The organism is Micromonospora sp. NBC_00330 (assembly GCF_036136635.1).
GTDB lineage: Bacteria > Actinomycetota > Actinomycetes > Mycobacteriales > Micromonosporaceae > Micromonospora > Micromonospora salmantinae.
Genome location: NZ_CP108012.1, coordinates 1,265,530 through 1,379,088, shown reverse-complemented (window position 1 = coordinate 1,379,088; position 113,559 = coordinate 1,265,530). Strand labels below are relative to the sequence as shown.

Annotated in this window: 112 protein-coding genes (2 of these 112 cut by a window edge); 42 read left to right on the top strand and 70 right to left on the bottom strand. The window is 70.2% G+C overall.

Going from position 1 to position 113,559, the window contains the following annotated elements; all coding sequences use genetic code 11:
• The 5 genes from OG598_RS06125 to OG598_RS06105 form a co-directional block, all read right to left on the bottom strand.
• A protein-coding gene (locus tag OG598_RS06125) for an RICIN domain-containing protein (RefSeq protein ID WP_328653445.1) crosses the window boundary here: on the bottom strand, positions 1–438 show its 5' portion. Its footprint begins 1,038 nt before the window's first position; the window shows 438 of its 1,476 coding nt (coding positions 1–438); its start codon is at positions 436–438; its stop codon lies off the left edge, out of view.
• A gap of 29 nt (positions 439–467) precedes the next feature.
• Positions 468–1,907: a glycoside hydrolase family 43 protein gene (locus tag OG598_RS06120; protein ID WP_328653444.1), complete on the bottom strand. Its 1,440-nt coding sequence runs from the start codon at positions 1,905–1,907 to the stop codon at positions 468–470.
• A gap of 36 nt (positions 1,908–1,943) precedes the next feature.
• Complete coding sequence (locus OG598_RS06115; RefSeq protein WP_328653443.1) at positions 1,944–3,368, bottom strand: family 43 glycosylhydrolase; 1,425 nt, start codon at positions 3,366–3,368, stop codon at positions 1,944–1,946.
• Positions 3,369–3,630: 262 nt separating this feature from the next.
• The gene (locus tag OG598_RS06110; RefSeq protein ID WP_328655284.1) at positions 3,631–4,131 is read right to left on the bottom strand and encodes an HAD domain-containing protein; all 501 of its coding nucleotides are present in this window, start codon (positions 4,129–4,131) and stop codon (positions 3,631–3,633) included.
• A gap of 23 nt (positions 4,132–4,154) precedes the next feature.
• Entirely contained in the window at positions 4,155–4,739 is a 585-nt protein-coding gene (locus OG598_RS06105; protein WP_328653442.1) for an NADAR family protein, read from the bottom strand.
• 159 nt (positions 4,740–4,898) lie between these two features.
• Between OG598_RS06105 and OG598_RS06100 the strand changes: the two genes are divergently transcribed.
• The gene (locus OG598_RS06100) at positions 4,899–5,432 is read left to right on the top strand and encodes a DUF6817 domain-containing protein (RefSeq protein ID WP_328653441.1); all 534 of its coding nucleotides are present in this window, start codon (positions 4,899–4,901) and stop codon (positions 5,430–5,432) included.
• Between the two features lie 96 nt (positions 5,433–5,528).
• Here the strand turns inward: OG598_RS06100 and OG598_RS06095 are convergent, their stop codons facing one another.
• Positions 5,529–6,380 carry an ATP-grasp domain-containing protein gene (locus tag OG598_RS06095; protein WP_328653440.1) on the bottom strand — a complete coding sequence of 284 codons (852 nt, stop codon included), beginning with the start codon at positions 6,378–6,380 and terminating at the stop codon, positions 5,529–5,531.
• 64 nt (positions 6,381–6,444) lie between these two features.
• Between OG598_RS06095 and OG598_RS06090 the strand changes: the two genes are divergently transcribed.
• Complete coding sequence (locus tag OG598_RS06090; RefSeq protein ID WP_328653439.1) at positions 6,445–7,038, top strand: GNAT family N-acetyltransferase; 594 nt, start codon at positions 6,445–6,447, stop codon at positions 7,036–7,038.
• 46 nt (positions 7,039–7,084) lie between these two features.
• Here OG598_RS06090 and OG598_RS06085 read toward each other — a convergent pair whose 3' ends face one another.
• The 3 genes from OG598_RS06085 to OG598_RS06075 form a co-directional block, all read right to left on the bottom strand.
• Complete coding sequence (locus tag OG598_RS06085) at positions 7,085–7,480, bottom strand: hypothetical protein (protein ID WP_328653438.1); 396 nt, start codon at positions 7,478–7,480, stop codon at positions 7,085–7,087.
• Positions 7,481–7,588: 108 nt separating this feature from the next.
• On the bottom strand, positions 7,589–8,464 hold the full coding sequence (locus OG598_RS06080; RefSeq protein WP_328653437.1) for an endonuclease/exonuclease/phosphatase family protein: 876 nt from the start codon (positions 8,462–8,464) through the stop codon (positions 7,589–7,591).
• A gap of 151 nt (positions 8,465–8,615) precedes the next feature.
• Positions 8,616–9,209, bottom strand: coding sequence for a mycothiol-dependent nitroreductase Rv2466c family protein (locus OG598_RS06075; protein WP_442931459.1), 594 nt, complete (start codon positions 9,207–9,209; stop codon positions 8,616–8,618).
• A 72-nt stretch (positions 9,210–9,281) separates the two neighbouring features.
• On the opposite strand from OG598_RS06075, the gene OG598_RS06070 reads away from it, so the two are divergent.
• The 3 genes from OG598_RS06070 (at position 9,282) to OG598_RS06060 (ending at position 11,079) form a co-directional block, all read left to right on the top strand.
• On the top strand, positions 9,282–9,809 hold the full coding sequence (locus OG598_RS06070) for a MarR family winged helix-turn-helix transcriptional regulator (RefSeq protein ID WP_328653436.1): 528 nt from the start codon (positions 9,282–9,284) through the stop codon (positions 9,807–9,809).
• 44 nt (positions 9,810–9,853) lie between these two features.
• Positions 9,854–10,384, top strand: coding sequence for a GNAT family N-acetyltransferase (locus OG598_RS06065; RefSeq protein ID WP_328653435.1), 531 nt, complete (start codon positions 9,854–9,856; stop codon positions 10,382–10,384).
• Positions 10,385–10,476: 92 nt separating this feature from the next.
• Positions 10,477–11,079 carry a GNAT family N-acetyltransferase gene (locus tag OG598_RS06060; protein ID WP_328653434.1) on the top strand — a complete coding sequence of 201 codons (603 nt, stop codon included), beginning with the start codon at positions 10,477–10,479 and terminating at the stop codon, positions 11,077–11,079.
• A gap of 31 nt (positions 11,080–11,110) precedes the next feature.
• Here the strand turns inward: OG598_RS06060 and OG598_RS06055 are convergent, their stop codons facing one another.
• From OG598_RS06055 to OG598_RS06020, 8 genes are all read right to left on the bottom strand, one after another.
• Entirely contained in the window at positions 11,111–11,650 is a 540-nt protein-coding gene (locus tag OG598_RS06055; protein WP_328653433.1) for an SUKH-4 family immunity protein, read from the bottom strand.
• On the bottom strand, positions 11,647–12,189 hold the full coding sequence (locus tag OG598_RS06050) for an SUKH-4 family immunity protein (protein ID WP_328653432.1): 543 nt from the start codon (positions 12,187–12,189) through the stop codon (positions 11,647–11,649). The genes OG598_RS06055 and OG598_RS06050 overlap by 4 nt, the downstream gene beginning before the upstream one ends.
• On the bottom strand, positions 12,186–12,716 hold the full coding sequence (locus OG598_RS06045; RefSeq protein ID WP_328653431.1) for an endonuclease: 531 nt from the start codon (positions 12,714–12,716) through the stop codon (positions 12,186–12,188). The genes OG598_RS06050 and OG598_RS06045 overlap by 4 nt, the downstream gene beginning before the upstream one ends.
• Positions 12,709–13,203, bottom strand: a complete 495-nt coding sequence (locus OG598_RS06040; protein WP_091399960.1) for a WXG100-like domain-containing protein — start codon at positions 13,201–13,203, stop codon at positions 12,709–12,711. The genes OG598_RS06045 and OG598_RS06040 overlap by 8 nt, the downstream gene beginning before the upstream one ends.
• A gap of 4 nt (positions 13,204–13,207) precedes the next feature.
• Positions 13,208–13,531 carry a hypothetical protein gene (locus OG598_RS06035; RefSeq protein WP_328653430.1) on the bottom strand — a complete coding sequence of 108 codons (324 nt, stop codon included), beginning with the start codon at positions 13,529–13,531 and terminating at the stop codon, positions 13,208–13,210.
• Positions 13,528–13,950, bottom strand: coding sequence for a YbaB/EbfC family nucleoid-associated protein (locus OG598_RS06030; protein WP_210783653.1), 423 nt, complete (start codon positions 13,948–13,950; stop codon positions 13,528–13,530). The genes OG598_RS06035 and OG598_RS06030 overlap by 4 nt, the downstream gene beginning before the upstream one ends.
• A 188-nt stretch (positions 13,951–14,138) precedes the next feature.
• Positions 14,139–15,155 (bottom strand): sensor histidine kinase, encoded by a 1,017-nt coding sequence (locus tag OG598_RS06025; protein WP_328653429.1) that lies wholly within the window; start codon positions 15,153–15,155, stop codon positions 14,139–14,141.
• On the bottom strand, positions 15,148–15,843 hold the full coding sequence (locus OG598_RS06020) for a response regulator transcription factor (RefSeq protein WP_328653428.1): 696 nt from the start codon (positions 15,841–15,843) through the stop codon (positions 15,148–15,150). Before OG598_RS06020 ends, OG598_RS06025 begins: the two co-directional genes overlap by 8 nt.
• A gap of 159 nt (positions 15,844–16,002) precedes the next feature.
• Here OG598_RS06020 and OG598_RS06015 point away from each other — a divergent pair, with 159 nt between their 5' ends.
• Positions 16,003–17,082 (top strand): NAD-dependent epimerase/dehydratase family protein, encoded by a 1,080-nt coding sequence (locus OG598_RS06015; protein WP_328653427.1) that lies wholly within the window; start codon positions 16,003–16,005, stop codon positions 17,080–17,082.
• On the opposite strand, the gene OG598_RS06010 is transcribed toward OG598_RS06015, so the two are convergent.
• Entirely contained in the window at positions 17,054–18,418 is a 1,365-nt protein-coding gene (locus tag OG598_RS06010) for a hypothetical protein (protein WP_328653426.1), read from the bottom strand. The genes OG598_RS06015 and OG598_RS06010 overlap by 29 nt on opposite strands.
• Before the next feature lie 147 nt (positions 18,419–18,565).
• On the opposite strand from OG598_RS06010, the gene OG598_RS06005 reads away from it, so the two are divergent.
• The 9 genes from OG598_RS06005 (at position 18,566) to OG598_RS05965 (ending at position 26,884) form a co-directional block, all read left to right on the top strand.
• Complete coding sequence (locus OG598_RS06005; RefSeq protein WP_328653425.1) at positions 18,566–19,243, top strand: glycosyltransferase family 2 protein; 678 nt, start codon at positions 18,566–18,568, stop codon at positions 19,241–19,243.
• Entirely contained in the window at positions 19,240–19,920 is a 681-nt protein-coding gene (locus tag OG598_RS06000) for a TIGR04282 family arsenosugar biosynthesis glycosyltransferase (RefSeq protein WP_328653424.1), read from the top strand. The genes OG598_RS06005 and OG598_RS06000 overlap by 4 nt, the downstream gene beginning before the upstream one ends.
• Positions 19,917–20,630 (top strand): class I SAM-dependent methyltransferase, encoded by a 714-nt coding sequence (locus tag OG598_RS05995; protein WP_328653423.1) that lies wholly within the window; start codon positions 19,917–19,919, stop codon positions 20,628–20,630. Before OG598_RS06000 ends, OG598_RS05995 begins: the two co-directional genes overlap by 4 nt.
• Entirely contained in the window at positions 20,627–21,793 is a 1,167-nt protein-coding gene (locus OG598_RS05990) for a molybdopterin-dependent oxidoreductase (protein WP_328653422.1), read from the top strand. Before OG598_RS05995 ends, OG598_RS05990 begins: the two co-directional genes overlap by 4 nt.
• Positions 21,790–22,215: a hypothetical protein gene (locus OG598_RS05985; protein WP_328653421.1), complete on the top strand. Its 426-nt coding sequence runs from the start codon at positions 21,790–21,792 to the stop codon at positions 22,213–22,215. Before OG598_RS05990 ends, OG598_RS05985 begins: the two co-directional genes overlap by 4 nt.
• Before the next feature lie 44 nt (positions 22,216–22,259).
• Complete coding sequence (locus OG598_RS05980; protein WP_328653420.1) at positions 22,260–23,099, top strand: S-methyl-5'-thioadenosine phosphorylase; 840 nt, start codon at positions 22,260–22,262, stop codon at positions 23,097–23,099.
• A 66-nt stretch (positions 23,100–23,165) separates the two neighbouring features.
• Positions 23,166–23,750, top strand: a complete 585-nt coding sequence (locus OG598_RS05975) for a DM13 domain-containing protein (RefSeq protein WP_442931458.1) — start codon at positions 23,166–23,168, stop codon at positions 23,748–23,750.
• 372 nt (positions 23,751–24,122) lie between these two features.
• A complete protein-coding gene (locus tag OG598_RS05970) occupies positions 24,123–25,478 on the top strand; it encodes a ricin-type beta-trefoil lectin domain protein (protein WP_328653419.1) in 1,356 nt (451 codons plus the stop codon).
• A gap of 119 nt (positions 25,479–25,597) precedes the next feature.
• Positions 25,598–26,884: a ricin-type beta-trefoil lectin domain protein gene (locus OG598_RS05965; protein ID WP_328655281.1), complete on the top strand. Its 1,287-nt coding sequence runs from the start codon at positions 25,598–25,600 to the stop codon at positions 26,882–26,884.
• Between the two features lie 71 nt (positions 26,885–26,955).
• Here the strand turns inward: OG598_RS05965 and OG598_RS05960 are convergent, their stop codons facing one another.
• The 10 genes from OG598_RS05960 to OG598_RS05915 form a co-directional block, all read right to left on the bottom strand.
• On the bottom strand, positions 26,956–27,342 hold the full coding sequence (locus OG598_RS05960; RefSeq protein ID WP_328653418.1) for an AtzH-like domain-containing protein: 387 nt from the start codon (positions 27,340–27,342) through the stop codon (positions 26,956–26,958).
• 81 nt (positions 27,343–27,423) lie between these two features.
• A complete protein-coding gene (locus OG598_RS05955) occupies positions 27,424–29,052 on the bottom strand; it encodes a regulator (protein WP_328653417.1) in 1,629 nt (542 codons plus the stop codon).
• Between the two features lie 12 nt (positions 29,053–29,064).
• Positions 29,065–29,757, bottom strand: a complete 693-nt coding sequence (locus OG598_RS05950; RefSeq protein WP_328653416.1) for a cysteine hydrolase family protein — start codon at positions 29,755–29,757, stop codon at positions 29,065–29,067.
• Positions 29,758–29,766: 9 nt separating this feature from the next.
• Entirely contained in the window at positions 29,767–30,456 is a 690-nt protein-coding gene (gene biuH, locus OG598_RS05945) for a biuret amidohydrolase (RefSeq protein WP_328653415.1), read from the bottom strand.
• A gap of 37 nt (positions 30,457–30,493) precedes the next feature.
• Positions 30,494–32,296, bottom strand: a complete 1,803-nt coding sequence (gene atzF / locus OG598_RS05940; RefSeq protein WP_328653414.1) for an allophanate hydrolase — start codon at positions 32,294–32,296, stop codon at positions 30,494–30,496.
• Positions 32,297–32,395: 99 nt separating this feature from the next.
• Entirely contained in the window at positions 32,396–33,061 is a 666-nt protein-coding gene (locus OG598_RS05935; RefSeq protein WP_328653413.1) for a GntR family transcriptional regulator, read from the bottom strand.
• 487 nt (positions 33,062–33,548) lie between these two features.
• Positions 33,549–33,932: a VOC family protein gene (locus OG598_RS05930; protein ID WP_328653412.1), complete on the bottom strand. Its 384-nt coding sequence runs from the start codon at positions 33,930–33,932 to the stop codon at positions 33,549–33,551.
• Between the two features lie 93 nt (positions 33,933–34,025).
• Positions 34,026–35,672 carry a thiamine pyrophosphate-binding protein gene (locus OG598_RS05925; protein WP_328653411.1) on the bottom strand — a complete coding sequence of 549 codons (1,647 nt, stop codon included), beginning with the start codon at positions 35,670–35,672 and terminating at the stop codon, positions 34,026–34,028.
• 12 nt (positions 35,673–35,684) lie between these two features.
• Entirely contained in the window at positions 35,685–36,446 is a 762-nt protein-coding gene (locus OG598_RS05920; RefSeq protein ID WP_328653410.1) for a cyclase family protein, read from the bottom strand.
• Positions 36,447–36,493: 47 nt separating this feature from the next.
• Positions 36,494–36,922, bottom strand: a complete 429-nt coding sequence (locus OG598_RS05915; protein ID WP_328653409.1) for an ATP-binding protein — start codon at positions 36,920–36,922, stop codon at positions 36,494–36,496.
• 119 nt (positions 36,923–37,041) lie between these two features.
• On the opposite strand from OG598_RS05915, the gene OG598_RS05910 reads away from it, so the two are divergent.
• The 3 genes from OG598_RS05910 (at position 37,042) to OG598_RS05900 (ending at position 41,645) form a co-directional block, all read left to right on the top strand.
• Positions 37,042–38,358 (top strand): PP2C family protein-serine/threonine phosphatase, encoded by a 1,317-nt coding sequence (locus tag OG598_RS05910; protein ID WP_328653408.1) that lies wholly within the window; start codon positions 37,042–37,044, stop codon positions 38,356–38,358.
• 135 nt (positions 38,359–38,493) lie between these two features.
• Entirely contained in the window at positions 38,494–39,786 is a 1,293-nt protein-coding gene (locus OG598_RS05905; protein WP_328653407.1) for a serine/threonine-protein kinase, read from the top strand.
• Positions 39,787–39,869: 83 nt separating this feature from the next.
• A complete protein-coding gene (locus tag OG598_RS05900; RefSeq protein ID WP_328653406.1) occupies positions 39,870–41,645 on the top strand; it encodes a substrate-binding and vWA domain-containing protein in 1,776 nt (591 codons plus the stop codon).
• Between the two features lie 87 nt (positions 41,646–41,732).
• Here the strand turns inward: OG598_RS05900 and OG598_RS05895 are convergent, their stop codons facing one another.
• The 10 genes from OG598_RS05895 to OG598_RS05850 all read right to left on the bottom strand — a co-directional run bounded on the left by OG598_RS05895 (position 41,733) and on the right by OG598_RS05850 (position 52,121).
• The gene (locus tag OG598_RS05895) at positions 41,733–42,749 is read right to left on the bottom strand and encodes a hypothetical protein (RefSeq protein WP_328653405.1); all 1,017 of its coding nucleotides are present in this window, start codon (positions 42,747–42,749) and stop codon (positions 41,733–41,735) included.
• Positions 42,746–43,627 (bottom strand): ABC transporter ATP-binding protein, encoded by an 882-nt coding sequence (locus OG598_RS05890; RefSeq protein ID WP_328653404.1) that lies wholly within the window; start codon positions 43,625–43,627, stop codon positions 42,746–42,748. Before OG598_RS05890 ends, OG598_RS05895 begins: the two co-directional genes overlap by 4 nt.
• On the bottom strand, positions 43,624–44,013 hold the full coding sequence (locus OG598_RS05885; protein WP_328653403.1) for a GntR family transcriptional regulator: 390 nt from the start codon (positions 44,011–44,013) through the stop codon (positions 43,624–43,626). The genes OG598_RS05890 and OG598_RS05885 overlap by 4 nt, the downstream gene beginning before the upstream one ends.
• Positions 44,014–44,102: 89 nt before the next feature.
• Positions 44,103–44,927, bottom strand: coding sequence for a 5-deoxy-glucuronate isomerase (gene iolB / locus OG598_RS05880; protein ID WP_328653402.1), 825 nt, complete (start codon positions 44,925–44,927; stop codon positions 44,103–44,105).
• A 45-nt stretch (positions 44,928–44,972) separates the two neighbouring features.
• Positions 44,973–46,160, bottom strand: a complete 1,188-nt coding sequence (locus OG598_RS05875) for a glycoside hydrolase family 88 protein (protein ID WP_328653401.1) — start codon at positions 46,158–46,160, stop codon at positions 44,973–44,975.
• Between the two features lie 84 nt (positions 46,161–46,244).
• Complete coding sequence (locus OG598_RS05870) at positions 46,245–46,922, bottom strand: hypothetical protein (RefSeq protein ID WP_328653400.1); 678 nt, start codon at positions 46,920–46,922, stop codon at positions 46,245–46,247.
• Between the two features lie 5 nt (positions 46,923–46,927).
• On the bottom strand, positions 46,928–47,824 hold the full coding sequence (locus tag OG598_RS05865) for a carbohydrate ABC transporter permease (protein WP_145792712.1): 897 nt from the start codon (positions 47,822–47,824) through the stop codon (positions 46,928–46,930).
• Positions 47,824–48,687 carry a carbohydrate ABC transporter permease gene (locus OG598_RS05860; protein ID WP_328653399.1) on the bottom strand — a complete coding sequence of 288 codons (864 nt, stop codon included), beginning with the start codon at positions 48,685–48,687 and terminating at the stop codon, positions 47,824–47,826. Before OG598_RS05860 ends, OG598_RS05865 begins: the two co-directional genes overlap by 1 nt.
• A 116-nt stretch (positions 48,688–48,803) precedes the next feature.
• Entirely contained in the window at positions 48,804–50,108 is a 1,305-nt protein-coding gene (locus tag OG598_RS05855) for an ABC transporter substrate-binding protein (protein ID WP_328653398.1), read from the bottom strand.
• Positions 50,109–50,150: 42 nt separating this feature from the next.
• Positions 50,151–52,121 carry a DUF2264 domain-containing protein gene (locus OG598_RS05850; RefSeq protein ID WP_328653397.1) on the bottom strand — a complete coding sequence of 657 codons (1,971 nt, stop codon included), beginning with the start codon at positions 52,119–52,121 and terminating at the stop codon, positions 50,151–50,153.
• Positions 52,122–52,553: 432 nt separating this feature from the next.
• On the opposite strand from OG598_RS05850, the gene OG598_RS05845 reads away from it, so the two are divergent.
• The 4 genes from OG598_RS05845 to OG598_RS05830 all read left to right on the top strand — a co-directional run bounded on the left by OG598_RS05845 (position 52,554) and on the right by OG598_RS05830 (position 56,546).
• On the top strand, positions 52,554–53,693 hold the full coding sequence (locus OG598_RS05845) for a substrate-binding domain-containing protein (RefSeq protein ID WP_328653396.1): 1,140 nt from the start codon (positions 52,554–52,556) through the stop codon (positions 53,691–53,693).
• A gap of 220 nt (positions 53,694–53,913) precedes the next feature.
• Positions 53,914–55,032 (top strand): hypothetical protein, encoded by a 1,119-nt coding sequence (locus OG598_RS05840; RefSeq protein WP_328653395.1) that lies wholly within the window; start codon positions 53,914–53,916, stop codon positions 55,030–55,032.
• A 200-nt stretch (positions 55,033–55,232) separates the two neighbouring features.
• Positions 55,233–55,841, top strand: a complete 609-nt coding sequence (locus tag OG598_RS05835) for a response regulator transcription factor (RefSeq protein WP_145792724.1) — start codon at positions 55,233–55,235, stop codon at positions 55,839–55,841.
• A 120-nt stretch (positions 55,842–55,961) separates the two neighbouring features.
• The gene (locus tag OG598_RS05830; RefSeq protein WP_328653394.1) at positions 55,962–56,546 is read left to right on the top strand and encodes a response regulator transcription factor; all 585 of its coding nucleotides are present in this window, start codon (positions 55,962–55,964) and stop codon (positions 56,544–56,546) included.
• A 29-nt stretch (positions 56,547–56,575) separates the two neighbouring features.
• Here OG598_RS05830 and OG598_RS05825 read toward each other — a convergent pair whose 3' ends face one another.
• From OG598_RS05825 to OG598_RS05805, 5 genes are all read right to left on the bottom strand, one after another.
• The gene (locus OG598_RS05825) at positions 56,576–58,345 is read right to left on the bottom strand and encodes an ABC transporter ATP-binding protein (RefSeq protein WP_328653393.1); all 1,770 of its coding nucleotides are present in this window, start codon (positions 58,343–58,345) and stop codon (positions 56,576–56,578) included.
• Positions 58,342–60,069 (bottom strand): ABC transporter ATP-binding protein, encoded by a 1,728-nt coding sequence (locus OG598_RS05820; protein ID WP_328653392.1) that lies wholly within the window; start codon positions 60,067–60,069, stop codon positions 58,342–58,344. Before OG598_RS05820 ends, OG598_RS05825 begins: the two co-directional genes overlap by 4 nt.
• Before the next feature lie 71 nt (positions 60,070–60,140).
• Positions 60,141–60,260, bottom strand: a complete 120-nt coding sequence (locus OG598_RS05815) for a SapB/AmfS family lanthipeptide (RefSeq protein ID WP_013734295.1) — start codon at positions 60,258–60,260, stop codon at positions 60,141–60,143.
• 5 nt (positions 60,261–60,265) lie between these two features.
• Entirely contained in the window at positions 60,266–62,863 is a 2,598-nt protein-coding gene (lanKC, locus tag OG598_RS05810) for a class III lanthionine synthetase LanKC (protein WP_328653391.1), read from the bottom strand.
• A gap of 132 nt (positions 62,864–62,995) precedes the next feature.
• Positions 62,996–63,541, bottom strand: a complete 546-nt coding sequence (locus OG598_RS05805) for a carboxymuconolactone decarboxylase family protein (protein ID WP_328653390.1) — start codon at positions 63,539–63,541, stop codon at positions 62,996–62,998.
• Positions 63,542–64,009: 468 nt separating this feature from the next.
• Here OG598_RS05805 and OG598_RS05800 point away from each other — a divergent pair, with 468 nt between their 5' ends.
• The 3 genes from OG598_RS05800 (at position 64,010) to OG598_RS05790 (ending at position 66,756) form a co-directional block, all read left to right on the top strand.
• Positions 64,010–64,588, top strand: a complete 579-nt coding sequence (locus tag OG598_RS05800) for a hypothetical protein (RefSeq protein WP_328653389.1) — start codon at positions 64,010–64,012, stop codon at positions 64,586–64,588.
• A 268-nt stretch (positions 64,589–64,856) separates the two neighbouring features.
• Positions 64,857–65,462, top strand: coding sequence for a lytic polysaccharide monooxygenase auxiliary activity family 9 protein (locus OG598_RS05795; RefSeq protein ID WP_328653388.1), 606 nt, complete (start codon positions 64,857–64,859; stop codon positions 65,460–65,462).
• A gap of 361 nt (positions 65,463–65,823) precedes the next feature.
• The gene (locus OG598_RS05790) at positions 65,824–66,756 is read left to right on the top strand and encodes a DUF4394 domain-containing protein (RefSeq protein ID WP_328653387.1); all 933 of its coding nucleotides are present in this window, start codon (positions 65,824–65,826) and stop codon (positions 66,754–66,756) included.
• Positions 66,757–66,774: 18 nt separating this feature from the next.
• Here OG598_RS05790 and OG598_RS05785 read toward each other — a convergent pair whose 3' ends face one another.
• From OG598_RS05785 to OG598_RS05735, 11 genes are all read right to left on the bottom strand, one after another.
• Positions 66,775–68,430: a serine/threonine-protein kinase gene (locus tag OG598_RS05785; RefSeq protein ID WP_328653386.1), complete on the bottom strand. Its 1,656-nt coding sequence runs from the start codon at positions 68,428–68,430 to the stop codon at positions 66,775–66,777.
• A gap of 119 nt (positions 68,431–68,549) precedes the next feature.
• A complete protein-coding gene (locus OG598_RS05780; protein ID WP_328653385.1) occupies positions 68,550–69,278 on the bottom strand; it encodes an anti-sigma factor in 729 nt (242 codons plus the stop codon).
• Positions 69,275–69,901 carry a sigma-70 family RNA polymerase sigma factor gene (locus OG598_RS05775; RefSeq protein ID WP_328653384.1) on the bottom strand — a complete coding sequence of 209 codons (627 nt, stop codon included), beginning with the start codon at positions 69,899–69,901 and terminating at the stop codon, positions 69,275–69,277. The genes OG598_RS05780 and OG598_RS05775 overlap by 4 nt, the downstream gene beginning before the upstream one ends.
• Before the next feature lie 48 nt (positions 69,902–69,949).
• Entirely contained in the window at positions 69,950–70,639 is a 690-nt protein-coding gene (locus OG598_RS05770; protein ID WP_328653383.1) for a class F sortase, read from the bottom strand.
• A 13-nt stretch (positions 70,640–70,652) separates the two neighbouring features.
• Positions 70,653–71,441, bottom strand: a complete 789-nt coding sequence (locus OG598_RS05765; protein ID WP_328653382.1) for a hypothetical protein — start codon at positions 71,439–71,441, stop codon at positions 70,653–70,655.
• A gap of 136 nt (positions 71,442–71,577) precedes the next feature.
• On the bottom strand, positions 71,578–73,101 hold the full coding sequence (locus OG598_RS05760) for a molybdopterin-dependent oxidoreductase (RefSeq protein ID WP_328653381.1): 1,524 nt from the start codon (positions 73,099–73,101) through the stop codon (positions 71,578–71,580).
• 59 nt (positions 73,102–73,160) lie between these two features.
• Positions 73,161–73,790, bottom strand: a complete 630-nt coding sequence (locus tag OG598_RS05755) for a fasciclin domain-containing protein (RefSeq protein WP_328653380.1) — start codon at positions 73,788–73,790, stop codon at positions 73,161–73,163.
• 165 nt (positions 73,791–73,955) lie between these two features.
• Entirely contained in the window at positions 73,956–74,879 is a 924-nt protein-coding gene (locus OG598_RS05750; protein WP_328653379.1) for a serine hydrolase, read from the bottom strand.
• Positions 74,872–75,555 (bottom strand): hypothetical protein, encoded by a 684-nt coding sequence (locus tag OG598_RS05745; protein WP_328653378.1) that lies wholly within the window; start codon positions 75,553–75,555, stop codon positions 74,872–74,874. Before OG598_RS05745 ends, OG598_RS05750 begins: the two co-directional genes overlap by 8 nt.
• 162 nt (positions 75,556–75,717) lie before the next feature.
• Entirely contained in the window at positions 75,718–76,218 is a 501-nt protein-coding gene (locus tag OG598_RS05740; protein WP_145792748.1) for a SigE family RNA polymerase sigma factor, read from the bottom strand.
• Complete coding sequence (locus tag OG598_RS05735) at positions 76,211–77,089, bottom strand: hypothetical protein (protein ID WP_328653377.1); 879 nt, start codon at positions 77,087–77,089, stop codon at positions 76,211–76,213. Before OG598_RS05735 ends, OG598_RS05740 begins: the two co-directional genes overlap by 8 nt.
• Positions 77,090–77,351: 262 nt before the next feature.
• Between OG598_RS05735 and OG598_RS05730 the strand changes: the two genes are divergently transcribed.
• The 3 genes from OG598_RS05730 (at position 77,352) to OG598_RS05720 (ending at position 81,913) form a co-directional block, all read left to right on the top strand.
• A complete protein-coding gene (locus OG598_RS05730; RefSeq protein ID WP_328653376.1) occupies positions 77,352–78,335 on the top strand; it encodes a GNAT family N-acetyltransferase in 984 nt (327 codons plus the stop codon).
• Positions 78,336–78,980: 645 nt separating this feature from the next.
• Entirely contained in the window at positions 78,981–80,363 is a 1,383-nt protein-coding gene (locus tag OG598_RS05725) for an endo-1,4-beta-xylanase (RefSeq protein WP_328653375.1), read from the top strand.
• A gap of 206 nt (positions 80,364–80,569) precedes the next feature.
• Entirely contained in the window at positions 80,570–81,913 is a 1,344-nt protein-coding gene (locus tag OG598_RS05720; RefSeq protein WP_328653374.1) for a poly(ethylene terephthalate) hydrolase family protein, read from the top strand.
• A gap of 98 nt (positions 81,914–82,011) precedes the next feature.
• Here OG598_RS05720 and OG598_RS05715 read toward each other — a convergent pair whose 3' ends face one another.
• A complete protein-coding gene (locus OG598_RS05715) occupies positions 82,012–82,497 on the bottom strand; it encodes a hypothetical protein (RefSeq protein WP_328653373.1) in 486 nt (161 codons plus the stop codon).
• A gap of 209 nt (positions 82,498–82,706) precedes the next feature.
• On the opposite strand from OG598_RS05715, the gene pdxR reads away from it, so the two are divergent.
• Genes pdxR through OG598_RS05700 form a run of 3 tightly spaced genes read left to right on the top strand, consistent with a single transcriptional unit; the run spans position 82,707 to position 85,378 of the window.
• Positions 82,707–84,158 carry a MocR-like pyridoxine biosynthesis transcription factor PdxR gene (pdxR, locus tag OG598_RS05710; protein WP_328653372.1) on the top strand — a complete coding sequence of 484 codons (1,452 nt, stop codon included), beginning with the start codon at positions 82,707–82,709 and terminating at the stop codon, positions 84,156–84,158.
• A complete protein-coding gene (locus OG598_RS05705) occupies positions 84,146–84,550 on the top strand; it encodes a cupin domain-containing protein (RefSeq protein ID WP_328653371.1) in 405 nt (134 codons plus the stop codon). The genes pdxR and OG598_RS05705 overlap by 13 nt, the downstream gene beginning before the upstream one ends.
• A 12-nt stretch (positions 84,551–84,562) precedes the next feature.
• Positions 84,563–85,378, top strand: a complete 816-nt coding sequence (locus OG598_RS05700; protein ID WP_328653370.1) for an NAD-dependent epimerase/dehydratase family protein — start codon at positions 84,563–84,565, stop codon at positions 85,376–85,378.
• 29 nt (positions 85,379–85,407) lie between these two features.
• Here OG598_RS05700 and OG598_RS05695 read toward each other — a convergent pair whose 3' ends face one another.
• Complete coding sequence (locus OG598_RS05695) at positions 85,408–87,636, bottom strand: hypothetical protein (RefSeq protein ID WP_328653369.1); 2,229 nt, start codon at positions 87,634–87,636, stop codon at positions 85,408–85,410.
• A gap of 222 nt (positions 87,637–87,858) precedes the next feature.
• Here OG598_RS05695 and OG598_RS05690 point away from each other — a divergent pair, with 222 nt between their 5' ends.
• Positions 87,859–88,092, top strand: coding sequence for a GNAT family N-acetyltransferase (locus OG598_RS05690; protein ID WP_328653368.1), 234 nt, complete (start codon positions 87,859–87,861; stop codon positions 88,090–88,092).
• On the top strand, positions 88,089–88,580 hold the full coding sequence (locus OG598_RS05685) for a barstar family protein (RefSeq protein ID WP_328653367.1): 492 nt from the start codon (positions 88,089–88,091) through the stop codon (positions 88,578–88,580). Before OG598_RS05690 ends, OG598_RS05685 begins: the two co-directional genes overlap by 4 nt.
• Here the strand turns inward: OG598_RS05685 and OG598_RS05680 are convergent.
• Positions 88,547–88,951 carry a hypothetical protein gene (locus tag OG598_RS05680; protein ID WP_328653366.1) on the bottom strand — a complete coding sequence of 135 codons (405 nt, stop codon included), beginning with the start codon at positions 88,949–88,951 and terminating at the stop codon, positions 88,547–88,549. The two genes, OG598_RS05685 and OG598_RS05680, sit on opposite strands and share 34 nt — an antisense overlap.
• 297 nt (positions 88,952–89,248) lie before the next feature.
• On the opposite strand from OG598_RS05680, the gene OG598_RS05675 reads away from it, so the two are divergent.
• The gene (locus tag OG598_RS05675) at positions 89,249–89,629 is read left to right on the top strand and encodes a hypothetical protein (protein WP_328653365.1); all 381 of its coding nucleotides are present in this window, start codon (positions 89,249–89,251) and stop codon (positions 89,627–89,629) included.
• A gap of 47 nt (positions 89,630–89,676) precedes the next feature.
• Positions 89,677–91,221, top strand: a complete 1,545-nt coding sequence (locus OG598_RS05670) for a hypothetical protein (RefSeq protein ID WP_328653364.1) — start codon at positions 89,677–89,679, stop codon at positions 91,219–91,221.
• Between the two features lie 195 nt (positions 91,222–91,416).
• Here OG598_RS05670 and OG598_RS05665 read toward each other — a convergent pair whose 3' ends face one another.
• From OG598_RS05665 to OG598_RS05650, 4 genes are all read right to left on the bottom strand, one after another.
• Positions 91,417–91,827: an FxLYD domain-containing protein gene (locus tag OG598_RS05665; protein WP_112726969.1), complete on the bottom strand. Its 411-nt coding sequence runs from the start codon at positions 91,825–91,827 to the stop codon at positions 91,417–91,419.
• 628 nt (positions 91,828–92,455) lie between these two features.
• Complete coding sequence (locus tag OG598_RS05660; protein WP_328653363.1) at positions 92,456–92,602, bottom strand: hypothetical protein; 147 nt, start codon at positions 92,600–92,602, stop codon at positions 92,456–92,458.
• Between the two features lie 76 nt (positions 92,603–92,678).
• Entirely contained in the window at positions 92,679–93,281 is a 603-nt protein-coding gene (locus OG598_RS05655) for a response regulator transcription factor (protein WP_328653362.1), read from the bottom strand.
• Positions 93,281–94,435, bottom strand: coding sequence for a sensor histidine kinase (locus OG598_RS05650; protein WP_328653361.1), 1,155 nt, complete (start codon positions 94,433–94,435; stop codon positions 93,281–93,283). Before OG598_RS05650 ends, OG598_RS05655 begins: the two co-directional genes overlap by 1 nt.
• Positions 94,436–94,539: 104 nt before the next feature.
• Here OG598_RS05650 and OG598_RS05645 point away from each other — a divergent pair, with 104 nt between their 5' ends.
• The 3 genes from OG598_RS05645 to OG598_RS05635 are packed head-to-tail and all read left to right on the top strand — an operon-like array spanning position 94,540 to position 96,844.
• Positions 94,540–95,421: an ABC transporter ATP-binding protein gene (locus tag OG598_RS05645; protein ID WP_328653360.1), complete on the top strand. Its 882-nt coding sequence runs from the start codon at positions 94,540–94,542 to the stop codon at positions 95,419–95,421.
• Between the two features lie 26 nt (positions 95,422–95,447).
• Entirely contained in the window at positions 95,448–96,167 is a 720-nt protein-coding gene (locus tag OG598_RS05640) for an ABC transporter permease (RefSeq protein WP_328653359.1), read from the top strand.
• Positions 96,164–96,844: a GOLPH3/VPS74 family protein gene (locus OG598_RS05635; RefSeq protein ID WP_328653358.1), complete on the top strand. Its 681-nt coding sequence runs from the start codon at positions 96,164–96,166 to the stop codon at positions 96,842–96,844. The genes OG598_RS05640 and OG598_RS05635 overlap by 4 nt, the downstream gene beginning before the upstream one ends.
• Positions 96,845–97,026: 182 nt before the next feature.
• Here OG598_RS05635 and OG598_RS05630 read toward each other — a convergent pair whose 3' ends face one another.
• The gene (locus OG598_RS05630) at positions 97,027–98,325 is read right to left on the bottom strand and encodes a low temperature requirement protein A (protein ID WP_328653357.1); all 1,299 of its coding nucleotides are present in this window, start codon (positions 98,323–98,325) and stop codon (positions 97,027–97,029) included.
• A gap of 250 nt (positions 98,326–98,575) precedes the next feature.
• On the opposite strand from OG598_RS05630, the gene OG598_RS05625 reads away from it, so the two are divergent.
• Together OG598_RS05625 and OG598_RS05620 are read left to right on the top strand one after the other, a co-directional pair.
• Positions 98,576–100,729, top strand: a complete 2,154-nt coding sequence (locus tag OG598_RS05625) for a hypothetical protein (protein ID WP_328653356.1) — start codon at positions 98,576–98,578, stop codon at positions 100,727–100,729.
• Positions 100,730–100,919: 190 nt separating this feature from the next.
• Positions 100,920–102,005, top strand: coding sequence for a hypothetical protein (locus tag OG598_RS05620; RefSeq protein WP_328653355.1), 1,086 nt, complete (start codon positions 100,920–100,922; stop codon positions 102,003–102,005).
• Positions 102,006–102,060: 55 nt separating this feature from the next.
• On the opposite strand, the gene OG598_RS05615 is transcribed toward OG598_RS05620, so the two are convergent.
• Positions 102,061–102,948, bottom strand: coding sequence for a TetR/AcrR family transcriptional regulator C-terminal domain-containing protein (locus OG598_RS05615; protein WP_328653354.1), 888 nt, complete (start codon positions 102,946–102,948; stop codon positions 102,061–102,063).
• 193 nt (positions 102,949–103,141) lie between these two features.
• Here OG598_RS05615 and OG598_RS05610 point away from each other — a divergent pair, with 193 nt between their 5' ends.
• Positions 103,142–104,335 carry a DUF418 domain-containing protein gene (locus OG598_RS05610; protein ID WP_328653353.1) on the top strand — a complete coding sequence of 398 codons (1,194 nt, stop codon included), beginning with the start codon at positions 103,142–103,144 and terminating at the stop codon, positions 104,333–104,335.
• A gap of 166 nt (positions 104,336–104,501) precedes the next feature.
• Here the strand turns inward: OG598_RS05610 and OG598_RS05605 are convergent, their stop codons facing one another.
• The 7 genes from OG598_RS05605 to OG598_RS05575 all read right to left on the bottom strand — a co-directional run bounded on the left by OG598_RS05605 (position 104,502) and on the right by OG598_RS05575 (position 112,700).
• Positions 104,502–105,917 carry a caspase family protein gene (locus OG598_RS05605; RefSeq protein ID WP_328653352.1) on the bottom strand — a complete coding sequence of 472 codons (1,416 nt, stop codon included), beginning with the start codon at positions 105,915–105,917 and terminating at the stop codon, positions 104,502–104,504.
• Positions 105,914–106,294, bottom strand: a complete 381-nt coding sequence (locus OG598_RS05600; RefSeq protein WP_328653351.1) for an effector-associated constant component EACC1 — start codon at positions 106,292–106,294, stop codon at positions 105,914–105,916. Before OG598_RS05600 ends, OG598_RS05605 begins: the two co-directional genes overlap by 4 nt.
• A 145-nt stretch (positions 106,295–106,439) precedes the next feature.
• Positions 106,440–108,335: a CocE/NonD family hydrolase gene (locus OG598_RS05595; RefSeq protein WP_328653350.1), complete on the bottom strand. Its 1,896-nt coding sequence runs from the start codon at positions 108,333–108,335 to the stop codon at positions 106,440–106,442.
• Positions 108,336–108,464: 129 nt separating this feature from the next.
• Positions 108,465–109,043 carry a TlpA family protein disulfide reductase gene (locus OG598_RS05590; protein WP_328653349.1) on the bottom strand — a complete coding sequence of 193 codons (579 nt, stop codon included), beginning with the start codon at positions 109,041–109,043 and terminating at the stop codon, positions 108,465–108,467.
• Entirely contained in the window at positions 109,040–109,474 is a 435-nt protein-coding gene (locus OG598_RS05585; protein WP_328653348.1) for a hypothetical protein, read from the bottom strand. The genes OG598_RS05590 and OG598_RS05585 overlap by 4 nt, the downstream gene beginning before the upstream one ends.
• Before the next feature lie 85 nt (positions 109,475–109,559).
• Complete coding sequence (locus OG598_RS05580; RefSeq protein WP_328653347.1) at positions 109,560–111,605, bottom strand: M6 family metalloprotease domain-containing protein; 2,046 nt, start codon at positions 111,603–111,605, stop codon at positions 109,560–109,562.
• Between the two features lie 177 nt (positions 111,606–111,782).
• Positions 111,783–112,700 (bottom strand): dihydrodipicolinate synthase family protein, encoded by a 918-nt coding sequence (locus OG598_RS05575; RefSeq protein WP_328653346.1) that lies wholly within the window; start codon positions 112,698–112,700, stop codon positions 111,783–111,785.
• Between the two features lie 242 nt (positions 112,701–112,942).
• On the opposite strand from OG598_RS05575, the gene OG598_RS05570 reads away from it, so the two are divergent.
• A protein-coding gene (locus tag OG598_RS05570) for a PucR family transcriptional regulator (RefSeq protein ID WP_328653345.1) crosses the window boundary here: on the top strand, positions 112,943–113,559 show its 5' portion. The gene runs 613 nt beyond the window's last position; the window shows 617 of its 1,230 coding nt (coding positions 1–617); the start codon lies at positions 112,943–112,945; its stop codon lies beyond the right edge, outside the window.

Sequence of the window (113,559 nt, the reverse complement as noted above, 5' to 3'; positions counted from 1 at the left end):
CACTGTGGACCACATCGCGTTCCACGCGGCGAGGTTCGTGATCCTGCCGCCGGAAGCGGCACCGTCCTCCCAGTAGGCGAGGATGACCTTGAAGCCGCGGGCGGTGGCCGCGTCGATGGCGCCTCGGTACGCCTCCCACCAGGCCGTCCCCACCGTGTGGGTGTTGATGGGCAGCCGGATGGTGTTGACCCCCATGGTGGACGCCATGTCGTCGTAGAGCGCATTGGCCTTGGCCCGCACTGTTGCGTTGCTGTCGGACATGCTCAGGCCCTGCACGACGAGCGGGCTGGTCTTGAAGTTGTCACCCAACATGGCCCAGTTCATGCCTCGGAACTGGTTGGTGGCGGCGGTGGCCGGCGAGGACGCGACGGCGACGATGCCAACCATCGCCGTCAACGCGGCTACCAGGGCGGAGAGCACCCGTCGATGTAATGCCACAGTCGAAACTCCTTGAAGAGGGACCAGGGTCAGCTGGTCACGCGGAAGGTGGCGTCGGCGCGGCTCTGCGCGTCGGACACCGGGTCGAGCCGGAGCAGGTAGGCGTAGTGCCGGAGGTAGCGGTCCGGGTGGCTGTAGGACTGGAACGACGTCCACGAGGAGTTGGCGAGACCGGCGACCTGCCGGAAGGTGGCGTCGGCGGCGAAGGTGGCGGTGCCGTCGTTGGCTTCCAACCGGAAGTCGAACCCGTAGTGGCGCAGGTAGTGGCCCGGATAGTTGACCGACTGGATGGAGACCGTGCCGGAGCCGACCAGGCCGGGCACCACCCGCCACTGGCCGTCCTGGGCAGGGCTGACATTCGGGTCGATGCGGACGTCGTAGTCGTAGTGCCGCACGTACCGGTCCTGGAAGTTGTACGACTGGATCCGGTTGACAGCGGTGGCGGGCCAGCGGGCGAGCACCTTGTTCTGTTCGGCAGCGGTCAGGTTGAGGATGGAACCGTGCCGTTTCTTGGTGCCGCCCATCGCGTACGAGCCGGAAGCCGGCAGTCGGTAGGCGCTCGGGCTCGACGGGTTGGTGGTCAGGACCGGCAGGTAACCGCGCCCGCTGGAGTACTGGTCAAGGTAGAGCACCCACTCGTTGCGAGCGTTGATCTTCATCCACATCGGGCCTTCGACCTGGGCGCCGGTCAGCCCGATGCCGGACAGGTTTCCGAGGTTCGTCCAGGTGCCGAGGAGCGAGTTGCTGCCCTCGAGGGTGATCTGGGCGTCCCGGGAGGCCCGGACGTAGCGGTAGGCGCCGACACCGGCTGGCACCTCGACGATCTGGGTGTCGATGATCTCCTGGTTTCCCGGCCGGTTGACGTAGATCTGCGGTGTGGTGACGCTGCGGAAGTTCGTCGTGCGCGCGTAGTAGATGCGGTGCTTGGTGGCGCCGTTGAGCGGGACGTTCGTCGCCCAGTAGAGGACGTAGTCACCGGTGTCCGGGTTCCAGATCGCCTCCGGGGCCCAGGCGTTGCGTCCGTCCGGGATCGCGCCGGCGACGTTCAGCAGCCACGGCGCCGACCAGTTGATCAGGTCGGTGGACTCCCACACGACGAGGCTCCGGCTGCCGTTGTTGATCGCGCTCGACCAGTCCTGACCGCACGCGATGCACAGGTCGGTGGCGATGATCCAGTACCGGTCGCCGGCCGGCGAGCGGACCAGGGCGGGGTCCCGGACGCCCCGGGTGCCGATGGGGGAACGCAGCACGAGTCCACCGTTGTTGAGGTCGGTCCAGCGTAGGCCGTCGGTGCTGTGGGCGAGGTAGATCTGCTGGTCGGTCGACGACTCGCCGGTGAAGTGCGCCATCAGGTAGCCGACGGTCGGGTCGAGCGCGGCCGCCTCCTTCGGTGTCGCCGCCGACCAGGTGGTGAACAGCAGGCTCGCGGCCACCGCAACCGCGCAGAGCCGGGCGAGGACTCTCGACATGTGTCTCTCTCCTTCGCGCAGGGGCTTACCAGTCAGCTACAGCGTCGGTACGACGGGCCGGATGGTGCCGTCGGTGCTGAACTCCATCCGGTCGATGGCGGTCTCGCGGTTGGTGCCGTTGCCGGTCGGCACGGCGAAACGGTGGTAGGCGATGTACCAGGTGTCGCTGCCGGGTGCGCGGACCACAGAGTGGTGACCGGTGCCCTTGATGCCGACGTCGAGGCGCTTCTGCAGCACCACGCCGCGCCTTGTCCACGGCCCGAGGGGTGAGGAGCCGGTGGCGTAGGCGACCCGGTAGTCCTCGCTGCGCGTGTCGTTCTCCGACCACATGAAGTAGTACAGACCGTTGCGCTTGAACACGAACGGCGCCTCGTTGTAGCCCGACGGGGTGATGACCCGCGCCTGCGCCGCGTCGAAGGAGACCATGTCGGCGTTCAACCGCACCGCCCGCGCGACGCCCTGCCCCCAGTACAGGTAGGACTGGCCGTCGTCGTCGGTGAACACCATGGGGTCGATCGTCTGCCCGCCGGAGAACTGGTCGCTGCGGATCAGCGGCCGGCCCAGCGCGTCACGGAACGGGCCGGTGGGGTTGTCGGCCACCGCCACGCCTAGCTGTTTGGCCGTGTTGCCGCTGGCCGCGCCGCCGCTGAAGTACAGGTAGTAGCGGCCGTTGGCGCTGGCCACCGCCGGCGCCCAGGCCGAGTTGTCCGCCCAGGACACGTCCGGACCGTGGTCGAGGATCACGCCGTGGTCGGTCCAGTTGACCAGGTCCGTCGAGGAGAACGCCTTGTAGTAGGTGCCGGCCCAGCTCGCGTAGCCGTCGGTGGTGGGGTACAGGTAGTAGCGGCCGTTGAACACCGTGAGGTGCGGGTCGGCGAAGAGGCCCGGAATCACCGGGCCCTTTGTGGTTTTGGGCACCCAGGGTGCGACGAGGCGGAAGGCACTGTCCGCACGGAACGCGGCCGTGTCCTGGTAGGCGTCGAGCCAGAGTGCGTAGTCGCGGTGCCGGATCCGCCGGCTCGGGTAGTTGTACGAGACGAGCGCCACCGATCCGCTGACCGAGCCCTCCACGGCACAGAAGGTGGCGTCGGCCCGGAACGCCGCGTCACCGGTGTTCGGGTCGACCCGGAGCCGGTAGTCGCGGTGCCGCAGGAACATGCCCGTCCTGGTCTGCAACGAGTAGCAGGTCGGCGACGCCAGACCGTTTACCACTGTGAAGGTGGCATCGAGCTTGGTCTGGTTGGCGCTGCTGGAGGTCACCGGGTCGAGCTGACCGAGATAGTCGATGTGGCGCACGTACCGTCCGGCCTGGTTGACCGCCTCCAGCGAGACGGCGCCGGTCGCCAGCGTGGCGGCGTGCGCCGGCCCGTCGGCCACCACCACGACGGTTGCGGCGGCCACGGCGGACAGCACGAGAAGGGCACGTAGACGCTTGGTCGATGCTCCCGACAGAATCACCATCCCGACCCCTCTCGCAAGATCATCTATGTTAGCGTTAACAAGAGCAGGCGGTATCCAGGCTCAGGCTTGGGCGACCTGGCGGTGGGGTGGAGTGTTCGCATGCGGTGCCACTGGCGCTCACACGACCACAGACACAATGTGTTCGGTTCGTTAAGTTCGCGTTGCGGACAAGTGTTAGCGATCGCATCTACGAGTGTCAAGGGATCGACCATGGCCGCTCCCCCACGACTCCGCTCACGCCACCCGTCGTCCACAGCCCCGGTCAGAACGTGCCTTGACCGTCCCGAAGCCATCGGTGGACGACGGCAAAGTCCGCCTCGGTCAGGCCCGTGTACGGGTCAACGCGATGCAGCAGCGCCCGCGCCGGGTGGTGAGCCCTCACGAATCGACGGTCGGCGTCGGTGATCTCGTCGTCAAGCCACACGAAGGGGCCACCCACTGCCCACCGGGTCAGGAACGCGGTCTTCCAGTGCAGGCCACCCCCCGTCTCCTCGTCGTCGTCGGGCCAATCAACGACGGGCAGGTCCGGAAGCCCGAGCCGGGGGGAGACGACCTCGTTCGCCTCCGCCATCCACGTCGTTGCCCAGACCAACTCGCCCTCCAACGCGAGCAGGCGACGACCGTCATCTGGGTTGAGACGATCAAGGAGGGGGTTGCCGGTATCTTCCGCCTGCCGTCGAGCGGTACCGCCCGACGGACGCGCCTGGCCAACCGGCCGGGCCTTGAACGGGATCAGCGGTCCGTCCACATCAAGGAAGATCATCGGGCGTCCGGCGAAGCCGGGAGTCACGCCGGCACCGTCCCCTGCCGACCTTGATCCTTGAGCGCCTCACGCACCTGCATGAGCGCGAAGCCGAGCAGGTTGAGCCCTCGCCAACAGCCGGGGTCGCCAGCAGCCGGGCCGTCGACGTTCAGGCCGATGCCCCAGATCCGATCGACCGGGCTGGCCTCCACCAGGACTCGCTGCCCGCTAGCCAGCAGAAACGCCCGTAGCGCGGGATGCTGATCAAATTTCGCGAGGTTGCCGGCCACCACGATCGCGAAGCGGTGTTCGCTCCACGTCTGCTGATCGAACCCCGCGACGCGTCCCCCCAGCACCTTCGCGGCGTGGGGATGCGGCGCGGCGAGGATCTGTTCCGCCATCGTGCGGTCGCCGAACAGGGTGGCCTTGCGCCACATCATGTAGTGCTCCGCAGTGGCGAACCGCAGCTTGTCGGCGGTGAACGGCGCCGGCCACCACTGGCTCAAGCAGCCCGCGCCGACATTCCCGTCGCGCTCGGGCTGGTGCCCCCAGAAGAACAGGAACTTGACCCGATGACCCTGCGCCTGCGCAGCGGCCAGATCACCGACGCTACGAACCGATGCCAGCATGATGGCGAGTGTGCGGCACCAGCGTTCCGCGTACCGCGCATTTTCGATCGCGCCGACGTGCGCGCGGTCGCCGCGTCGCCGGGCGTGCCCACGGCGCTGTGACATATTGCCCACGACCGGCGACCACAGAATCCGACGACCGATACCTACAGTCGGACCATGAGCACCGACGACGGCGTGCGCGTCTGGCTCCGCCGGCATGGAGCTGAGCAGATCGCCCATCCCGGAGGCAACCTGTACGCCCACCTCTGTCGAGTCAGCGAACGACTCGCCGTGCTGGGCTGCAACAGGAAGGTGCAAGCCGCGGGCCTCACCCACGCCGTCTACGGCACGGAGGGGTTCGACCTCACCCTGCTTGATCGGAGCGATCGTGCCGTGCTGCGGAATCTCGTTGGCGCTGACGCCGAGGAGCTGGTCTACCTGTACGGCGCCTGCGACCGTGGACGCAGCTGGCGGGAGCTGGCAAGGACCGGCGAGGTGTTCGACCGCTTCACAGATCAGGTGCGAACGCCCGATGAGACTCAACTTCGGTCGCTCGTGGACCTGAGCATCGTCAACGAACTGGACGTCATCGAGCACGATCCCGCGGTGGCGGACCGGCACGGGGCCTACTTCCGGGAGCTGTTCGCCTCGTGGGGCCCGATCGCCTCGGAGCAGGTCATCCGCGATGCGGAGCGGGTCCTGCAGCCGTGACACCCGAATCGTCGCATCCGACAGCATGGACCCCCGGCCGTGTACGGGTGCTAGCCGTCTACCCCGGCAGCTTCGATCCCTTCACTCCGGGGCACGCTATGGGCGTGGCGGGCCCAGTAGGGCGGCGATCATCGCTTCGGGCTCGATGGTGGTTGGTCGATCGCTGACCTGCCCGTCGCCGAGTTCGATGACCCGCCACACACCGTCGGCGCGTAGGGCGAGGTCCACTGTGACGAAGGGCAACCCGAGCCCAGCGATCATCGGGGCGACCGGCTCCAGGTCGACCTCGGCCGAAGGGCAGTCGTTCGGGGTGTCCGGATGTGGGCCGATCAGGACGCAGTCGCCGTTGACCCACCAGGTGCGTACCTCGGCGGAGGTGAACCGCTCGAAGCGGCGCAGCACGAACCCGCCCACGAAGTCGTTCTCGCGCAACTCCAGGAACCGGCTCGCCACTCTCCAGACGGCCACCGCATCGTCGACCTCGGGGATGAAGGCCGCGTCGTCCCAGTAGTGCTTCATCGACTTGGTGTAGTCACGCAGGACCGCCGGTCCCGCCCCGAGCGCGACGCGCGCATGGTCAAGATCTGCCTGATCCGAGCCGCGGGTCCACACCGACACCGGGGTGACCGCCGCAATTGCCGCGTACCAGCCGGGCAGCTCATGGGCCCGCCGATACTGCTCACCACTGGTTCTCAAGACCACACCGCGCTCGGCGAGGGCCTCGGCGAACGCCGCGTACCGCTCACTGCGCAGCATCCAGCCGCGATAGACCGCCGCACCGCTGCCCGAGACCGAGGCCACCGCCCGACGTACGTCGTCGCCCCGCGCCAAGGCGTCGTGGTCGACCACCGCCACCTGCAACCCGGCGGCACGGGCCGCCTCAGCCTCGGCCGTGAAGTGCTCGTCCGGATGGCGTGGACGCAGCGGGTTCGCGGGAACGATCAGCATCACCTCCGTATCCTGCCCCCGGAAACCGGTTGCCCGTCGCCGGGGTCACGCCGACGATCGGTCGATGCCCACCGACCAGGCGACCCCCGACTTCTCGATCAAGCCCACCCTCACCGGTGAGCGGGTGATCCTGCGTCCGTTCGTCGACGACGACCTGGACACCTTCCGGACGGCGGTGGCCGACCCCGAGGTGGCCTGGCTGACCGGCAGTCCGGCCGACGATGCTCCCGACGAGGAGCGGATGCGCTACTGGTACGGCAGCCGCAACGCGCAGACCGACCGGCTCGACCTGGCGGTCGTGGACCGTGCCACCGGGGCCTGCGTCGGCGAGGTGGTCCTCAACGACTGGGACCCCGCCAACCGGAACTGCAACTTCCGGACCCTGCTCGCCGCCGCCGGCCGCGACCGCGGCCTGGGCACCGAAGCGGTACGCCTGATCGTCGGCCACGGTTTCGAAAGGCTCGGCCTGCACCGCATCTCGCTGGAGGTGTTCGCCTTCAACCCCCGGGCCCGCCGGGTGTACGAGAAGGTCGGCTTCGTTGCCGAGGGTGTGCTGCGGCAGGTCCTGCGCGACGGCGACGACTGGGTCGACGCCACGGTGATGTCGATCCTCGCGCCCGAGTGGGCGGCGCCCCGGGGACACCCCGAGCGCCGATGATGGGTGTCAGCCCGCACACGCTCGATGCGGACCCGCCGCCACCCCACTATCTTGCGATGTCGCGGAACGGCCGCCCGTCCTCGGCGGTCGGCAAGGCTTCGCTTCTCGCGATCCAGCGGTCGACGTAGATCTCCAACCCGTCGGCGTTACGCACCGTGCTCAACCAGTCCCAGGCAGCGTCGCGGATCTCCCGTTGGGCGATCATCTCGGTACCGTCGCCGTAGTCGAACGGGAAGCCGTCGACGATGTCCGACAGGTCCCCGAAGATGGGGTAGAGCTTGCCAACACTCCCCTCGCTGACCTCGGCATTCGGCTCGGTCAGTGCGCCCATCAGCTCCCCGATCACCAGCACCGAATCCTCTGCGCCCTTCAGCACGCGGTACATGTACTCATCGACGAGTTCGATCACAGCAGGCAGCGAAGCCGGAACGGTGTCGGTCACGCTCGCATTGTCGTCTGCCGTGCCACCCGCGTCCCATCTGCCCCGGCAGCGCGGAACGCCTCGGCCGAGAGCGGGCGCAGGACCCGTACCCGGCGGAGGGCGGGCGCGTCAGCTCTGGATGGAGAACGTCGCGGCGACACCGTTGTGGTCGGATCTGGTGCCACCGACGATCTCGTAGTCGGTCATCCACATCAGCTGGTACTCGGGCAGCCGCTTCCAGAAGTAGACGTAGTCGATGTGCCGGTTGCCGTGCGTTCCGGTGCCCTTCTCGCCGTACAGGTTGTAGTTGGAGCGCAGGTTCGGCAGCTCGTTGGCCTCGAAGACCTGCCACGGGAACTTCGCGTACCCGTAACTCCGGTCGGCGCTGAAGTCGACGTTGAGGTCTCCGCCCACGATGACCTGACCCTCGTCCTGCTTGTCGACCGCCAGCTCCTTGAGGCCCTGGAACTGCGCCTCGGCGCACCTGGTGCGCGGCAGGTCCTCCGGCCGGCCGGCGTTTTCGATGCTGGCCACCGCGTGGGCGTTGATGTGGGTCACGTTGCGGCCGCTGGCCTTGTGCCGGTACTTGACCCAGTTGTTGTACCGCGCGGGCGGCACCTCGCCCGGACCGTTGGTGTCACAGACGAAGATCGAGCCCTTGTCGAGTACGTCGAACATGCTCTTCTTGGCGATCAACGCCTCGCCGGCCTGGTTGGTGCCGCCCGGCGCGTACAACCACCAGCCGTTGTCGGCGGCCCAGCTCGACAGGAACGCCTTGCGGGCGCCGACCTCGTTGAGTCCGACGAGGTCGGCCTTGGACGCGATCAGGTTCAGGTCGTGCGCGAAGTCGGCCTGGCTCAGCCCGTAGTAGATGTTCAGCGTGGCCGCCTTGAAGCCCACGCTTGCGGCAGCGGCTGGTGCCGCCGGCAGCAGGGCCGCCACCAGCGTGACCGCGCCCGCGAGAGCGCCCAGGGCGCGGGCCGACCAGTGCGTTGTCCTGCGCATCGAATTCCCTCCGGATGGGCCGCCGGCGGTGGCCGGCCAACGGACACTATCGATTCGAGCCGACGCGCCGCCGAACATCCGGTGACGAAGCATCGACAGACCTGGGTCGACCAGTGCCGGTCGACCCGCTCCCCCATCGGCAGTGGTGGCGCTACGCGAAGGTGAGGCCGTCGGACCGGGCGCGCTTGAGCTCGGAGAAGCCCCGGCAGCCGGCGAGCAGGCGAGCGCCGTCGAAGACGCGGACGGCCTCGTCGCCACGAGGGATCGAGGTCAGCACGGGGCCGAAGAAGGCCACGTCGTCGACGAGGACCGTGGGGGTGCCGAGGTCCTCGCCCACCAGTTGCTGCGCGTGGGCGGTGCTCGCCCGCATCTGCGGGTCGAGGTCGTTGCGGTGGGCGGCGGCGGCCAGGTCGGCGGGGAGGCCGGCCTCGGCCAGGGCCAGCGGGACGACGGTGTCGAAGTCCTTGTCGCCGGCGTCGTGGATCCGGCGGCCGAGCGCCGGGTACAGCCGTGCCAGGGCGGCGGAGCCGTGGTGCGCGGCTGCCGCCACACACACCCTGGCCGGACCCCACGCCCGGTCGTTGAATTCGCGGTACCAGGGCTCCAGGTCACGGTGCTCGTTGATCACCGCGAGGCTCATCACCTCGAACCGCAGAGTGAGCGGCCGCATCTTCGCGACCTCCATGAGCCAGCGGGAGGTGATCCAGGCGAACGGACAGGACGGATCCACGTACGCCGTGACCACCGGAGCTGATGTTCGAAGTGAGTTATCTTCCACGGAAGACAACTTATCTTCCTCGGAAGGTAATATGCAACGGTGGATGACGACCGGATCGCCGACATCGTTGGGCAGTGGGGTCGCGAGCGACCAGACCTCGACCCCACCCCGCTGCTGATCATCGGTCGCATCCAGCAGTTGGCCGCCGTACTCGATGAGGCCCTGCGGCCGCCGTTCGCCGCGGCGGACCTCGGCAACGGCGACTTCGACGTGCTCGCGGCGCTGCGCCGCGAGGGTGAGCCATACACGCTCACGGCGGGCCAGCTGAGCCAACGGATGCTCGTGACCACCGGAGCCGTGACCAAACGGGTGGACCGACTGATCGCCCGCGGCCTCGTGTCGCGCTCGGTCTCCGCAGCCGACGCGCGCGGCAGAGTGGTCGGGCTGACGCCGAGCGGCGTGGCGTTGACCGACCGGCTCATCGAGGAACATCTGGCCAACGAGGCGGCCATCCTCAGCGGCCTGACCGACAGCGACCGCCGAACCCTCGAGCGCCTACTGGCGGCAATGAATCGGACCCTGGCCTCCGGAGATATCGGACCCGGGGGCGGCGGCCACGACGAGTGATGCCCTCGGTCATGGTCGGCCATTCCTCGGATTACCATTCCGCCATGGACGACACCACCGGCGGCGTACGCATCAGACGCGGTGGCCCGGCCGACGCGCCCGCCGTACTGGACATGCTCGACTCCGCGGTCGTCTGGATGAACGACCGCGGCAACACCGAGCAGTGGGGCACGACGCCGTTCTCGGAGAAGCCCGAAAGGGCCGCACAGGTCGATCGGTACCTGACCGAGAACCTCCCGTTCATCGCGGAAGTGGACGGGACGCCGGCCGCAGCCCTGGTGTTGGATTCCGGGCCCGACCCGCGGGCACCGATCGCGCCTGCGGAAGAACACGAGCGGTTCGTCCGCCTCCTGGTCTCCGACCGACGATTCGCCGGCCGGAAACTCGGGTCGGCCCTGTTGGCACACGCCGTGGAGGAAACCCGGCGAGCCGGCGTGCGGTTGCTACGGGTCGACTGCTGGGCGGGCGGCGGTGGCGAGTTGGTGGCGTACTACGAGCGCCACGGGTTCACTCCCACCGAGACCTTCCTGGCTGGGACCTGGCCGGGGCAGGTGCTGGCCCAGCGGGTCGATTGAGCCGCGCACCCTTCGCCACTGAGGTTGGGGCGGGGGCCATCGGACCAATAATCGGGCGTCTCGCCGGGGTGCGTCCACTAGCGTCCCGCCTCATGGAGAACACCACAGTGCGCACTGAACGCCTCGAGCTTCGCCCGGTGCGGGACGAGGACGTCGACCGGATCCTGGAGTACCGCAATCTGCCGCAGGTCACGCGCTGGCTACTCCGCACGCAGGTCGACCCCGTGTCCCTCCGCACGGCATGGCGACGCGCGGCCGCGGACCCCGACGACCACAGCATGGCGGCCACGCTCGACGGCGTGGTGATCGGAACCGTCTCGCTCGACGTCGTCGACGGCATGGGTCAACCCGGCATGCCACCACGGACCGAGGCCCAGCTCGGCTACATCTTCGATCCCGCCTACGGCGGACGTGGGTACGCGACCGAGGCGGTGACCGCTGTGGTGGCGCACGCATTCGACCGGCTGGGCGTTCGGAGAATCACCGCCGGATGCTTCGCGGACAACCTCGCCTCGGTGCGAATCCTCGAGAAGGTCGGCATGCGTCGTGAGCAGCACGGGGTCGGCGACTCCTGGCACGCCGAACTGGGCTGGGTGGACGGCTACACCTACGCGCTCCTCGCCGAGGCATGGCATCGAGAGGCAGCATCGTCGCAGCAGCCGGTCGCGTCCATACCGGTGCCGCGAGCGCGGTGAACCTACAGCGTGCATGTCGGCAGTGGCGACGCTAACCGCTGGTGGACTCCAGCTGATCGAAGGCCATGCTCCACCAGGACTTCGGGTCGGCGAACGCTGACGAGTCGACGCCCATCAGTTCCTCGCGGATCGCGGCAGCGCGGGCGGCGCGGGCCCGCCCGCCCGGGTCCGTGGCGATGAGCCCTCCGAGCCGGTAGAGGAACTCGACGAACGCGGCGAAGGTCGCGTTGACCGACTCGAAGTTGGGGGTCTCCAGATCCAGCAACACGACGGCGCCGGTCAGCGCGTCGAGGCAGAAGAGCAGCTGCGGGTCCTCGGGTGAGCTGCCGAGGACGATGTGGATGCGCGGACCGGCCTCGCCGATCTCGATGTTCAGCTTGGAGAACAACTCCATGCCGGGGACGTCGACGTCGATGGTGAACAGGATCGGCACGTCGACCGGGATGGCCCCGAACGGCGGGAAGACCTCCGGCGTCAGCGGGCCGAGGACGTCGTCGAACCGGTCGAGCGGAAAGTAGATCATCCCATCGGCGCCCCAGAGCGCCGTGAGCTCCTCATGTGTCGCGGTCAATCGTCCGACTCCTCGTCATCGTCACCGGGCGTGGTCAGACCGTGCTCGTCGAGGAAGCCCCACCACTCGTCGTCGTCGAAGCCGACTTCGCCGTACCCGGGCCCGAAGACGTAGTAGGCGAGGAACGAGTCGAGGTCCGGCGCGACGTCGAGGAACATCTCACGCATGAACCACTCGTCGGTGGTCTCCGCCGGGAAGTACCAGACCGCGCCGGTGTCGCGTCGGATCAGCAGCGGCTCGTCGTTCAGCGTGCCGATGACCAGCCACTCGGCGGGCTCGTCGGCGACGCCGGTGAACTCGGGCATCTGCTCGATGTAGTACTGGATGTCGTCGAGGTCCGCGACCGCGGGCAGGTCGAACGCGCCGGCCAGGATGCCGTTGGCGGTCTCCAGCAGCTCCCGGACCGGCTGCGGCAGCTCGGCGGGGATCTGGTCGGCCGGAGCGCCCTCGTTGATCTGGGCCCACGCCAGCGTCGCCGGCTGGTCCGCCTCCAGGTCGGTACGCAGCTCCGCGATGAGCTCCCGCAGCTCGGGATTCAATCCACTACCTCTATTCGGATCGGTGTGCCATCGGGCAGGTTCATGATCTGACGCCAGATTTGCCCGCCGACATCCCAGTTTGTTCTACCGTGCAGGAGCTTCAGATTACTAACGTCGTCGGCGCCGCCGAGTTGCAGCTCCCATACATGGTCGGGCTGCTGCTTGCGGAGCCGGGCGGCGAGGGCGTTCGCCATCTTCTTGTCGTGGGGCCAGTACTTGTCGAAGATCTTCTGTCGGATGCGCTTCTTGTAGTCGGCCGTGATCTTCTTGTCCCGCCCGACCGGGTTCGCCTGCTTGAACAGCTTGCCCTCGTCGCTGAGCTTCTTCAGCGCGTTCATCTTGCGGTCGAACTGGCCGCGCGCGTGGAACGGCCTGCGCTGCACCTTGATCGTGACCTCGCGCAGGTCGTTGTTGCGCACCACCGGCTTGGCGGCGGCCTTCTTCACCGCCGCGCGGACGCCCTTGCCGACCTTCGGCTTGCCCGCGCCGCCGCGCTTCTTCGAGCTCTTCGGCGCCCTGCTAGGCATCGAGGAGCTCCTGGATCACCTGGTCGATCAGCAGACCGACGATCTCTCGCGTGATCATCTGGAAGATCGGGACCTCGGCCAGCGACGCGCCGAACGTGACGACGGCGGTGGCGATCGCCTGAGCCACAGCGAAGGCGAGGATCGCCAGCTGCACTATCACTTGGATCTTCAGCGCGAGCACGATCGCGGCGGCGATGATCAGACCGGTGCCGATCAGCATCGCGGCCTGGGAGTAGTCCGGCAGTGTTCCTGGGCCGCTCTCCGGGTTGGCCCACCACTTCTGGAACGCCTGCATCGACTCGCCCTGGTGCTGCGACCAGATCGCCGCCGCAGCCGAACCGGCCTCCCCGGAGGCGTCGGCGACAGTGCCGGAGAAGTCCAGCCAGGCCTGGCCCATCTCGAACAGCTTTTCCTCGTCGGCCTCGGGCCAGCTGTAGCCGATCCAGCCGAGTGCCGTGATCAGTTCACCCGGCAGTTGGAGTCCCATGCCGTCACCCCAGCATTCCCTGGATGTCCCGCAGCGCGCCCGCGGCGGCGTCCTCGACCAGTTCGAAGTTGTCGGCCATCTTCGTCAGGTCGCTGCCGGCCGAGCCGATCTCCTCGGCGGCCACGCCGATGCAGTCCAGAACCCAGGTGGACGCCTCCGTGTACGCGATGCCGATCAGCGAGCCGATGTCGTCGGCGCCCCACGGCTCGCCGTATCCCTGCATCTTCGCCTCGAAGCTCTCCAACTGCCCGATGAAGCGTTCGGCGGCGCCGATGACGTCATCACCGCCGGAACGCAGCAGCGCGGGCTCGACCTCGAAGCCGTTCATCGGGAACCTCCTCGGGCCATCCGCTCCTGCGCGTCGGTGAGCGCCTGGAGGAACGCACCGAGCCGCGGCACTGCCGTGTCACGAACCTGCTCCAGCTGCTCGGTGAGCTGCGAGAGGTCACCGGAGGCCACCGCCGGGCCGCCGCCACGCATCGAGTCGATCGCCGCGTTCACGGCCGCGATCACGTGGTCGCAGACCTCGGCCGCGCCGAGCCGCATCATCCGTGGGTCCAGCGTCAGCGACTCCAACCGGCCATCAGCGCCAAACTCGGCGCGGACCTGCCCCTCGGCGGACTCACCGACCCGACGCAGGCGCGCGGCCTCCTCGTCCTCCGGCGCAGTGCCGGCGGCGCGCAACGCGCCGACCGTCGCGTCCAGCATGCGAGCGAACTCTCCGCTCGCCGGCTCATTCACCGACATGCGCCCTCCATCGATCGCCTCCGAGACAGTGGAAAGCGTAGTCAGAACCGGCAAATCGCGTGGTCCCGAGAGGTGGGCATTCCATCGATGATTGTCGACAGGTGCGAGCCGTCGACGGACCTGGGGCAACGGGTACGCACTGCGCGCGCTGTGGGAGAAGCTGGCCGATGGAGCTACCGAACGTTGCCTCAGGCGGTCGCCAGGCGGACCATGAACTGGCAGCCGTCGGGGGTGTTGCGCACCTCGACCCGACCGCCGTGCGCCTCCACCAGACCATGAACGATGGCCAGGCCCAGCCCTCCGGACGCCCCGCCGTCGCCGGGGCCGGGCGTGCGGGCCGGTTCACCACGGAACGCGATGTCGAACAGGCGGGGAAGGTCGGCCGGGGGGATGCCGCCACAGGTGTCGGCCACCGACAGCCAGGCGTGGTCGTCCTCCCGGCCGGCTTCGATGCGTACGGTGCCGTCCTCGGGGGTGTAGCGAACCGCGTTGAGCAGCAGGTTGGCCACGACCCGGGCCAGCTCCGGTTCGCTCGCGGCGACCGTCGGCCACCCCGACTCGCTGGCGATCAGCTTGATCCGGCGTGCGTCGGCCAACGGGGTGGTGCTGGCCAGCGCGTCCGAGACCACCTCTCCGAGCGGCACCGCCGTCAACGACAACCGCAACGCTCCCGCGTTGATCCGGGACAGCTCGAACAGGTCGTCGACGAGTCGGGTCATCCGGTCGGTCTCCAGCCGGATGCGGCGGTGGTACTCGTCGACAGTGTCCGGATCACGCACCACCCGGTCCTCCAGCGCCTCGGCCATGGCCCGCAGCCCGGCGAGCGGGGTCCGCAGGTCGTGGGAAACCCAGGCGACCAGGTCGCGCCGGCCCTTCTCCAGTTGCCGTTCCCGCTCCCGGGCCTGGTCGCGCCACACCGCGGCGCGGGCCAGTCGCCGGCCGAAGTGCCCGCCGACGGCGAGGCTGACCACCGCTGCCGCCGCGACGGTGATCAGGACCACCTCAAGGTCGTGCGCGGAGAGGAACATCGCTTCCGCGACCGCCATCACCCCGACGGCGACGGCGACCACGGTGGTGGTGAGCAGCACGTTGAGGTGCACGGTGATCGAGCTGCGTCGAAGCGCCCGGAGCAGCACAGCGCCGGCGAGCCCGATGCCGAGCGCCGCGCCGAGGGCGATCGCGAAGATCAGGAGTACGTCACGCACGGGCCGGCTCGTATCGGTAGCCGACGCCCCAGACGGTCACGATCCGCTGCGGATCGGCCGGGTTGGCCTCGATCTTCTCCCGCAGCCGGCGTACGTGCACTGTCACCGTCGAGTGGTCCCCGAAGTTCCAGCCCCAGACCTGCTCGAGAAGTTCGGCCCGGCCGAACACCCGGGACGGATGCCGCATGAGGTGGACGAGCAGGTCGAATTCGCGCAACGTCAGGGCCAGATCCGCACCGGCGAGGCGGGCGGTTCGGGAGGCCGTGTGCACCACCAGGTTGCCGTCGGTGAGCGCCTCCGGCCGCTCGGGTGGCGTCGCACCGCCGGCGCGACGGAGCACCGAACGGACCCGCAGCACCAGCTCCCGGGGTGAGAAGGGCTTGGTCAGGTAGTCGTCCGCGCCGAGTTGCAGCCCGAGGATCCGGTCGGACTCGTCACCGCGCGCGGTGAGCATGACGATCGGTACGCCGTCCGGCCGTACCCGCAGCGCCCGGCACACCTCCAGGCCGTTGATCAGCGGCAGCATCAGGTCGAGCACGACCAGGTGTGGCGTCTGCCGCTCCACGGCCGCCAGCGCCGCCGCACCGTCCGCCGCGAGACTCACCTGGAAGCCGTCGTTCTCGAGGTAGCGGCGGATGACGTCGCTGACTGTCTGATCGTCGTCGACCACCAGCACGCGCTGTGTCACGGACCGTCCCCGTTCCGCCCCGTCAACGTCTGCCCCAGATGTCCATCGGCCCAGCGTAGCCAGGCGTCAGACTCCGCCCGCACCAGCAAACCTTGCGAGGTTCTTACGGCTGCGCGCGAAAGCCCGAGCGGGCGTACGCGAGGTCATACGGTGACCGGAATGCGGATCCTTGTCACCGGTGCGGCCGGGTTCATCGGCTCACACGTCGCCGACCTGCTCACCGACGACGGGCACGAGGTGGTGGCAGTGGACGCCCTCCTGCCCGAGGCGCACGCCGCGACGGCGCCGCCCTGGACCGAGCGGCACGACCTGGTGGTCGGCGACGTACGCGACGGCGAACTGCTGACCCGGCTACTGACCGGGGTCGACGCGGTCTGCCACCAGGCGGCCATGGTCGGCCATGGCATCGACCCGGCCGACGCCCCCCGGTACGCCGCGCACAACGACCTCGGCACTGCCACTCTCCTGGCGGCGATGCACGCCACCGGGGTACGCCGACTGGTGCTGGCCAGCTCGATGGTGGTCTACGGCGAGGGCCGCTATCACTGCCCCACCCACGGGATCGTCCGGCCTGCCAACCGCCGGGTCGCCGACCTGGCCGAGGGCCGGTACGAGCCGACCTGCCCTCGCTGCGACCAGGCGCTCTCCCCTGGTCTCGTGCCCGAGGACGCGCCGCTGGAGCCGCACAGCACGTACGCCGCCACGAAGTTGGCCCAGGAACACCTAGCCGGCGCCTGGGCCCGGCAGACCGGCGGATCTGTCTGGGCCCTGCGCTATCACAACGTCTACGGTCCGCGAATGCCCCGCGACACCCCGTATTCGGGTGTCGCGTCGATCTTCCGGTCGGCCCTGGCCGCCGGACGAGCGCCCCGGGTTCTGGAGGACGGCCGGCAACGGCGCGACTTCGTGCACGTCACCGACGTGGCCAGGGCCAACCTGCTGGCCCTCACGACGCCGGCACCGGATCCCCTGACCCCGATCAACGTCTGCTCGGGCGAACCACACACCGTCGGCGAGTTGGCCCACGAGTTGGCGTCGGCGATGGGCGGGCCACCGCCGGTCACGGTCGGGGGCGGACGGGCGGCGGACGTACGGCACGTGGTGGCCGATCCGGCACGCGCCGCCCGGGTGCTCGGTTTCACCGCCCGGGTCGGCTTCGCCGCCGGCATCGCCGACTTCACCACCGCGGTGATGCGGGATCCGGCATCGGTCACGACACCGTCCACAGTAGGTGGTTGACGGCGAGAGCCGTGGCGGCCTGGGCGGCCAACCACCACCGTCGGTGACCGTGGGGCAGGTGCGCGGTGGCGACCAGCAGCCAGACGGCGAACGGTAGCCAGATCCGCTCGACCTCGGCCTTGCTGAGCCCGGACAGGTCCGCCGCGAGCACCGCCGCCGTGGCCGCGATGGGCAGCAGCACAGTGGGTCCGGCGCTGGCGATCCACTGCCGGAGGGCCGTCGCGAGCGGTGGGTGCGGTGCTCGGATCGACACGGCGGCCACCGCCCGCCGCAGCGCCGGCCCGACCGCCGGGCCGGCCGAGAGCAGCAGGGCGGCGAGATTCGCCCAGACCCAGTAACCGTACGGACGTTCCGCCGCCCAGCCCTGGTAGTAACGACGGGACACCAGGTGGTAGCCGTCCAGCCACCAGAAGCCGGCGAGGGTGAACACGGCGACGACGGCCACGACCGCCGTCGCCGCGACCAGGAGCACGCCGAGGCGGTCCCGCGCCCGGAGCAACACCACGACCAACGCGAGCAACCCGACCAGGACGAACCCGTACGACAGGTAGAGCGCGAAGCCGAGGAGCAACCCGCCCAGTGCGGCCGCTGGTCGGCCACCCACCGCCAGCAGCGCCAACCCGGCCGCGACCACCGCGGCGAAGATCCCGTCCGCGGACGCGCCCACCCAGACCGCCCCCGGGAGGAGCACCAGGAACGGCCACACCGCCCGGGCCGCGTCCTCGGCGCCGAGTGCCCGCAACGTCACCGGAACCGACACCGACACCGTGGCGCCGAGCAGCACGCAGGCGAGCCCGGCGGCGGTCCCGCCGCCCAGGCCGATCCGCTCCAGCCAGACGAAGAACAGCAACGCTCCCGGTGGGTGAGCGGCAGCATGCGTGGACCACGAATCGGGCTGGAAGTCGAGAATCCGGTCGGCGAAGCCGGACAGCATGATGCCGACGTCCGTCACCCGGGGCACCTCGTGCAGGTACTCGGCCTGCACGGTGAGCCGCTCGGTCAAGCCTGCGGACCAGCCGTCCACCAGGGCCAGCGACAGCGTCCAGAGCAGCGAGGCGAGATAGCCGACCGCCAGCAGCCGCGGCCACGGCGTTTGGGTTCCCCAGCGCACCCCCCGCCAGACGAACAGCGCCGCGACGAGAAGCGCGGCAGGGGTGCCGGACCCCAGATGGGGCTGCCAACTCGCGTAGAGCGGCGCCGCATCGGCGTGCAGCCGTACGCCCTGATGGTTGAGCAGGGCGCCGACGGCGACGGCGACGGCGAGCACTGCCACCTCGGCGCCGAGGACGATCAGGTCGGCGGACCGGGTTCGCCCCGGCCGGGTCATCATGGTCATGGTGACGGCCGACGATACGGCCTCCCACCAGGCATTCGGCGGCCTGACGGCGAGACGTCAGCGAGTCGTAAGATCCGTTGCCGTGTAAGCGATTCGTAAGGAGCAACCGCGGTCCGGACGGCCGGTGGCGGGCCTAGCGTCGCCGGTATGCACACAACGATCGACGTGGTGTTGCCGTGTCTGGACGAGGCGGCCGCACTGCCTGCCGTACTGGGCGGGCTACCGCCCGGCTACCGCGCCATCGTGGTCGACAACGGCTCCACCGACGGTTCGCCGGTCGTCGCGGCCGACCACGGAGCCCGGGTCGTCCACGAGCCGCGACGCGGGTACGGCGCGGCAGTGCACGCCGGCCTGCTGGCGGCGGAGACGGATCTGGTCTGCGTGCTGGACGCGGACGGCTCGTTCGACCCCGCCGAGTTGCCCAGGCTCGCCTCGGCGGTGCTCGACGGGCGGGCCGACCTCGCCGTCGGGCGCCGTCGGCCGGTCTCGGCGGATGCCTGGCCGTGGCATGCCCGCGCCGGGAACGCGGTGGTCGCGGCCCTGCTGCGGCGTCGCGGCGTGCCGGTGTACGACATCAGCCCGATCCGGGTGGCCCGCCGGGCGGCGCTGCTGGGCCTCGGGGTCGACGACCGCGCGTTCGGCTACCCCCTGGAGTTGCTGCTGCGCGCGGCCGGAGCGGGCTGGCGGATCCTCGAACTGGACGTCGCGTACGCGCCCCGGGCCGCCGGGACCGTCTCGAAGGTGTCCGGGTCGGTCCGGGGCACGCTGCGGGCGACCCGGGACTTCGCCGGAGTGCTGCGCGCCGACGCCGGTGGTGGCCGGTGAACGTCCTGCTCCTGGTCGCGAAGGCGCCGGTCCCCGGGCAGGCCAAGACGCGCCTCTGCCCGCCCGCCGGTCCCACCCAGGCGGCCCGGATCGCGGCGGCGTCGCTGTTGGACACCCTCGCGGCGGTGCGCGCCACCGCCTCGACCACTCCCGTGTTGGCCCACACCGGCCGGTTCGCCGATGCCGAGTACGGCGCGGAGTTGACCGCCGCGTTGGCGGGTTGGCACCTGCTTCCGCAGCGCGGCGACACGTTCGCCGACCGCCTCGCGAACGCCCACGCCGACACTGCTGCGGCGTTTCCCGGCTGGCCGGTGCTGCAGATCGGCATGGACACCCCGCAGATCCGCCCGGCAGTGCTCACCACCGCGCTGGACCGGCTCGCCGAACACGAGGCGGTGTTCGGGCCGGCGCTGGACGGCGGCTGGTGGGCACTCGGGTTACGCGATCCGAGTCACGCGAGCGCGTTACGCGACGTACCCATGTCGACAGACGACACCGGGCGCCGCACCCTCGCCGCGCTGCACGGGCACGGCGTACGACCGGCGATCCTGCCCGCGCTGCGGGATGTCGACGACTGGTCGACGGCGCTGGCCGTCGCGGCCGACCTGCCCGGCACCCGGTTCGCGGACGCCGTCGCGTCGGTGGGCGGCCATCTGCTGAGCGGACACCCCCGGTGAACCCGACGATCAGCCTCGACGGTTTCGACGTGGTGCTGGGCAGACTCGGCGGTTGGTCCGCCGACCATGACGCCGGCGGTACGCCGGTCGACCCGAGGCCGGCGACCCCACCCGACCATTGGCTGGTGCACACCGACGGGCGGCGTGACCTGTTGCCGGTACGGCTCTGGCACGGGCCGCCCGAACCGGCAATCGAGTCCGTCGCCGCACGCTGCACCGGGCCCACTATCGACCTCGGCTGCGGCCCCGGCCGGCTGACCAGAGCGCTCGCCCAACGCGGCCTCGTCGCACTGGGTGTGGACATCTCCGCCGAGGCGGTACGTCTGACCCAGGGCCGGGGGGTGATCGCCCTGCGACGCGATGTCTTCGAGCCCCTTCCCGGCGAGGGGAGGTGGGCGCACGCCCTGCTCATCGACGGCAACATCGGCATCGGTGGCGACCCGGTCCGCCTGCTGCGCCGGTGCGGCGCCCTGATCGCGGCCGACGGAACGCTGCTGGTCGAGGTGGAGCCGCCGGGAGCCGGGTTGTGGCAGGGACAGGCGTACGTCCAGTCCGGATCGTCCGGCGGTCGGGAACTGCGCGGGCCGACGTTTCGCTGGGCGCGGGTCGGGGCGGAGGCGGTGGCCCGTGCCGCCACCGCTGCCGGACTGCGGGTCGTCGACAGTTTCCGGTTGGGTCCACGCTGGTTCGCCGAGTTGGCACGCTCATGATCCGCCGGCCACGCGTCCCCGCCCCCGAGGACTTCACCGCGCCCTCGCACTCACCGCTGGTCACCGCCCGGCTCGGCCTCTGGCTCGCTGTGGCGTTCGGGCTGTGCTTCGGCACCGGGCTGCTCAGTCACTACATCCAGCACCCGCCGGGCTGGTTCACCTGGCCGACCCGACCGGTCAACCTGTACCGGGTCACCCAGGGCGTTCACGTGCTTTCCGGCGTCGCGGCGATCCCGTTGCTGCTGGCCAAGCTGTGGAGCGTCTACCCCCGGCTGTTCGTCCGTCCGCCAGTGCGTCAGCCGATCCGATTGTCGGCACACGCCCTGGAACGGGTCTCCGTCCTGGTACTGGTCTGCGCCGCGTTCTTCGAACTGGTCACGGGCCTGTTCAACGTCGCCCAGTCGTACCCGTGGGGGTTCTTCTTTCCGACGGCGCACTACGCGGTCGCCTGGCTGGTGGTTGGGGCGATGCTGCTGCACGTCGCGGTGAAGCTCCCGGTCGCCCGCACGGCGCTGAGCACGCCACTGCGACGCAGGAGAGCGGTGCCGGCCGCGGCACCGGGGGCTGACGATCGGAACTCGTCCGAGCGACGTGCGTTCCTGCGTACCTCGGCGGGCGTCGCCGGCATCGCCGTGCTGGCCACCGCCGGGGTCACCGTGCCGTGGCTACGTCGGGTGTCGCCGCTGGCGTGGCGTTCCGCGTCCGGGCCGCAGGGCGTACCGATCAACCGTACGGCCGCTGCCGCGCGCGTCGCCGTGCCCCCGGACTGGCGACTGGAGATCGTCTGGCCGGGCGGGCGGGACAGCCTGTCCCTGGCCGACCTGGCGGCCCTGCCGCAACGGACGGCAGAACTGCCGATCGCCTGCGTCGAGGGCTGGAGCGCCTCGGCCCACTGGACCGGCGTGCCCGTCGTCCAGTTGCTCCGGCGGGCCGGCGCACCGACCGGCCGAGCGGTTCGGGTCACCTCACTGGAAGCCGACGGCCTGTACGCGGCCAGCACACTCCCTGCGGCCCATGCCCGCGACCCGCTGACCCTGCTGGCCCTGCGGATCAATGGCGAGCAACTGTCTCCCGACCACGGTTACCCCTGCCGACTCATCGCGCCGAGCCGGCCGGGCGTTCTCCAGACCAAGTGGGTGGCCCGGCTGGAGGTGTTGGGGTGAGAACCGTCCGGCTGCTCCTGTTCGTGGTCGGCGCCGCAGCCACCGCGTACGGCGGTTGGTTGCTCCTCCCCCAGTTCGACACCGCCCTGCCGTGGCTGATCGGCGGCCCGGTGCTGCACGACGTCCTGGTGGCACCGCTGGTCGGACTGGTCGGGTTGGCGCTGGGTCGACTGGTGAAGAACCGGTTACGCCTGGCCTGGATCGCCGCAGGTCTGCTGGCCAGCGCCACGTTGCTGCTGATCGCGGTGCCCCTGCTGTGGCGACCACCCTCGGCGCCTCCGAACCCGGGCCTACCGGACCGCGACTACCCGCTGGGGCTCGCTGTCGGGCTGGCTGTCCTGTGGGCCGCGATCGTGGTCGTCCTGGTCGTCGCCGCCGTTGTCGACCGACGCGTCGCGCACCGACGGGCAGACCGTCGCTGAGTCGGCCCCCACCCGTTTTCACCGTTCGCCCAGGAGGGGTACACATGTCAGCAGGAGACACCAGCACGACCGATCGCCCGCCGATCGCCGTGATCGGTGGATCGGGGTTCTACGAGTTCCTCGACGACGTCGCCGAGGTCACCGTCGACACACCGTACGGACCGCCGAGCGACGCGCTGTCCGTCGGGAGTGTCGCCGGGCGGCCGGTGGTGTTCCTGCCCCGGCACGGACGCCAGCACACCCTCCCCCCACACCGCATCAACTACCGGGCCAACCTGTGGGCGCTGCGCGCACTCGGCGTCCGCCAGGTGCTCGCACCGGGCGCCGTGGGTGGCCTGCGACCGGATCTGGGACCGGGGACGCTCGTCGTACCGGACCAGCTGGTCGACCGGACCAGCGGCCGGGAGCAGACCTACTACGACGGACAGCCGCGCGCGGACGGGAAACCCTCCCACGTCGTTCACGTTCCCTTCGCCGACCCCTACTGTCCGGTCGGACGGGCCACTGTCCTCGACGCCGCCCGATCCGCCGGTTGGCAGCCGGTCGACGGCGGGACGATGGTCGTCATCGAAGGACCCCGATTCTCCACCCGTGCCGAATCGCGCTGGTACGGCCGGGAGGGCTGGTCCGTCGTCGGCATGACCGGCCATCCGGAAGCGGTGTTGGCCCGCGAACTGGCGCTGTGTTACACAGCGCTGTCCCTGGTGACCGACCTCGACTCGGGCATCGAGGTCGGTCAGGGCGTGACCCAGCAGGAGGTGTTCACTGTCTTCGCCCGGAACATCGATCGCCTGCGCCTCCTGCTCGGCGACGCCGTGAAGACGTTGCCGGAGGACCAGGGAACCTGCCCGTGCGGCCAGGCGCTGGCAGATACCGAGCGGTGAGCGTCGTAAGAGTTCCGAAAGGGTTCGCGAACAGTTCGACGGCGGCTGCGGCCGTACGCTGCGGGGGTGAGAAAACGGATGTTCCGGTCGCCGGTGGTCCGAGCCGGTCTCGCAGCCGCCGTCGTCGCGGCGATGCTGGGCCTCTACTGGTTCCAGCCGTGGAAGCTGTTCACCGACACCTATGTCGACGAAGCGATTCCCCGCGCGGGGACGACATCGGCCGCGCCGATCCCGGCGTCCGTGGCCCCGGAGTCCTCGACGCCGGCCCCCGCGACCTCGGCAGCCACTCCAGCGGCGAACGAGATCCTGACGACCGGTGAGTTCGTCACCCACGAGCACCGGACGACCGGCAGCGCCGAGATCCACCGGCTCGCTGACGGGCGCCACCAGCTCGTCATCCGAGACTTGAACACGTCGAACGGTCCGGACCTGCGGGTGTGGCTGACCGACCAACCGGTCATCCGGGGCACGGCCGGCTGGCGGGTGTTCGACGACGGCGAATGGGTCGAACTGGCGAAGCTCAAGGGCAACAAGGGCAACCAGGTGTACGAGCTACCGGCGTCGGTGGACCCGGCCGACTTCCGCAGCGTCTCCATCTGGTGCAAGCGGTTCGCGGTCTCCTTCGGCGCGGCAGATCTCACGAGCGCCTGACCGAGCCACCCGGGTCGCAACCTGCCGGACACGGCATTGACATATTTCACTGTGAGATCTAGCGTCGGAGCGAATCGATTCGACGCCGAGCCAGGTGTTTCGGCACCGTCGGGCGAACGGTCGCGTGGTGTTCGGGCGCACGGTGTGGCCACAGTCGATTCGACGACCGACTGGTCCTGCGTGGGCGGCGAGACCAGTGGCGGAAACCTGCGTCGATGAGCCGGCCGGGGGCCGCCCGGCACATCGCGTCCTCTGGGGTTCGTCCGCGGCGAACGTGGTCGATGGGGTGACCCGCAGCGGCGCGTCGTGGCGGCGTGCGGGTTGCCGTAGACCCCTTTCAACCAGTTCGTGCCGAGTGGCGGGAGCCCCTTCATGACAAGACGTAGACCCATCCTTGGACTGCTCGCGACGGCGGCGGCCGTCATCGTGACAGTGAGCGCGGGGGCACTGGCCGGTGGTTCGAGCACCACCGCGTCGGCCGCGAACATCGGAGCGGCAGCGGCGACCGCCGGGTGCGGCAAGGCGCCCACGTTGACCAGCGGCCAACGGTCCATCCAGAGCAGCGGCCAGAACCGTAGTTTCATCCTGAGGATTCCTGACAACTACGACAGGAACCATCCCTACCGGTTGATCTTCGGGTTCCACTGGAACGGCGGCACCGCAAACGACGTCGACGGCGGTGGGTCCGACGGGGCGGCCTGGTCCTACTACGGGCTGCGGCAGCAGGCCAACAACAGCACCATTTTCGTCGCCCCCCAGGGCAACGGCAACGGTTGGGCCAACCCCGGCGGCCAGGACGTCACCTTCGTCGACGACATGATCAGGGTGATCGAGGCAGACCTCTGCGTCGAGACCACGCAACGCTTCGCGCTCGGCTTCAGCTACGGCGGCGGCATGAGCTACTCGCTGGCCTGTTCCCGGCCAAGCGTCTTCCGCGCTGTCGCTGTCTACTCCGGCGGGCAGCTCAGCGGGTGCGGCGGCGGCACCCAGCCGGTCGCGTACATGGGGATCCATGGCATCGGCGACGCGGTGCTCAACGTCTCCGCCGGACGGTCCCTGCGCGACACGTTCGTGCGCAACAACGGGTGCACCGCACAGAGCCCACCCGAACCGAGGGCGGGCAGCCTGACCCACATCACCACCACCTACTCCGGCTGCCGGTCAGGCTATCCGGTGGTCTGGGCCGCCTTCGACGGCGGGCACACCCCCGGCCCGGTGGACGGCGGCGGGGACAGCGGCGCCAGGACCTGGACCAAGGGCGAGGTGTGGAGGTTCTTCACCCAGTTCGGTGGCAGCACCGACCCGACGACACCGCCACCGACCACCACCCCGCCACCGAGCGGCACGTCGCCCCTGCGCAGCACGTCCTCCGGACGGTGCCTCGACGTCAACGGCGCCTCGCAGACCAACGGCGCGGCGGCGATCATCTGGGACTGTCACGGCCAGAGCAACCAGAGCTGGACCTCGACCGCCGCCCAGGAGCTGCGCGTCTTCGGCGGCAAGTGCCTCGACGTCAACGGCGCCGGCACCGCGAACGGCAGCTCGGTGATCATTTGGGACTGCAACGGCCAGTCCAACCAGAAGTGGCGGCTCAACACCGACGGCTCGATCACCGGAGTTGGTTCGGGCCGGTGCCTGGACATGGTCGGCAACGGCACTGCCAACGGCACGCGCGTCCAGATCTCGGACTGCACCGGCGCGGCCAACCAACGCTGGAGCCGGAGCTGAGCCCGGCGAGGTTCCCGGGACGGGGACCGGCCCAACGGATGTTCCACCACCCACAAGGAGGCTCAACCGTGCCACTTCGCAAACTCTCCGCCCCCTGGCTGGGGGCAGCCATGGCGGTGATGGTTCTGATCGCCGTCGGAACGTACGTCCTCACGACCGTCGCGCCGGCGGCGGCGGCCACCACTGCCGGCTGCGGCAAGGCGCCCGGACTGAACAGCGGCACCCACACCATCCAGAGCAGCGGGAAGAGCCGCAGCTTCATCCTTCGGCTGCCGGACAACTACAACAACACCTACGCCCACCGGCTGGCCTTCGGGTTCCACTGGTTAGGAGGCACCGCCAGCCAGGTCGCGGGCGGCGGCTCCGACGGAGCCGCGTGGGCCTACTACGGCATGCAGTCGCAGGCGAACAACACCACCATCTTCGTCGCCCCGCAGGGCCTCAACAACGGCTGGGGCAACTCCAACGGTGAGGACGTCACCTTCACCGACGACATGATCCGCGTGATCGACAACGCTCTCTGCGTCGACACCACCCAACGTTTCTCGGTCGGGTTCAGCTACGGCGGCGCGATGAGCTACTCGTTGGCGTGTTCCCGGCCGACGGTGTTCCGTGCGGTCGCGGCAATCGCGGCCCCGGGGGCGATCAGCGGATGCAGCGGCGGCACCCAGCCCGTGGCGTACCTGGGGATCCACGGCATCAACGACAACATCCCCAGCGGACGGTCGCTTCGCGACAGGTTCGTCCGCAACAACGGATGCGCCGCACAGAGCCCGCCCGAGCCGAGGGCCGGCAGCCTGACCCACATCACCACCGCGTACTCCTGCCAGCCCGGATACCCGGTGCTCTGGGCCGCGTTCGACGGCGGCCATCAGCAGGGCCCGGTGGACGGGTGCGCCGGCTGTGAGAGCGGCGCGCGAAGCTGGGTCAAGCAGGAGGTGTGGCGCTTCTTCACCCAGTTCGGGTCGGACGTGCCGCCCACCACTCCCCCGCCGACCACCCCGCCGCCAGGGCAGCAGAACGTCCTGATCGTTGGGAGCCCGTCCGGCCGGTGCATCGACATCCCCAACTCCAGCACCGCCAACGGCGCCCGCCCGCAACTGTGGGACTGCCACGGTGGCACCAACCAGCGCTGGACCCACACCGCCAACCGCACCCTGACCGTCTACGGCAACAAGTGCCTGGACGCCAGCGGCGCGGGCAGCAGCAACGGCACCGCGGTCCTCATCTGGGACTGCAACGGCCAAGCCAACCAACAGTGGAACCTGAACTCCAACGGCACCATCACCAGCGCCCAATCGGGGCTGTGCCTCGACGCCGTCGCATCCGGCACGGCCAACGGGACGCAACTTCACCTCTGGGCCTGCCACGGCGGCGCCAACCAGCAGTGGGCCAGGCGCGCCTAGTACCGCACCAGGCAACGCCCGCCATGTCGGAGACGCGCCGCCCGGGTCCTTTCCCGGGCGGCGCGTTGCCGTCAGGCGGTGGGCGCGGCGGATACCGAGACGTGCGCGGTGACGATCCGCCAGCCGACAGGCAGTCGTACCCAGGTCTGGGTCTGCCGCCCGGTGGCGGCGGTGCCGGCGTACCCGAATCGGGTTGTCACGACCGCCAGGTCCGGGCCGAACGCGGTGACGATCGGGTCGACCAGCCGGCGACCGGCCGGCAGTGGCGGCTGCGCGGCGCGCCACTTGCGCTGCTCGTCAAGCCCGTACTGATGGTCGGCGAGGCCGAACCGCACCGTCCGCTCGGAATCCCGGAAGTACCCGCAGATCAGGTCCGCGTCGCCGTCGGCCAGCGCCCGCTCGTAGCCGGCGAAGGCCGCCGCCACCTCGGCGACCACGTCCGTCCGGTCGATCTCCATGCGGTACGTCCCTTCGTCCGTTCGGTCAGGAAACTCGCGGGCCCGGTCGAGAGCCGTGACGCCCCCGACCGGGCCGACCGGTCAGCCGCTCAGCGCCGATGTCCGCTGCTCATCGGCCGACCGACCGGTGACAGGGTCCGCTAGGCCGGGCTTCCGGTCCGGATCGACCTCCTCCGGGTCGGGTTCGCGGGGCGTGGGGCGGCCCAGAGCGAACACCACACAGATCACCGCGACGAACAGGTAGCCGAGTGCGACCTGACCATTGGCGTTCCACTCGATCCGCTCGCCGTGGATCAGCCCGATGAACGACAGCAGCCCGCCGGAGCCGGCGAAGATCGCGGCTCGCGCGAACCGCTTGTCGATGATGAAGACCACCACCGCCCCGAGCACCAGGCCGGCGAGGATCGCACCCTGACCCAGCACCAGCAGCCCGTCGTAGATCACGCCGGCGCCGTTGAGCGCATCGTCGCCGACCGCCGCGGCGGTGGTACCGGCCGCCGCCAGGGTGTTGTCGATCTGCCCGGTGGCCCAGGCCGCGATGTTCGGGATCAGCGCAGCGACCACGGCCGCGGCGTGCGCCCTGGGGGTCGCCTGGAACGCCTGCGCCCCGATCAGCAGTCCGATGTAGAGCAGAATCGGCACGATCGCGGCCGTCGGGAAGATCGCGCCGAGCAGTCCGAACATGCCGAGGAAGCAGAGCAGCGCGATCACCACACCGGTCGCCATCGAATAGCCGCTGCGTCCACCGGCGGCCTTCCAACCAGGGTGCCCGACGTAGACGGCCGGTGGGAACGGCGAGCCGAGCGCGGCCCCGATCACCGCGCCCGCACCGTCGGCGAGCAGCACGCTGCGCAGGTTGTAGTTGTCCCCGGCGGTGGCCGCGCTCTCCACGTTCGTCATGCCCTCGGTGAAGTTGTAGACCCCGAGCGGAATCGCCGTCGCCAGTAGGGGCGCCATGTCGGCCAGCCCGGTGAAGAGCAGATCCAGCTTGAACGAGGGGACGGCGATCGCGATGTCCCGGGCCGCGGCTGTCACGTCCGGCACCGACATCGCCCCACCGGCCCAGCCGATCGCGGTGCCGAGCAGCAGCGCGGCGAGCCCGATCGGGAAGTTGAACGGCAACTTCACGTCGGTCAACAGACCGATCAGCAGCAACGCGAAGACCGGTAGCGCGACCCAGGCCATCCGCCACATCTGCCCGGCCGGGTTCATCGAGATGAACGTGATGGAGATTCCGGCGAGGGTGCCGAGCAGCGCGGCCCGGGGCGCGTACCGGCGGATGTACGGCCCGACGAACGCGCCGATCAACACGATCACGCCGATGATGAAAGCCCACGCCAGACCGGCTTCCCAGGCCCGTACGGGATCCTGGGTGCGCAGGTAGATGGGGAGCATGATGACGAAGATGACGATGAACATGTGCGGCACGCTCGGCCCGTACGGCAGGGCCGTCACGTCGGTGCGGTTCTCCCGTCGGGCCAGCCGGCGGGCCAGGTAGGTGTAGTAGATGTTTCCGGCGACCAGGGCGATGCCGAGCGCCGGCAGGATGGTGCCGAACACCTCCCCCTCGGGAAGGTTCACCACGGCGAGGCAGAGCCCGGTCAGGGTGAGCACGTTGACCAGGACGTTGACGCCGAAACCGAAGAACGCGTTGGTGTCGCCGCGGACCCAGTACGGGAGCGGGACGACTGTGGGTTTGGTCGAGGTCATGGCTGCTCCCGGTCAGGAGGAGGGCTGCAAAACGGGGGTGGTGGGCAGCGCGGCGCGTACCTGCGCCGAGTCGGCGACCCAGCCGAAGATGCCGCCCTGGGCGGCGATCATGTCGAGTCCGATCCGGTGGAACTCGGGGAAGTAGGACCCGACGCAGTCGGCGAGCACGAGGCACTCGTACCCGCGGTCGTTGGCCTCCCGGACGGTGGTGTGCACGCACACTTCGGTGGTGACCCCGGCGACCAGGAGGCTGCGGATGCCCCGCTCGGTGAGCAGGACGTCCAGGTTGGTGGCGTGGAAGGCGCCCTTGCCGGGCTTGTCGATGACCGGCTCGTCGGGCAGCGGCGTCAGCTCGTCGATGATGTCGTGGCCGTACTCGCCACGGACCAGGATGCGGCCCTTGGGTCCGGGGTCACCGATCCGTTTGCTCGGCGCGCCACGACTGAGCTTGGCCGGCGGGCAGTCGGACAGGTCGGGCAGGTGCCCCTCGCGGGTGTGCAGGATGCTCAGGCCCACGGCTCGGGCGTCGGCCAGCAGCGCCGCGAGCGGCGCGATGGTCCGGCGCAACTGACCGACGTCGTTGCCCAGGCTCTCACCGAACCCACCGGGTTCCAGGAAGTCGCGCTGCATGTCGATGACGAGCAGCGCCGTGGTCGAGAGGTCGAAGGAGTACGGTCCGGGTCGCGCGGCGGCGATGGTCAACATGGGCGCACCTCACTTGGCCGTGGCGGCGATGACGTCGTCGGAGGTGGTGACGCAGCCGAAGACGCCGCCCTGCATGGTGACCATGTGCAGTGCCGCGTCGTGGTTGGCCTTGTCGGTGGCGCCGGTGCAGTCGGAGAGGATCAGGCACTCGTACCCACGGTCGTTCGCCTCGCGCATTGTGGTGTGCACGCAGACGTCGGTGGTGATGCCGGTGAGAATCAGGTGGGTGATGCCCCGGGTGCGGAGCACCAGGTCGAGGTTGGTGGCGTAGAAGGCGCCCTTGCCCGGCTTGTCGATGATCACCTCACCGGACACCGGGGCCACCTCGGGCACGATCTCCCAGCCCGGCTCGCCTCTGACCAGGATCCGGCCGGCCGGTCCGGCGGCGCCGATCTCGGCGCCGATGCGCGCCGAACGCCACCGCTTGTTCGCCGGCAGGTCCGACAGCTGCGGGTCGTGTCCCTCCCGGGTGTGTACGACAAGCATCCCGAGCGATCGTGCGTGCTCCAGCAGCCGGGCAGTGGCCGGCAGGCCGGCCCGGGTGAGGCCGATGTCGTAACCCATTGCGTCGACGTAGCCGCCCGGTCCGCAGAAGTCGGTCTGCCAGTCGATGCAGAGCAGCGCTGTACGCGCGGTGTCCGCCGCGCCGTCGTAGGGCCACGGGTAGGGGTTGGCCGTGACCGGCCCGATGCTGCCCATCCTCTCGCCTCCTGTCGTGATCGCTGGTACTGCCGCGTCAGCGCTGGGCCGCGGATCGGCGGTACGCCCGCCACCCACCGCTGGCGCTGATGTCCTCGGCCGGTGGGCCCGCCGCATACGCTTCGCAGAGGAAACCGAGCACGTCCCGCCCGTCGTGCAGTCGGACCCAGCCGAGCGAGAGGGGTGCCGGCACGCCGGCCAGCAGGCCACCGAGCGCCGCGCTGGGCAGCCGCCACAGCTCGACCTCGATCGGGTGGCCCGTCGAGCCGTCCGGTCCGATCCGGACCAGGCCGGGCAGCCCCTCGCCGTCGGGGGTGTCCATCCGGTACAGCCGGTAGAGCGGTGCGGTGCGGGCGGTGCCGGCGAGGATCGCGCCGTGCCCGAGCAACTCGCCGTTGCGGGACTCACCGGTGAGGTGCCGGCCTACCACGGCGACCAGCAGTTCCGCCGAGCGCTGGGACGGCGGTGAAACGGCCTCGACCGCGCCGGGCGGCGCACCGCCCTCGGTGAGGGTGGCGGCCAGCCGGGCCACTGTGGTGTCGCTGAACGCCGGGCCGATGAGGGTCAGGCTCGCCGGGCGGCCGGAGCTGGTGAACCCGTTGGGTACGGTCACCGCGGCCAGATCGAGCAGGTTCGCGAACTGGGTGTAGCGGCCGAGCATGGCGTTCCGCCCGATCGGGTCCTCGGCGATCTCGTCGAGAGTGAAGGTGGTGCCGACGGTGGGCACCACCAGTACGTCGATGTCCTGCCAGAGCTGGTCGACCTGTGCTCGCAGTTCGCGCAGGCGGTGCTGACCCCGGAAGGCGTCGATCGCGTCGTAGCGCCGCCCGGTCTCCAGTACGGCCCGGGTGACCGCGAGGACCGACTCGGGGTGCGAGCGCAGGAAGCCGTCCAGGGCGACGAGCCGCTCGGCCACCCAGGGTCCCTGGTAGAGCAGGTCGCCCGCTTCGAAGAAGGCGCCGAGGGGCACCGACCGGGGGGACCCGACGAAGGTGCGCAGCCGTTCCACGCCCGCAGCGAAGCGGGTCTCCTGCCCGGTGTCGCCGAAGAACTCCAGGTCTTCTGCCCGGGGCACCCCGAGGCGGAGCGTCCCCGGCGGGCGGGGCACGACCCGCTCGGCCGGGAAGGGACGTCCCCAGGGGTCGGCCGGGGTGACGGCACGGGCGGCGTGCAGCACGTCGAGGGCGCCGGCCACGTCGGGGGCGAAGACCGACACGCAGTCCAGTGAGCGGCAGGCGGGCACCACACCGGCCGTGCTGAGCAGACCCCGGGTGGGCTTGAGGCCGACTATCCCGTTGAGTGCCGCCGGCACCCGGCCGGAGCCGGCGGTGTCCGTACCCAGGGCGAAGCTGACCTGGCCCGCGGCCACCGCGACCGCCGAGCCGGAGCTGGAGCCCCCGGAGATGAGGCCGCCGCCGAACACGCTCTGGCAACTGCCGTACGGCGAGCGCGCGCCGGTCAGGCCGGTGGCGAACTGATCGAGGTTGGTCTTGCCGACCAGCAGCGCGCCGGCATCGAGGATCCGGCGCACCACCGGAGCGTCCTCGGCGGCCAGGTACCCGAAGTCGGGGCAGCCCGCCGTGGTGACCATGCCGGCCACGTCGATGTTGTCCTTGACCGCGAACGGGATCCCGTACAGCGGCAGCGCGTGATCCCCGTGGCGGGTCAGCGATTCAGCGCGTTCACGCAGGACGTCGGCCGGGACCGTGCTGATCCAGACCGGCCCGTCGTCACGCCCGGCAAGCCCGTCCAGGACGCGTTCGGCTTGGTCCGCCGGGGTCAGGCCGCCCTCGCGGTACGCCGACCGAAGCTCCGCAATGGACCTCGTTCGCTCTGGCATACAGTCGATTGTCGACTGTTCTGTTTCAGGAAACCGCGCGGCACGTAACGACGACATGACAGCGCGTGGCCGCAGACCGCCGGCCCTGGCTGACCTCAGCTAGCCGAGGTACGAACGCGCGCCGTGCCCGGAGAGCACGGCGAGCACCTCCTCCGGGTCTCCCCCGGCGACCGCCTCGAACAAGCGCTCGTGCCGGTGGACCCCGTCCAGCGGCTGCGCCAGCTCCGCCTCCCGGCGCAGGTTGATCGCCATGTAGAGCTGAAGCTTCACCAGGATCGAGCCGTACACGGCGGAGAGCTGCCGGTTGCCGGCGAGCGCCACCAGCGCCACGTGGAACTCCCGGTGCGACTCGGCGACCGCCATCCGGTCACCGGCCCGGGTCGCCTCCCTCAACTGATCGAGTGTCGCTCGCAATCCGGCGAGGTCGCTGTCCCGAGCGACCGGGATCCCCGCCCGCACCGAGAAGCGTTCCAGCACGTCACGCAGCTCGTACAGCTCCTGCACGTCGCGGTCCGACAGGGTGGCCACCCGGACTCCACGCCGGGGCACGTGCTCGACCAGCCCCTGCTGGGCCAGCAACCGCAGCGCCTCCCGCAACGGAGCCCGGCTGATCCCCAGCCGCCGGGTCAACTGTTCCTCCACCAGGCGCTCGCCCGGGTCGCTCTTGCCGCTGAGGATTTCCCGGGTCAGCCGAGAGACGGCGAGGTCCACCAGGCTGACGCTCTCCAGCTCACCATCCACCGTCGATGCGGCCACGTCGTCCACGCCGATGAGTCTGCCACCTGCTCCCGAACGGCCGGCGTATGCGCGTCCACCCTGGGCGGGGTCGGGTCGGCTGCGCACGAGGTACGTCTGACGCCACCGTCGGCAAGCGTCAATGGCATCGCCGGCACGGGTGCCGGCCGTCGAGGTAGCCGCCGGTCAGCCCTCGACCCCTACCGCTACCCCCAGGTGCTTTCCACACACCCCTGCCCACTACTCCTCCGGGACGCGTGGCCCAACCTCGCCCCGCCTCAGGTGCTCCGCGTTGCGGTCGGCCTCACTGTCGGCGTGCGCGGCCCCGGAGCCGGGATCCGTCGTTCGGCGCCCCTCGGCGTCCTGATACACCGCGCCGGTCTCGAGGGCCCTCTCCTGCTGGCTCTGCTCAGGCGTAGTCATGAATTCCCACTACCCTCCGGCTCCCCCGGCAAACGGTCCCGCCGGCGCTGCCCGATCGGCTGGCCGCAGCGCCGCCGCGGCAGTGATCATGGCATCACGCGACGCAGAACTCGTTGCCCTCGGGGTCGAGCATGACGACGTGCCCGAGGACGTCGCCGTACCACTCCTCGCGGACCACAGTCGCGCCGGCGGCAACCAGATCCGGCACCTTCTGCCGGATCAACTGGGCGCGCTCGGCCATGTCCCCGGAACCTGGACCGGCCACCCGGATGTCGATGTGCATACGGTTCTTGGCGGATTTACCCTCGGGGACCTTGAGGAAGCTGATGGCAGGGCCCCTGCCGTCCGGATCGACGATGGACGCGTTGTCGGGCTCATCGAAGCCGGGTTCCTTGACATAGCCGAGGGCCAACGCCCAGAAAGCAGCGATCCGCTGGGGATCGTCGGCATCGCATCCCAGGGTCCAAAGAGTGGCCATCGCGCCAACGTACGTCAGCTATGACGCCCTGTCACCGACTGGCTGGCGCTCGGGAGCATGGGAGGTTGGCCCGCCCCTACGCGCGGCGGTGGCCTAGTGGCCACGGAACGCCTCCTCCAACCACCAGGAGCCGCGCGCGGCGCTGACCTTGGCGTCGATCACCAGCGGCCGGGTACGGGGACCAGCGAGCCAGTGGCGTACCGGTGCGAGATCGGCGGCGGTCCGGGCGGTCAACCCGTCGCACCCGTAGCCCCTGGCGATCGCGGCCAGGTCGGTCTCGGGAAAGGTGACAGTCTCCAGCGGGTGCCCGTCCGGGCCGAAGTGGTGCACCTCGGCCCCGTACGCCGCGTCGTCGTAGATCACCACGAGCAGGGGTAGCGCCAGCCGGACGGCGGTGACCAGTTCGGTCGCGGACATGACGAAGCCACCGTCGCCGACCGCGGCGACGGTGAGCCGGTCCGGGCGGGCGACCGCCGCGCCGAGCGCACTGGCCAGGCCGAGCCCGACCGACTGGAACGCCTGGGTGAAACAGAATCCGGCCACGTCCGGCACGTCGAGCCACATCGACGGGTAGCCCATGAAGTTGCCGGAGTCGACCACCACCGTCCGGTCGGCCGGCAGCAGGTCGTCCAGGGCGGTCGAGAGCGTCCTCGGGTCGATCGTCGCCGGCGCTCCGGCGCTCTCATCCTGGTAGGGAACCGTCCGCCACCGGCAGTGGTCACGGATCCGTCGGGCCAGCTCCGGCGTACGCCAGCCGCCGGTGGTGGCGTCCCCGGCCCCGGTGGCGCCGACGCTCAGCCGAGCGAGCAGCGCCTCGGCGACCGCCGACACCTCGCCGGCCACTGTCAGGTCGACCGGACGGTTCACCCCGAACGCGGCCGGCTCGTGGTCGACCTGGACGACGACGGCGGAGGGCGGGATCAGTTCGCCGTGCCGGGTGGTCCACATGTTCAGCGTGCTGCCCCACGCCACGACCAGGTCCGCCGTGCCGATCAGCTCGGCGGTGAGCGGGGTGGCGAAGCCACCGGCCACGTCGAGGTTCCACGGGTTCCCGGCGAACAGTCCCTTCGCCGCGGCCGAGACCGCGAGCAGCGCGCCGCACGCGTCGGCGAGCCGGGTCAGCGGTTCCCGGGCTGCCCGGGCGCCCCGACCGGCGATGAAGACCGGTCGACGGGCGGCCTGGAGCGCGGCCAGCAACGGCTCGAGCTGCGGGGCGGTGACCGGGGTCGGCGCGGCCGTGGGGACCGGGCCGGACCACGGTTCGGTCACGGCCTCCTGCACGTCCAACGGCAGGCCCAGCACCACTGTCGCGCCCCGGGCGGCGGCCCGGTACGCCGCGCCCGCGTCCTCGGCCGCGTGCGTCGCGCGTACCCGGTGGAAGTCGGCCCCGACCGCGGCGGCGAGCGCCGGCAGGTCGATGAAGAAGTTCGACAGCGGCGCTGTCGCCTCCGGGGCCAGGACCACCATCGGGGTACGGCTCTTCGCGGCCTCGGTGAGGCCGGTCAGCGCGTTGGTGACGCCTGGCCCCTGGTGCACCGAGAGCAGTCCCACAGTCCCGGCGGTGCGGGCGTACCCGTCGGCCATGCTGGCCGCGCCGCCCTCGTGGGCCGCCGCCACGAACCGGGCGCCGGCCGCGACGAGCGCGTTCGTGACATGGAAGTTGCCACTGCCCACCACCCCGAAGACGTGCCGTGCGCCGTGTGCGTACAGGACCCGCCCGACCACCTCGGCTACCCGCATCGGTGGCCCGGCCTACCGTTCGACGAGAGCGAGGACCCGACACGGGCTGCCGGAGCCGGAGACGATCGGCAGTGGCCCGGCGATCACCACCGCGCCGGTCGCCGGCAACTGCGCCAGGTTACGGAGCTGGGTCAGGCCGTACTTGTCCTGGCCGAGCAGGTACGAGTGGCACGGGAACGGCGGGTCGAACGAGTGCGCGGCCCCAGCGTCGGTCCCGACCGTCTCCACCCCGACGCCCTGGATCGGCGACTCCTCGGCCAACCAGCGGGCGCACTCCACTGAGATGCCCGGGGAGCGGCCGGCGTTGGCGTACCGCTCCGGGTCGTCGCCGTACGCGTCCCAGCCGGTGCGGTAGAGCAGCCAGCCACCGGGGGGCAGGGCGCCATGTTGCGCCTCCCACGCCTTGACGTGCTCGACCTCGAGCAGGAAGTCAGGATTGTCGGCGGCGTCGGCGGCGTGGTCGATCACCACCGCCGGGGCGATCAGCTGGCTCACCGGGACCTGCGACACGTCCGCACCCTGTTGACCGGTGACCCAGTGCACCGGGGCGTCGAAGTGGGTGCCGGTGTGCTCGCCGGTGGAGAAGTTGTTCCAGTACCAGGCCGGACCCCGGTCGTCGTACCGGCTGATCTCGCTGAGCTGAAACGGCCAGGTCTGGCCGAACTGCTCGGGCAGACCGAGGATCGGGGTCTGGTCCGAGAGCGGAGCGGTGAGGTCGACAACCTGGATCCGGCCGCTGGAGAGAGCGGCGACAAACTCCTGCAGCACCGTCATGCGGCGACGGTACACCCGCTCACGCTCCAGATAGGACCGTGAAATGGCTATCCGCAGGTGCGAGCCGCGATGCGGATGGTGGTGCCTGAGGGGCCGCTGTCGACGAGGAGGTAGTCGGCCATGTTCCCGACCACCCAGAGGCCCATTCCTCCGGTGTCGGACAGGGGCGGTCGCTCGGCGCACGGAACGTAGCGAGCGGGGTGGAAGCCCCGTCCCTGGTCAGTGACTTCACAGGTGAGCTGACCGTTCAGGAGCAGGCGTAGGTCACCTCTGCCTCCGCCGTGCCGAATCGCGTTGATCATCAGTTCGTTGACCGCTGTGACCCAGTTCTCGATCTCGTCGTTGTCGAGGCCGCACCGGCGACTGACGGCCTCGACCTCGTGTCGGACGCGGTTGAGGTCGGCCAGGGTGAACGACGTCGAGAACAGAGGCTTCCTGGCAGCGGGGGCATGGTGATCGAGCGGCGGGTTCACCATCGATTCCCCCCTGTCGGACGGACATGGAGCCTGGGAAGATACCCCACGCCGACGGCACGACACTGTTGATCTAGCTCCTGACGTGCCGTCGACGGCGTGCCGGCGTCTAGGCTGCTGGGGTGACCGATGCCGACCTGGTGACGAACGAGGAGCGGCTGAGACGTATCGAGGCGATCACCGACGCCGCTCTGTCGGGGCTCAACATCGCCGAGTTGCTCGACGAGCTCCTTGAACGGGTCCGGGACCTGCTCAAGGTCGATACCGCCACCATCCTGCTGCTGGACGACCACACCGGCGAGCTCGTCGCGACCGCGGCCAAGGGCCTGGAGGAGGAGGTACGCCGCGGTTTCCGCATCCGGGTCGGGCGCGGCTTCGCCGGCCGAGTGGCAGCGACACGCGCCCCGGTCACGATCGACAACGTGACGCCCGACGACGTGGTGAACCCGATCCTGCTCGCCACGGGCATACGTGCCCTGCTGGGCGTGCCCATGCTCGTCAACGGCAACCTCGTCGGCGTACTGCACGTCGGCTCTCTGGCCCTGCGGCGGTTCGATGCCGACGACGTGCGGCTGTTGCAGCTCGTTGCCGATCGCGCCGGCTTGGCAGGTCAGGCCCGAGCACAGGTTCTCGACCGGCAGGCAGCGCTGGCCCTGCAACACAGCCTGCTACCCGGCCGACTACCCGACATCCCCGGCCTGGACCTGGCCGCCCGGTACGTGCCCGGCCACGACCTGGGCATCGGCGGCGACTGGTACGACGTGTTCACGTTGCCCTCGGGCTGGCTGGGCGCCGTCATCGGTGATGTCTCCGGCCACGGGCTGCCATCCGCCGTCGTCATGGGACGCATCCGCAGCGCACTACGCGCCTACGCTCTCGATTCCGGCGATCCCGCCGTGGCGCTGACCTCCCTCGACCGCAAGATCCACCACTTCGAAGCGGGCACTCTCACCACCGCCGTCTACGCCCTGATCACACCCGACCGCACGAGGGTGCACCTCTCCTCAGCAGGCCATCTGCCACCACTGCTGGCCGTCCCCGGCCATCCCACCCGGCCTGTCAACCTGACGGTGGACCGGCCACTCGGCGTGGGCCGACCATCAACCAATCGCCGCACCACCGTTCTGGACCTACCGCCGGGCGCGGCACTCGTCCTCTACACCGACGGACTGGTCGAACGTCGCAACGAGCTGATCGACACCGGCATCGAGCGCCTCGCCGGCGCCGTGCAGTCCGGGCCAGCCGAGGCGTTGTGCGACCACATCATGGCCACCACCGCGGAGGAGCACCCCACCGACGACATCGCCCTGCTGGTCATCCGCCGCCAACCACCATCGGATCACACCGATCGGGCAGCTGATTCGGATGTACTGCGACAACCGACGGCAATGACCTCGACGAGACACCACGATGACAGGCCGCCCATTCCCGGGACCTAGGGCGCTGGACCCGCTGGGGTTCGACGGTGGGCGGAACTGTCCACGGTCGGACGTCCTCGGTCCTCGGCGGCCGACATGGCACGATGGCCGTGTCCTGCGCCGCCGGTGGCCGGGCACGACACTGATGGAGTCGGGATGTCAGAGCTGGCCGGCCCGCCGGTGCCAGGGTTGGCGAAACTGTGGACGCACGACCCGGTCACCGCCGGCCCGTATCGCCTGGTCGGGCGGTTGGGCGCGGGTGGGCAGGGGGTCGTCTATCTCGGCGAGGACGACGCCGGTGACCGGGTCGCGGTCAAGATGGTCAACGTCGATCTGAGTGATCCACGGGCGCGGTCGCAGTTCGTCAAGGAGATCGCCGCCGCCCGCCGGGTCGCCCCGTTCTGCACCGCGCAGGTGCTCTTCGCGGAGGTGGACGGCGAGCGGCCGTACGTGGTCAGTGAGTTCATCGAGGGCCTGACCCTGCACCGGCACGTCCGCGAGCGTGGTCCGGTGACCGGTAACGCCCTGCACCGGCTCGCGGTCGGCACCGTCACGGCGCTCGCGGCGATCCACAGTGCCGGGGTGGTGCACTGCGATCTGAAGCCGGACAACGTGGTGCTGGGCGAGGACGGTCCCCGGGTGATCGACTTCGGTATCGCCCGGGCGTTGGGCAACACGGAAACGGCGTCCAGCCGGGTCATGGGGACCACCGCGTACATGGCGCCGGAGCGGTTCCGCAACGACGCGATCGGTCCACCCTGCGACGTCTTCGCCTGGGCGGCCACCATCGCCTTCGCCGCCGGTGGTCGGCCACCCTTCGGCAACGACTCGCTCTTCGCCGTGATGCACCGGGTGCTGAACGATCCGCCCGACCTGCCGGCGATGCCTCCCGTTCTGGACGAGCTGATCCGGGAGTGCCTGGCCAAGGAGCCGGCGGACCGGCCGGCTGCCGAGCGCGTGTTGGTGCGGCTGCTTCGGCAGGACGGCAGGGTCACCGCGCCGCTACGTCGGGAGAGCCTGCTCGAGGTCGGCAACGAGACCGCGGGCGCGCCGACTCCCAACCAACCGCTCCCCCAGGTCACGCCGACGGCACCGCAACCGAGCGCGACGCAGCCGCAGGTACCGGCCCGGCCGACGCTGCCGACCCAGGCCCGACCGGCTGAGCCGGCGCACCTGCCGGTGCAAACCCAGCCGGCGCACGTGCCGGCGACGGAGCCGGGCGTTGGTGCTGGAGGCGGCGGCGCGTTGCGGCGGCTGCGTCGTGAGGCCCTTGACGCCTGGGGCATCTCGACAGCGCTCTTCCTCGGTTCGGTTGGCGCCGCCGCCGGCTACGTAGCGTCGAGCGCTGTCGGCCCGGCCGCCGCGGTCGGTGCGGTCGCCTTCGTCGTGGTCTACCTGGTTCGACTGCTGGTCGCGACGGCCCTCGGGAGGCGGTCCGACCGCTGGTGACCGGTGCGCCGGGGTCGGGGTCGCCGACTGGCGCCGCATCGATAGGTTGACTGCCACCAGCCGCCCGCCGAGGAGGACTCCCGATGGCCCCACCCGCTACGCGTACGCGGCAGTGGTTGCCGTACACCGCCGCCGTCACCGCCGGGCTGGTGGTCATCGCCGGGGCGTTCGTGTTCGTCCGACAGCGCCAAGCGGGCAGCGACTGCGCCACCATCCTCCAGGTCAACTCTTCGACCGAGAAGGCGGCTCTGCTGGTAGACCTGGCCGAGCGTTACAACGTGAGCGACCGGTCGATCAAGGGCGGTGGCTGCGCCCGGGTGCACGTCAGCGCGTTGAACTCGGGCAAGGCCACCGAGGCGTTGGCCACCGGCTGGACCCACACCGGCCTGCCGCAGCCACAGGTCTGGCTGCCCACGTCGAGCCTGTGGACCGGCCAGCTCCGGCTGCTCGACGAAGCCGCCGGGCGGGAGCTGCAGACTCCGGACGACTACCCGTCGATCGCCAACAGCCCGTTGGTGATCGCGATGCCACAGCCCAAGGCCGAACTCGTAGGCAAGCGGGGGTCGCTGGGCTGGGGTGAGATCCTGGGCCTTTCCGGGCGGGACGGGTGGGCGGACTTCGGCAAGCCGGAGTGGGGCCGTTTCACCTTCGGCAAGGACAACCCGAACCTGTCCACCTCCGGGCTGGCGGCGACCATCGCCACCTACTACGCGGCGGTGCAACGGGCCAATGACCTGACCCAGTCCGACCTGGCCGACCCGGCGGTCACCCAGTTCGTCCGCCGGATCGAGGCCAACGTGTCGCACTACAGCGACGACTCGGTGGACCTGCTGCGCAGCCTCGCCGAGGCGGACCTGGCCGGCGGGGCGGGCAGTACTGACGACATGAGTGCCATCGTCCTGCAGGAGGAGCTGGTGGACCTCTACAACACGGGCGCGCTCAGCCCTCGGCAGGAAGGGCAGGAGCGGGGCCGCCGGCCGAACGTCCCGCTGGTCGCCGTCCATCCCAAGGAGGGCACGTTCAACCTGGACCACCCCTTCGTGGTGCTGCCCACCGCCGATGAGCGGCAGCGCGCGGCAGCGGCCGACTTCCAGAAGTTCCTGACCGAGGGCGCGCAGCAGGAAAGCTTCGCCCGTCTCGGCTTCCGCAACCATGAGCGCCGCGCCTCGGCGGAGCTGCTCGCCAGCGTCGGCGCCGAGCCCACCGGCGGGCTGAACTACTTCGAGCCACCGGAACCGCAGGTGGTCAGCGCGATGCTGGACGGCTGGCGCACGCTCCGCAAGAAGGCCAACATCCTGATCACCTTGGACACCTCGGGGTCCATGCTGGCGAAGGTCGGCACCCGTACCCGTTTCCAGGTGGCCTCGGCGGCGGCGAGCAAGGGTCTCGCGCTGCTCAACACCGAAGACCGGGTGGGTCTCTGGTCGTTCTCCTCGGAGACGCAGCAGCGGCCGAAGAGCCCCTACCGGGAGGAGGTCCCGCTCGGCGGGTTCGACCAGAAGCGGATCAACAGCAAACTCGCGGGCCTGCAGGTCGCTGGCGATACCGCGCTCTACGCGACGATCCGGGCCGCACACCGAGAACTGCTCGACCGGTACGACCCGCAGCGGATCAACGCGATCGTGGTGCTGACCGACGGCAAGAACGAGTACAGCAAGGACAACGACCTGGCCCGGTTGCTCGCCGAGGTGGCCCTGGACCCGCGGCGTCCGGTGAAGGTGTTCTGCATCGCCCTGGACCGGGAGTCGGACTTCGCCACCCTGGACCGGATCGCCAAGGCGTCGTCGGGCAAGGCCTTCGACGCCACCGACCCCGCCAAGATCGACGAGGCGTTCGTGAAGCTGGTCAGCAGCTTCTGACACTCCCCCAGGCCCGCTGGCCGGTAGTACGGGCCGACAGAGAGGTGGGGGGCCAGGCGCTCGGCCTGCCCCCCACCGGCTCTGCCGTCAGACGAGTCGGCGGCGGACCCACCAGAGGGAGAACAGGGACAGCACGACGGTCAACGCGATCAGCACGCCGAACTCTCGCCATTGCAGGCCCCAGAACTTCGAGCCAGGCACGTAGCTCACCTTCAGGCTGAGGTTCTGCTCGCCCAGCCATGTCTGGCACGCCTCCCGCCCACCGGACGCCCTCGGCCCGCACCGGGTCATGTCGGCCGGACCGGTGAACTCCGCTCCGGTCGAGGTGATCGTGGTGCTCGACACGACCCAGTCACCCCTGCGTTCGGGCTGGACGTGGACCGTCATCTGCCCGGTGTCGGAGCTCATCGAGATCCCGAAGTCGCCGTCGAACGTCAGAGGGGTGACCGTGGTGATCGGCTGGGCCAGCCAGGGGCGCACCACGAACGGCGCGGCGATCTGGAGGCTGACCACCACCAGCAGGGTCACTGCCATCGCGCCCAGGGTCCGCCGCAGCAGCAGCCCGGTGGCGACACCCACCACGAAGGCCAGCGTCGCGTAGCCCACCGGGACGATCCCCCGGGCTGCGAACACCAGCGGGTTCATCCGGTCCGCCGAGGCCCCGTCGATCGGCTGCGCCCACTCGGTCAGCACCAGGCTGAGCAGGCCGGCACCGAGCGCGGCGGCACCGCCGCCGATCGCCAGTTTGACCAGCAGCCAACGTCCGCGGCTGACGGACTGGCTGAAGACCATGCGGTACGTGCCGGACTCCAACTCCCGGGCCACCAGCGGTGCGCCCCAGAAGATGCCCACCAGGGCAGGCAGCAGGTACAGGGCCCCGATGGCGGCGATGTGGAACTCACTCGCCCATCCCGGTTGCAGCGCCTGGAGGAACGCCTCGCCGGCGGCACGACAGGCGTCGCCCTGGCAGCCGGTGTATCCGGTCTGCGTGGCCAGCTCGGTGACCTCCGACCAGGTCAGCGCCAGAGCGCCCAGGAGCGCCAGCAACAGGGTGCCGGTGGCCAGGGCCGGGGTGCGGAACTGCCGCCAGGTCATCCAGATCATCGCTGTCCCTCCAGAACCCGGCCCGTACCGTCGTCGGTGGCACCGCTCATGTACGCCAGCACGATGTCCTCCAGGTCCAGCCGGTCGACCTGCCAGGACGGGTCGACGATCGGCGCGGTGCTGCGTACCACCAGTGTCGACTGCACCTCGGTGTGACTCTGCTCGACCAAGGCGCGCCCGGCGCCCAGGTCGGCGGTGTCGCGCCGCCGCCCGACCAGACGGTGGTGGGTGGCGAGCAGGTCGTCCACGTCGCCGGCCACCCGCACCCGAGAGGCGACCAGCACGATCAGGTGGTCGCAGACCCGTTCCAGGTCGGCGACCAGGTGCGAGGACATCACGATGCTCATGCCCTGCTCCGCGGTCAGCTCCATCAGCCCCTGGAGGAAGTTGCGCCGGGCGAGCGGGTCGAGTGCCGCCACCGGCTCGTCGAGCAGCAGGAGATTGGGCCGCTTCGCCGCGGCGACGGTCAGGGCCAGTTGGGCGCGCTGGCCACCGGAGAGCTTGCCCGCCTTCTGTTTCGGGTCCAGGCCGACCTGGGCGATGCGCCGCTCGGCGAGCGCGGCGTCCCAGGACGGGTTGAGGTGCGCGCCCATCCGCAGGTGGTCGGCGACGGTCAGGCCGGCATAGACCGGGGTGTCCTGCGCGACGAACCCGACCTGCGGCGACCCGCTGACCGGCCGCGCGCCGAGCACTTCGATCCGCCCCGCGGTCGGATCGAGCAGCCCACAGGCCAGTTGCAGCAGCGTGGACTTACCGGCGCCGTTCGGCCCGACCAGGCCCACGACGTGGCCGGCCGGAATGTCCAGAGTGCAGTCCTTCAGTGCGGGGCGCCGGCCGTACCGCTTGGTCAGACCGTCCGCGATCAGGGCGCTAGTCATCCTCGGGCCTCCGAAAATGTCCGAAAGCTGCTGAGGAAGAGCGCCTCGATGCTCTCGTCGTCCAGGCCCGCCTCCCGTGCCTCGGTCAGCCAGCGGGCCAGGCCCTGCCGCAGCGGCTCGTGCTTACTCAGCGAGTCGCCGGCCAGCGTGCGGGTGACGAACGTGCCCAGCCCGGGCCGGGCGGTGACCAGGCCCTCGTACTCCAACTCGCGGTACGCCTTGGACACCGTGTTCGGGTTGATCGCGACCCGGGCCACCACCTCCTTCACTGTGGGCAGTTTGTCGCCCTCGTTCAGAACTCCGAGCCGGAGCGCGTGGCGTACCTGTCGGATGAGCTGCATGTACGGCGCTACCCCGGACCGTGCGTCCAGGTGAAACTCGATCACCTCACCACCCCATTCCACTAGTTGCCTAGCACAATAGGGTGATGGACGGTCTGTCCGCTACCTCGTTGCGATGGGTCCCACCAACGTGACTACAGGCCGAGGCTCCTCAGGGTCGGTACGGCCTGGCCCACCCAGGCGAGGTCGGCGTCCTCGCGAGCGCCCTGGGTGCGTTGCGTGCCGGCCAGGAACCACAGGAAGTAGGTGGTGTAGCCGGGTGCGCTGACCACCGTGTGGTACCCCTCGGGCATCATCTGCATCACATGGTCACGGATGGTGACGTTCTCCTCGTACCCGTCGTCGGTGTAGACCCGGCTGATGCCGAACCCGTTCGCCGGGTTGACGCGGTAGTAGTACATCTCCTCGTGCGCGGCCTCGGCGGGCAGGTCGTCGACCTTGTGCCGGTGCGGCGGATAGGTGCTCCAGTTGCCCGAGGGCGTGTAGGTCTCGCCGACGATGAGCCGGCGGGCCGGCAGGTCCGGCTGGGAGACTTCGGTGAGGATCTGGTGGTAGGTACGGCCGAAGTTGGCCGCTCCCCACCGGCCCCCCACGACCTGCTCCGGTGCGATCACATACGGGTCCGTGGCCAGTTCGCTGGGTGCGCTGGGTAGGGCTATCTCCACGGCGGTGACCGCCTCGACGGTCACCGAGGAGCCGGCCGGGATGTAGACGGAGTGTGGCTTGCCGGAGAAGACGTCCGGACGCTGGCCGACCTGCGGGAAGTGGCGGCCGCCGACGGTGAAGCTGGCCGTGCCACCGAGGATGACGGCCAGGATCTCCCGGTCACCGGACTCACCGGTCCAGGACTCGCCGGCGGACAGCCGCAGCAGTGTGAAGTCCAGCAGTCGGCAGGGATTGAAGGGCAGCGTGTTCCGGCCGTCGACGGCGGGAATGGAGCAGTGGTAGCGGTAGTCCATGGTCACCTTTCGGGATGCGGGGCGGAGCGGGTCGGTGCGCGGTGGTCACCAGGGGCTGGTCCAGCCCGGGATGGTGGCGCGGGTGAGGGCTTCCAGGTAGAAGTAGTCGCCCCACAGGGTTCCCTCGTCGACGCCGACGCTCTTGGGTTTGTCGTAGACGCCGTGCAGGATCAGCGCGTTCGAGACCGGATGGCCGGCGGTGGAGTAGTGGCCGATGAGCGAGCGCAGGATCTCGGCGGCGGCTTTCCGGTACCGGTCGGCGCTGGCCTTGTCGTCGGTGAGGCCGTCCGCCAGTTCGACAAGGCCGCAGGCGGCGATGGCCGCGGCCGAGCTGTCCCGCTCCTGGCCGCTGCCGTCGCCGAACTCCAGATCCCAGTAGGCGACGTGGTCGTCCGGCAGGTGGGCGAGGAAGCGGTCGGCGCAGGTCCTCGCGGCGGCGAGCAGCGCGGGGTCGCCGATGTGCCGGTGGTTGAGGCTGAACCCGTAGATGCCCCATGCCTGCCCGCGTGCCCAGCAGGAGTGGTCGGAGTGGCCCTGTTCGGTTTCGCCGCGAAGCGGCGCGCCGCTGGCCGGGTCCCAGTAGAAGGTGTGGAAGGTGGTGCCGTCCGGACGCAGGATGTGCTGGCGCAGCTGAGCGGTGTGCCGGCGGGCCGCGGCGGCGTAGCGGTCGTCGCCGGTGGTCTGGCTGGCCCAGAAGAGCAGCGGCGTGTTCATGAGGCTGTCGATGATCGTGCGCCCGCGTTGGCGGGGGTCGTTCAGGTCGCCCCAGGCCTGAATGATTCCGGCGGGTTCGAGGACGCGCGTCATCAGGTGGTCGGCGGCGGCGAGGGCCGCGTCCCGGGCCTGTGAATCGCCGGTACGACGGGCCGGGGTGACGCAGCCGAGGGTGTAGAGGAACCCGAGGTCGTGGGTGTCCAGGTCGATGCCGTGGGTCATCCGGGCCGCGAAGCTGTCCACGTGGGAGAGCGCTGCCCGCAGGTGGCGCTCGTCGCCGGTCAGGTCGTGTGCCAGCCAGAGCATGCCGGGCCAGAAGCTCGTGGTCCAGCCGACGTTGGCGCCCTCGGGCTGGCCTGCGCTCGGTGGCCGGAGCGGGTAGCGGTTCGCGTCGGTGGTGTCCGCGGGGTACCGGTCGCCGAAGGTGGCGATGTTCGCGTCGACGGTACGTATCGCGGCTGCCACCGCGGCCGCCGTGGCCTCAGCGTCGGAGTTGGGACGGACGTCGGTCGCCGTCATGGATGCTGTTCTCCCTCGTGTGTCCGGTCCGGTGCCGGGCAGGTGTGTCGTCGGCGTCCCGGCTCGGTGGCCGGAACCTGGTGCTCAGGTGGTCTGGGGTGCGGTCGTCGGTGGGTCGAGGGCGGCGCGCACTGTGAAGCGGCTGTTGGCCCAGACGACGTAGAGCAGTGGCGCGGCGGCGAGGCCGAGCGCGATCGCGGGGCGGGCCGCCAGGATCTGGGCGAGCAGCACGAGGACGAGCAGAGACACGGCGGTGAGGTACCAGCGGCGCACCGCCAGGTACACGCAGGCACGGGCCACGTCACGCAACCGCGCTGTGGGTCGGTCGGCGAGGGTCACCAACCCCAACAGCGTGGTCGCGACGGTGAGGGTGATCAGGGTCGCGAGGACCGGCAGGGCCAGTGCGCCGACCCGGTGGCCCCAGGCGGCGCGGGCGTCGACGGCGAGCACGACCAGGGCACCCATGGCTGCCGCCGTCCACAGCATCGCCGGCCGGGCGGTGGCTCGCCAGGCGCGGCCGTAGGTGCGCAGGACACCGCCGGTGTCGCCGGCCGAGTAGGCGGACATGACCGCGAAGACCGCACAGAGCCCTGGCGCGCAGAGCGGGGCGGTCAGCGCGTAGAGCGGCCACGAGCGCGCCGCCTCGGTGGTGAACGCGAGCGTCACCAGTGGCAGGCAACCGAGCACCAGCAGCAGATTGGTGACGAGCGCGACGTAGAACCCGTCGAAGACGGCGGTGATGGTGTTGTGGCGCGAACGCATGGGCCTCAACCCTTCAGTCCGGTCGAGGCGATGCCCTCGATGAAGTGGCGCTGGCCGAGCAGGAAGATGACGGCGACGGGCAGCACCGACAGCACCGAGCCCGTCATGATCAGCGCGTACTCGGCGTTGTACTGCGAAACGAAGGTGTTCAGCCCCAACTGGATGGTGCGCAGCTCCGGACTGCGCAGGTAGATCAGCGGGCCGAGGTAGTCGTTCCAGGTGGTCACGAACGTCAGCAGGGCCAGGCTGGCCAGCGCCGGCCGGGACAACGGCAGCATGATCCGTCGGTAGATGCCGAACTCGCTGAGCCCGTCCACCCGAGCTGCTTCGCTGAGCTCCTCGGGAATCGTCTCGTAGAACTGCTTCATCAGGAACACGCCGAACGCGCCGAACGCCTGCAGCGCGACGATCGACCACAGCGTGTTCGACAACTGCAACTTCGACATGAGGATGAACTGCGGAATCATGTACGACTGCCAGGGCACCGCGATCGTCCCGACGTACGCCAGGAAGAGCGCGTTGCGGCCGGGAAAGCGGACCCGGGCGAAGCCGTAGGCGGCGAAGCTGCCGGTCACCACCTGGAGAAGGCTGACGACCACCGACAGCAGCAGCGTGTTCCCCAACCACGTCGTCATGTCCGAGCGCTGCCAGATGTCGAGGTAGTTTCGCCACACCACGGGATCGGGGAGCCAGGTGATCGGGATGGTGAAGACGTCGCTGTTGGTCTTCAACGACGCCACCACCATCCAGTAGAACGGCAGCAGCAGCCCGGCCGCCGCGAGCACGAGGGCGGCGTACCCGACGAGCCGCCAGCCCCGGGACCGGACCGGTCGGCCGGGCGCGTCGCGGTTGCCGGGCGCGGCGACGGCCGGGGCGGGCAGCGAGAGGTCGGTAGCGGTCATCAGCTGTTCCTCCGCTTGTTGACCATGAACTGGATGACCGTGATGCTGAAACAGATGGCGAACAGGACGACCGAGACCGCCGAGGCGTAGCCGAACTGGTTCTCCTCGAAGCCCTTCTGGTAGATGTACTGCGACAGCACCAGCGTGGACTGGCCCGGGCCGCCGCCGGTCATCACGAGGATGAGGTCGAAGACCTTGAAGCTTTCGATGGTGAGCAGCACCGTGACGAAGAAGGTGGTGTGCCATAACCCGGGGAGGGTCACGTGCACGAACCGCTGCCACGGTGAGGCGCCGTCGGTCTCGGCCGCCTCGTAGAGCTGGGCCGGGATGGTCTGCAGGCCGGCCAGGAACAGCAGCATGTAGTAACCCATGTACCGCCACGTGCCGACGATGATGACCGCCGGCATCGACCAGGTCGACGACGTGGTCCAGCCCGGCGCGTCGTCCACCCCGACGGCGCCGAGGAGAGCGTTGATCGGGCCGTACTCCGGGCTGAACAGCTGGTTCCAGACGATCGCGATCGCCACGATCGAGGTGATGTAGGGGAAGAAGGCGACGGTGCGGAAGAACCGTACGCCGCGCAGTTTGCGGTTGAGCAGGAGCGCCAGCCCGAGTGACGCCGCGAGGGTCAGCGGGATGTGGAAGACCGTGTAGTAGACGGTGTTGCGCAAGGCGGTCCAGAAGCTCGCGTCGCTCCACATTCGCCGGAAGTTGGCGGTGCCGGTCCACTCGGCCACTCCGAAGACGTTCCAGTCGGTGAAGGCCACGTAGAACAGCACGAGGACGGGTAGCAGGGTGAGCACCGCGAAGCCGACGAAGTTGGGCAGGATGAACGACCAGCCGGCGACCGTGTCGCGCGACACCAGCCGCCGGTTCCTGGGTCTCGTGCGCGGCAATGTTGCCATAGGGAGTCTCCGGAAGCGTTCGGCATGGTGGCGGGACCGGCGTGCGCTTCAGGCGCGCCGGACCCGCCATCAGCTCACTGGTTGAGGACCTCGTTCTTGGCGCGGGTCTGCGCCTTGCTCAGCTCCGCGTCGACGCTCTTGCTGTCGGAGAGGATCGCCGAGTGCGTCTCGTTGAGGAGGTTCTGCAGGCCGGCGGTGTGCTTCGACACCGGGTTCTCGGGCTTGACGGTGTGCTTGGCGTAGGCGAACTTCGACAGGTCGTCCTGCGGTACGCCGTCCAGCCCGAACAGCGTCGCGGTGACCGCGTCGGTGACCTGGGCCGGGGTGATGCCGATCCCGGCCAGCGCCTTGCCGGCTTCCGGGCCGGCCGCGTACTGGAGGAAGGCCTTGGCCGCGGCGGTCTTGGACTTGCTGATCTTCGGGTTGATACCCAGGCCGGTCGGGTCGCCGAAGGTGACAGGTGTGGCGGAGGTGCCGGTGGTGGACTTGTCGAACTGCGGCGCCGGGGCGATCCCCCACTGGAACGTGTCGGCGTCACCGCTCTTGCGCTGGTTGAGCAGCGTGGCCACGTACCAGGTGCCCATCAGCAGCATCGCCGACTGCTGCTTGCCGAACTGCGCCTGGTAGGTGAGTTTGTTGGTCTTCGCCGTGCCGAAGGTCGGCTGCGCGCCGGCCGCCTGAAGGTCCAGTGACCGCTCGTAGTACGGCTTGAGGTAGCCGTAGTCCCCGGAGAGCAGGTCCGCGTTGGGGGTCTGGGCGAGCGCGAATCCCTGCACTGTCGACTGGAAGGTGTGCTGGTAGGCGCCGGTCGCGTTCGAGCCGGCCCCCTTCAGCCCGGTGTGCAGTCGCTTCGCCGCGTCGGTGTAGTCGTCCCAGGTCCAGCTGCCGTCCGGCGGCGCCACCTTCGCCTTCGCGAACAGGTCCTTGTTGTAGAACAACACCCACGAGTCCTGCCGGTACGGCACCGCGTACGCCTTGCCATCCACCTGGTACGGCGCGAGCGCCGGGCTCGAGCCGAGACTGGAGGCGGCGTCGGAGACGTCGAGCAGCTGACCACCGCTCTGGTACGTGTAGAAGTTCTTGAGGGTCTTCATGACGTAGACGTCCGGGGCGGTGCCGGCGGCCAGGTCCGTGATCATCTGGGTGTCGTAGTCGTTGCCTGCGGCGTACTCCTTGAGCTGCACCGTCACGTTCGGGTGGGTCGCCTTGAAGCCGTCGGCGAGCGTCTTGAACTCGGGCGTGGACGACAGGGTCCAGCCGGCCAGGGTGATGGTCACCGGGGCATTGGGGTCGACTGGCTCGTCTCCGCCGCCGCAACCGGCGAGAACGAGCGTCAGGGCCGTCGCAGCGCTGATGACGGCCGGTATCGCACGCTTCATCCCTCTCTCCTTCAGGTCAAGGGCCCGGACGGGCCCGCACTGCTACCAGGACGCCTGGGTGGGCCTGGCATGCTCCGTGTCCAGACGGGTCGACGTGCTGATCCCGTCGGGCCAGTCGACCGCCAGGTGGAGGCCGCGACCGTCCTCGTCGACCACGGCCTGGCATGCCTGCCCGGCCGTGGCCACCGGCGCCCTGGACAGCTCCGTGAAGGTGGCGACCCATGCGCCCGGCCGGACAGGGTGGTCCAGCCAGGGCACGACCAGCCCGCCGGCCAGGGGCCCCCCGTGCGGAACGGCGGTGACACCCGCCGTTCCGCCGCCGTGAACGCTGTCGAGCCGGCTGGTCAGGTCGGCTCCGGTCACGACCGCCACACCGCCGCCGGTGGTGGCCGTCGCATCCCCGGCAATGGCCCAGCCGCCGATCCGTAGCCTCAGCGCAGCCACCTCCACGCCGTCGGCGAGGTCGTCGACGCGGGTCAGACGTAGTTCCCAGGGGCCGCGGACCAGCGAATACACGGTGAGGTGCCCGGCCGGTCGGTACCGGCCCACGCGGCCGCCGCCGTGATCGGGCTGACCCGGATCCGGGTCGACCCAGTGGGCGAGGGCACGTGACCCGGCCACGCCCACGCCGTCGGTGTCGACGTGAACGGTCAGCAGGCGCATCCCGGCGCGGTGGGTGACCCGGCCCGCGTCGTCGACGAGAGTGACGGACTGGTCGAGCGGACTGGCCCAGCCGCTGTCGTCGAGGACCGGGGTGGTGGCGGTGGAGTAGCCCAGTCGGGCGTAGAGCGGGGAATCTGAGACGGTGGCACCCTCGACGGCATGGTCGGTGCCGTGGTTGACGACGCGGACGATGCCGTCGGCACGGGTGCTGGAGACCAACCAGCCTGGCGCGTGTATCGCCCGCACCGCGTCGCACTCCTCCACCGGCAACGGCTCCTCGGGAGTCGTCCAGACCGGATGGTCGGCGGGTAGCGCGATGCCGAGCAGGCCCTTGCTGGCCCAGTACGGCGAGCCCGGCCCGGAGTACGACTGCGCCAGACGCGGCCACGGCCCGTGCCAGCCGAGGGTGAGCAGACCGCGTTCGTCCAGGGCGTCGTTGGCGACGAAGTGACGCACGATGCGGGTGGCCGCGCCGCGCAACCGGCCGAGGCTGACCGAGGGCACGCCGGCGATGGCGCCGACCCAGAACGGCGCCGCCGCGGCGAAGCGGTAGGTCAGGCTTCGCCCCTGGATCAACGGTGAGCCGTCGGCGCCCACGAGTGCGACAGCGTCGCTCAGAAAGCGGTCGAGGCCGGCCAGGTCCCGTTCGCGGCGCTGCTCGGCCAGGTCCGCGGCGCCGGCCATGCGGGCCCACAGTGTCGGGTAGAGGTGCAGGGCCCAGCCCACGTAGTGGTCGTAGGCGCGGTCCGACCCGTCGGACATCCAGCCGTCCCCGCGGGCGAAGCCGTCATGGGTGGTCAGGTCGTCGTTCATCTCGTCGAGCGAGTGCGGCCCGCCCACCGAACGCAGGAACGTCTGTACGACCAGCCGGAACCAGACCCAGTTGATCCGTGGGTACGTGTCGTCGCCGACCGCCGGGCGCAGATAGTCCACCACCCGCTCGTGCACCACTGACGGAAGTCGATCCCAGATCCACGGGCGGGTCATGTCCAGGACCAGCGCGATGGAGGCGGCCTCCACCTTCGCCTGGGGGTGCTCGTCCAAGCGCACCCAACGGTCCGGAGAGCTCGGATCGGTGCCAGCGGTGATGCCTGCCGTGTACCGGTCCACGAGTTCGTCCAGGCCCACGCCCCGTGCACCCGCGATGCGGAACCCAGCCAGCAGGAACGTGCGGGCGAAACCCTCCAGTCCGTCGACGGCCCGCCCGTAACCGCCCTCCGGTCCGGGAAAGGTGACGAGGGCGTGTCCGGGCGACGCGAACGGTCGGGCGGCGGCGAGCATCCGGTCGGCGAGGGCCAACCAGTCGTTCCGGCTCCAGGTCGGTGCGGTGGCGACATCGGAGGCCGTCACTGGTGCCACCTGGCCCGTCGTTCCGAACATCATCCGTGGTCCTGTCGCATCGATCGGTCTCCGTCGACTGTGGCGAGCGGGGCGTTGCCCATGAATGTGACGCGCAGGCATCCGCAGGGTTTCCGAAGTAAAACGCTCACAAAGGAGCAAGTCAATGCCGTTCCCAAACGAATGCGAACACACTCGATCAAGAGAGCGCACAACATGGTCTTGACGCGCCAAGTGCTCTGATACGATCACAATCGTTCAGAGCCGCTCCATCAGTCCGAGGAGCCATGACCGACGCCACGGAGCACGACTCCTATGCTCTTCGTCGGATGGGGAGATCAGCCGACCCGGCTCGCGATCGACGTCACCGCGTTCGGCCCGGCCGGCGCGGTCGTCCGCACCATGCAAGAGCTTTCGCCGCACGAAGCGTTCCCCGGAGGTCCCATGACCAAGGACAGCCCCGTCGTCGCCACGACGGAGGCCCCCCGGGGGCCCCTTCAGGTCGCCCGCCGCCAGCAACTGTTGGCAGCCCTGCAACGCGACGGCTCGATGCGTGTCTCTGACCTGTCCCACGTGCTCGGCGCCGCGCCGGTCACCATCCGGCGCGACATCGCGGAGCTCGCCGCCGAAGGGCTGGTTCGCCGGGTCCACGGTGGGGTCGCCCTGATCCTGCCGGACGACGTCCCGGCAACCGACGAGCCACCCGCCGCAGGCCTGGACCGGCTGGTCGGGCGTGCCCTCGGCATGCTCGTGCCCTCCCTGGACTACTACTGGCCGGACGTGGCTCGCGGCGTCGAGAGCGCCGCCCGCGAGCTGGACATGCGCGTGGTTCTGCGCGGCTCCTCCTACGACAGTGAGGACGACCAGCCCCAACTGGCCCGCATGGTGGGGCGGATGGGCGTCGACGCGCTGATCATCGCGCCGAGCATGGACACACCGACCGCCGAGCGCACCATCGAGTGGCTCGACCAGATCGGCGTACCGGTCGTCCTGCTGGAACGCACCGCCACGGTAGGCAGCCACCACGCTGTCATGGAGTCGGTGGTCACCGACCACGCGCTCGGTGCGGCCATGGCGGTGCGTCACCTCACCTCGCTCGGACACCGCAAGGTCGGCCTCGTGCTCGACGCCAACAGCCCCACCAGCCAGCACGTGCGGCGCGGCTGGCTCGACGCCACGTCCGAATGCGGCCTCGACTCGGACGCGACGGTGGTGGCCGTGGCACCCGACGCACGGTCACCCGAGCGGGACACAGTGCTCAACGGCATCCTCGACCACTGCCAGGCGACTGGGACGACGGCGCTGCTGGTGCACGCCGACGCCGAGGCGATCGCGCTGGTGCAGCACTGCGAGGAGCGGCACCTGTCCGTACCCGGCGACCTCTCCATAGTGGCGTACGACGACGAGGTCGCCGGTCTCTTCAGCCCGCCGCTGACAGCGGTCCGACCACCGCGACGCTCGATCGGACGAGCCGCCGTGCGTCTCGTCGCCGACCGGCTCGCCGACCCCGACCGCCCCACCCACCGGGTCGTCATCAGCCCATCGCTGCGGATCCGGGGATCGACAGCGCCGCCACCCGCGTAGGTGCCTTCCCTGGTCCGGTCCGGGACGTTCGCCGATCAGGGAGCAGCTTCGCGGCGCGCATCGGGCCTCCACATCAGACCTGGTGCTGCCGCATCCCGCCGACGGGCGCGCTCCCACCGGATGCGGCTACGTGAGCGCATCGCTACTATGGGTCAGCAACCCAGAGGGAAGGGATCGTGCCCGCGTGCGAAGTCCCGTCAGCGGAACCCTGTCGGCATCTGTGCCGGACCGGTCCGCGCCGCTTGCGGCCGGCCGGCTGCGCAGGCTCGCCCGGCGGCTGGTGCTGATCGCGGTCGCCGTCGGGGCCGGTTTCCTCATGGCCACCCTGTTCCAGGGCCCGGCCGCCGCCGACGGGATGCGCAGCGGGTCCGGTGACGAGCCTCATCGGAGGATCGGCGCTCTGGTCGAGTCGGTCGCGCGGCTCGCTGTCGCCGAGCACCCCGACCAGGGCCGTCAACGAACGGCGACTACCGACGACCACCGCCCCGACAGGCCCCGTGCCCCCCTGGTGGTGCCCACCGGTCGGGTGGCCGCCCCCCGCGAGGATCCACAGTCGACGGCACCTCGGCGGATGTCGGGCGCGTCGCGGCTCGGTGCATCCGTCTCACCCGGCGCGGCGGAGCGCGAACGGCTTCGACCGGCCTCCGTGGTCCGCGCCGCTCATCGTTCGGCTCACCGGGCGGACCTGTCGCGGTCGGCCGCCCATCCACCGCGACAGCCGGCCACCGCCGCCCCCGACCCGTCGGCGGTGCGTACGCCGGCCGGTCCGCCCGTTGTCGGCCTGGTCACCGCTCCCCTGCCGTACGTCGTCGACATCGTGAGCACGGTGCCGATCAGGCCCGTCATCAAGGCGCTCCTCCGGGTCACCGATGCCGTTCTACCACCCGCTCTCTGCCCCGTGATCGTTCCGGCGGCGACACCTGCACGGCCCGATCCCCCGGTGCTCGGGCCGGCCGTTGTGCCGGTGACCGAGCGGGCCCCCGTACCGACAGTGCCGACGCCACCGGTGAATCCGGCGCCGGCCCCCGTACGCGTCGCAGCGCCGCCGGCCCCGGCCGCGCCACCGCCGATGTCCGTCGTCGGCCCCGCGCGTGCCACCGCCACGACGGGGCACCTCGCCGCACGCCCGGAACCGGTGGCCGCGCGGGGTGTGATCTCTGGCCAACCCGTCGCGCCCACCGACCAGGACGCCGCCGGCGTCGACAATGGATCGGCGCCCGGTCCGGGGCTGGTCCGGGCGCTCGACCGGCAGTCGCACCTCGGTGTTGGGCAACGCTGCGACCTCGTGCCGCTCCTGGTCGCGAGCCGAATTCCGTCTGCGATCGCCCGCCCCGGCTGAGGCGGGTCGACCGACCCCGGTGGCTGGCCCGAGCGGCCGCCTGTTCCACCCGCTGGTCGGTCGATCAGTGCCCGCGCCCGTCCTTGTGACGGTGCGGCGGGCCGATGCCCACCCGTCTGTAGCGCACGACCGCCCTGACCAACCCGTGGATGTTCCGGGATCGGTGGCCGTCGTGACGCGTACCGGAGATCGGAGAAAACGTGGTGATCCACGTTGTCGTCGCCGAGGACATGGGTTTGCTCCGCGGGGCGCTCTGCGCCGCGCTGTCACGCGAGGAGGACATGGAGGTGGTCGCCGACGTCGAGGGTGTCGGCGAACTGTTGACGGTGGTCCGGCGGTGCCGACCACAGGTGGTGGTGCTGGCACTGACACCGGAGCTGCCCGACCCGGTGGAGGTGGTCGCCCGCATCGACGTCGAGGCGCCGCACGCCGCCGTGCTGGCGATGAGCCCTCGGTGGAGCCCGGCACTGGTGGAGGCGGCGCTGGCAGCCGGCGCGCGCGGCCTTCTCGGGAAGGACAGCTCGCTGGCCGAGTTGGTGCGGGCGATCCGCGCGCTCGCGGCCGGAGAACGGGCGATCGACCCGGCCGCGGCGATCGCGGTGCTGAGCCCTCCGGAGATGCCGTTGACACCACGGGAGATGGACGTGCTGCGGATGGCGGCCGAGGGCCTGCCCCTGAAGGAGATCGCCGTACGCCTCTACCTGGCACACGGGACGGTGCGCAATCACCTGTCGGTAATCCTACGCAAGACCGGGGCTCGCAACCGGTTGGAGGCGGTGTCGCGCGCGCGGCGTAACGGCTGGCTGTGACAGTTTTGGGGGCGGGTCCGGAACTCCACCGGACCCGCCCCCGTCGCCGTGCGGCGCCACCGGTTGCGTGTTTGAATGTTGACGTTGTGTGATCGCCATCGCAGTGCGGGAAGGTTCATCGTGATCCGTACCCTGCTCGCCTTGGACGGCGCCCTGGTTCTGGGCGCGCTGTCGTTCGTCCTCGCCTCCGAGGAGGACATCCGTGTCGTGGCGGAGGTGGATCGCGGTGACGCGGTCTCCGCGGCCGTCCGCGCCCAACGCCCCGACGTGGTGGTGGCCGACCTCGACTTCGTCGAGGGAGTCGATCCCGACCGTCTCGGCCGGTGTCCCGTCCTGGTGCTGGCCCACCCGCATCGGGCCCGGCGGTTGCGGGGCATGTTGTGCCCGACCAGGGCGGTCGGCATCCTGCGCAGTGACGCCGCCCCCCAGCGGGTCATCGACGGGATCCGGCGGCTCGCCCGCCGGGAGCCCGTGCTCGACGCGGATCTCGTGGTCGCGGCGCTGCGCTCGGACGGCCCACTGACCAGCCGCGAGACGGAGGTGTTGAGGCTGACGGCCGCGGGTGCGCCGGTCGCGGAGGTGGCGGTGTCGCTCGGGCTCACCCGTGGCACCGTCCGCAACCATCTCGGGCGGATCGCCCGCAAGGTGGGCGCGCGTACCCGGGTGGAGGCCGTGCGGATGGCAGGCGAGGCGGGCTGGATCTGACCGGCGCCGTCGGCGTGGACGTGCGGGGTTCAGCCCTGCCGCGCCGACGCCGCCGGGGACGGCACCAGCGGGTCGTCCCAGCGGCCGACGAGCACCCGGTAGGTGGCCGAGCGGGCCATCAACTGTTCGTGCGTCCCCACCACGGGCTCGTCGCCGTCGAGGACCAGCACCCGTGCGGCCCGCAGCGCCGAACTGATCCGGTGCGCGATCACCACGAGGGTGCCGGGCCGCCGGGCGAAGGCGGCCTCGACAGTCGCTTCCAGTGCCGGGTCCAGGTGGCAGGTCGCCTCGTCGAGGATCACCAGCGGGGCGGGTGCCAGCCAGGCCCGGACCGCCGCGATGAGCTGCCGCTCGCCGGCGGAGAGCAGGGCCGGCGCGACCGGCGCGTCCAGGCCGCCCAGGCGGGTCGCCAGGGGACGCGCGCCGAGCGCGTCGAGGGCGACCTCGAGGGTGTCATCGTCGGCGTCCGGCCGGAGGTAGCGGACGTTGTCGGCGAGGCTGCCGGTGAAGACGTACGCCTCCTGGGGGACCAGCACTCGCATCCGGGCGAGAACCGCCGGCTCGATCTCGGCGACCCTCGTGCCGGCCAGGTGGACAGTGCCCGCCTGCGTCGGCACCAGACCGGCCATCAGGGCGGCCAGTGTGGACTTGCCCGCACCGCTCGGGCCCACCACTGCGAGATGGTCCCGGTCGGCCAGTGTCAGCGAGAAGTTCTGCAGGACGGGCCGGGCGTGCGGGCCGTAGCCGAAGGTCAGTCCCCGGACCTCGAGGGCTGGCGGGCGACCGGCGGGTGGCCGGCAGCGGGGCACCCGGGCGGCGACGGCTGGCGGGCGCTGGTCGTCGGAGACCGGACAGGTGCGCAGGATGTTCTCCAGGGTGACCGCGTAGCGGAGCCCGCCGCCGCCGAGGCCCTGCACCAGGGTGTGCAGGGCGGGTTGCAGCCCGGTGGAGACGTAGACCAGCGCGCCCAGCACCGCGCCGGCGGTGAGACCCCGCTCTACCAGCCACGGGGCGGCCACCATCAGCACCAGCAGCGGCAACCAGCCGCCGATGCCGAGGCTGAGGCTGCGGATCGCCGCCATCCGGGCGAGCATGCGTTCGGCGGCGGCCTGCGCCGACACCCAGCGGGCCACCTCCGCCGTCACGCGTATCTGTGCGCCGCAGGCCAGCACGTCGCGGTGACCGGCCAGCGCGGTCGCCGCCGCCTGGCCGAGCTGCTCACCGGCCCGGACGTAGGCGCGCTGGTGCGTGACCATCGCCGGCAGCGCGGCGAGGAACACGACCAGACCGGCGACCAGCGGCGTGACCGCCAGCGCCGCCACCACCGGCGCCAGGGCGAGCAGGCCGAGCAGGGCCGCGCCAGCGGAGAAGAGGAAACCGCGGGTGACCATCAGCAGACCGGCGAAGGTGTCGCGGACGATCTCCATCTGGTGGGTCAGCCGGGTCACCGCGACGCTGTCCGGGCGGCCACCCGCCCGGGTGGCGTCGCGTAGCGCGCCCCGGATCACCTGGGCGGCCACCTCGTCGCGGAACGGCTCGACCACGGCGCCGAGGCTCCGGTACGTCCGACCGGTGGCCGCCGCGCCGACCAGTACGGCCACGGCGAGGACCCCCAACCAGGCCAGGCCGTTGAGCAGACGTCCGGCCAGAAAGCCCTCGTCGACGGCGCGGGCGACCAGGTAGCCGGCGAGCAGCGCGGGCAGCGACTCGACGAGCGACCAGCCGCCGAGCCCGGCGAGTTCCCGCCGACGGGCCCGCAGCGCCCGCCAGGTCACCCGGCGTACGCCGGGACGGTTCACGATCCACCGCCGGCCGGCTGGAAGACGGCACGGTAGTCCGGGTCGGCCCACAGGTGCCGGTGCGGCGCCAGGCCGCGCAGCCGACCGCCGTCCAGCCAGGCGACGAGGTCGGCCGCCGCAGCCGCCGCGGTCCGGTGGGTGACCACCAGTCGGGTACGCCCCCCGGCGCGTCCGAGAACCGCCTCGGTGATCCGGTGTTCGGTAGCGGTGTCGAGGCTGGACGTCGCGTCGTCAAGGATGAGCAGCCGTTCGGCGGCGAACGCGCGGGCCAGGCCGAGACGTTGGGTCTCACCCCCGGACAGCGGTGTGTCCACCAGCGGGGTGCGGTAACCGCCGGGCAGACGCTCGATCACGTCGGCGACCGCCGCCATCCGGGCCGCCCGCAGAACCGCCGGCGTGGCCGGGCTCCGATCGGCCGGCGGCTCCGCCGAGTCGACAGGCAGCGCCAAGCCGATCGCGTCGTGGACGGTCGCGCCGATCAGCACCGGCCGGTCGAAGGCGTAGCCGACGGCCCGGCGCAGCGCCACCGCGTCGAGGTCCCGCAGCGGCACCCCGTCCAGTCGCACCTCACCGCCGTCGGGGTCGTACAACCGTCCCGCCACGGCCGCCAGGGTCGACTTGCCGGCACCGGAGGCTCCGACGACGGCCACTGTCGCGCCGGCCGGCACGTCCAGGTCGACACCGTCGAGGATGGGCCGGCCGTCGTCGGCGTACACGCACACCCCGCGCAGTCGCAGGGCGCCGCCGCCGGGTGGAAGGGGCCGATCGCCGGCCGGCGTGGCGGGCTGCGTCAGCAGCTCGGCGACCCGGTGTGCTCCCGCGCGGCTGCGGACCAGGTGGTTCAGGGTGGCGAGCACCGCACCGAGCCCGGCGCCCATGGCCGCGTACCGGACCGCGGCGACCAGTTCACCCGGCGTGAGCCAGCCTGCGGTCAGGGCGTACCCGCCGACCGCGATGACGCTCAGGTTCAGCAGCGGCGCCACGGCCGCGGTGCGCGCACTCGCCCGGGCCAGCAGTCCCCAGGTACGCCGGCCGTGCCGGTCCAGCTCCGGTAGGGCCGCCAGCACCCGGTCCTCCTCGCGGCCTGTGGTGCCGGCGGCGGCGATGGTCCGGGCACCGGTCAGCGACTCCAACAGTCGGCCGGCGATGGCGCCGAGCACCCGCTGGTACCCGGCGGTCGCGGCCGAGGCGTCGGCCACGAAGGCGCGCATGAGGACGGCGAGCAGGCCGAGACCGGCGAGCACTGTGAGACCGAGGACCGGTTCCATGATGGCGAGCGCGACAACGCTGCCCAACGGCGGAAGCACCGCCACGATGGCCAGGACCACGGCGTTGCCGGCCTGCCCCGCGTCGGCGGCCTGGCCGACCAACCGGCCGACGAGATCACCCACCGGGTGCCGGCGGGTGACGCGGACGTCCACGGCGAACAGGTGACGCAGTAGGCGCCGGCGCAGCCCGGCGGTGGCACGCGCCGCACCGAACCCGCTGGCCAGGTCCGTCACTGTGTCGACGCAGATGAGGACGACGACCAGGGCGCAGGCGGACATCGCCCACCAGCCGGAGCCGCCGTCGAGGGCGGCGTCGACGGCGCGGCCGAGGGCCGCGGGTAGCAACAGTTCGGCGGCCGCGCCGATCAGCGCGACCGCCGCGAGTCCGGCGGTCCAGCCGCCGCCCGCCAGGACCGTCTGCCGTAGCAGCCTGTCCCCCACGGCGAACGTTGGCATCGGTCCTCCCGTTGGACGCGGTTGCCCTGGGTGGGCACGTCTACCCACCCAGGGCCCCACGTGTGCGTGGATCAGTTGCAGGTCGTGACGGAGAGCGAGCTGTCGCCGCAGAGCAGCAGGCTCGCCCGGCTGCCGCCACCGGTGCGGTCGGCCGGAGCCATCTCCAGGCCCTGGAGGTCCAGAAGTGCCATGTCGTTCACCTCCCTTCCTTCCGTTCGCCGATCAGGTCGCCCCCGCTGTCGCGGGGGAGTCTCTTCGCGCCCGGCAGGGGCGCGAGGAAGGGCAGCGCCGGCGGCTGGTCGTGCTCCGCGCTGGCGAGCGCGTACAGCACGCCGGCCGTGCCGGTGCCGAAGTCCATGGAGAGCCGCAGCAACTGCTCGCCGGGGAATGCGATCCCGTCCCGGTACGGCAGCGCGTGCCAGGCCAGCCGATCCACCTGCGCGCGAAGTTCGCGGCGGTCGGCGTCGTCGGTCGAGGCGGCGAGGTAGGCGATGATGCCGGCCCGGCCGGCGAAGAGCCCGGACTGTGCGTAGAACGGTGAGCGTGCCGCCCGGCGGACCCCCGCGCTCGCCTCGGCGAACCGGTCGTCGGCCCGGTGGCGCAGGTACTGGTCGAGGACCAGCCCGATGCCGACGCTGCCGTGGGCCAGGTAGGGCATGGTGCGCCAGCCCTCGTTGACCTCCAGGGCACCGTCCGGACGCAGCACACACCGGCGCAGATCCTGACGCAGCGCCGTGGCGGCGTGCCCCAACAGCTCGTCGTCGCCGCTGAGCTCGTAGAGCCGCAACAGCATCAGCGCCGGTCCGGTCCGGCCCCGCAACAGCCCGGCGTACGGGTTACGTCCGCCGCTGACGTCCGGGCCCGGGTCCTCGGCCAGTTGCCCGATCACACGCTCGGCGGCCCGCCACGCGGCGTCGCGCAACGACACCTCCCCGGTGCGCGCGGCCATCTCGGCCAGGTTGAGCGCGATCCCGGACAGTCCGCTGGCCAGGCTGTGGTCGAGCCCGTCCAGGGGTTCCCGCAGGCAGATGTCGAGAACGTCCAGCGCGTCCTGCCGGCGTCCGAGGTGGACGAGTGCGTACGCGACGCCGTGCAACCCGTCGTAGAAGCCGCAGCGGGTGCCGGACGGGGGCGCTGTCGCCCGCCGCACCAGCCAGTCTTCGTGTTCGGGCCACCGGCCGGCACCGCTCTTGTCGAGCGCGTACAGCACCCCCGCCGCCCCGTGGGCGAGGTTGAGGCCGCCGCTGCGGAACTGCTCGATGTCACCGGGAAAGAGCCGGTCGTCGCGCTCGGGGGTGGCGCTGGCCACGATCGCCGTCGTCAGCCGCTCCCGCACGGTGCGCCAGTCGTCGGCGCCGAGATTCCCTCGTGGGTCCGCTGTGACGCGCGGCGCACCGGTGATCTCCTGGACCGCCGGATCGAGGAAGGACCTCGGCACCGGGAAGTTCGCGGCGATGATGTCGGCCAGGTGGGTCACCTTCGCCGGGGCGAGCCGGACCAGCTGGGTCAGTGGCAGGAACAGCGCCAACCGCAGGCACGCCAGGGCGTACCGGTCGACGGCCGGCCCGCTGCGGTCTCTCGGTGCCGCGAAGCCCTGGTTGCGCAGCCCGGGTCGGCGGTGCCCGGCGATCGGGGCGGCCACCTCGAAGTCGACAAGGGCGACCCGGTCGTCCGGCCGGATCATGATGTTGAACAGGTGCAGGTCCCCGTAGACCAGGCCGCGCTCGTGGATCGCCGCCACGACGGCTTCGACCTGCTCGTAGGTCTGGCGTGCCCACCGGGCGTACGCCGCCCGGTCGCCGTCGGTCGCGTCGGCGTCGATCAGCGGGTACCTGTCGACAAGCACCTTGTTCAGCGGTCGGCCCTCGATGAACTCGAGCGCGAGGAACCGGTGCTCGCCGAGGGCGAACTCGTCGTGTACCCGAGGCACCTGCGGCAGGTCGGCGAGTTGCCGCAGGGCATCCGCCTCGCGGGCCAGCCGGGCGACGGCGTCGGTGCCGTCGGCGTCCAGGCCGGCGTGCGGTCGGGCCTCCTTCAGCACCACAGCGGTGTCGGTCCGCAGGTCCCTGCCCACGTACAGCCCGCCGCCGTTCGAGAAGTGGATCACCCGCTCGATCCGGTACGGCACCTGGTCGGTGCTGGTGCCGCTCCGTGCGGCCAGGTGCGGGCCGAGGAAGTCGGGCAGAGTGACCCAGGACGGTACGTGGAAGACGGGTTCCCGCCGGTCCGGCACCAGCGTGCCACCGTCGTCCTCGATCGCCGGCACCACCTGACCGTCGGGCGAGTGGCAGTAGCGGGCGGCGAAGCCGCCGTAGCGCACGTGGACCGGGCCGGCGCCGTAGCGGAGGTCACTGAGGATGTACGGCCCGGTCTCGCCGGTCAGCAGTTCGTCGAGTTCCTTGCAGGCCAGCTCCAGCTCGGCGTCGTCGTGCGGATAGACAGTGATGAACTTGCCGCTGGCGGCCCGGGCGGCGTACTTGGAGTTGCGCAGCAGCAGCGTGCGCGGCCCGCGCAGGAACTTGAAGGACAGGCCGCGGGGGACGCAGTAGTTCCATACCGCGTCCAGCACCCGTTCGGCGTTCGCCAGACCCGCCGACACGTGAATCTTCCAGCCCTGCTGCGGCAGCGAGCCTCCGTCGGGCGCGTAGATCAGCCAGTCGTCGAGCGGCTCGCGGCGCCAGCCGGTCGGCGTCGGCCGCTCGGCGGCCGGGAAGACGGGCTGTGCCACGGCGCTGCCGAGCGAGTCGTAGAACAGCGGATCCGCGGCGCAGTAGCTGTCGTAGCGTTCGTCCACCGTCTCGCCGCCCCTCGAACTCGGCCGGCTGTTGTTCCGGCGTTGAATCGAGTCTCATCGACGGGACGAGTGGGCTCCAGTGCGCTTAGTCACGAGGTTCGATGCGGGGTGCACAGGTACTCATGACATTAGTCAGGCCCGCGCACCGTAGACGGCGGCGCCCATCGGCTTGTCGACGTCCAGGTCCGTTACCGCGGCGACCCGGGCGATCATCATGTACTGCCCGATCACCATCAGGAGTTCGACCACCTCGCGCGGGGAGAGCAGCCCGGTCAGTGCGGTGGTGGTGTCGTCGGGAGGGCGGACGTCGCGGACGACATCGGTGGTGAAACGCAGGACGATCCGCTGGTCTGACGTGAAGCAGTCGTCCCCGATCTCGTCGCGCCCGAGCGCGTGGATCATCTCTTCGGTGGCGCCGACGGAGCGGGCGATGGGCTCGTGCTGAGCCCACTCGTATCTGACGTCGCTCAACTGGGCGACTCGCAGGATGGCGATCTCGCGGAGCAGTGGGTCGAGGGCCAGGTCCTTGAGCAGCGTGCCGCCCCAGCGCATCCAGTCCGGAAACGCCGTCTCGGCATGGGACATGACGCGGAAGAAGCTCAGGGGAAGTGCGGCCTGCAGAGCGTCGCGGACCGGCGCCGGGGCCTCGGCCGGGTTCACATATGGCAAGCGGCTCATGTTTCCCCTTAGAAGCGGCAAATCGGGTGCCACGGACCATATCCGATCCTGGTTGCGCTCGCTGCGGATCCGTTCGGGGAGACCAGCGGCGGTGCGGCGATGAGCACTCGTGTGCGACGACGGCGCGGGTGGCCGGGTCAAATCCACGCTGATGCCCGTCGATGTTGCCAGAGCCGGCCCAGACGTGTTGGAATGGCTGATATCGCCGCAGCGCGGGGGCAACCGCGCTGGGAACGGCCAGCACGGGAGCATCGCAGCGCCGGCAGCGCGCCACCTTGGCGGGCGCTCGCCTGGCGGATCGCCGGGCCATCTCTACGACGACGGGCGCCTCGCCGGGCAGTCATTCTCGCCCGCCGTAGGTAACCCCCGGCACGTCCCCCAACGGCTGACGCGCTCGACGCCCGACCCGCCGGGGGCGTCCGATTCGGCCTGCCAGCACCAGAACCGGCGACGAGGTGAGAAGCAATCATGATTTCCCGAGAGAACTTCGCGGGTTGGTACCGGAACCGCTTCGTGTGGGTGGCGGTGATCCTGCTGGTGGTGTCGGCCGGCGCGCTCGTACTGGTCAACCGGACCGGTTCGGAGGCGAAGCCGGCGGATCTGCAGTCGCAGATCATTGCCCGGATGCGCACCACGCTCGAACAGGCGGACCCGGGGCAGCACAACCACGCCGGACACGGCGCCCAGCAGGCGGCCACCACGCAGAAGCCGGCAGTGATCTGCGGGGTCCGGGTCTACGGCTACGAGCCGACCGAGGCCACCGCGCTCGCCGACGTGCAGACGGTCTACGGCTTCCACCTCTGCGGTGTCGCCGAGCAGAAGCGCCCCTGGGATGTGGCGGTCAAACTGGCCGGCCCCGTGATCATGGACATGTCCACCCAGCCTCCGGGCATCCAGGTGGTCGAGGCGACCGCGGAGGTCATGTTCACCGACCGGGTGCGGCAGATGCTCCCGCCCAAGTACGCGGACCTGGCGCTCAAGGAGGCGCTGACCGAGTCGGAGATGGCCGACCAGCGCAGACGGTACGACGCCGCAGCCGGCCTGTGACCATGCCGGACGGCCGGTGGCGTGGTCGTCATCCGAACCCGGATCCGAACCGGGCGGCTGCGGACACCCCGGTCAGCTCGATCCAGATCCGACCATAGATCGATAAACATTGATATCTGGCCCGATAGATGCAACAGTTGGTTTGGGAGCGTTCCCATTCAGATCTGTAGTCCCGAAGAGCGGAGGATGAACAGTGCGTTCACTCAAGTCCGATCGATCCGGCGGACGATCCCGGTCACCAGTCCGTCGGTCGCTGCGAGCATTCGTCATGGTGTTCGCCATCGTGGCCGGCATGTTGCCCTTCACCGGGGCAGCCCAGGCCCACGGCACCATCATCAACCCGATGAGTCGCGCCTACCAGTGCTGGAAGACCTGGGGCAGTCAGCACATGAACCCCGCCATGCAGCAGCAGGACCCCATGTGTTGGCGGGCGTTCCAGGCAAACCCCGACACCATGTGGAACTGGATGAGCCAGCTGCGTGATGGCCTCGGCGGCCAGTACCAGGCCCGCACCCCGGACGGGCAACTGTGCAGCAACGCCCTGTCCAGGAACGACAGCGTGAACCAGCCCGGGGCGTGGAAGACGACCAACGTCAGCCGCAACCTGACGGTCCAGCTGTACGACCAGGCCAGCCACGGCGCTGACTACTTCCAGGTCTACGTCACCAAACAGGGGTTCAACCCATCCACCCAGAAGCTCGGGTGGGGCAACCTCGACCTGATCACGACGACCGGGCGCTACGCGCCGGCGCAGAACATCTCGTTCAACGTCTCGCTCCCGTCGCGCAGCGGGAACCACATCCTGTTCGTGCTCTGGAGGGCGTCGCACCTGGACCAGACCTACATGTGGTGCAGCGACATCAACGTCACCTGATCAGCGGCACCAACAGCTACAGAACTGTTCCGGCTCAGGGCGTTCGCGCCCTGAGCCGGATCGTTCTTCCGGTCCGGCCCTCAATCCGCCCCCGCCCGCTGGTGATTCACCGGTCATGGTGCCGAGTTGGCTGACGCCGTCGAAGTTCGTGGATTCGCCGTGTCGGGTGTGGTCGATCGCCGCACATCGACCGCGCTGTGCAGAAGGTGCGAAAGTTGAAGGAAAGGCCGAATCCCGACAGATGCTGCGGATCGCCTCTACATAGGCTCTGAGCAGGGAATTCATCCCTGCACCGTCGCCGCAACGGCGTCGGATTCCGCCGAGGAGTCCGTCGGTGCATCTGATCAAGGAAGTGCCTCTCATGCACCGTACGCTTCGCCGAGGGCTGCTCGTAGCCGCCACGATGATGGTCGCCAGCATCGGGATCACCGCGACGCCAGTAACCGCCGCCCCACCAAGCCAGAGCACAGCGAGCCTCCCGGCGCGCGGCCTGCCCTCGTTGGGCACTGGGACCTGCACCCTGCTGTGGGACCTGCTGAACGCCGGAGGCCGTAACGGGCTCGTCGCCATCGGTCTCACCGCCAACCAACAGCTGATCAAGTTCGCCGCCGACCGCCCCGCCCTGGCCTGCACCATCGGCACGGTCGACCTGCCCGGCAGCGAAGCGCTCATCGGCATCGACTTTCGCGTCCAGGACGGAAGTCTCTACGGCGTCGGCAACACCGGCGGCGTCTACGCGCTGAACACGCGCACCGCGGCGGCCACGAAGATCAGCCAACTGACCGTCGCGTTGAACGGCACGTCGTTCGGCGTCGATTTCAACCCCGCCGCCGACCGACTCCGGATCATCAGCGACACCGGCCAGAACCTGCGCCACAACATCAACCCCGGCGGCACGACACTTGTCGACGGCCCTCTCACCTATCCGCCCAGCACCGCCGCCGTCGGTGTCACCGGTGCGGCGTACACCAACAACGACCTCAACCCCGCCACCGCCACCACACTGTTCGACATCGACACCACCCTCGACCAGGTTGCCCTGCAATCTCCCGCCAACTCCGGGCAACTGGTGGCCACCGGCGCACTGGGGGTCAACGCGAACCTCAACGCTGGCTTCGACATCCACAGCCCGCTCAGTGGAGACCGCGCCGTGGCGAACAACGCCTACGCCGTACTCAACGGCATCGCCGGCTCCCGGCTGTACCGGGTCGACCTGCTCACCGGCGCGGCTCAGACGACCGGCGTGTTCAACGGGCACGTGGTCCTCGATCTCGCTTTGCTCCTGCGGCAGTGACCATCGGTGGAGGCCGCGTCAGTCGAGGCGGATGCTGGCGAGGGCTAGTCGTTGGAAGGGCTCGGTCTCGTTCCACCGGCTGTCCCGGGTGATCCAGGACAGGCTGTAAGCGCGGGTCCTGCTCTCGTTGACCAGCAGCCGGCGGGCGTGCAGCCGCACCCCGCCGGCCTGGTCGCAGGTGTACTCCCACTCCGCCGCGCCACCCGGGCGGATGACCGGCCCGATACTGATCTTCTGGTAGCCGGCCAGCGCCCCGGCGGTCAGCGCGTCGCGCTCGACGGCCTCCCACCGCTTCGACGGTACGGAGGACGCTGTGGCGGCGGGGTCGACGGCGATGGCCCGCACCTCGGCGGGGTCGCGGAAGCACACCAGTGCGCCCTCGGTGTGCCGGGTCCATCCCTCGGGCACCGCCAGCAGAAAGCCGGCGGGGTCCTGGTGCCACGCCCACCCGCTCGGCAGGGCGTACGGCAGCGGCGCGCCGGGCTCCCGCAGAGGCTCGGCCTCACTGGCGGCGGCATCGTCCAGGCACGGGTGGGCCGGCGGTGCCGCCACTGTCGACTCCACCACGCCGGCCGCCGCACCGCCTGGTTCGGCCGCCGGAGGGCTGCCCTGGCCGCGCCAACCGCCGATCACGGCGCCGGTTGCCGTGACGACGACGGCCACGACCCCCAACAGGCCCACCACGGCGCCAGCGAACGCCCAGCCGGTCGTCCGATCGCGGGCGGTCGGTGCCAGGACCGGAATGACCATTGTGGTGATCGCGTCCGGTGTGGTGAGAATTGTCGGCGTGACGGCCGGGGGCCGACGTCGCGACGTGGCGCGCACACGCGGCCAGCGGCGCGCTCGCGGCACCGGCACGGGCGTCACCGCCGCCACCTGCTCCAACTGGTCACGGGCCTCCGGCGCGGAGAGGCGTTGGCGGGGGTTGCGCAGCAGGAGACCGGTGATCGCGGGTTCGAGCGACGCGACGGTCATCCGGTCCGGCGCCTCGGTGGCCAGGGCGGCGAGCATGGCCAGTGTCGACGGCCGACTCCACGGGGGGCGGCCCTCCGCGGCCAGGTAGAGCGTCGCGCCGAGGGCCCACAGGTCGGTGGCGGCGGTGACCCTCCCGTCGCGGGCACGCTCCGGTGCGGTGTACTGGACCGTCGACAGGCTCGCCGCGGTGACGGTCGCCGGATCCCGGCTGTCGAAGATCGACAGACCGAAGCCGCCGAGCATGACCCGCCCATCATCGGCGAGCAGCACGTTCTGCGGCCGGACCTCCCGATGCGTCACTCCCCTCGCGTGGGCGGCACTCAGTGCGGCGATCAGGTGCAGGCCGACCCGCGCCACCTCGGCCGGTGCCAGCGGACCGTCGCTGGCAACCACCTCGGACAGGGACCGGGAGGGCACGTGCTCCATGACGAGCCACAGATATCCGTCGGTGCTCAGCACGTCCCACATCCCGAGCACGCCAGGATGATCCAGACCGGCCAGGCCGCGTACCTCCGCGAGCGTGCTGTCCCGCAGCCGGGACCGTTCGGCGTCGCTCACCCATCCCGGCAGGGCGATCTGCTGGAGCGCGACCTGCCGGTCGAGCACCTCGTCGCGTGCCAGCCAGATTCGTCCCGGGGTTGCGGTGTCCCCGGTCAGCAGGAGCCTGCGGTACCGGCCGGCGAGCAACTCGTCATCCATGCGAGTGATTCGGAGCGGTCCGCCGCCCGGATGGGTCGGGTGACCAGAAGCACCAGGGCTCGGGCGGCGGACCGGGCCGGGCCGGCCGCCGGTGTGACGGCAGCCGGCCCGGCCCGGTCTCAGCTCAGCGCGACCGTACCTACGATCCGCGTGGGGGTGGCCGAGCCGCCGACGGGCTCGTTGGACACCCCGAACGTGCCCGCCTCGCCGACCGGGCCGATGACAGTGGTCGACGCCCTGTCCCCCTCGGCGAGCTGCCCCACCTTGCGGGGCTCACTACCACGGATGAGCCAGAGCTCGTAGATCCGCCCGGCACCGGGCGCGGGCAGGTCGCGCAGCAGCACCACACCCCTGTCGCGGTCACGGGAGACCACCACTGTGGCGGCACCACCGGGCGACAGCGACCGCTCGAACACCCGGGCGTCCGGGGCGTCCAGGACGGCGGCGATCTGCCGGGCCCGGTCGCTGCTGGCCTGCTCGTCGCTGATCCGATCGTTGCTGACGGTCCAGGTGACCGCGCTCGCGCCACCGGCGACGAGGACGGCTGCGGCGGCGGCCACGGCGAGCTGTCGCCACCTGCCTGCCTTCCGTCCGCCGCTGGCGCCCGAGGCGCTGACGCGCAACTGCGGGGTCCGGGCCGCCTGGGCGAGGGTCCGCTCCCGCAGACCCGGCGGGGTCGCCTCGATGACGGTGTCGTCGGCGAGGCGTGCGACGGTCTCCCGCAACTCGGCCACCTCGACCCGGCACGGCTCGCACTCGGCCAGGTGCCGCTCGAACGCAGCCCTCTCGACGTCGTCGACCGCGTCCAGGACGTACGCGCCAGCGAGGGTGTGAACATCGGCGCTCATGCCCGTCCCTCCATCTCGATGCCCAGGCAGTCGCGCATCCGGATCAGTCCGTCGCGCATCCGCGTCTTCACCGTCGGCAGCGGCGTCTGCAACTTCTCGGCGACCTCTCGGTACGTGTGACCGCCGTAGTAGGCCAGGGTCACCGACTCCCGCTGCACCGGCGTCAACCGGCCCAGGCACCGGCGGACCTGCTCACGCTCCAACCGGGCGGTGACATCCTCGACCACCTCGTCGTAGGGGACGTGTGTCTCGGTGGCGGCTACCTGCTGGGTGCGGTTGGTGTGGGCCTGTTCGGAGCGCACCCGGTCCACCGCCCGGCGGTGCGCCATGGTCAGGATCCACGCCGAGGCGGAGCCGCGGCCCGCGTCGAAGCGGCCGGCCGTGCGCCACACCTCGACCATCACCTCCTGCGTCACCTCCTCTGCCTGCGCCGGATCGCGTACGACCCGCCGGGCCATCCCGAGGACCCGGCCGGCCATGGCGTCGTACAGCGTGGCGAACGCCGCCTCGTCGCCCCGTGCCACCCGCGGCAGCAGCTCGTCGGCGTTCGGCGGGGTCGCGTTGTCCGGTGGCACCGAACGCAACCGCCGCCCCTGTTCCGGGTCACCGCTCATTCTCGGCATGTCCTTTCCTGCTGCTGGTGGCGGCTCGGTGTGCCGTCGCACTCGTGTCTAGGCGGGATGAGCGTGGGCGAGGCGCGCGTAGACGATGACATTGTCGCGGTAGTGCTGGGTGCTGTCGTCGAACTCGCCGCCGCAGGTGATCAGGCGTAGCGCCGCGTGGTCGGTCGCCCCGTACACCTCGGCGGTGGGGAAGCGGTCCTTGGGATGCTGCTCGACCTTGGTGACGGTGAACATCGCGGTGCTGCCGTCCTGACGGTCGACGGTGATCTCGGCGCCGACGGGCAGCTTGCCCAGCTCGAAGAACGTCCCGCGGCGACCCTTCCAGTTGACGTGCCCGGCCAGCACGGCCGGGCCGAGAGCACCGGGCGTCGGCGCCTTGGTGAACCAGCCCACGTCGGTGGCGCTGTCGGGAACCTGCATCGCACCGTCCGCCTGTAGGCCGAGGGCGACGATGGCGGCGGTCGCCTTCAGCGACGGGATCGACACCCGCGTCGGCGGTGAGCCGACCATCAGCGGTCCCGAGGTCAACTCACCCGGCCCGGTCGCCTGGGCAGGCGACGCGTTCGCGGCCGGTGCGGCGGCGGACGCGTCGGGTCGGGGTGGGTCCCCGCCCCGGTCGGCGACTGCGACACCGATCGTCAGGGCCACCGTCACGGTGAGGATGCCGGCCGTCGCCAGGAGCGCGTGGCGCCCCCGGCGACGGCCGGCCGGCACTGGTGCCTCGCCAGTGTCCGTCACGATCGCCGCCGGCTCAGCGCTCGCCGGCGAGCCGGCGTCGCGCGACGACCGCACCGGCGACGCCGAGCAACGCGAGGCCACCCACGGCGTAGATCATCATCGGCGATCCGCCGGAGGTGCTGCCGTCGCCGGTGGCGACACCCCCAGCCGGTACGGAGCCGGCGGCCGCGCCGCTGACCATGCCGCACGTCGCGGGGTCGGTGGCCTCCGCGGGGATGCCGTTGACGCCCACGGACTTGGCGAACGTCGACTCCCCGAGCGCCTCCATGTCGTACTTGCCGTTCTTGTTGGCGTCGATGCCGTGCTGCACGAGGTGCAGGTCCTTCAGGTGCGCGATCGTGCCCTGGGGCAGGTCCGCGGCGGGGATGGTGCGCTCGTACCTGAGGTTGCCCTTCGCGTCGGCCGTCGGCATCCGGTCCACCGCCAGGCCGCTGGCCTTTGTCGTGTCTCCGGTGGTGGTCAACGAAATGAAGATGTCCCCGTACATCTTGAGGCCCTCTTCGGTGCTGACGTAGCCGTTGCCGTTGGCGTCGGCGGACTTGTCCGGGCAGTGGAAGTCCATGCCGTTCGCCGCGCCGTGCACGTGCTGGGCGTGCGGCGAGTTCGGCGTCATGCCCTTCGACCGGATCATGACCTTCAGGTCACCGCCGCTCGTGGCAGTCAAGGTGGCGGTGCCGGTGGCGCCGGTCTCGTTGAGGTCCTGCAACTGGACCTGCACGCTCTCGTCGGCCTGCGCGACGCCCGGAAACGCGAGGACCAGCGCGGCCGCGGGCACGGCGAGCAGGGCTCGGGACAATCTCACAACAAATCTCCGTCTCCGCCGGGGTACGGCGTCGATGCTCAGGTGCTGTCGTGAGGGATTCGTCGCCTCCCGTCCACCGGATTGGTCCCGGCCCGGATTCTTTTCGGCCCGGACGGCGCCCGTCGGGCGCACCAGCTCAGGTGATGGTGACGGTGGTGCTGTGCCAGCCGGTCGCGCCGTCCGGGAAGGGCGCGGCCCGTTCGTCGGTCTGGGTGGCGCCGGTGGCATCGGTGGCCCGTACGCGCACTGTGTGGCTGCCGGAGGTGGCGTCCCAGCGGTAGGTCCACTGCCGCCACAGGTCCGGTGATGGGCCGTCGGCGAGGCGGGCCTGCCGCCACGGCCCGTCGTCGATCTGCACCTCGACGGCGGTGATCCCGCGACGTTGCGCCCAGGCGACACCGGCGATCATGACCGGGCCAACGCGCCGTTGGGCGAAGGGTTTCGGGGTGTCGATGCGGGATGCGGTCTTGACGGGTGCCTCGGCGGCCCACCCGCGCTGCACCCAGTAAGGGTCGAACCCGTCGAAGGTGGTCACCCGCATGGAGGTGAGCCACTTGCAGGCGCCGACGTAGCCGTACAGACCGGGGACGAGCATGCGGACGGGAAAACCGTGCTCCAGGGGCAGGGGTTCGCCGTTCATGGCCACGGCCAACAGCGCGTCGCGGCCGTCGAGGATCGCCTCGAGCGGGGTGCCGATGGTCATGCCCTCCACGGAACGGCTGACGAGCTGGTTCTGCCCGGCGCGGATGCCCGCCTCGCGGAGCAGCGGCGCCAGGGGGACCCCCGTCCAACGGGCGGTGCCGATGTAGGGGCCGCCGACCTCGTTGGAGACGCAGTTGAGGGTGATGTCGCGCTCCACCAGGTCACGGGCGAGCAGGTCGTCGAACGTCCAGGTACGGGGCCGTTCGACCGCCCCAGCCAGGGTCAGCCGCCAGGTTTCCACGTCGACCTGCGGAACGGTGAGGGCGGTGTCGACCCGGTAGAAGTCCCGGTTGGGGGTGAGAAACGCCGAGACCCCGTCCACGCCAACCGCGACGCCGCCGGGTAGCGGCGGCGCAGGTCGCGCCGGCGGCGGTATGCGAACGGCGGCTCGGGAACGGGCGCCTGCGGCGCTGCGGCGACCGACAGCCTGGCCGATGGTTGCCGTGGCGCCGGCGGTGACCGCTGCTCCCGCCGCCGTGGCCAGAAACTGGCGGCGGTTGAGCAGCCGCGGCCGATCCGAGCCAGGAACCGGGACCGTCCCAGCGGCGCGCGCCACCACCAGCATCGCTGCTGTCCCGATGCCCGCGCCCGCGAGTACCGGCAGGACGTCCACGAGTGTCGCCGTCGGGCGGGAGAGGGCGGCGGCGACACCGACGGCAGCGAACGCGGCAAGGCCCGCCAGACCGTATCGGCGTCGTCGTAACGTCGCCGCGCCGAGCAGGACCGCGCTCAGGGCCAGCAGGGTGTAGACGCCGACGAGGAGTGCGATCTTGTCGTTGGTGCCGAAGGTGCGGATGGCGAATGCCTTGACCGGTTGCGGTGCCAGGTCGACGGCGACGCTGCCGACTGCCAGCACCGGGTCGGCGGCCGGATCGACCAGCGCCGCGACGAGGTGAGCCACGCCGAGGGTGACCCCGGCGCTCAGCACGCCAATGACGAGGCCGCGGGCCGCGGTCATGCTTCGGGACGGCCCCGACCGGCGAGTCGCCGGCCGGGGCTCGATGGTGGTGGACACCCTCAGCTCTTGGGCATCAGAACGCTGTCAACGATGTACACGGTGGCGTTGGCCGTCGAGACGTTCCCGCAGACCACCATCGAGGCGCCGTTGACGGTGAAGGACGTGCCACTACCGGTCACCGTGACGTCGTCGCCCTGCAAGGTCTTGTGGGTGCCGGCCAGGGTGTCCGGGGACAGCTGGGTCGGCACCACGTGGTAGGTGAGGATCTTCTTCAGCATGGCGTCGTCGGCCAGAACCTTGTCCAGATCGGCCTTCGGGATCTTGGCGAACGCGTCGTTTGTCGGCGCGAACACCGTGACGCCCTGCGCGCCGTTGAGCGAGTCCACCAGGTTGGCCTTCTTCACCGCCGTCACCAGCGTCGACAACAGCGGATTGCCGGACGCGGCGGTGGCCACCGGCACCTTCGCCATCGCCTCGAAACTGCCCGGGTTGGACGGATCGGTCGGCACTGCCGCGCACCCCGAGCCGAACTGACCAGCCATCATCGTCGACGGCGAGGCCGAAGCCATCGGTGCGCTGGCGGACGTGCTCGGCGTGCCGCTGGCGGTGTCCTCGCTGTCGGTACCGCCGCAGGCGGAAAGGGCCAGCACGGCGATTACGCCGACCGTGGCAAACAGGCGCCGCTTCATACGAACTCCTCAGATGCTTGTACTCGATTGCTGCTGTCATGAGGCATTCGAGGCCGACCCGCAGACGGATGGGTACAAGATCGGGAATTGTTTGCTGCCGACGATGACGAGCGCCCGGCCGGGCAGGTCAACCGACCCCCCGGTCGGCCTGAGCGGACGTGAGGCCTACCCCTGCGACGGGCCGTCGCCCGCTGTGGCGGCGCGCAGCTCCTTGAGCACGTACGTGGCGGCCTTCTCGACGACGCGGATGCCCTCTTTCTGGCTCACGTGATGGTCGGAGAGCACTGCGATCAGCCAGTCATGACGGGCCTCGACGATCCGTCCGATGCTGTTGACCAGCCAGCGGCCCCCGTCGACGTCAGCGGTGTCCCAGCCGTTCTTGACGTACTCGGAAGAACTGCCCGGCTCCCGCGCGGCGGTGACTCCCCATCGCTGCTCGGGGATCACCTTCTTCATGAGGCCCATGACGAAGGTCCGGTCCTGCGGGGTCAGCGGTCCCGTCGGTGACGTCAGCGCGGTCAGCAGACGGAGCTGGTCGGCGACAGTTGTCGTGGTGAGTCCCCAGTGCGAGTTGGGCTTCGTCTCCCGTAGGCCGAGCGCGCGATTCGCGGCGGTGAGGCCGCGCGAGCCCTCGATCCGCTGCCACAGGGCCACCGCCGCGTCGTTGTCACTGGACACGATCATGGCCTCGGCCAACCGCCGGGTCTCAGAACCCAGGGCCTTGCCCGGCGGGTTCTGACGCAGCAGAAGGGCCGCGAGGATGTTGACCTTGACGATGCTGGCGGTCTCGAACCGTTTGGCGCCGACCGTCACCGCAGCCGGTCCCTGTCGATCCAGTGCCGCGACCGCCAGGTGGCCGTCGTACCGCTGCACGTAGGCCTTGATGCGGGTTCTCGCCTGGTCGATCCGGTCGATGGCCGGCGTCGTGGGGATCGGACTGGCAGGGGATGAACCGTGCGATGGTCCGGCTCCGTCGCCGTCGCGACCGTGCGTGGCACCGAAGGCGGCCGTCGCGACGCCGGCCAGCGACGTGGTGACCGCGGAGATGACCCAGCGTCGCGGCAGCTGCCGCCCTTTCCGCTCAGCCAAGGCGGGCCACCGCCCTCGCCGCGATCTCGTCCACGACGACCTGGCTGCCCGGATCGGGCAGGCGGACCGTCGAGACCGTCTCGCCTCGTTTCACCATCACGAAGTACGTGACCGTGTTCGGGGTGTCCGCATGCGCGATACGACCTCGAATGAGCATCCCGGTGCCCCCCAGGTAGTGCGGGTCGACGACGTCGAACGAGACCTGCGACCCGAGAACCGGGTAGCTCGCGCACCGCAGGAGGACCTGACGGACGTCATAGACGTTCCGCTCGGCCCATCCAGGTTCGTACGTCTCCACGACGTGGTGGGCCGGCGACGACCCGTCCGACGGCCGGTAGTAGCGCTCCACGGCAGCGCTCCGATGCGACTTGGCCGGGTAGTCGCCGCTCTTGTAGTGGGGGCAGCTGTCCTGCTCCCACGGCCAGGGCGCCAGACCGGTTCGCGCTGCGTCCTCGTGCCAGTCCGCTCCCAGATCGCCCGCCACCAACAGCGGGCTCGGGGTGCCCCGTTCCGCGTTCGCGGTGTGCAGCTCGTCGGGGCCGACACCGGACTCCCCCCGATGGCATCCTGCGGCCATCACCATCAACGCCGACAGGACCGCCGGTACGAGCGCGACCGCACCTCGGCCGCTGCCGCGAATCCGGCCTCGGCTCGTCCTGCTGCTCGATACGGACACCGAAAACCTCCCCCAGACGCAGATACTTGCCACCGCAAGTGGCGCTTCAGCCGACGACGCGTGGCGGCACGCTCGTCGCCGCGGCAGCACCGACGCGGCGGTTGCCGGCCGACGGTTCGACACCATGGGGATCCGCCACACCCCGGCCGCAGACGGACCCCGTCAATGGCGTTCCTCGGCGAACAGTTCGGAACGGGTCTCGCCGAGCAACTCACGCAGTCGGTTGAGGGAGCGCATGCTCTGGCTCTTGACGACGGCGGTGGAGACGCCCACGACCTCGGCGGTTGTCTCCACGCTCAGGTCGTCCCAGTACCGCAGGACGATGATCGCCCGGTCCCGCAACGGCAATGTGGCGACAGCGTCCAGCAACGTCATACGCAGCTCGGCCGGATGTTCCTCGCTCCGCTCCGGCGGCGCCGACATCGCCAACTCGCGGCTGGAGCGACGTCGCTGCTGGTCGATCATGCAGCGCAGCAGTATCTTGCGGGCGTACGCGTGGGGGTCGTCGGCCCGGCGGACCCGCCTCCAGTTGGCGTACACCTTGGCCAGCGTCGTCTGGGTGAGGTCCTGGGCGAGATGCCAGTCGCGGCACATCAGGAACGCCGCGTCGCGCAGCCGGCCAACTGTCGCCTGCGCGAACTCCACGAAGTCTTCGTCAGCCATTCGACCGTGCCAGCTTCGGGAACCTCTTGGTCCCGTTGATGACGTACTCGGCCGGCAGTGTCGTCCCCCAGTTCGGGTTCGCGGCGATCTCGATCGCCTCCTTCACGGAGAGGACCGGCGGTGCCGGCACGGTTCCCTTGGCGTCCCAGATCAGACAGGTGGAGATGGTGAGATCGACCTGGAGGCCAGCGCGGTGGTGCACGGTGACCATCTGGTTCTGCACGCAGTTGTCGGGTACCTCGGTCAGCTCCACAGTCCCCGGGGCAGGATCGCCGCCGAGGCGGTCCCGGTAGATGGCGAGCCGCAGCATGCCCGGTCCATCGCCTCGGTCCAGGTAGAGCTGGACGTACGGCATGCCGGGGCCGGCCCCGCTGCTCTCCAGACTCGCATAGCCGCTGGTCTTCCCATTGGGCAGCAGCCGGGTCAGCAGTTCCAGGGCGCCCTGCGCTGTGGTGGTCAGCAGTTCACCGTCCGGTCCAGCCCCGATCCTCACGGTGTCGATCACAGTGGTCGAGGGAGGCGGCGGCGCTGACCGAAAGGGGTCTCTTCCGGCGCCCTCTTCGAGCCCGCCCGGAGCGCCACCGGACGACCCGGCCGGGGACGGTGTGGTGGTGTCGACCGATCCGCCCGGCAAGCCCACGTTCGCCCCGCCGGGCTGACCGGCGTCATCCGCTCCGACGCCCAGCGGCCCGGCGGCCAGGCCGATCACGAGCAGCATCGCCAACGCCGATCCGCCGGCACCGAACTGCGCCAGGCGGCGCCGGCGACGAAGTCGGCGGCCCTGCACCACCGACTGCTGGACCAGGTCACCCAATGGCGGGGCGGGATGTTGGGCCAGGTCGTCCCTCAAACGCCCACGCACGTCACCCATGTCCCTTGTTCCTCCTCGGCCGACCGCCGCAGTGGCGATCCGTCACTGACCTGACGGGTTGATCCGCCGATTTGGTTACCGAGTTTCGGCGCGAATTTTCAGCCACAGGCGTCCGCGAAACCCGGTGTTCTCAGTACGTGTGCGGCCACCTCCGTAGCGTCACGCACAATCCGCACGGCATCCTAGGAGGTTAGGTCGACGCTCTCCAGCGATCCGGCGGGCGATTGACCGTCGTCGAACCGGCTCCATAGGATGACCGTCGATGAGGATCGCGGATTGGAGTCGCGCCACACCAGCCGAGGCAGCAGCGCTGGCGGCGCTCTTCCAGCGCGCCGAGGCGGTCGCCCCCGTCGGCATTGAGCAGCGCGCTGAGGACGTCCGGAACCGACTGGCCACTCTCGGGCCGGACAGTGCCGGGCGCACCCGGGTCGGCCGCGATGACACCGGCACCGTCGCCGCATACGGTGAGGTCGCCGACATGGGAACAGCGGACGACGTGCTCCGGATTCGCCTCACCAACGTGTTTCATCCCGACATTGCCGGCGACGTCCGCGCAGAGCTGCACCACTGGCTCATCGACCAGGCGAAGCAGTTACGGGACAACCGAGGATCGGCACGAGCCGTCCTCGGTATCCGGTGTGCCGAGAACGACAGGGCCGGCCGCGAGCTGCTGATCCGTGGCGGCTTCGCGCTGGTCCGGCACGAACGCGACCTCGTCCTGGCGGTGCCCGAGGAGCCGCCGGCTCCCGCGCTGCCGTCCGGTCTGGTGCTGACACCTGTCGAGGAGCGCTACGACGAACTGGCCCGGCTGGCCCACAATGAGGCCTACGCCGACAGCCCGGCAGCGGTTCGACCAGACCAGCTCACCTGGCCCCAGCACGCGACCGGGCATCCGCGGTTCCTGCCCGACCTCTCCTGCCTGGTGCTCGCCGAGGCCGACCGAAGCGACAACCCGGTGGCCGGCTTCCTCTTCGCGCTCGCCGACGGCAACACGGACACGCCGACGGCGATTCTGCACTGTCTGGGCACCCGGGCAGCCTGGCGCCGCAGTGGCGTGGCCACGGCGATGATCTCGCGGGCCCTGCACCGTGCGCGCTCAGCCGGCGTCGGACACCTACGGCTCAAGGTCACCGACAGCAATCACCACGCTCTGGCGCTCTACCGGAAACTGGGTTTCGTGGAGTCGGGGCAGGGGTTCGCGGTGCTGATGCGGCAGCTCACCCCCGAGGCCGACGAGCAGCCGTAAGCCAAACGGTTCGGCGACTCGCGCTCTGCGCCGCGTACGCGGAATGCTCCGCGACTCGCCACAGCGCGTGGAGGTCTGCCGTCAGGTGGCGTACGCGCCCAGAGAACACCACCAGGCCGGCGACCGCCCGGAGCATCGCCTTTCGGGCTTCGCTCGCCACGCGCAGCCGCTCCCGCAGCCTACCGCCGTGATCCGTAACGGGTCCGAAACTACCGGTTGATAACTCTGGAATTTTCTGCCAGCCTGGGAGCCATCGACAAGCGTGAACGTTAACAGAATCCCGTAGCACCGGAGGCGCTCCACACGATTGCCAGGCCCCACCCACCTGCCAGGTGACCACGTCCACAATCGCTCCCCCAGGGGCGACCGGGGCACACAGGTCACCACCCTTCACCCGCTGGCCAAGCAGCCCGAGCCGACTCGCATCCGGGCTGACGCCTGACGTGGGCACCGCCCCCGCTCGGGCGGACCCACCATCGTGACCACCGCCATCCGAGCGGGCCACCGCTGGAACTGCGACAGCAATTCCTACCCCACCACTGGAGGTTCAGCATGGTTTCCCGGACCCGTCCCACCGGGCGCACGCGACTGCGAACGCTCACTTTTTCCGGAACGGCCGCGATAATTTTGGCCCTGGTCGTTTCGTTGCTGCCCAACCTGGCCCAGGCCGCCGAGACGACCCTCGGTGCCGCCGCAGCGCAGTCCGGCCGGTACTTCGGTGCCGCGGTCGCCGCCAACAAACTCAACGACAGCGCCTACACGACGATCCTGAACCGTGAGTTCAACAGCATCACCCCCGAGAACGAAATGAAGATCGACGCGACCGAGCCGCAGCAGAACAACTTCACCTTCGGCAACGCGGACCGGATCGTGAACCACGCGACCTCCAGGGGTTGGAAGGTCCGGGGCCACACCCTGGCCTGGTACTCACAGCAGCCGGGCTGGATGCAGAGCATGGAGGGCACCGCGCTGCGTAACGCGATGCTGAACCACGTCACCCGGGTGGCCACCTACTACCGGGGCAAGATCTACTCCTGGGATGTGGTGAACGAGGCGTTCGACGACGGCAACAGCGGCGCCCGTCGCAACTCGAACCTGCAACGCACCGGCAACGACTGGATCGAGGCGGCGTTCCGCGCCGCCGACGCGGCCGACCCGAACGCCAAGCTCTGCTACAACGACTACAACACCGACAACTGGACCTGGGCCAAGACGCAGGCCGTGTACAACATGGTGCGCGACTTCAAGTCCCGTGGGGTGCCGATCGACTGCGTCGGGTTCCAGTCGCACTTCAACGCCAACTCGCCGTACAACAGCAACTACCGCACCACGCTGTCCAGCTTCGCCGCTCTCGGAGTGGACGTACAGGTCACCGAGTTGGACATCGAGGGATCCGGCACGACGCAGGCCAACACCTACCGCAGTGTGGTCAACGACTGCCTTGCCGTGCCTCGCTGCAACGGGCTCACCGTCTGGGGGGTGCGGGACTGCGACTCGTGGCGCTCCAGCGGCACTCCGCTGCTCTTCGACTGCAACGGCAACAAGAAGGCCGCCTACACGGCCACCCTCGAAGCGCTGAACAGCGCCAGCCCCGGGCCGACGCCCACGCCCACCACGCCGGGGCCCACCCCCACCGTGCCGCCGGGCTCCGCCAGCGAGATCGTCGGCACGCAGTCCGGCCGGTGCGTCGACGTACCCAACGCCTCGACCACCAACGGCACCCGCGTCCAGCTCTACGGCTGCAACAAACAAACCAACCAGGCATGGACCTACACCTCGAACAAACAACTACAGGTGTACGGCACCATGTGCCTCGACGCGGCAGGCACCGCCAACGGCGCCGCAGTGCAGATCTACAGCTGCCACAGCCAGACCAACCAACAGTGGAACGTCAACTCCAACGGCACCATCAGCAACGTCCAGTCCGGACGATGCCTGGACGCCTGGAGCACCGCCAACGGCGCCCAAATCCAGCTCTACGACTGCCACGGACAAACCAACCAGCAGTTCAGGCTCGCGTCAGCCTAGGGAAGCTCCGGCGGCGACCACGGCCTCCTGCCGTACCGGCCGGGTCTGCTGACGTTGCAACGCTGACGACCGGACATCGCCGGGGCGGGCAGGCTCGGCACCACACCGAGCCTGCCCGCCCCGCACCCATCCACCACCAGGAGGTAGCGATAGTGCGAGGACACGGACACCACCCCCCGCCCTCGGGGAACACCAATGCCGACCGAGTGTCCCCCCGATTTCGGGGACGGCTGTTCACGCTCGCCGCGGCCGGGATCGCGGCCGCGGTCGGGTTGCTCACCATCACCCTGGCGACGGGGTCGGCGTCGGCCGCCGACAACCCGTACCAGCGGGGCCCGGACCCCACCCGGAGCAGCGTCACCGCCGTGAACGGCCCCTTCGCCAACACGTCGGTCAGCGTCCCGACCGGGTACGGCTTCAACGGCGGCCGGATCTACTACCCGACCGACACCAGCCAGGGCACCTTCGGGGCCATCGCGATCTCGCCGGGTTACACAGCGTTGTTCTCCGCGGAGCTGGCCTGGATGGGACCGTGGCTGGCGTCGCACGGCTTCGTCGTGATCGGCATCGAGACCAACAGCCGCAACGACTTCGACACGGCCCGAGGCACCCAGCTGCTCGCCGCACTGGACTACCTCACACAGCAGAGCCCCGTACGCGACCGGGTCGACCCCAACCGGTTGGCGGTCGCCGGTCACTCGATGGGCGGCGGTGGGGCGCTGAGCGCAGCCACCCGACGCTCGTCGTTGAAGGCAGTGGTCGGCATCGCGCCGTACTCGCCGTCGTCGAACCTGGCCAACGACCGGGTGCCCACCATGATTTTCGCTGGGCAGGCGGACACGGTGGTCACCCCGTCCTACGCCACCGGCCTGTACAACAGCCTCCCGGCCACGACGGAAAGCGTCTACCTGGAGGTCGCCGGCGCGGATCATGGCTTCATGGTCGGACGGTCGAACCCGGTGATGGTCCGGACCATGCTGCCGTTCGTCAAGATGTTCATCGACAACGACACCCGGTACAGCCAGTTCCTCTGCCCCCTGCTGGACTCCAGCGGCGTGGTCACCTACCGCAGCACCTGCCCGTTGCTGCCCTCGACCCCGACCGACCCGCCGACCCCGACCGACCCGCCGACCCCCACCGATCCGCCGACCGTCCCACCCGGCTCCGCCAGCGAGATCGTCGGCACGCAGTCCGGCCGGTGCGTCGACGTACCCAACGCCTCGACCACCAACGGCACCCGCGTCCAGCTCTACGGCTGCAACAAACAAACCAACCAGGCATGGACCTACACCTCGAACAAACAACTACAGGTGTACGGCACCATGTGCCTCGACGCGGCAGGCACCGCCAACGGCGCCGCAGTGCAGATCTACAGCTGCCACAGCCAGACCAACCAACAGTGGAACGTCAACTCCAACGGCACCATCAGCAACGTCCAGTCCGGACGATGCCTGGACGCCTGGAGCACCGCCAACGGCGCCCAAATCCAGCTCTACGACTGCCACGGACAAACCAACCAGCAGTTCAGGCTCGCCGCCCTCGCACGCTGATCAGGCCGAGTCCGCACAGCACCTGATCGACCAGCGGCAGGGCGAGATCCCGCACACCTGAAACGGGCGGACCCGGCGTCGCGCCGGGTCCGCCCGCTTCACGTGGCCGGAGGGCGGCGACGCCTGGCGTCTCGGACGAGCGTCAGGGCGATGACGAGAAGGCCGAGCAGGGCGACGACGGCGTTGGCGGTTGTGAGGAACACCTTCTCTCCAAGGGTGGCGTGGTGCAGGTGGGTCAGGTGGAAGAAGAAGTGCGGTATGGCGAAGGTGGAGAATGCCGCCGCGGCGGGGATGGTGAAGACGGCTCGAGGGGCGACGAGCGCTATGCCGAGGACGACGGCCAGGCCGAGGGTGGCTCCGCCGAAGTCTCGCGCGTAGTGGTCGCTGAACGGCGGGGTGAGGCTGACGGTCGGGAAGTTGTCGTAGAAGCTCTCGGGGAAGACCTGGTTCCAGAACCCGACAACGAGTTCGTCGAGGAAGAGGACTGCCAGGGCGATCCGGATCAACGCGGTCAGCGCGGTGTCCCGCCCGTCTGTCGACCCTGCCTGCGGTGCGGCGGGGGTGGGTGACCGGCCTTCGTTCATCGGGTCCGCCCGGCGGGGTGAGAGGGAGTTCAACGGCCGTGATGTCACTGTCGGTTCTACCTCTCCGAGCCTTCTTCCTGCGGCGAAAGCCGCTCAGACTGCCCGAGAGGGTGCAGCCCTCACCTGTCGCTGCGGAGATCGGCGGCGCCTGGCACGTGAGTCGTCGCCGAACCCGCCGACGGTGCTGGCACGAATGGGATCGTTGCCGAGTGACGAAGTCGCTCGACCTGCATCTGGAGTTCGATCGGAGTGCGGGTTTCCCGGGTCGCTCGCTGGAGAGCGCGTTACGGGAAAGCATTCGGACAGGCCGGCTGCGGGCCGGGTCGCGCCTACCTGGGAGCCGGAGCCTGGCCGCCGACCTGGGCTTGGCCCGAGGCACAGTGGTGCAGGCGTACGCGCAGCTGGTGGCGGAAGGGTGGCTGCTGGCGGCTCCCGGCTCGGGCACCCGGGTCGCGGACGTCCTTCATGATCCGCCCGGCCCGCGCAGGCAACCCCGGCCGTCGCCCCCGGCCGGGCCATTGATCGAGTTGCGGCCGGGGATTCCGGACCTCGCGTCCTTCCCTCGTACGGCCTGGGCGGACAGTGTCCGGCGGGCGCTCACGACGGCTTCACGCGGCACGCTGGACTACTCCGAACCGACAGGGCTACCCGCATTGCGGGCGGCGGTGGCCGGCTATCTCGCGCGTACTCGTGGGGTGCTCTGCGACCCGGATGCGGTGGTGATCACGGCGGGCTTCACCCAGGGCCTCTCCCTTCTGGCGCGGACGCTGCACCGGCGCGGCGTCCGCGCGGTCGCCACCGAGAACCCCGGTCTGGCCCATCACCGCATGGTGCTGCGTGCCGCGGGCCTGACGGTCACCCCGCTCACCGTCGGCCCGGGCGGGGCCGACCCGGATGACGCGGCGGGTCAGGCCGCGCTACTCACCCCGGCGCACCAGCATCCGACCGGAGTGGTGCTCGCCCCACGGCACCGCTACCGGCTCATCGCGTGGGCACGGAAGCACGACGCGTTTCTGATCGAGGACGACTACGACGGCGAGTTCCGCTACGACCAGCGGCCGGTGGGCGCCATGCAGGCGCTGGCACCAGAGCGGATCGTGTACGCGGGCAGCACGAGCAAGTCGCTGGCGCCGGGCGTCCGCCTGGGTTGGTTCGTCGTCCCCGAGCCACTGCGTCGTGACCTGACGACGACGATCGTGGAGTCCGGCGCCGCAGTCTCCGCGATCGACCAGCTCACCATGGCCGACCTGCTCACGCATGGCGACTACGACAGGCACATCCGCCGCATGCGCCTGACCTACCGGCGTCGCCGGACCGAGCTGGCCGACCGCCTGGCCGAGGTGACCACCACTGCCCTGGAGGGCATCGCCGCCGGCGTACACGCGCTGCTGCCGCTGGCTTCCGTGGCGCAGGAGCGCCGGCTGATCCAGGCCGGACGCCGCGAGGGACTGCACCTGATCGGCCTGCACAGCAACGGCTACTGGCACGATCCCGCGGATGAGCGGCAGGCGGCGGCCCTGGTCCTCGGCTACGCGGCGCCGCCGGCTCACGCCTGGCAGGAGGCGCTGTCCGGACTCTGCCAACTGGTCCATCAGACCGGTCACCAACTGGTCCAACCCGCTGGTCCGGTCGGGGATACGTTCGACTCATGCAGACCATGAAGATCGGAAACAACGAGATCGTGCTGCTGGGCACGGCCATGCCACCGGAGTTGCCGGAGGGCTCCCACGTGATGACAGCGACGATCGAACTGCCACCGGGCGACCCGGGCACGCCGCCGCACCGGCACTCCGGCCCGGTCTTCGGCTACCTGCTCGAGGGCGAAATGATCTTCGAGCTGGAGGGCGAGCCCGAGCGGGTGATCAAGGCCGGTGAGGCGTTCTGGGAGCCTGGCGGCGACGTCATCCACTACCGGTCCGCCAACAACCTGTCCGATCGGGTGACCAGGTTCCTGGTCGTGATGGTGTGCGCGCCCGGCCAGGAAATGCTGGTGCTGGTGAGCCCCGAGGAGCTCGAACAGCGTAAGGACCGCCGCTCAAACCGGTCGAACTGAGAGAGGCACGTCATGCGTATCGTTCTCGCCGGTTCGACCGGCGTCATCGGCCGCCGGCTCGCGCCGATCCTTACCGCCCAGGGGCACGAGGTCATCGGGTTGGCCCGCAACGGCCCGGTCGCCGTCGACGTGCTCGACCGGGAAGCGGTCGCGGCAGCCGTCCGCGACGCCCGACCCGACGTGGTGATGCACCAGCTCACCAGCCTGAGCACTGGCGACTTCGCCGCCAATTCGCTGCTGCGTCGGACCGGGACCCGCAACCTCGTCGACGCGGCGCTCGCCGCCGGGGTACGCCGGATCGTGGCACAGAGCATCGCCTGGGCGTACGAGCCGGGCGCCGAGCCGGCGACCGAGGAGACCCCGCTCGACCTCGGCGCCCCGGAGCCACGCCAGACCAGTGTGGCCGGTGCCGCCGCGCTCGAATCCGCCGTCCAGGAGGCGCCCGAGTGGGTAGTGCTGAGGTACGGCACCCTCTACGGCCCGGGCACCTGGTACGCCCGCGACGGTCTGATGGCCCAGTTCGCCGCCGCCGGCAAGGTCCCCGCCGACGCGGACGTGAGTAGCCTGCTGCACATCGACGACGCCGTCGCCGCCGCGGTCGCAGCTCTGGAGTGGCCCGTCGGCGTCGTCAACGTCTGCGACGACGAGCCCGCCGCCGCCTCGCAGTGGGTGCCCGCGTTCTGCGCGGCAGCCGACGTGCCAGCGCCAGCGGTGACCGGGGGCGAGCGGCACGGCTGGGCGCGGGGGGCGAGCAACCACCACGCCCGCACGCACCTTGGCTGGAGCCCGGCCTATCCGTCCTGGCGCCAGGGATTCGCCACCGTGTGAGGCGTCCGCACATCTTGATCTCGTATCGGTCAGTGCCCGGTCGGCGGGTCACCCGGAAGCGGCACCGAGTCCATCGGCTGGCGAAGGCGCTCGATCAACTCGCGGGTCGCCTCGGCGTACCGCTGCTCCGATCCGCGGGGCCGGTGTCCCTGGATCGGCGGCGGGACGCTGTCGCCAGGTAGCGGCACCACGTCGGCCGGATCCCGTAGCCGGCGGTCCACAGTTGCCGCCGGCCGGCCCACCGTTGCCGGCGAGGCTGTCCGGTGGGCGGTGAATATCCAGCCGCCGATCGAGTCGGTGTCGCGCCACAGGTTCACCCACCGCCAGTCGACGCGGGCGCCGATCTCGTGCAGCACCTCGTCGTCGACGAAGGCGGGGAACAGTCGCGCGTAGAGTCGGCTCAGCGGTGACCCGTGGGTGAGCAGAGCGACTCGACTGCTGACCTGGGGCGGTAACTGGAGCACTGTCGCGGCGGCCAGGACCGAACCGTGGCTGTGTGCGGTGAGCAGCACGAGGTTGCCGCGTCCGACCAGGTACGTGATTCGTCGGGTCAACTCCGGCACCGCTCGTTCGGCGTAGCAGGGTGGCGCGAACGGGTGGGCGGCCCGGGGCCAGAACGTGCCCAGGTCCCACAGGACACCGATGTGGCGCCTGAATTCGGCTGTCCGGTAGGCGAAGATTCCGCCGACGGTCAGGCCGAGGATGATCGCGGCGATCCCCCAGCTCCCGAACGCGATGGAGAAGGTGATCAGGTCGCCGGGCACCCGTGCGTACCGCTGCACGGACTCGCTCGGCAGCAACTCCAGCAGACCGAGGGTGGTGGTGGCGGTGCCGATCCCGGCCAGGCAGGCGTAGACCACCGCCAACGGAATCAGTCTTTCCGTGAAGCGGGCCTTGGCTATCGCCTTCTGCACCTGCCGCAGTCGGGTAGCGGCTGCGGGCGGGCGGTCCGGGTAGTCGCAGGCGACAATCGCCGCCGCAGCACGACGTCGACGGCGTCGAGAGATGAGGATGACCGGAACCGCTACCACCAGCGTGAACAGCACTGTTCGGAGAAAGCCGAAGATCGCCCAGGTGAACGCCGGCGGCAGACCTGAGGCCAGGCCCTCTCCGGTCGGCGCGTCGCGATCCAGGAAATCCGCCACCCGGTAGACGAACTCGGCGGACACTGCCACCGCCAGACTCACCGCGCTGGCCGCCATCACCAGTGCGCCCAGCCCGAACAGCGGGATGGCGTCCCGCCGCCGAACCCGGCGCCAGAGCAGCACAGCGCCGAGGGCGGTCAGAAGGGTCGTCTGGGCAACGAACAGCGAGGTGAGGGTGGCGCCGTAGCCGGGTAGTCCACCCCCCTCGTGCCACGGCGCTGGGCTGGCGAGGACGTGGACCGTCACCACGATGGTCAGGGCCACGGCCACCGTCCGCACCGTGCGGGTGATTCGGTCCAGTCGCTGATCCGCGGCGGCCCGGTCGAGCAGCGCAGGCAGGCAGAGCAGGGCCACGCAGCCGGCCAGCACCGTCCCGGTGGCCACGGCCAACGCGATCGTGCTGGCCGAGGCGCCGTTCGCGGCTCGGGCGGCGAGCAGAGCGACGTCCAGTGTCGCGAACGCCGCCGCGACGTGAATCGAGCGCAGCCGACCCACCAGCGGCCCGGCGTCCCACTGACCGATCCCGCTGAGTCGATGCTCGGAGACCTCGTCCGCGGGAGCGCGGAACGCGTCGAACATCTTCCGCGGCCGGGTGCTGGCCCGCCAGAGCACGCCGATGGCGCCGGCCGGAACCACAGCCAGTACCGCGAGGCGCAGGCCCACGGGTTGCCCACCCAACCAGGACAACCAGGTGCGCCCGGCCAGGCAGCCTGACGAGCCCATGCACTTCCACGCGATCAGGTCCAGCGTGACGCCGACGAAGGCAAGCACGTACAGCGCGGTGAGAGTGAGCGCCAGCAACCGGCACAGGGATCTGACCGTCGCGTCCGAGCCGGGGCTCGCCGGTCGCATCCAGATCGCCAGGTTGGCCAGCATGAACGGCAGGAGGAACACCAGCGTCAGTGTTCGGACCACGCTTCCGGCGGGCAGGTCACCCCAGTGGTACGCCTCCGTCACCCGTTCGCCGCTGCCGCACGAACATGGGCGGTGCGGTCGGTAGAAGCCCCCACTGCGGTCCCCCGCGACCTGCTCGACCTGCGCCACGTTCAACACCTGGGCGGCGCTTGCGCTGGCGGCCCCGTGTACCCGCAGCTCCACCACGTCATCGGACATCCCGGGCCCACTCGACCGCGCTGATGCACCCGACATCGGCCCCTCCGAAGCACCTTCGGTGGCCAAGCCGGGTGAACCCAGCCCCCGCGCCACTCGCGGCGGTGTACCCCGCCCGGCCGGGACCAACCGTGGGCCCGCCGCACGGTTGGCTCAGCGCTGGCAGGTCCTCGGGCCGTACGAAATTCCGGTGTCGATGTGGTCGGCGGTGGCTAGCGTACGCGGATGAGCACTGTCCCGAGGACCGGCCTGCGGCTGCGGTTCCTCAGCGATCCGGGGGACTTCCTGGCCGTTGCGGGTGACTACCTGGGTGCCGATCCGGTCGTCAGCACTGTCGTGACCACCATCGCGCAGGTCTGCCTGTTCACCGACCAGGCCAACCCGACGTCGAACAAGATCTACGCCGCCCTCGGCTACCGGCCGGTCGTCGACATGGCCAACCTGGTCATCGTGCGATGAGCAGTTGGTGGAACGGCTCCACTGAGCAGGTCGAGGTCTGCTCGCGCACTGCACTGGTCGAGTTGGCGGCAGTGTTACCGGCAGCGGGCAGATTCGTCGTCGCCCGGCTCGACGGAACGAGGATGGCGGACGCGGACCACACCTTCTACGAGTTCTCCGACGCGCTGCTCTTTCCCGGCTACTTCGGCTGGAACTGGGCCGCGTTGTCCGATTGTCTCCGTGATCTGCACTGGTTGCCAGCGGACGGGTATCTCGTCGTCGTCGAGAACGGGCCTCGGGTGCTGTCGAGCAGTGCCGAGGATCGGCACACGCTGTTCCAGATCCTGGCGCAGGCCGTTCATCACTGGGCGAGCCCGTTCGGCCAGCCAGCGTTCAAGGTGCTGTTGCTCTGCGACCGCGACGACGAGGCGACTCTGTTGCGGCAGGAGATCGCCCGCGCGGGCGCCGCTACGCCTCACCGAGACAGGTCCGTCGATCGTCGGCCGTAGGAAACGGTCGTCCCAACCAGCAGCACTGCTCCTGCGAAGAAGTAGGTGTTGATGCCGATGCCGGCCCAGAACTCGCCCGTGGAGATGTCCGCCACCCCCACGAAACCACCGCGACGGACGCCGCTGACCATCAGAAGATTCTCGACCATTCCTGGAACACCCCGGATGACGAGCAGGATGCTGCCGAACAACAGTGGCGTCAGAAGCAACCACCGGGGAAGACGTCGAGCCGGCGGGCGGACCGTGGCCAGAACGACGGCTGCTCCGATGGCCGACATCGAGATGAGCACCACGTTGAAGATCACGTAGGCCCTCATGCCCCACGGTCCATCACCGGTTGGATCGGGCCCAGGGAAGAACACCAGGATCACGTGGGACACCACAAAGAAGATCAACCAAGCCAAGGCGCCGTACGCCCAACGACGACTTCTGAAAGCGGGCATACCAACACCCTCGCCACGTCAGCACCGTGACGCCTCCCTCCCTGGGTCGGTTTCACTCCCCCGCAAGAGCGGCGTCACAGGCCTCGCCAGCGCACCGTATAACGGCGCAGAGTGGAGACTTTCGGAATGTCTTGTACAGTCCCGAAGAACAGCTCCACTCCCCGTGCCGCATACGCCGGTACCGACTCTCAGCCCGATCGTTCATCCACCCGCGAAGAGGTCTTGATGCCAGATCAGACGGTCGCCGGCATGGCGCTCGCGAACCTCATCGAAGAACGCCGAAGGCAGCTGAGCAACCCGAGCTACCGGGCAATCGCCGAGAGCGGTGGCCTGAAAAGTCACATGACGGTCTACAACCTCGCGACCAAGCCGCTGAAGGCGATGCCCGAGGCGGGCACGCTGGAGGGTCTGGCCCGCGGCTTGGACCTGGACCTGGCGATTGTGACTCGAGCAGCCCAGTCAGCGTGCGGCTACCACGTCTGGGAGCGGCCGCTACCGGACAATCCGACGAAACAGATGATCATCGCGAACATCGAAGATCTGGAGCCACATGAGCTGGACGCGGTAGCAACAGTTGTTCAGGCGTACCTGCGGTCCAGGAAGTAAGGCTCTCCGGCACCGCCCCGTCCCATCCCCCTCCCCGAGGTTGCACCTTGAAGATCGTCCGGTTGAAGACCGGCTCGACATGTGTGGCCCTGCCCGATGAGCAGGTCATTTTCGTCGATCCGGTCCTGACCCGTGAGGGCATGGCAGAGGCCATTCGAACAGCGCTGCCCCAGGTCCATCCCGACGCCGTCGGACACTGGATCGAGGCCGCGATGCCCTCCACGACTCCCCTCGCCGTCCCCCAACCAAACCGACGGGAGCGCCGGGCCAAGAGCGGCCGGCACGCCGCCAGCAGGGTCGGCCGTGCCGGCATGCAGCTGACGTCGATGGCCGCGGCAGCCGCCCTGGGGGTGGTCGTCGTGCCGCTCGTCCAGGGCGCGGGGTCGACGCCCGTGGCCGCCGCCGAAGCCTGGCAGAACCCCGTTTTCAGTCGGATGGAGGTCGGGTCCTCCTGGGACTGCCAGGGCACCGACAACTCCGACCTGGTGGCTACCTGCACCACGCCGGACGGCACGGTGATGCACGCCGAGGCGTGGGTCGGACCGAACTCCTTGACCTTCATCTTCACCTACCCCGACGCCAAGACCGGTCTGCAGCACCGCAACACCCTCAAGGTCTTCGCCTCCGAGGGTGGCGTGCAAGCGTGGATCAAGACAAGCCCAACGGACAAGGCTCTGCTTCCGAACCTCGTCGGCGGCGACCGGTGGCTCATGTACGGCAGCGATCGGACCCGGCTACAGCAGTGGGCCGAGCGGCTGAGCGAGGACGTCGTCCTGCCGGCGGATATTTCCGAGGTGGCCTTCAAGATGGGGCTGCTGCCCGCCCCACGCCGGGCGGAGTCGAACGCCCGCGAGATGGCCCACGTGGACGAGATGATTCGCAAGGCGGCGGCTCGGATTCTCGTGGGCGATGAGTCGCTGCCGATCCCTACGACGACCCCGGTCGACGTCACGCCGGGTCCGGGCGGAGCTGAGGAGGTGCTCGCGCCAGTCCAGGAAGGTCCTGTGCCCAGGGTAATCCCGCCGCCTCCGGCCGAGCCGCCACGGATGCCCCCTCCCCCTCCGGCGTCCCCACCGGTCACCGGACCAACTCCACCGCCGACCAGTCCGGCCGAGCCGCCACCGATGCCCGCTCTCCCTCCAGCTTCCCCGCCCGCCACCGGACCAACTCCACCTCCGGCGACCGGTCCCGAGGACGAGGCGCCGGTTGACCAGTCGCCGATCGACAGTGAGCCCGGTGGCCAGGTTCCCGGCGGCGAGACGCCCGGTGCAGACGTACCCGAGGGTGAGGCCCCTGGCCCTGGGGCTGGTGACGAGCCGGGCCGGCCGATGGACCCGGTAGTCGAGCCCACCGGGCCGGACGAGCCGGTGGATGACGGGTCGACCGGTCAGCCGCAGGAGGGCATCGGCGGAGGTGAGCCGGGGCAGGGGTCGGCTCAGCCCGGCGACCTCCCGGCCGGGGATCCCTTGGCTTGCCCAACCGAGGCGCCTGAGGATGAGAACCCTTCGGTCCTCGACGGACTCGTGGCCGACGGCGCACCGAGGCACGGCCGGACGCCTCAGCGCACCGAGGGCCATCCCGGCACCGCGTAGCAGGAATGCGAGCGGCCCCCAGCAGCCTGCTGGGGGCCGTTCGATGGGCGCGCGGCTGACGAGCGGCGACGAACGGACACGGGCCTCGGCTTCCGTGAACGCCGCGACGTCGCACTGCCGAGCGGCATGCCGCCGAGCACACCCGCCCGAGCGCGAGCCCGGCGAGCGCGATCGGCGCGATCCGGTGCAGCCGTATCAGGACACCTTGTCGACCTTGCAAGTGATCTTGCCCGTGACCTTCTGGCTCAGCAGGATCGAGCCCTCCTCGACGGCCTTCTGGCCCGGCCGCACGTCGGACACGATGCTGCTGGTGTTGCCGACCCGAGTGCCCTTGGCGTCGTACACGAAGACGTCGATGACGTAGGTGTTCTGGTTCTCGCTGGAGTTGTTCACTTCCAGGTCGAACTTCACGTTCGGCAGGAGGTCGCTGTCCGCCGAGTCGATCTCGCACGTCTTCAGCACGACGTGCCCGGCCTTGGCCTCCTGGTCCTTGCTGACGTCGCTCGCCGCCTTGCCGACCAGGGCGGTGCAGGCGACGAAGCCGCCGCCGCACAGGATGACCGACAGGCCCGCAATGATCAGGAAGATCTTCAGCCCGGTCGACATCCTCTTCTTCTGCGGGGGCGGCGCAGGCACGTAACCCGGCTCGGGGCTCTGGTTCGACATTCGCTTGCCTCTCGGTCGTGGTGGTTGACCTTCCGGAGCCTTGAAAGGCCGGAAGGTCCAGCTGTGCAGGTGTGCTGTCGCGGCCGCCATGGACGGCATGCGCTGTATATCAGCAAGGAACAAGCTGTACAGCGTCAGGGAACATAGCGCTGGCGAAATGCCTCGTCAACTCCGTCAGCGAAATCATCAGAATTGCCGGCTGCCCCCGCCGGCGGGCCGCCGGCCGTTCAGCTGACCAGGACTTCGACAGTTCCGCGCGAACTGGAAATGCAGCGGTCAGTGCTCCAAAAGGGACCAAAGGAGTCATCCGTCCGGCTGCCAGTCACCGCCCGCATCACCGGTGGGCTGAACGGCCGCTGTGCTATCGATCGAGCGGAAGCGCGCGCACGAGCCATGGTTCGGGACGGCCTTCAGGCACTGGCGAATCGACTGGTGGGTTCGGCCGGCACGGCGAACGACGTCAGGGCTGAGGGCGGCGACCGCGCCGACGGCGTCACGGGCCTCGCCGGGAGGTCCGCCTGGGTGAACGCCTTCACCGACTACTGACGGTTATGAGCGGTGGGGCTGGTCAGCCCGCTCGGGTGGCCCGGGCTCGTCGCTCGTGCAGCCAGACCAGCACCACGATGGCGACGTTGACGGCGCCCAGGATCAGCAGGGACGCGTCACCGGAGTCGGTGGACCGGTCGATCGCGAAGGCCTCGCCGTCGACCATCACCGGTGTTGACGGTCGTGAACAGGACGTTGTTGGCGACGTGGAAGGCAACCGGCGCCGCGGTCGCCACTTCGGCCGTCTACAGCCAGTCGTGTTCGCGGGCGTAGCGGGCCGCTTCGTGGCGGGTCCGGGTCTGGGTCTTGCGCATCGCGTTGGAGAGGTAGTTGCGGACGGTTCCTGGAGCGAGGTGGAGCCGAGCGGCGATGTCGGCGACCGAGTAGCCCTCGCCGGTGACCCGCAGGACGTCGGCTTCGCGGTCGGTGAGGGGGCAGTCCTCGGTGACGGCGAGCACTGACACGTCCGGGTCGATCCAGCGTTTCCCCGAGTGCAGGGTGGCGATGACCGCGGTGATGTGGGCCGGCTCGGCGGACTTGCTGACGAAGCCCTGGACGCCGAGCTTCAGCGCCTTGCGCAGCACGCCGGGGCGGGCGTGCCGGGTCAGCATGAGGATCACCTGCTCCGGTCGCTCGCGGCGGATCTCGGCGACCGCGCCCAGGCCGTCCACGCCCGGCATCTCCAGGTCGATGACCAGCACGTCGGGCCGGTGCCGCAGGGTGGCGGCGATCGCCGTCCGGCCGTCCTGCGCCTCGGCGAGAACGGTGATGTCGCCCTCCATCGGCAGCAGCGCGGCCAGGGCCGTGCGCAGCAGCGCTTCGTCGTCGGCGAGCACGATCGTGGTCATCAGCCGTCCTTCCCGGTCACCGTCGGAGCCGCGTCGGCCCGAGCGGGTGGGAAGCTCGCTGCGGTCAGGAACCGGTCGCCCTTCTGCTCCACTGTCAGCTCACCCCCGTCGCCCGCCACCCGTTGCCTCAGCGCCGCCAGTCCCCTGAGTTCCGGGGGCGCGGTGGCGGTCACGCCGTCGTTGACGACGGTGATGCCGGACGCGGCGAGCGTGATCTGCACCTGGGTGGCCTGCGCGTGCCGCAGGATGTTCGTGGTCGTCTCCCGCAGCACCTGCCCGAGCAGTTCGCTGGCGCGGGCATCGACCTCGGCCTCCCGGGTCACCCGCACCCGGATGCCGGCGGCCTCGAACAGGTTCTTCGCGTTCTCCATCTCGGCGGTGAGGTTGAGCCGCCGTTGCGCGTAGGCGAGTTCCTTGGTCTGTGCGATGGTGTCGCTGACCAGCGTGTACGTCTCCCGCAGCTCCTTCTCCGCCCGAACGGTGTCGCGGAGCAGCAGTCGTTGGGCCAGGGCTATCTTCAGCTTGACCACGTGCAGGGTGTGGCCCTGGATGTCGTGCAGGTCGCTGGCGAACCGCACGCGCTCCCGCACCACCGCCAGCTCCGCCTCGCGTTCCCGAGTCTGTTCGAGCTCCCGGATGAGGTCGTAGAACCGCTCGCCCAGCACCGTCAAGACCGTCACGACGACGGTGAGAGCGGTCGGGATGAGAACGTAGGTGACCAGGACACCACCGATGTCGTCCCGCTGCACCAGCAGCCGCGCCACGCCGACGGCGGCGACGTAGGTGAACAGTCCGGCCATTGTCAGGGCCCGATGCCGTCGCACCTCGCGCAGGGCGAGCGAACCTACGGCGCAGACACCCCAGTAGGCGTTGGGGCTGCCGGTCACCAGGACCCCGAGCGGCCAGACCGCGGCCGCCACGACCAGGCAGGGCAGCGCGACCCGGGCGAGGTCGTTGGCCGTCCACCGTTCGAAGGCCACCACGGCCGCCACGGCCCCGGGCGCCAGGACGACGATGTGCCACCAGGCACGCGCGTCGGTCCAGAGCAGGACCACAGCGGCGAACACCACCGGCGGCAGTGACGTGGCGAGATTGAGCCGGCGCAGCCTTCCCTGCGTCGACTCGGTGAAGCGCGGCGATCTCGCGGTCACCATGCCAGTATCCGGCAGCCAGGGGCCCTGACCAGTGACACCACGTCACATGCGGTGGTGACGTGGTGCCACTGACAGGTCGGCCGCGCCCGCGCTGTCATTGGTCCATGTCCACCACACCCGTCATCGAAGTCGAACGGCTGAACCTCACCTACGGCGACTTCCACGCCGTGAAGGACCTCTCCTTCGAGGTACGACCCGGAGAGCTCTACGCACTGCTCGGCACCAACGGAGCCGGAAAGACCTCGACCCTGGAGGTCGTCGAGGGGCACCGGAGGCCGACCTCGGGCACCGTACGCGTCTTCGGGCGCAGCCCCCACGACCGGCGAGAGGTACGTCCCCGAATGGGTGTCATGCTCCAGGAGAGCGGTTTCTCCCCGGACCTCACCGTCCGTGAGTCAGTCGGTCTGGTCGGCCGGCTCACCCGACGCACCGACGACGTCGACCGGGTGCTCGACCTGGTCGACCTCACCGGCCGAGCCGGCCGCAAGGTGTCGCAGCTGTCCGGCGGGGAGAAGCGGCGGCTGGACTTCGCCACCGCCGTGTACGGCACCCCGGAGCTGATGTTCCTGGACGAGCCGACCACCGGCCTCGACATCCAGTCCCGCGACGCCGTCTGGGCGACGGTGGACCGGCTGCGGGAGAACGGCGCGACCATCGTGCTCACCACGCACTACCTGGAAGAGGCGCAACAGCGCGCGGACCGGATCGGACTGATGCACGAGGGCGCCTTCCACCGGGAAGGCACCGTCTCCGAGCTGACCCGCACCCTGCCCGCGGTCATCCGCTTCTCCCTCCCGGCACCGGCGCCGAGGTTGCCGGTGCGGGCCGCCGTCGACGCGGACGGGAAGGTCACTGTCGAGACCTTCGAGTTGCAGAAGGACCTGCACCTCCTGCTCGGCTGGGCGCAGGACCACGCCATGGAACTGCGGGACCTGGCGGCAGGGCCGACCCGGCTCGACGACGTCTTCCGCGCCATCAACAGTTGATTCGATCTTCCGCGAGGAGCCTCACCGTGTTGTCCATCGCGTCCAGCGAACTGATCCAGATCTTCCGCAACCGGCTGGTGCTGATCACCAGCCTCATCATCCCGGTCGCGGTCTGTGTGTTCTTCGTCCGTCAGCACGAGACCTACGCCGCCATCGGGAGCCTCGGCTACATCGCCGCGATCGTCCTGTTCACAGTGACTGCGTTCGGGCTCTACGCCACCGCCGTCACCACACTGGCGTCCCGGCGACAGAATCTCTTTCTCAAGCGGCTGCGCTCCACAGCCGAAGGCGACGCCGGCATCCTCGCCGGCCTACTGCTGCCCGTGGTCGTGCTCGCCGGGGTGCAGGTGAGCGCGATCCTGACCGCCCTGGCCGTGGTCGCCGGCGCACCGGCGAACGTCGCCCTGCTGGTGGTGGCGGTCCTCGCGACAGTGGCCATGATGATCGGCCTGGCGCTGGCCACGGCCGGGCTGACGAACTCCCCCGAACACGCCCAGGTCACCACCCTGCCCGTTACCCTCGGGGTGATCGCCATGGCCAGTTGGGTGGGCATCTCCGGCACCGAGAACCTCGCCTGGCTCAAGCGGCTGCTGCCCGGCGGCGCGGCCACCGAACTGACATTGAACGCCTGGAACGGCGGCGTCGCCGTGACCGACTCCCTGCTCCTGCTCGCGCCCACGCTCGGCTGGGTCGTCGTCGCCGTCGCTCTGGCCACCCGACTCTTCCGCTGGGAGCCACGCCGATGACCACCGATGCCCGGTCGGACGCGCCGACAGTAGTGGAAGATCTTTTGCTGCTCCTGTTCCAACCCAGGTCCGGGACCATCGCGGGAGAGAACACCCTCTTCTACGTCCTCGGTGGCGCCGTTCTCGCGGACCTCGCCCTCGGCGACCACCTGGCCACGGCGGACCGGGGGCGGCTCAGGAGCGTGGCGGGTCACCCACCGTCGGATGGCCTCCTGCGCCCGGCCTGGGACTACCTCGCCGAGAAACCGAGGGGGGTACAGACGGCCCTGGCCGCGATCGGTCCCGCCCTGCGCCAGCCGGTGCTGGAGCGGCTCATCGCACGGGGCGACATCGACCAGGAGCCCCGTAAGGTGCTCGGCCTGTTCCGGACGACGGCCCTGCGGGAGGGCAGGACCGAACGACGCTCCCGCCTGCTCGCCGACGTTCGGCGGGTCCTCGTGGACGGCGCGGAGCCGCAGGCCCGTGTCGCCACGCTCGCGGCGCTGCTCTCGGCCAGCGGGACGCTCCCGCAGTTCCACCGCGAGATCCCGTGGACGTCATCGGTGATCAGCCGGGCCAAGGAACTCGAGCGGGGCGACTGGGGTGCCGACGCCGCGGCGGCAGCCGTGACCCGCACCGTGACGGCCACCGTGGTCAACAGCGCCATCGCGGCCATCACGGTGCTTCCTCGAAGCTAGCTTCGACCAACGCGGAGGCGCTGGCGGCCGTGGAGACAGGCCACACCGCCGGCAAACCGGTGCTCACCGTCTCCGTCTGAAGAACCGGCGACGCCGCTGCCAGGGTGCGGCAGCACGCCGCACCCTGGTAGGGGCCTCCGTACGACCGACGGACGTGTGCGGGTCGGTGGACGCTTCTGCGCTCACCGCCTGGAGTTGGCCGGGTGCGGTCGTTCGGGCGGCTTCCCCTTGGCGTGGACCGCGTCGGACGCGGCGATGCCGGCGAGGACGATGACGGCGGTGACGGCCACGGCCAGCGGCGGCAGAAAGATCATGAACGGCGAGGCGGCGGCAAGCGCCAGAGCGCCGACGATCCGAGAGCGGGACACCCGGGCGAACACGGCATGTTCCACCAGGGCCCGCCCGATCAGGAAGAGCATCGGCCCGCCGAGGACAACGAGGATCCACGCCGCGTGGGTGTGCCCGAACGGATGTTCGATCACGATTTCGTATCCCACGGCGACGGCGACGATCCCGGCCACCATGAGTACGTGCGCGAGGAATGCTTCCCGGATGAGGTGCGCGGGCTCGGCGGCGGCTCTGATGGCCTGGGGCAACAACTGGCCCGCCCTGAAGACGTAGACGCGAAACAGCAGCACAGTGGTGATGAATGAGACCGCGAAGGCCGCCGCGGCTCCGCCGTGCCGGAACGACGTGTCGCTGTAGGCCGAGCCGGTCGTCAAAATCAGTTCGCCGAGAGCGATGATGAAGAATTGTCGGTAGCGCTCGGACATGTATTCGGCCAGGACCGGCCACTGCTGTTGGGTGGGTCGGGACCACGGCGCGGGATAGAACAGCAGCAGTGCCGCGCCGTCGATGGCGATCGCGAGCGTCCACAACAGACTTCGGGCCAGGTCCGTCACGATCGCGCCGGCGATCCACGGCACTGCCGACAGTGTGAACCAGAAGAACACCCCGGCCGCTCGGCGCTGCGCTTCGTGGCCGCGCAGAATCGGGACGATGATCAGCCCACGAGTGATGTGGACCGCGACGTACGCGCCAGCGAAGGCCAGACCTCTGTCACCGAACGCGTGCGGCACCGCGACCGCCATCACCAGCGCGCCGAGCATGGCCGTGTAGACCAGCACCTGAAGCTGCGGCCGCTGCGGATCGTAGAGGTCGGTGACCCACGCCGTGACGAACCACAGCACGATGAACGCCAGCAGCAACAGCAGCGACTCGCCAGCCTCGATGAGGACGACACGCTGCTCGGTAAGCTCCTCGACCAGCCGCTGTGAGACCCGATTGAGGGCGAAGATGAAGACGAGGTCGAAGAAGAGTTCCAGAAGGCTCGGACGCTGCGGTTGCCCGGGTTTTCGAAGCAGCGCTGCTGCCCTTGTCGACATGGGCCGCCCATTCCTGCCGGCTTCGCCTATCCGGGTATTGGTACCACGCCGGGCAGGTCCTCGAGTCGATACCCGAAGAATGCCGGTGGAGCGCACACCTCCTGGTAGGCGGCGCGATACCCATTCCTCCGTTGGGTCGGTCCGCCACCGGTAACAGGCACGAATCGGCGCGCTACGAGCACGGGGTTGCATCTCCCTTCGCGGGGTACGCCGTTGCGCCACGCGGGCACCGTCGGATCACCCGAGCGGGTCGGTGTGAGCCTCGTACACGCCGGGGGGCCGGTACCGGATGGATCAGCGAGACGGGGGCGGGCGCGCTGGGGCTGACGGCCTCGTGGAACTGCGCGTGCACGGGGTGTCCGCCACCGGCCCGGACGACCTGCTGGATCGACCGCACGTGCAGCAGGTGGCGGGTGACCACAGGGGTGGCTTCTACCGGCCGCGGCCGGAAAACCACGAGGGCGGCGAGTCGGGCGGAGTGACGCTGGAGGCGTACCGCTGGAACAATCTGCCAGCCGGCAACGCGGTGCGAACGCTGTCGATGGTGATCCTGTTGCCCTTCATGCTGATCAACCTCGCCATCTGGATGCGTCCGGCCGGAGCCGGCTCCGACCCGGTGATCAAGGCCCTGTGCCGGCTGTTGGCACTCAGCCTGACCGGGATGTACGTGCAGAGCATGGTGGGGATCGCGCTGGATGTGATCGCGTGGAAGTGCATGTCCTCACCGGAGTGCCTGGCCGGACGCAGTTGGCTCTCCTGGCTCGGGGGGCGTCCTGCCGGACTGCGCCTGGCGGTGCTCGCGCTGGCTCCAGCGGCGGCCATCAGCCTGCTGTGGGGGCTCAGCGCGCGCCCGGCACTCCCGTCTGACGTCTTCCGCGCGGCCGACCAGCCCCGTGCGGCGGACCGGCTCACCGCCGTCGGCCGGTGGGACAATGAGCCGTTGGTCGGTCGACTGCGCTCGATTCACGTCGCGGCGGCGTTTGCCACGCTGGACCTCAGCCTGCTCGGCGCCCGGGCCGCAAAGGGCTTGTCGATCGGCACCGTCGCGCTGACGGCAACTGCCGGACTTCTGCTGGTCACCTGTGCGGTTCTGCTCTGCATCCCACCCCTGACCGCACCCACGGAAGGACGGCTCGACCGCCTGGTCAGCGTGCTGCGCACGTTCACCCTCGGCCTGACCGTGCTGGTCTGGATCCACGTCCTGACCAGTTCCGCCCCCTGGCCGGAGCGCAATGGACTACCCGGCTACAACCTGACCGTCGTCGGGCTGTTCATCGGTCAGGCGGTGCTGCTGGCCGCCCTGGGGGTGGCGCTGTTCTGGCACCGGTGTCGAGATCCGGACGTCGCGCCCGCGCTCGGCTTCGGCGCCCTGGCGACCTCCGTAGCCGCTATCAGTCTGGCGCTCACGTTCTCCGCTGAACTGGTCTACCGGGTGTCCGACGTCCTGAACAGGGGGGCGCCGACCGCGGAGGCGTTGATAACCAGCCCACCGCGTGCCTGCATCTGGGCCATCCTCGGCTTCTCGCTGGCGGTGCTGGTGACGCTGGCCGTCGCCGGCGTGGTGTCGGTGGCGTCGCGACCGGGACGGATCCGGGTCGCGTCGGCAATCGTTTCTCGTGACTTCCCAGACGCCCCTACCGATGCCACACCGCGGTTGCGGCAGGTGCGCAAGAGCGTGGCCCGTGCCCGGTTCACCGAACGGCTGGTGCCGCTCGCGGTTCTCTACGCCTGCCTCGCCGGCATCGGCATAGCAGCGGTCGCGCTCGGCCTGCTGCCGACGCCTCCCAGCGAACTGGTCCAGCGCTACGTCGGGCTGCCGGTCGGCTTCGTCAACTTCAGCATCGGTGTCGGAAGCTATCTGATCGCCGCCCTCATCGTCGGCCTGATCGTCGGTGGAATCTTCGCCTATCGCACCCCTGGATTCCGCCGCTACGTCGGCGTGCTGTGGGACCTGGGCACGTTCTGGCCCAGAGCCGCGCACCCGTTCGCGCCACCGTGCTACGCCGAACGGGCCGTTCCCGAACTGACCTGCCGGATCACTCACCTCGTCGACTCCGGCAACGCTGTGGTGCTCACCGGACACAGCCACGGCTCCGTCCTGCTCGCCGCGACAGTGCTCCAACTGCCGCCACGGGTCACCGACCGGGTCGCGCTGCTGACCCACGGTTCGCCGCTGCGCCGGTTGTACGCCCGGCTCTTTCCCGCGTACGTCAGCGACGAGGTGATCCATGAGATCGCCGACCGGGTGGACTGGCGGTGGGTGAATCTGTGGCGGGACACCGACCCCATCGGCGGCCGTGTCTTTCCGGCGCACGGCCCCGATGAGGCACCCACCGTGTCCGACCGAGAGGCGACGGTGGACCGACGGCTCCGAGACCCGTACGGGGTCACACCTCCGTCCGGCGACATCTTCCCGCCCCCGATCAAGGGACACCGGCCCTGCGAATCCGAGAAGCCGTTCACCGAGGCGGTGCGTCACCTCGCCGACAACCTCCGCTGAGGGTGCCTGAGGCCTCGGCGATGCGGTCAGCGGCAGCAGGCCCGAGGCGTCCCCCACGTGCTCGCACTGCTCAGAAGTTCGGTAGCGAGTAGCGGACAGCCGACACCAGAGCACGATGTAGCCGACTGTGACCATCGAATCACTACGCGCACACTCCTCTCCGACATGTTCCCGTCGACTGGAGGAACAGATGCGTCTCCGATCGTTCGTCACCACGGCACTGGCCGCCATCCTGGCTGCCAGCGCACTCGCACCGCCGGCGCCGGCCGCGGCGGCCACGGCCGACCGCTGGGGCTTCGCGTACGTCAAGGACCCCACAGTGCCGGCCTGGACCGTGCTGGACACCAGCCGGCAGTGGGGTAGCTGGAAGACCGCGTTCCCGGCCGCCTGGGCCGACGGCATCAAGCTCGCGCCCGGCCGCTTCCAGGTCCGCTTCCCGCAGATCGGTGCCAGCTCACGGGGCGTGCCACACGTGACCCCGGTGAACCGGACCGGTCACTACTGCGAGGTGGTCCGCTGGTTCCAGTCCGGCGCCGACGAGATCGTCGACGTGCAGTGCCACAAGCCGGGCGGCACGCGCGATGACACACCGTTCACAGTGCTCTGGACGACCAGCTCGGGCGTGCTGCCGGCCGGCACCGCCCACGCGTACGCGCAGTGGAGCAGCGGGCTGGTGGCGCAGTCGTACAACTCCACGGGTGCGGTGAACACGGTCGGGCCGGTGGGCGTCGGGCAGTACCTGGTGCGGCTGCCCGGGGTGGGGTTGGCCGGTCTGCTCGCCGGCAACGTGCAGGTCACCGCCGTGCAGCCGAACGCCGGTCCTCGCCGCTGCAAGGTCTACTCCTGGAGCGCGGTCGGCACCGGCGTGCAGGTGTACGTCTTCTGCTACGACCAGGCTGGCGCGTTCATCAACACCGACTTCGTCCTCTCGTACCACCGTCGGCGGCCGGTGATCGGCTCCCTCGGCCCGCCCTCGTACTTCGGTTACCTGGGTACCGCCGTCGGCGGACCGACAAACGACAACTCGGTGCTCGGCGTCGGCGCGAACACCGTGGCGCCGCTGGCGCCCGCCGGCCGCTACCTGGCGACCTTCCCGCAGGTCGGCCTCAAGGAGACGCACGCCCAGGTGGTGGCGCAGGGCACCGGTAGCAACTACTGCCACCTCACCCAACCCTGGCCGTACACCACAAACGCCGACGTCGACGTCATCTGCTTCGACAATGCCGGCGTCGTCACCCCGCACCGCTTCCTGGCCACCTTCACCTCCCGGCTCTGACGCCGCGCCGGGCCGGCGGTCTCCGTTGCCGCCGGCCCGGCGAAGGCCCCTGACGTCATCGCAGGAGCGGGGCGAGGCCATCGAGGAGGCGCTGGAGGCCGAACTCGAAGAGCGTGTCCAGGCTCCAGACCATGTCGTCGGCGGTGATGAAGCGGGCCATCAGCGGTAGCCGCCCGTCGGCCAGGACCGTGCCGATCCGTTCTCCGTGGGCCGCCATCCACTGGGTGTCGGTCAGGCCGCTGTCCTGTTCGGCCTGCGCCTCCTCGGCCAGGTTCACCGCCGTGCCGCGCACGTAGTTGGCCACCGTCACCGCGGCCGTGAACTGTGCGTTCAGGTCGAGCCCGCGCCCGCCCAGGGCCCGCATCATCCACTCGGTGTGGACCATGGCGTGCGGGGCCGGCAGTGGCCGGGTGAAGGAGAGTGCCTGGGCCAGCCACGTGTGCCGGCGGTACATCGCCCACTGCAACTGGGCGACGGCCTCCAGGCAGACCCGCCACCCGTCGCGGTCCGGGGTGAGTGCCGGGGGCGGGTTGTCGGCCATGACCTTGTCGATCATGAACAGCACCAGCTCTTCCCGATCCGCCACGTACCGGTAGATCGCCATCGTCGGAATGTCGAGTTGGCCGGCGAGCCGGCGCATCGACAGGCCGTGCAGCCCCTCGGCGTCCGCGATGGCCACGGCGGCCGCGACCACCTGCTCGCGGTCGGGGTCGGGTGCTCTACCCGCACCTGCCGCGGCGACCACTGTGCCGACACCCCGCATGGGCTCGACGAGACCCCGTTCGCGCAGCGTTGCCAGAACCTTCGTCGCGGTAGCCATCGCGATCCCGTACTCGGCCACGAGCTGCCGGGTCGACGGGATCCTCGCCCCGGGCGCGAGCTCGCCCGACGCGATCCGGTCCGCGAGATCGGCAGCGATCCGGCGGTACGGCGGTTCCTCCACAGCAACCTCCCGTGCACTAGTGCAGTCACGGTACCCCGTGGATGAATACGGGTGCCAGCCTCACTGTTACTGGCTTCTAGTGCACTCATACGCTGTACGGCATGACTGATTTCGTTGCTCTGAAGCCGCTTCGCAAGACCTACGACGGCCCGACGACCGCGCCCAACACCGTCGTCTCGCGAGGAGCGATGTCATGACTGCGCTGCGGCCTGGCCAGCAGGGCCACACCCTGGATGTGGCCGGCGAGAACATCGACGGCGCCCGGATCAACGTCGTGGACGCGTTGCGCGGGATTGCGCTGCTGCTCATCCTGCTGGTCAATGTGTGGTACTTCAGCTCCGGATACGCGTTCCAACTGGTCAGCGATCCGGCGTACGGTGCGCTCGACCGGCTGGTGGCAGGTGCTGTCGAACTGCTGTTCGCGATGAAGGCGTACCTGCTGTTCTCATTCCTGTTCGGCTACAGCTTCACCCTGCAACTCGACTCGGCGGCCCGGCGTGGGGCGACCTTCGGCAGACCGTTCCTGCGCCGGCTTTCCGGGTTGTTCGTCCTCGGGGCGCTGCACGCGGTGCTGCTGTTTCACGGCGACATCCTCACCACGTACGCGTTGCTCGGTCTCGTGCTGCTCGCCGTTCGGCGGATCGAGCCGCGCTCCGCCCTGCTCGCAGCGGCGATCATCGTGGGCGTCATCGCGTTCGTGGTCGGTCTGGCCGCGGTTCTTGGTGCCGCTGTGGTCCCGGACCAGGCCGCCGCGGTCACCGCCGGTGCGGCTTCGACGGAGGCCCTACGCGGCGGGCTCGGTGATGTCGTCCTGGAGCACCTGCGCTCGTTGCCGGCGATGCTGGGCGCACTTGCCGTGCAGGGACCGTTGGCCTTCGCCGCGTTTCTCGTCGGCCTGGCCGCCGGCAAGCACCGGATGCTCGCCGCCGCGCACATCCACGAGAACCTGCTGCGCCGATGCGAGCGGGTCGGCTATCCGGTTGGTCTGGCCGGTGCCACCCTCTTCGCGATCGGTGGCGGTACGGCGAACATGACCGCACTGATGGTCAGCATCGTCACCGCACCGTTCCTCGCGGCGGCCTACGCCGCGACTCTGCTGCGTCTGTTCACACGACGTCCGCGCGTCGCGGACGCGTTGGCGCCTGCGGGACGCATGGCGCTGACGAACTATCTGGGCCAGTCGCTCCTCTGCGTGCTCGTCTTCACCGGCGTCGGGCTGGGCCTGGCCGGCCACACCTCGCCGGCGCAGACGCTACTCGTCGCACTGACGATCTTCGTGGCCCAGGTGGCTGCCAGTTACTGGTGGATGCGGCGGTGCCGGTACGGCCCGTTCGAATGGGCGTTGCGCGCATGGACCCACAGCAGGCGACCCGCCATGCGACGGTAGGCCCGACAGCTCACGACCATCTGCGCGCGGCCGGACGGCGACCATCATCAACCGGCCGGCCGCGCGGGTGGCGTCCAGGTGTGCGGCCACCGCACGACCTTCCGGGGTTTCCGCTGGTACGTCTGCGCCGAATGGTCGCTCGCGGTCAGATCCCGGCACACGCACCCTAGCTACAGGTGACGTTGTTCCTGGGCGCCGCACCCACGCCACGGGACACCGAGAGGAGCCCTCGGAAGATGACTTGGTCTTTCCCAATGACCTTGGACCGGACGTCGTCCACGACGATCCTGACCCACCCGCCGGCCGATTCCGGAAGCACGAGGGACTGGCCGACCGTCGCGACGGTGACCCTGCAACTGCGCTCGCCGGTCACCACCGAAAAGCTGAGTTGCTGGTCGCTGGTTTGCCAGCCGAAGACGCCGACGCGTATCGACCCGTCGGGGGTGCTGCCTATGACGGGCTTGTCGCGGTCGTCGGGGTCCTCCGACAAGACGATCACGACGGGCGGGCCACCCACCGCCGGTGCGGGTGACACGGTGGCTGCCGGTGCGCCGGTAACGGACGGACTGGGGCCGGACGGAGTGAGGCCGGACGGGGTGGGGCGGGACGAAGTGGCGGACGTGCCGGGGCTCTGGGTCGTACTCCGACCCTCGGGGGACCTCGGGTCGCCGCCCAGCAGGTCGGCCTGCCACCCGATGATCGCGAGGAGCAGCAGGAGTGCACCCAGGGCACCCGCCCACATCGACCGCCGGCGCGTCAACCGGCGCCCTGGGCCGGAGCCACGCTCGGGCGATGCCGGTTCCCCGGTTCGCCCCTCGTCCGGGGTGCCGCCCGGCGGGGTCGCAGCGGAGCGGTTGCGGGCGATGGCGATGCGGTGCCCGTCGTTGCGGCTGCGGCGCTGCGGCCGTGGATGGTTCCGCGCGTGCAGGTGCTGGTCGACCTCGGTGAACAGGGTGTCCATGTCCAGCAGCCGGGGCCCGCCCGGTACGCCGTCTCGTAGCGTTTGCACGAGCGCGCCGGTGAAGGCGGTGTACTCGGCGCCGACCGCAGCGATCGCCGGCATGTTCTCGGCGGTGGCGGTCATCAGGTAGGCGCCGTCGACGACAGCCTGGTCGGCCAGTTGACCCGGTCCCGACATGAATCCGGACATCGCCCGCCCGCTGTAGCAGCAGTCGAGCAGCACCACCTTCGCGCGGCAGCCCCGGGCCGCGGTGATCATCTCGCGGCGGACGTCGGCGAAGCGGACCGCGCCCCATAGCCGCTCCCGACTGGCCTCGGGCAGCGCGAGGTACAACTCGGCGATGTCGTCGAGCAGGCCGTGACCGGCGAAGTACACCACCAGCGCCTCGGTCGCGGCCACTGACGCCTCGTGCACGGCCCTGAGCACCTCCTCGCCGGAGGTGGGGTCGATGACCACGCGGCAGTGCTCGGTCGGCAGGCCCCAGAGGTCCCTGTCGGTCAGCAGGGCGGCCAAGCCACGCACGTTGCGCTCGGCCGCCGGGATGCCGGGCAGCGACCGGTACCGTGACACTCCGATCAGGACGGCCCGGGACCCCGCCGGATCGGGCAGGCCATCTGTCATGGCGACGGCGGGTGGTCGCCCTCGTCAGGGCCGTCACCGCTGGCCGTGTCGCTCGCCGCGAGGAACGCGCTGATTATCTCGGCGGTGAGCTGTGACGAGTCGTCGACGGTCAGGCGGACCCCGTCGGCCCGGACGACGGTGATGGAGGGGGGCCTGGGCCGGCTCTGCCGCCAGGCCAGCACCGCCAACCCGAGGCTGGACATCGCGGTCACATGGGTCAGGACCACGTCCACCACGTCGAGGGCACCCATACTGCCTGGAGGCGGCGGGGCGGGCCGCACGTCGGCCACCCGCGCCAGTGTCGCGTCGGACCGCAGCCAGCCATACAGGGCGTTGAGCTCACCGGGACCATCGGTGAGGATCCGTACCCGCAACATCACTCCCCTCGGCGCCCATCGGCGAACGTCGACCACGATACTCGGAGAGCACGAGATGGCGGCCCGGCGATCGGCCCTCCGCGGAGGGTCGATCGCCGGGCCGCCCCGGTGACGAGCCGCGCGTGGCAGCTCGCCGGTCAGCCGGTCAGAGGCCGGCGGCGTGCGCGGCGGCGGTGCCGCCGACCACAGGTAGGACGATGTTGCTGCTCTTCAGCGCGACCTGCAGGTTCGCGGCGGTGGTGTCCGCCTGGCTGGAGTACTGCGGGTAGCTGGCCACGATGATCACGCCGATCCGGTGGCCGGGCTTGAAGACGTAGTCCTCCGGCAGCAGCGGGAAGCTGAAGTTGTACGACTCCCCCTGCACCAGCGGCACGGCGACGCGGATCGACTGCCGGTTCTGGGCGTCCATGATGCCCTTGGTGACCAGCTCGTAGTCGGCAGTGGCCACCCGCTTCGTGGTCTGCTTGTAGCAGCCGTCGTCGGTCGGGCTGCTCTGCCCCCAGCAGTCCTCGGTGGTCAGAGTGATGATCCCCTCGCCGGAGGCCCGGTGCGCGACCCGCTCGTCGGTGCCGTAGTCGACCAGGATCGCCCCGAGGTTGGTGTCGGTCTGGTCGGCGGAGGCCCGCAGTTGCACTGTGGGTGTGCCGGAGATGTGCAGCGGCGCGGAGAGTGGCGCGGAGAGGAAGGCCAGCCGGTTGGGCTGCACCACGTCCGGGTCGAGGATCATGGTGTTCTGACTCTGCGTGCGGCTGTCCTGGAACGCCCCGGTCGCCGGCTTCGCGGTGGGCACCAGCCCGAGACCGCCAGCGCCGGTGGTGCCGGGCTGGAGGAACACCTCAGTGTCCGCCTTGCCGGGGATCGGCCAGTCGGCGTGGGTCTCCCACACGTCGGCGGAGCGCTCCAGGTCCACCCGCGGCTCGTCCATGATGCCGTTGGCCACGTTCTGCAGCCAGAAGTCGAACCACCGGTGCAGCGTCGACACCCACACCGCGCGGCGCGAGTCGAACGGGTCGACGTGGCCCTCCTGCGACAGCCACAGCTTGCGCGGCACGTTGTTCTCCGCCAGGGCGTACCAGAACTTGCTGAAGTGGTCCGGTCGGACGTTGTCGTCGTTGAGGCCGTGGTAGAGCAGCACGCTGGCGGTGACGTTGGGGACCTTCTTGACGTAGCTGCGCTCGTTCCAGAAGGCCGTGTAGTCGCCGTGCTCGTCGCCGTCGGCGGCGCCTATCGCGTCGCGCACCGGCTTGCAGTACTCCCGGCGCTCGGGGTTGGTGACGGTGTTGGCCAGCGAGGACACGTAGCTGTTGCCACGGGTGACCACGCCGTTGCTACGCACGTAGTCGTAGTACTCGGTCGGTCCGCTGATGGGCACGACGGTGGTCAGGCCCTTCACGCCGGTCACCGCAGTGGCCATGGCCAGCGAGCCGTCGTACGACTTGCCGATCATCCCCGTCCTACCGTTGTGCCAGTCCGCCTTGACGACCTCACCGGCGGCGTTACGGGCGGTGGCCCGGCCGTTGAGCCAGTTGATGGCCTGCTTGGCGCTCAGGTTGTCCTGGTTGGCGTTGGTGGTCGGGCAGCCGGTGGAGTTGTTGGTGCCGACCATGTCCAGCAGGATGACCGCGTAGCCGCGCGGCACGAAGTAGTTGTCGTAGAACAGCGGCCACTTGTCGAGCAGCCCATCGCCGTCGAGGTCCGCCTTGCACTCGGACTCGTTGCCTCGGCAGACCGTCGAGTAGTAGGGGCTGGCGTCCATCACCACGGGGGCCTTGAGCCCCTGCGCGGTGGCCGCCGGCCGCATCAGGTCGAACGCGATGATGTCGCGCAGACCGTCGTTGTCGCTGTCGAAGGTGGAGTCGATGAACAGGCGTTCCCGGATGGCGTCGGCGTAGCCGAACACCGGCTGGGTGACGCCGTCCTGGACGACGATCGACGGCGGGCCGTCCGCCGCCTGCGCCTGCGGCGCCGCGCCGAGGGCGGCGAGCACAGTCGCGGACAGTACGGCCACGCCTGTGCGCCAGCGCGTTCCCACTGTAGGCATGCAGTCTCCTTGATGTGTCCGAGGCTGCGTACGCTACGAGCCGGTGGCCGGTGCCACCACCTGCACGTGTAGGAACTTCGCCGGTCGTGGTTCGACGCGGGCCGCGCCAGGGGTGCCTGGGCGACGGGGCTACGGCTTGTCGGCCAGCACCAGCTCCCGCAGCCGCCGGTCGAGTGTCGGGGCGTCCAGCCCACCCGGCCAGCCGCGGAGCAGGGCGCCACCCTTGGCCACCAGCACGACGGCCGGCGGCTCCCGCACCGCGTACGAACGCCAGATCGTCTGCTGGTCGTCCAGGACGACCGGGTACTCCACCCGGTGCGCGCGGAGGTAGTCCTGGACCTCGTCGGCCTGGTCCGCGCCGGCCACGCCGACGAAGATCACCCGGTCCCGATAGCTGCGGGCCAGCTCACTGAGGGCGGCCTGGCTGTTGGCGCAGGTGGTGCACCAGGAATTGAAGAAGGTGAGCACCACGGGGCGCTGCGCCCACAGCTCGGCGGCGGCCAACGGTGTGCCGTCGGTCAGCGCGCCGGTGAACGCCGGGGCGGCCGGGGCGGTGCCGGGCGCCGGGCGTAACGCCAGGTCGGCGGGGACCGGCCCGGGCAACGCCGCCGCCCCTCCGGCGGGCGCCGGCGCGGGCGCGGGCTCAGGCGTGCTGCATCCGCCCAGCAGCGCCGCTGCCAGCAACAGCGGCAGGAATGCCCGCCTCATGACGGAACCACCGCCACCAGCGCCGGGCCCTCGCTGCTGTCCGGCGTCAGGTCGAGCGCCGGCCGGCCGTCCACCTCCAGCCGGTAGGAGGTCCGCTGCGGCACGCGCACTCCGACGGCGAACTCGCAGTAGGTGGGCAGGCGCTCGACCCCCAGATCCTCGGCGAAGGCCGCCACCGCGGTCCCCGCCGGCAGCTCTCCGCTGGCCAGCGCCGCTCCGTCGGGGTCGAGCACGCGGAACGGCGCCCGGTTGTGGAAGTGCTGGTACGGACCGGTGCCGGCGCAGTCCACACCCGCGGCCCGGATGTTGATGTCGCGGACCAGGACCCGGACGGTCGTCGGATCGACAGCCTCCTGGGCGGCGCCGACGGTGCCGCAGCCGGTGGCGCCGGCCAGCAGCAGGGGCAGCAGAGTCACGATGCTTCGCCGCACGTCATCCTCCTTCCGTCCGCCTGCCGGGTCCGTGGCGGCCTACCGCCGCGGACCCGGCAGGAACGGGGTCAACCTCGGACGCCGGTCAGGACTTCTCGACCCGGCACTGCTTGGTCACCGTCTTCGTCGGGTCGCTCTCCGAGGTCGCGGTGAGCTTCACGAAACCGGTGTTCGCGGCGGTGGCGGTGGCGCCCACCGACACCTTGACCGTGGTGGCCTTGCCGAACTGCGCGGTGGCGAGCTGGTTGGGCAGCCAGGTTCGCCAGCCCTTGCCGGCCACCTCCGCCGACAGGCGGTAGACGTCCGACTTCAGGTACGCGCTGACGTCCTCCGGGTGCTGCTGCCCGCCGGCCGAGTAGGAACCGGTGTTGGTCAACTCGAACGAGCAGGTCACCCCGCGGTTGGTCGGCTTGCCGCCGCCGTTCACCTCGCCCTTGCCCAGCAGCACGCCGTGAGTGCTCGGCCCGCCGGTGCCGTCCAGCGAACGCACCGCCACCGTGTAGGAGAGCGAGCCGGCCGAGTCCCGCTTGAGGTCGATGATGTAGAAGTGCAGTCGATTGGCCTCGTCGACGTACTCGTACTGGCTGCCGGTGTCCGCGCCGGCGTGGAACAGCGCGTCGGAGAGCTGCCGGTAGTCACCCATGGTGATCTTCTGCGGGGTGCCGTCGGGCCGATAGAAGTCGATCATGTCGATGTCCTGCGGGTTGGCGTCCACCACCCACTGGAACGGCGCGCTATCGGCGTTCTTCGTCTTGCTGACCAGCACGCCACCGTCCGGGGTGAAGGAGTCCGCGCCCATCCGGTCGACGACCTCGACCGTGTAGTTGTTGAAGTTGCCACCGTCGCACAACGGGTCGGTGGTGACACCACACGTCGGCGACAGGTCCTTGTTCAGCGCGATGTTCACGCCGCTCAGACCCTTCGGGCCGGCGTCGACCGCCCGGGCCGTGACCTGCGCGACCACCAGGCCCGAGGACGCCAGCGCCTCGCGCGACAGCCGCAGCACGTGCTCCTCACCGAGCAGACCGATCTTGAGCTTGTCCCGCACCGTGTGCAGCGAGCCCATCGAGCCGCCGTTGGTCGGCGGGATCTGCCAGCGGGTGTGCGGACCGCCCGGGCCGTTGAACGACCCGCGCGACATCATGCTCCAGATCCCGGTGTACGCCCTGCGCAGCGGCTCGCCGTACGGGTTGTTGTAGTTGTCGCCGATGCCCAGCAGGTGGGTCAACTCGTGGGCGTAGACGCCCATGCCGGAACTCTCCCCCTGCGTCGAGGAACCACCGCCGGCGTTCGGCCACAGTGTCGCCGCCGCCTTCCACGAGGTCCAGTCCACGTAGCGGGTCTTCGCCCAGTTCGGCAGGGTGGGGTCCGGCGGGCCCCAGGCGTCCGGCACGTCCTCCTTGTTCTGGAAGATCATCTGTCCGAACTCCTGCCAGGTCGACGACTCGTCCTGGCCGGCGCTGAGGATGAACACCAGCTCGTACTGGTTGGCGACCTCCTCGCCGACGGCCGCACGCCAGGCGCCCAGGCCGTCGGTGCGGATGTTCTTGCCGCACACGTCCCCGCTCGGGCAGGCGCCCGGGTTGAACCCGTTGTCCAGCCCGTACTGGTAGGACTTGGCCGGCATCTGGTACGGCCCGAAACCGGTGAGGTCGACGCCGTAGCGGCCGTTGGAGTCCTGCATCCAGTACTCGTGCAGGGTGTGGCCCTTGTTGAGGGTGTTCGGTGTGTTCAGGAAGTCCTGGTAGAACGTCGGCACGTCCTGCCGGGGAATGTTGGTAGCGACGGACTGGGGGTTGCCGAAGACCGTCGAGCGGGCCCGCTGGGAGACCGCGAACGTCTCGTCGGGATAGTCGAGCGCCACCAGGGCGATCTTGAAGTTGCGGACCGAGCCGGACACGCTCGGGTCGGCCCAGTTCTTGCCGGGCACGGCCTTGTAGTCGTTCCAGGTCATGGTGTCCGGGTTCTGCCAGGCCTGCGGGTCGAGGACCTGGAACGGCGCGGTGCCGCCGGCCGGGTTGGCCGGGGCCGCGGCGGCCTGCGCCGCGCCGGTCGCCACGAGCGTGGTCACCACGGCTGCGGCCAGCACGGCCCGCCTCAGCCGGGTGCGGTGGGGGGAAGCACGGTGCACGGAACCACCTCTCGTCGGAAGAACGCGGCGCCGGCGTCCCGGTGGGGGTGTCGCGGAACACCTGTCAGCAGGCCGCGCAGCGAATCTAGGAGTACGGGCCGGTGCCGGTCACTGTGCAGATGTCGGCAGGTGGGCCGGCGACTTCCGACACCTGAATGACCGGCGCCCACCCGCGGATCAGCCGGGGCCGACCCCGGAAGCCGGATCGGCCGTTGCCGCGAGGGCCCGCAGCACGTCACGGCGCACCCGGTCGGCGGCAGACCCGGACAGCGGTCCGCGCGGCGGACGGCTCCGCCCACCGAACCGTCCGGCGCACTCCATGGCGAGCTTGACGGCCTGTACGGCTTCCGGCCGGGACGCCCAGCCGAGGATCGGATGCAGCTCGGCGTAGAGCGGCAGCGCCTGGCCCAGGTCGCGGGCGGCGCACAGCTCGTACAGGCGCACGGCCTGGCGGGGCAGCGCGTTGGGCAGTGTGGCGACCCATCCGGTGGCGCCACAGAGCACCAGTTCGAGCACCACGTCGTCGGCGCCGACCAGCACGTCGACGTGCGGGCAGAGGTCCCGCAGGCGATGCAACCTGCGTACGTCGCCGGTGACCTCCTTGACCGCGACGATCCCGTCGATCTCGGCGACGGTCGCCAGCAGGTCCGGTGTGAGGTCCAACCGGGTGTCGTACGGGTCGTTGTGGGCGACCACCGGCAGGCCGACCGCCGCCACCTCCCGGTAGTGGGCGACCACGTCGGAGGCGCGAGCGGCGGGTCCGTCGGGTGGCAGCGCGAGCACGCCGTGGGCGCCGACCTCGGCGGCCTGCTCCGCCCAACGACAGGCCTGCCTGCTGCCGTAGCCACCGACGCCCGGCACCACCGCGCAGCCGGACGGCGCGGCCTGCGCCGTCGCCCTCACCACAGCGGCCCGCTCATCGTCGGAGAGAGCCCGGTACTCCCCGATCGACACGCACGGCGCGACCCCGTCGCACCCCTCGGAGGCGAGCCAACGGACATGTTCCTGGAGCTTGTCGAAGTCGACCGACAGGTCGGCGCGAAACGGCGTGGTGACGGCGACCAGCACACCCCGCCAGGGCCTACCAGCTCCCACTCGGCAATCCCCCGCCCGTCATCCCACCCGCACCCTTGCGCGGCGGCGCTGGTGCGTTCGTACCGGAACCCTAGGAACGCCTGTCACCCCTGGTCTTCGGACAGATGCCGGAACCGTCGCGACGCCGTCCGTCTTTTTGTCGTGACTTCGACAGTGGACCTTGCGCGATGACCCACCCGCACCGGAGGGTAAGGACTGGCGGTCGCGCGATCCCTGTCACGCAGCGCAACCTGGGGAGTTACATGCACGGTGAGCTCCAGCGAATCGTCGACGCCGTCGCCGCCCGGGTGGGGCGACCCGCCCTCATCGAGGACCGCCGACAGCGGGTGGTCGCCTACAGCGAGCACGACGGCCCGATGGACGACGTCCGCCGGACGTCGATCCTGCGCCGGCAGACGACGCCGGAGGTGATCGCCTGGTTCCGGGACAAGGGCGTGCTCACGGCGCACGCGCCGGTCCGCACCCCCGCGTGCGCCGAGCTGGACCTGCTGGCAAGGGTGTGCGTGCCGATCCGGCACGACGACCTGCTTCTCGGGTTCGTCTGGTTCATCGACGCGGACGGTTCGATGACGGACGCCGACATCGCCACCGCGACCGGCCCCTTCACCGACCTGTCGTTGGCCCTGTACCGGGAGAACCTGCTCGGTGAGCTCGCCTCACAGCGGGAGACGGAGGCCACCCGCACCCTGCTGGTGGAGGGCCGACAGGCGCGCGAGCACGCGGCCCGGGCGCTGCTGGAGGAGGGCGTGGTGGTCGCCGACGGGTCGACGGTCGCGCTCGTCGCCCAGCTCGTGCCGGCCGCCGGGCGGCAGCCCGACGAGGTGGCCCGCATCGCCCTGGAACAGGCCCTGGTCACCAC

What these genes read in the sequence shown, in the direction of transcription:
- OG598_RS05950 (WP_328653416.1), bottom strand. Translation starts at nt 29,757, where the DNA reads ATGTTGACCATCGCCGCCGCGCGACCCGGACCGTACTCCTTCGACCTC.
- OG598_RS05595 (WP_328653350.1), bottom strand. Translation starts at nt 108,335, where the DNA reads ATGCCTACAGTGGGAACGCGCTGGCGCACAGGCGTGGCCGTACTGTCC.
- OG598_RS05895 (WP_328653405.1), bottom strand. Translation starts at nt 42,749, where the DNA reads ATGATCTGGATGACCTGGCGGCAGTTCCGCACCCCGGCCCTGGCCACC.
- OG598_RS05875 (WP_328653401.1), bottom strand. Translation starts at nt 46,160, where the DNA reads ATGACGGCGACCGACGTCCGTCCCAACTCCGACGCTGAGGCCACGGCG.
- OG598_RS05715 (WP_328653373.1), bottom strand. Translation starts at nt 82,497, where the DNA reads ATGAACGAAGGCCGGTCACCCACCCCCGCCGCACCGCAGGCAGGGTCG.
- OG598_RS05970 (WP_328653419.1), top strand. Translation starts at nt 24,123, where the DNA reads ATGACAAGACGTAGACCCATCCTTGGACTGCTCGCGACGGCGGCGGCC.
- OG598_RS06035 (WP_328653430.1), bottom strand. Translation starts at nt 13,531, where the DNA reads ATGAACGGCTTCGAGGTCGAGCCCGCGCTGCTGCGTTCCGGCGGTGAT.
- OG598_RS05740 (WP_145792748.1), bottom strand. Translation starts at nt 76,218, where the DNA reads ATGGCTGACGAAGACTTCGTGGAGTTCGCGCAGGCGACAGTTGGCCGG.
- OG598_RS05925 (WP_328653411.1), bottom strand. Translation starts at nt 35,672, where the DNA reads ATGCGGGTAGCCGAGGTGGTCGGGCGGGTCCTGTACGCACACGGCGCA.
- OG598_RS05800 (WP_328653389.1), top strand. Translation starts at nt 64,010, where the DNA reads ATGATTTCCCGAGAGAACTTCGCGGGTTGGTACCGGAACCGCTTCGTG.
- OG598_RS05695 (WP_328653369.1), bottom strand. Translation starts at nt 87,636, where the DNA reads ATGTCCGATGACGTGGTGGAGCTGCGGGTACACGGGGCCGCCAGCGCA.
- atzF (WP_328653414.1), bottom strand. Translation starts at nt 32,296, where the DNA reads ATGCCAGAGCGAACGAGGTCCATTGCGGAGCTTCGGTCGGCGTACCGC.
- OG598_RS05890 (WP_328653404.1), bottom strand. Translation starts at nt 43,627, where the DNA reads ATGACTAGCGCCCTGATCGCGGACGGTCTGACCAAGCGGTACGGCCGG.
- OG598_RS05900 (WP_328653406.1), top strand. Translation starts at nt 39,870, where the DNA reads ATGGCCCCACCCGCTACGCGTACGCGGCAGTGGTTGCCGTACACCGCC.
- OG598_RS05735 (WP_328653377.1), bottom strand. Translation starts at nt 77,089, where the DNA reads ATGGGTGACGTGCGTGGGCGTTTGAGGGACGACCTGGCCCAACATCCC.
- OG598_RS06010 (WP_328653426.1), bottom strand. Translation starts at nt 18,418, where the DNA reads ATGACCATGATGACCCGGCCGGGGCGAACCCGGTCCGCCGACCTGATC.
- OG598_RS05855 (WP_328653398.1), bottom strand. Translation starts at nt 50,108, where the DNA reads ATGAAGCGTGCGATACCGGCCGTCATCAGCGCTGCGACGGCCCTGACG.
- OG598_RS05965 (WP_328655281.1), top strand. Translation starts at nt 25,598, where the DNA reads ATGGTTCTGATCGCCGTCGGAACGTACGTCCTCACGACCGTCGCGCCG.
- OG598_RS05795 (WP_328653388.1), top strand. Translation starts at nt 64,857, where the DNA reads ATGGTGTTCGCCATCGTGGCCGGCATGTTGCCCTTCACCGGGGCAGCC.
- OG598_RS05930 (WP_328653412.1), bottom strand. Translation starts at nt 33,932, where the DNA reads ATGGCCACTCTTTGGACCCTGGGATGCGATGCCGACGATCCCCAGCGG.
- OG598_RS05790 (WP_328653387.1), top strand. Translation starts at nt 65,824, where the DNA reads ATGCACCGTACGCTTCGCCGAGGGCTGCTCGTAGCCGCCACGATGATG.
- OG598_RS06060 (WP_328653434.1), top strand. Translation starts at nt 10,477, where the DNA reads ATGGAGAACACCACAGTGCGCACTGAACGCCTCGAGCTTCGCCCGGTG.
- OG598_RS05815 (WP_013734295.1), bottom strand. Translation starts at nt 60,260, where the DNA reads ATGGCACTTCTGGACCTCCAGGGCCTGGAGATGGCTCCGGCCGACCGC.
- OG598_RS06030 (WP_210783653.1), bottom strand. Translation starts at nt 13,950, where the DNA reads ATGTCGGTGAATGAGCCGGCGAGCGGAGAGTTCGCTCGCATGCTGGAC.
- OG598_RS06005 (WP_328653425.1), top strand. Translation starts at nt 18,566, where the DNA reads ATGCACACAACGATCGACGTGGTGTTGCCGTGTCTGGACGAGGCGGCC.
- OG598_RS05675 (WP_328653365.1), top strand. Translation starts at nt 89,249, where the DNA reads ATGCCAGATCAGACGGTCGCCGGCATGGCGCTCGCGAACCTCATCGAA.
- OG598_RS05775 (WP_328653384.1), bottom strand. Translation starts at nt 69,901, where the DNA reads ATGCCGAGAATGAGCGGTGACCCGGAACAGGGGCGGCGGTTGCGTTCG.
- biuH (WP_328653415.1), bottom strand. Translation starts at nt 30,456, where the DNA reads ATGGGCAGCATCGGGCCGGTCACGGCCAACCCCTACCCGTGGCCCTAC.
- OG598_RS05760 (WP_328653381.1), bottom strand. Translation starts at nt 73,101, where the DNA reads ATGACCGCGGCCCGCGGCCTCGTCATTGGCGTGCTGAGCGCCGGGGTC.
- OG598_RS05605 (WP_328653352.1), bottom strand. Translation starts at nt 105,917, where the DNA reads ATGACAGATGGCCTGCCCGATCCGGCGGGGTCCCGGGCCGTCCTGATC.
- OG598_RS05845 (WP_328653396.1), top strand. Translation starts at nt 52,554, where the DNA reads ATGACCAAGGACAGCCCCGTCGTCGCCACGACGGAGGCCCCCCGGGGG.
- OG598_RS05990 (WP_328653422.1), top strand. Translation starts at nt 20,627, where the DNA reads ATGATCCGCCGGCCACGCGTCCCCGCCCCCGAGGACTTCACCGCGCCC.
- OG598_RS06095 (WP_328653440.1), bottom strand. Translation starts at nt 6,380, where the DNA reads ATGCTGATCGTTCCCGCGAACCCGCTGCGTCCACGCCATCCGGACGAG.
- OG598_RS05870 (WP_328653400.1), bottom strand. Translation starts at nt 46,922, where the DNA reads ATGCGTTCGCGCCACAACACCATCACCGCCGTCTTCGACGGGTTCTAC.
- OG598_RS06080 (WP_328653437.1), bottom strand. Translation starts at nt 8,464, where the DNA reads ATGCGCAGGACAACGCACTGGTCGGCCCGCGCCCTGGGCGCTCTCGCG.
- OG598_RS05690 (WP_328653368.1), top strand. Translation starts at nt 87,859, where the DNA reads ATGAGCACTGTCCCGAGGACCGGCCTGCGGCTGCGGTTCCTCAGCGAT.
- OG598_RS06065 (WP_328653435.1), top strand. Translation starts at nt 9,854, where the DNA reads ATGGACGACACCACCGGCGGCGTACGCATCAGACGCGGTGGCCCGGCC.
- OG598_RS05980 (WP_328653420.1), top strand. Translation starts at nt 22,260, where the DNA reads ATGTCAGCAGGAGACACCAGCACGACCGATCGCCCGCCGATCGCCGTG.
- OG598_RS05820 (WP_328653392.1), bottom strand. Translation starts at nt 60,069, where the DNA reads ATGCCAACGTTCGCCGTGGGGGACAGGCTGCTACGGCAGACGGTCCTG.
- OG598_RS05645 (WP_328653360.1), top strand. Translation starts at nt 94,540, where the DNA reads ATGTCCACCACACCCGTCATCGAAGTCGAACGGCTGAACCTCACCTAC.
- OG598_RS05805 (WP_328653390.1), bottom strand. Translation starts at nt 63,541, where the DNA reads ATGAGCCGCTTGCCATATGTGAACCCGGCCGAGGCCCCGGCGCCGGTC.
- OG598_RS05590 (WP_328653349.1), bottom strand. Translation starts at nt 109,043, where the DNA reads ATGAGGCGGGCATTCCTGCCGCTGTTGCTGGCAGCGGCGCTGCTGGGC.
- OG598_RS05905 (WP_328653407.1), top strand. Translation starts at nt 38,494, where the DNA reads ATGTCAGAGCTGGCCGGCCCGCCGGTGCCAGGGTTGGCGAAACTGTGG.
- OG598_RS05955 (WP_328653417.1), bottom strand. Translation starts at nt 29,052, where the DNA reads ATGACCTCGACCAAACCCACAGTCGTCCCGCTCCCGTACTGGGTCCGC.
- OG598_RS05755 (WP_328653380.1), bottom strand. Translation starts at nt 73,790, where the DNA reads ATGAAGCGGCGCCTGTTTGCCACGGTCGGCGTAATCGCCGTGCTGGCC.
- OG598_RS05700 (WP_328653370.1), top strand. Translation starts at nt 84,563, where the DNA reads ATGCGTATCGTTCTCGCCGGTTCGACCGGCGTCATCGGCCGCCGGCTC.
- OG598_RS05915 (WP_328653409.1), bottom strand. Translation starts at nt 36,922, where the DNA reads ATGGTGAACCCGCCGCTCGATCACCATGCCCCCGCTGCCAGGAAGCCT.
- OG598_RS05920 (WP_328653410.1), bottom strand. Translation starts at nt 36,446, where the DNA reads ATGACGGTGCTGCAGGAGTTTGTCGCCGCTCTCTCCAGCGGCCGGATC.
- OG598_RS06090 (WP_328653439.1), top strand. Translation starts at nt 6,445, where the DNA reads ATGCCCACCGACCAGGCGACCCCCGACTTCTCGATCAAGCCCACCCTC.
- OG598_RS05785 (WP_328653386.1), bottom strand. Translation starts at nt 68,430, where the DNA reads ATGGATGACGAGTTGCTCGCCGGCCGGTACCGCAGGCTCCTGCTGACC.
- OG598_RS06120 (WP_328653444.1), bottom strand. Translation starts at nt 1,907, where the DNA reads ATGTCGAGAGTCCTCGCCCGGCTCTGCGCGGTTGCGGTGGCCGCGAGC.
- OG598_RS06105 (WP_328653442.1), bottom strand. Translation starts at nt 4,739, where the DNA reads ATGCTGGCATCGGTTCGTAGCGTCGGTGATCTGGCCGCTGCGCAGGCG.
- OG598_RS06015 (WP_328653427.1), top strand. Translation starts at nt 16,003, where the DNA reads ATGCGGATCCTTGTCACCGGTGCGGCCGGGTTCATCGGCTCACACGTC.
- OG598_RS05655 (WP_328653362.1), bottom strand. Translation starts at nt 93,281, where the DNA reads ATGACCACGATCGTGCTCGCCGACGACGAAGCGCTGCTGCGCACGGCC.
- OG598_RS05730 (WP_328653376.1), top strand. Translation starts at nt 77,352, where the DNA reads ATGAGGATCGCGGATTGGAGTCGCGCCACACCAGCCGAGGCAGCAGCG.
- OG598_RS05685 (WP_328653367.1), top strand. Translation starts at nt 88,089, where the DNA reads ATGAGCAGTTGGTGGAACGGCTCCACTGAGCAGGTCGAGGTCTGCTCG.
- OG598_RS06045 (WP_328653431.1), bottom strand. Translation starts at nt 12,716, where the DNA reads ATGCCTAGCAGGGCGCCGAAGAGCTCGAAGAAGCGCGGCGGCGCGGGC.
- OG598_RS06100 (WP_328653441.1), top strand. Translation starts at nt 4,899, where the DNA reads ATGAGCACCGACGACGGCGTGCGCGTCTGGCTCCGCCGGCATGGAGCT.
- OG598_RS06110 (WP_328655284.1), bottom strand. Translation starts at nt 4,131, where the DNA reads ATGATCTTCCTTGATGTGGACGGACCGCTGATCCCGTTCAAGGCCCGG.
- OG598_RS06115 (WP_328653443.1), bottom strand. Translation starts at nt 3,368, where the DNA reads ATGGTGATTCTGTCGGGAGCATCGACCAAGCGTCTACGTGCCCTTCTC.
- OG598_RS05600 (WP_328653351.1), bottom strand. Translation starts at nt 106,294, where the DNA reads ATGTTGCGGGTACGGATCCTCACCGATGGTCCCGGTGAGCTCAACGCC.
- iolB (WP_328653402.1), bottom strand. Translation starts at nt 44,927, where the DNA reads ATGGACTACCGCTACCACTGCTCCATTCCCGCCGTCGACGGCCGGAAC.
- OG598_RS05780 (WP_328653385.1), bottom strand. Translation starts at nt 69,278, where the DNA reads ATGAGCGCCGATGTTCACACCCTCGCTGGCGCGTACGTCCTGGACGCG.
- OG598_RS06040 (WP_091399960.1), bottom strand. Translation starts at nt 13,203, where the DNA reads ATGGGACTCCAACTGCCGGGTGAACTGATCACGGCACTCGGCTGGATC.
- OG598_RS05665 (WP_112726969.1), bottom strand. Translation starts at nt 91,827, where the DNA reads ATGTCGACCGGGCTGAAGATCTTCCTGATCATTGCGGGCCTGTCGGTC.
- OG598_RS05705 (WP_328653371.1), top strand. Translation starts at nt 84,146, where the DNA reads ATGCAGACCATGAAGATCGGAAACAACGAGATCGTGCTGCTGGGCACG.
- OG598_RS05960 (WP_328653418.1), bottom strand. Translation starts at nt 27,342, where the DNA reads ATGGAGATCGACCGGACGGACGTGGTCGCCGAGGTGGCGGCGGCCTTC.
- OG598_RS05650 (WP_328653361.1), bottom strand. Translation starts at nt 94,435, where the DNA reads ATGGTGACCGCGAGATCGCCGCGCTTCACCGAGTCGACGCAGGGAAGG.
- OG598_RS05620 (WP_328653355.1), top strand. Translation starts at nt 100,920, where the DNA reads ATGCGTCTCCGATCGTTCGTCACCACGGCACTGGCCGCCATCCTGGCT.
- OG598_RS05865 (WP_145792712.1), bottom strand. Translation starts at nt 47,824, where the DNA reads ATGACCGCTACCGACCTCTCGCTGCCCGCCCCGGCCGTCGCCGCGCCC.
- OG598_RS05610 (WP_328653353.1), top strand. Translation starts at nt 103,142, where the DNA reads ATGACTGCGCTGCGGCCTGGCCAGCAGGGCCACACCCTGGATGTGGCC.
- OG598_RS05635 (WP_328653358.1), top strand. Translation starts at nt 96,164, where the DNA reads ATGACCACCGATGCCCGGTCGGACGCGCCGACAGTAGTGGAAGATCTT.